Origin of the sequence: Anaerocolumna sp. (genome assembly GCF_032079385.1) — a bacterium.
Classification (GTDB): domain Bacteria; phylum Bacillota; class Clostridia; order Lachnospirales; family Lachnospiraceae; genus Anaerocolumna.
Map to the genome: position 1 here is coordinate 57672 of NZ_DAMAUC010000001.1, position 115343 is coordinate 173014.

Here is a 115343-nt window from a genome sequence, read left to right on the forward strand (position 1 = left end):
GTGTTTTGCCATAAATTTTATAAAACATTTTAGAGAAATTAGAGGAGTAATCATAGCCTACTTTTTTGGATATAGCATCAACACTTAAATCTGTTGTAGAAAGTAGGTTGGCAGCAATAGTCATTCTTACATGGTTGGTATATTCGCCAATTGTCATGTGATAATGTTTGGTAAAGCCTGCCTTTAGTTTCTGCTCATTTAAAAATACCATTTTACTTAAGGCTTTAATACTTGGCGGGCTGCTATATTTTTCTGAAATGATATCGTGAGCCTTTTGGATAGCCCGGATGTCGGAAGAAGTTAAATTAAGGCTTCTGCTGCCAATCATTATGGTTCCATAATTAATCTGATTAGTAAATGCATTCTCAGGATATTTTCTCACCTCGTTGATAAAAATACCGATACATTCCAGAATTTTAGCTTCCAGATAGATATTATTTAGAGCATCTTCATATGCCAATCCTTGCAGTTTTCTTACTATATCAGCAATTTCCAGAGGAAGATAAGTATAAGTATAATTTTTGATCAGGCTTTCTAAATCTATAATATCCGGAAAGTTTGGTTTTATAATTTCCGTAAAGTACCGTTCATGAATTGTAATCTCAGTTCCATGATAATGCTGTCCTCTTTTCCAGACCTGTCGTCCTTTCAAATCCTGCTCCATAACAAAAAAAGAGGATGGACTAAAGGAAGCGGGAGGATTATCTCCAATTCTAAATTCTGTGATACCTTTATATACAAGACCAAAACGAATAAGATGTTCCGGATTATCAAAGGAAAGTGAGAAATTTTTTGGAATTGTATAGTCGGCAATTCCAAGATTATAATAATTTTCCCTGGTATAGCTAATCAAATATCCCAGTTCAGGTTTATTTTTATTGGTATATAAGGTATAGGAATTTGTATCATATCTATCGAACTCTAAATGTTTTAATACAGCTTTCTTAAATTCTTCATTAGATCTGACTAACATGATTACCTCCCTTCAGACGAATGACCGTTTAAATAAATCCTATAGATAAATAATTGAGCTTCAATTCGGATATATCTATTATAATCATGAAAACTGTTAATTACAATAAAATAGAAACAAATTATAGTGAAAATAGATGTAAAAATAGTGAAATCAGGTGCAGATATTGAAATGAGAATGAATGTCAATTACAATAAGTAGGATTTAAAAATTTAGACGAGAGAGGTTTTAGGATGAAAAAGCGATTATTTGTTAAGATATTTTTGACAGTTCTTACACTAACAACCCTGTTAGCGGGATGCTCAGCAAAAAATACGAATACTGATGGGGCGGATACAAATCAGAATACTGGTACAGAAAACACACAGAATGAAAGTGATGCACAAGAAGAAAACAGTACTGATGCAAATCAGGAAGGAGATAATACTGGTACAATGACTGTAACAGATGTTAAGGGTGATGTGGAAATACCCGCAAACCCTGAAAGAATTGTAGATTTAAGCGGTAATAGTGATATATTATCAATTCTTGGCTTTAAAGTAGTTGGTACAGCCAACAGTGATGCTTATGACTATACAAAATTCCCTACTTATCTGGAAGAGGTTCTAAAAGGTGCTGCCATAGTGGGATATAGCATGCAGGATACCATGGATATAGAAGCAATTATGAATTTAAATCCGGATTTGATTATTATATCAACAGTTCAGGAAAAAATGTACGAGCAGCTACAGGAAATTGCTCCTACCATTATGATTCAGCTTGAGGCACTAAACTGGAAAGATGATGTTAGAACTTTTGCAAAGCTTTTTAATAAAGAGATAGAAGCAGATACATGGATTTTGGAATATGAGAATAAGGCAAAGGAATCTGGGGATAAAGTAAAAGCTGCAAGTGGTGAAAATACTACATATCTAGCTTTCTTAGCCAGTGGCGGACAGTTCTATGTGTTTGATGGTGCAGGTTTTGGCAGCGTATTATATGAAGATATGGGACTGGCTAAACCGAAAGGCATGCCGGAACAAAGTGATATTAGTTTACCAGTTGTAACTTATGAAGGCCTTGCAGAAATTAAAGCAGACAAAATTTTTGTACTTGCAACTGATGAGGATTTGACAACTTTAAACGAGAATGCAGTATGGAAGAGTATACCAGCAGTAAAAGAAGGCAATATTATTAACCTGCCTGCATCACCTTACTTTGTACAGGGATACAGCTCAATCGGCAGGGATTTACTAATTAATGAAATTGTGGAGTTATTAAATGGGCAAAAATAATAAAAATACGTTAACACTTATGGTGTTCGGCATTTTTATTCTTCTGATGGGGTTGTTTCTAAGCATAAGCTTAGGAGCAGCCCATGTTGGGATTATAAAGATATGGGACAGTATTTTTCATTTTAAAGAGGAATTAGAACTTATTCTTATCCGTGATGTACGCATACCCAGATCCCTTTGTGTTCTTTTAACAGGGGGCGTTCTTGGTGTAACCGGCGCCATGATGCAGGGGGTTACCAAAAATCCCATTGCAGAGCCGTCTATTCTTGGTGTAAGCCAGGGGGCTACTTTAGTAATCGCCCTTTTTTATGCCGCTGGCATATCTATAACCACTACAAATGTAATGCTTGCCTCCTTAATTGGTGCGGTATTCAGCGGGGTTGTTGTATTAGGCTTTATTTTGAGAAAATCTAATTACAGTTCTGTTACAAAAATATTGCTTAGCGGTACAGCTATGGGTACTTTTTTCATTTCTCTGACTACCATCACAGGACTTTTAAGTAATAAAGCTCAGTTCATTTCTTTTTGGGTAGGGGGTGGATTTCGCAATGCCTCCTGGCAGGATTTTATATTAATCACAGTTGTTGGAGTTCCGGGATTTCTTGGTGCAATTGCTTTATCTAAGAAAATTAATGTATTAAGCCTTGGTGATGATGTAGCCATAGGTCTTGGGCAAAATCCGGAAAGGATTCGAATTATTACAATCTTGATTATGATTCCTATGTGTGCGGCCGCAGTAGCTGTTGGAAAAAATATCGGATTTGTAGGTTTGATTGTTCCCCAGATTATAAGGCGGATTGTAAAAGAAGATTACAAAAAGATAATTCCTTTTTCTTTTTTACTGGGAGCAGTTATCTTAACTTATGCGGATATTGCTGCCAGAATGGTTTTTACTCCTTATGAGATACCAATCGGTGTATTTACCTCCTTAATAGGCGTGCCGTTTTTTATTGTGGCAGCAAGAAAGGAGAAAGGCTGATATGAGAAAAAGAAATTTTGTCAAAGTATTATTTATACTGATTTTTATGTTCCTTATAGCAATTATCCTGTATTTAAGCTGGGGAAGCTACAAAATAACACCTGGTGATATTATCAGGACTTTTTTAGGGCATGGAACTAAAATGCAAAAGACAGCTCTATTTAGTATACGGATACCCAGAATGCTAGTAGGTATTTCTGTTGCAGTCTCTCTTTCCACAGCAGGTGCACTGCTGCAGACTATAACAAAAAACGAACTGGCGGATTCCGGGATTACAGGGATTAATGCGGGAGCGGCAGTTGCAGCAGTTGTTTTCATTTCCTTTATAACAACGGATTATTACAGTGAACTTGGCCAATTATCCATTTACATGCTGCCATTTATGGCTATTATTGGTGCCGGAATCTCTGCCTTATTTATTTATCTGTTATCCAGCAGAGACAGAATACGGCCAAAAAGACTTTTACTGGTAGGACTTGGACTAAATGCCGGTTTGAATGCTTTTCTAACTTTTTTTATGTTTAAGGGAGGTGTTGGTGAGTATAACCGCATTCTTACCTGGACTTCGGGAAGTCTTTGGGGAGCGGGCTTAAGTTATGCCAAGATAATCGTACCTGTTAGCGCTGTACTGTTTATAACCGTATTATTACATCATAAAAAGCTGGATGTACTGATGTTATCAGAAGAACATGGGACTGCATTAGGATTAAATTTAAATAAAGAGAGAAGAAAATTTTTACTCCTAACAGTTTTAATGGCTGGCGGAGCAACTGCCTTTGCGGGAAATATAGGCTTTTTAGGTCTGATTTCTCCCCATATTGCAAGGCGGCTTGTGGGACACTATCACAGACATTATCTGATTATATCGGCCCTTATCAGTGGAGTAATCGTTTTAGTTGCAGATGCTGTATCCAGAAATCTATTCTCACCGATTGAAATTCCTGTTGGTATTACGATTTCAATCTTTGGAGTTCCATATTTTATATATTTAATGACAAAGGAGAACTAAGTGGAAGCTATACGTGTTCAAAACTTATCCGTAGCTTATGAGGATAATTTAATAATAGAAAATATGTCACTTTCCATTCCCTCAGGTAAAATCAGTATTATAATTGGTGCTAACGGCTGTGGTAAGTCTACCCTTCTAAAAACCATCGCCAGAGTCATAAAGCAAAGGAATGGGGATATATTGATCAATGGCAAGAATGTAAAAGAACAGAAAGAAAAATATCTCGCAACACAAGTTGCCTTTCTGCCTCAGGGGCCGGTATATCCTCCGGGATTAACTGTGAAGGAGCTAATTGCTTTTGGAAGGTTCCCACATCAGAAAATGATTGGTGGTCTCAGAGCCCATGATAAAGATATAATAGAGTGGGCTATTGAAGAAACCGAATTGAAAGAATATGCGGATAGGGAAATCGGTAACTTATCCGGCGGTCAAAGACAGAGAGCCTGGATAGCAATGACTCTGGCACAGGAAACAGATATTATTATGCTTGACGAGCCAACTACCTATCTGGATATGTCCTATCAGTTAGAAGTTCTTAAAGTATTGGAACGGCTGAATAAGGAAAAGAAAATTACAGTTGTTATAGTGCTTCATGAGTTAAATAATGCCTGTCGGTTTGCTGATAATATTATTGGATTAAAACAGGGAAAAATTATTTGTCAAGGTACGCCAAAAGAAGTCATAACAAGAGAAAGTTTAAAAGAAATCTATGGTATTGATGCAAAATTACAGTTAAGTGATGATAGAAGGTATCCTATTTGCGTGGAATATGATATGAACCATTATGATGATTTATCAGTATAACATTCGAGCAGTCTTATGATTATTATTACCATTTTTAATAGTACCCAGATATCATAAGCAATTATTATATCGGTCTCATTTCTAATAAAATATGCAAAGAATCTTGTTGTATTTTAATGATACAAATGATACAAGATTTTTTGCATTTTTTATGATTAGCTATTATAAGCCAGAGAATGATTTTTTCTTATGAGACCTCAGAAATAATATATGTCCATTTAATATTCATATCAGTACGGAGATTTTAATGTAAAAGAATATTTAGCACAAAACTTTACATATAAATCGCAATATTTTACATAGTTAAGTAATTAACAATAATTTACACAATAAAATACACAAAAACAGAAATTCTGTTTCTTCGATGTGTAAGACGATAATGTTATAGTTTAGTCAGAAAAAATCAATAAAAGTCGAATACAGAAAGGGTGGTTGTGGCAGAAAAACTTATTTAATGGGGTAATACTTAGCAGTATTTATAATATTTTATACAAATAAGAAAGGACGAGGGTTTATGAAAAAAAAATTACTTAGTTTAATAATGTGCGTATCACTGGTGGGGGCAATGTTAGTGGGATGCAGCGGTACAAAAGACAACACTCCGGCAGCGAATAATCAAACAAATAACCAGGGTGAAAATAAGGGAGACAGTGGGGCTAAGCAGTACAGAGTTGCTTATATTGCAAGAACACAATCTGATTCCTTTGCAGCATGGCTTGCTAATGAAATGAAAGCAGCAGCAAAAGACTATTCCGATATTACACTGGATGTATTTGATGGCCAGGCTGATGATGAGAAGGAAAATGCAGCGATTGAAAATGCCATTACAAACGGATATGACGCTATTATAGTACAGCCTAATAACGGGGAAGCACAAAGACCTTATGTTGAGAAAATTGTAAAAGCAGGTATTATTGCAATTACTACGAATGCTCGTATTACCGGTATAGAAGGAGCTTCTTCTGTAGACGCGGACCCTTACAAACAGGCAGCAGTTAATGCAGCTTTAGCAGTGGAACAAGTTCCTCAAAATGGTAAAGTAGTTGTTTTGAACGGACCTTCCGGTAACTTCCATGCAGATGAAAGAAGAAAAGCATGGCAGGCAGAATTCTTTGACAAGAGATCGGATGTAACAATTATTGCAGAAGATATTGCTAACTGGAATAAAGATGAAGCAATGTCATTTATGGAAGACTGGATTACTGCCAATGGTCAGATCGATGCTATTATTTCCATGAATGATAACATGGCAGCAGGTGCACTTGAAGTTGTAGCTGATCCGGCTGGCATATTATCCTATGGTGTTGATGGAACAGCAGAAGCAGCATTACTGATACAGGATGGAAAAATGACATCAACATGTTTACAGTCAGCTATCGATTTAGCAAAATTAAACATGGAATCCGTTCATAAATTATTGACAGGCGAAGAAAAGCAAATTGATGTGGATATTGATGAAGTACTCATTACCAAAGACAATGCCAGCCAATATGTAGATATGTATAAAGAAAGAGGATTAATTAAAGAATAAGTAAGAAAATAATAGGAACATGATATATCCGGCAGGAGATTTTTATCGTCTGCCGGATTATTTATAAGATCATATAGTTATCTACAAAGGATTTTACTAAATACGATAAATCATGGGGGCATACTGCATGAAAAAATGGATGAATTTTAAAAGTATAAAAACTAAAATGATTTTGCTGTTGGGATTTACCATATTGGTGGTCAGTATTGGAATGGGGATTATGTCTTACTATATTTCGAAGCATGCATTATTGGAAAATGTGAATAAGATGCTTCCAGAAATGGCAAAGGAATCAGCTCTCTTAATTGAAAATAATATTGATAAAAGTTTTGAACTATTAGATTTAATCGAATATAGTATAAAGGCTCCTGAATTGACGATGGAAGAGAAGCTTTCAAAGCTTAAGCTTCAAGAAGTGAAAGGCAAATATCTTCTTTTGGGAATGGCAGATTCCGAGGGAATTCTTACAACCTCCGGGAATAAAAAAATTGATATTAAGGATTTAGAAGTATATAAAAAGGCGCTGCAGGGTGAACAGGCAGTAAGTGAACCAATCAGTGATGTGTTTGGTATATCCGGAATTACAAAGGATAGTCTGGTCATAGCCTATGCAAGTCCTGTTAAAACTGCCGGTAAGATAGAAAGCGTGCTGATTGCAGTAAAATCAGGTAATACTTTCAGCACTTTAGTAAATGATATAACCTTTGGAAAGACAGGCAGGGCATTTATGGTGAATGAAAAAGGAGATATGATAGCCCATTACAACCTATCCCTGGTTTTGGATAAAGCCAATTATATGAACCAGGCGTTATCCGATAAATCACTGACAGGATTTTCAGAACTGATAAAAGAAATGTCTGAGGGAAGTGCAGGAATTAAAAAATATACATATTATGGAGCTAAAATGTATGGAGCATATGCCCCTATTCCATCCATGGGATGGTCAATTGCTGTGGAAGGAGAGGCGGGGGATATACTGTCAGGCTTAAATAAAATGAGGAATTCGGCTGTTTTATTCACGGCTTTATTCTTAGCCCTGGGTGTAGCAGCTGTATATATAACGACCGGCAGTATAACGAAGGGATTACGATTACGAATTCGGGATATCAGTTTAATGGCAGAGGGTGATTTAACAAGGGAGATATCCACTAACCATCAAAGCAGAAGGGATGAAGTGGGTATATTGGCGGCTTCTTTATATAAGATGCAGGAAAGTATAAAAGAGATGATTGGTGCAATTAGTAACAGTTCTAATGATATTGAAGGACAAGCAGAAACTTTGTCCTATATTTCAAGTTCCGTATCAACCGCAACAGATAATGTTACGACAGCCATTCAGGATGTGGCAAGAGGAGCAGGAGAACAGGCCGAAGAGTTAAGTAATATGTTAGCAAGTATCAACCGGTTTTCAGATGAGTTGTCTCAGGTAGTGGAATTAGTGAATGAGATTAATACAAAGACCCAACGAACCAGCCAGACAGCCAAAGACAGAAGCGACGACATGGAATTGCTGGTGAAAAATACAGATGTAATCAATAATGCTTTTAAGAATTATATGAAAAAAATCATTGGATTCATCGAGAATATCAAAAAGGTAGGGGAAATAGTTGACTTTATTAATGGTATAGCAGATCAGACAAATCTTTTATCATTAAATGCTGCCATTGAGGCAGCCAGAGCCGGTGAAGCGGGTAGAGGCTTTTTGGTAGTTGCAGATCATATTAGAAGTCTGGCAGATCAAACGAAGACTTTGTCAATTGATATCTATACTATAATAAGCGAAGTTACTATAGAAACAGATGAAATGTTTCAAACCACAAAATCACTGGATGATAAATTTAATTCGCAGACTGAGACTTTATATAATACGATGAGCTCCTTTGAGCAAATCATACAGGAGTTTCAAAATGTGGCATCTATGTTAGAAGGAGTTAATCATTCTACTTCTGCATTAGAACAGGAAAAAGATTCTATGATTGAAAAAATTGAAGGAACAGCATCCATTGCCCAGCAGGTATCTGCATCATCAGAAGAAATTGCAGCTTCTGCCGAAGAAATGAATGCCTCTGTGGCAGAGGTCTCATTTGCTGTGGAAGGGTTAACGAAAACGGCAAAGGAAATGAATCAAAAGATAGATTATTTTAAGATAGCTGGAAATAGTGATGTGTAGGTAGGTTAATTAAAGAGTCAATTGGATATTTGCAATCCGCTTCGCTGCTTGCTCATAACCTCATAGATGCTATCGCAGATTGTTAGAAAGAGTTTGCACCCCTTCTGACACAAGTAAGCCCCCAACCACCACTTAGCCTTTCCGGCATTGAAGTGGTGGATAGGGACTTACTTAATGAGGTTAAATCACAATATTTTGCATCTTCATCACAATATATTACATAGTTAAGTTATTAACGAAAATTTTCATAATAAATTACACGAACTAAGAAATCCTGTTTCTTCTGATATGAGGTAAGAGATGCTATAGTTTAGTCAGAAGCAAGAGAAAACATAAGTTTGTAATAAAATAGGGAGGCAGGACAATGAAACACCACATTAAGCTTAGGGTTTCTAAGATAGAGAAATCTTTTCCGGGTGTTAAGGCTTTAGATAAAATTGATTTTGAAGTAAGACATGGGACGGTTCATGCTCTTTGCGGAGAAAATGGAGCAGGAAAATCCACTTTAATGAAAATAATCAACGGTATCTATAAACCGGATGGAGGACAGATCTTTATTGATGAAGAGCCGGTTAAAATTCAGAATCCAATTCACGCCAGACAGCATGGTATTGCAATGATAGCGCAGGAATTAAACTATGTACCGGAAATGTCCATAGAAGAAAATTTATTTCTGGGAAGGCTTCCGGTTACAAAGACCGGTAAGGTGGATTGGAAGCTTTTAAGGAAGAAAACTATTGAATTCCTGGAGGCTGAAAAACTGCCTTATAAACCTACACAAAAGCTAAAGACTTTGACTGTATCAGATATTCAAATGTTAGAAATCATTAAGGCCGTCTCCAATAATGCACAAATCATTGTTATGGATGAACCCACCTCATCTATTACCCAGCGAGAAATAGAAATACTTTTTAAAAAGATTGAGGAACTGAAAAAGAAAGGTGTCAGTATTGTTTATATATCACATAAATTGGATGAAGTTTTTCAAATAGCGGATGACATTACAGTCTTTCGTGACGGAACCGTAGTAGAAAGTCATCCTGCCAGCGAAATGACTATGGATCAGGTAATTTCTTTAATGGTGGGCCGCAAAATGGAAAATGTTTATCCGAAAGAGGAAGTAGAAATAGGCGAGAAGCTATTAGAAGTGAAAGACCTGTATAGCGATGGTATTTTTAAAGATATTGATTTTTATGTTCGAAAGGGTGAAATCGTTGGGTTTGCAGGACTTGTAGGTGCTGGAAGAACAGAAGTAATGAGGGCTGTCTTTGGACTCGATCCTATTACATCAGGAGAGATTCGGATTAATAAGGAAAAGGTGGTAATTAAGAGTGTTGCAGACAGCATAAAGCAAAAGATGGTAATGCTGTCGGAGGACAGAAGAAGATATGGTATTATTCCAATCCGAAGCGTTATGGAGAATGCAAGTATTTCCAGTTTGGAAAAAGTAATCTATGGCGGTTATGCTCATGAAAAAGAGGAGCGTAAAATCGTGGGAGAGTACTTTAAAAAAATGAATGTTAAAACCCCTACTCTAGATACCCCTATACAATCCTTAAGCGGCGGTAACCAGCAAAAGGTATTACTGGCGAAATGGATGCTAAGGGATCCCAGGGTTTTAATATTGGATGAGCCTACCAGAGGTATTGATGTGGGAGCCAAATTCGAAATTTATAAGCTTATGGTTGAAATGGCGAAACAAGACAGAGCGGTTATCATGGTTTCTTCAGAACTGCCGGAACTAATTGGTATGTGTGACCGGATATATGTAATGAATCAAGGTAAAATAACCGGGGAATTAAATCGAGATGAATTTTCCCAGGAAGCCATAATGAAATATGCAACAAGCACCGTATAGGCGCTAAAGCGCAAGAATCGAGGTTAAGAATGAGAGAGAAATTTAAAAATACTTCCATTAAGGAGAAGTATTCTATATTTATTGTATTATTTGTCATGATTTTTCTGTGCAGTATATTAAATAAGAACTTTTTATCATCCAGCAATTTATCCAACATTATGAAACAGCTGGCTGTAAGTACTATTTTAGCCTATGGTGAGATGCTATTAATTATCAGTGGTATGCTGGATTTATCATCAGGATCTGTACTTGCTTTATCCGGTGTCTTGTCAATTATGTCCTATCAGGCAACAGGTTCACTGATCATAGCAGTAATCGTAGCCATAGCAGTAGCAGTTGCCTGTAACTTAATTAATGCTTTAATGATTACCAATTTAAATGCACCTCCGTTTATTGCAACCTTAGTAATGATGCAGGTAGCCCGTGGAGTTGCTTTATTGATAACAAATGGACAAAACATCTTACAGCTAAAGAAATATGTTATATTCGGACAAGGATATATCGGACCTGTGCCTATATCCATTCTTATTACAATTGCAATCACAATTATTATCTGGTATGTGCTAAGACACACAAGACTGGGACGCTCCTTATATGCAATCGGTGGCAATGAGGAAGCTTCTGTGGCAGCAGGTATCAAGGTGAAAAAGAATAAGTATCTTGTCTTTGTTATTAACGGTATCTTAGTAGGTATTGCGGGGATTTTGTTTATGTCCCGTGTAAATGCAGGACTGCCAAACGGTGCTATTGGATACGAAATGGAAGGATTAACAGCGGCAATCGTTGGTGGAACAAGCTTTTCAGGCGGTGTAGGAAGTACAATGGGAACATTGGCAGGTGCGCTGATTATTGGATGCTTAAATAATATTATGAACCTGGTAGGAGTGGATTCTTACATTCAGCAGATTGTAAAAGCAGTTATTATAGCCTTAGCAGTTATTTGGGACATCAGATCCAAGACAAGAAAGACAAAAAAAGTAATTCTTGTTGAGGAGAAAAAAGCGGCTTAATCATTTTGACATTATAAAATCTACAAATTCAGAACTTACCAAATATTGAAAATGTTTTAATATCAAAGATATTTAAATAACAAAAATATTTAAATAACAAAGATATTTAAATAAGAGGCTCATTTAAGATACTAATTTAAAACACTAATTTTAAGAAGCGTTTGCTAAATAAATGATTCAAATGGAAACTTTTATCCAGCTAAAAAACTTATTACTTTATAAAATCTATAAAATAATCTAATATAAAGGAGAGATACTATGAAAAACAATGCAGTGTTTATGACCGGGTTAAACAAAATGGAAATGCGAGAAGTAGAAGTACCAAGTATTAAAGACAATGAGGTATTGGTAAAGCTTGAGTATGTAGGAATATGCGGATCAGACGTACATTATCTTGAACATGGCTCTATTGGTGATTTTGTAGTAGATGGGGACTTCATTCTTGGTCATGAGTGTGCCGGTGAAGTGGTTGGACTGGGAAGTAATGTAACTCATTTAAACTTAGGAGATAAGGTGGCTTTAGAGCCCGGCTGTACCTGCGGACAGTGCGAATTTTGTAAGACAGGGAAATATAATCTCTGCCCCGATGTTGAATTCCTTGCAACGCCTCCTTATCATGGCTGTCTTGAAAACTATATTGCCTTTCCCGCTAATATGTGTTTCAAATTACCGGTTAACATTACAACAAAAGAAGGTGCACTTGTAGAACCTTTAGCAGTAGGAATGCATGCAGCAGCACAGGGAAATGTTAAACTTGGGGATTCCGTTGTTATCTTAGGGTCCGGTTGTATCGGACTTGTAACTTTATTAGCCTGCAAGGCATATGGGGCTACGGACATTACTGTAGTAGATGTAATGCCAAAAAGACTTGAATATGCAATGAAACTGGGTGCTACGAGAGTAATTAATGCCAAAGAAGAAGATGCGGCCGCTAAAATGGATGAAATCACAAAGGGAAATGGAGTGGATGTTGTTATTGAAACTGCCGGCAGTAAGATTACTATCAAACAGACAGCATACCTTGTGAAACGCGGTGGTACCATTGTACTGGTAGGAATGGCACCGGAAGATATTATTGAATACAATTTTGCGAAAATTATGGCAAAAGAAGCTTCTATTCAGTCAGTATTCCGTTACAGAAATATATATCCCAAAGCCATAAAAGCCATTAGTGAGGGCATTATAGACGTATCCGGCATTGTTACTCATGAATTTGATTTTGAAGATACTGCAAAAGCATTTGACTTTGTAATAAACAACAAAAATGATGTGGTAAAGGCTGTTATTAAAATAGGATAAGGTGATAGGTTGAAAAATAAAGCTTTTTCAACCGGAAATTTGTGGGGCACAATTTGTGCCTGTGCACCCAAAATTGCTTCATTATTAAATGGTGCTAAAGCACCGGAATCGAGGTTAATATGTATTATATTGGTATTGATTTAGGAACCTCAGCCGTAAAACTTTTGCTAATGGAAGCTAACGGTAAAATTCTTAACAGTATTTCAAAAGAGTATCCCCTAAGTTTTCCACACCCTGGTTGGTCAGAACAGCAACCGGAAGACTGGTGGAATGCAGTGTGTGAAGGTATTGTGGGATTAACGGAGAATTTCGACAAAGAAAAAGTGGCAGGTATTAGTTTTGGCGGTCAAATGCATGGACTTGTTATTCTGGATGAGAAGGACAATGTGATTCGCCCGGCGATTCTTTGGAACGACGGAAGAAGTACGGAGGAAACGGATTATCTGAATCAGGTAATAGGCAAAGATAAGTTGTCTTCCTATACTGCCAATATTGCTTTTGCTGGTTTTACAGCACCAAAAATTCTTTGGGTAAAGAACAAAGAACCTGAGAACTTTATCAAAATAAATAAAATCATGCTGCCCAAGGATTATATTGCTTATAAACTTTCAGGTACATTTTGTACGGATGTTTCAGATGCTTCCGGAACGCTGCTATTTGATGTAAAGAATAAGTGCTGGTCCGAAGAAATGCTTGAAATATGTGGTATTACAAAAGGACAGGTACCTAAGATATATGAAAGTTATGATGTGGTTGGAAAATTAAAACCTGAACTGGCAGAAAAGTTTGGACTAAGTAAGGAAGTAAAAATTGCAGCCGGAGCAGCAGATAATGCCGCGGCAGCAATTGGTACCGGTACAGTTGGTGACGGCTTATGCAATGTATCACTTGGTACTTCCGGCACCATATTTATCTCCAGCAAAAAGTTTAGTGTGGATAAGTACAATGCCTTACATGCCTTTGCCCATGCAGACGGTAATTATCATCTGTTAGGATGTATGTTAAGTGCTGCCTCCTGTAATAAATGGTGGATGGATAACATTATTGGTACAAAAGATTATACAAAAGAACAAGAGAAGATTACGAATCTTGGTGAAAATCATGTATTCTTTTTGCCCTACTTAATGGGAGAGCGTTCTCCACACAATGATCCCAATGCCAGAGGTACTTTCATAGGTTTGACTATGGATACTGCTAGAACTGATATGACACAGGCTATATTAGAAGGAGTTGCTTTTGCAATCAGAGATTCTTTCGAAGTAGTAAAAGCTCTTGGTGTAAAAATAGAGAAAACAAAAATATCAGGAGGCGGTGCAAAAAGCACTCTTTGGCGACAAATATTTGCCAATGTATTAAACATTAAAGTTGAAATATTAGAAAGTGAAGAAGGTCCCGCCCTAGGAGGTGCTATACTGGCAGCTGTCGCATGTGGGGAATATAAAAATGTTGAAGAAGCCGCTTTAAAGATTGTAAAAATAGTGGATACAGTTGTACCTGATGAAGAGATAGCCGCAAAGTATGAAAAAAAGTATACTCAGTTTGCAAAAATCTACCCAACTGTGAAAGGGCTGTTTCAGGAAATTGCTGATTAAATATTTTAACATCATCAAGCAGTGAAGCGGATTGGGAATATCCGATTGACAGGAAAGTAAAGTAACGGCATCCTTAACATAATAAAAAATAAATACGGTTGTATATAATCTGCCTGACCAACTCAGCCTGTGATAATTACAGTTTATCCGATTGCTTGAAATTGATCAAATTATGGAATATATACATCCGTATTTTTTGCATTTCAAAATATTGGACAGTATTTGCAAAAATAATGGGAATTTATAACATAATTCAAAACATATTGCATAATTCGTCTAAGTGATTTAACATTAAATTTGTGAAATAACCTATAATAGATTTTGATAAATATTTTACCTGTATAAAATGTAAAGGAGGATGAATCATGGGATGGCGTAATTGCAAAAGCATTAGACCATTACTTGCATTCTTTTGTATTATTATATTTTTATCCACTGGATGCTCAAAACAGGTGGAACAAGCTCAAACGAAAGTGGCACTATTTGGTGAAAACAGCAGTGAGTTTGGCAATGTAGAAGCACCTGGGGATTTTGACTGGAGGCAGAATGAGGGAGTTATTCTTAATTTCATCTGCGAAGATAATATTAATGCTAATGTTTTGTCTAAAGAAGTTGAAAAGTTTACGGAAGCCACAGGTATCAGAGTGAATATAAAACGTATGGATTTTAACACTTTGGAAGAAAAAATCAATATGGAATTTATTTCAAAAACAGCCCAATATGACTTAATTTATGTGGATCCTTATAAGACGCTGAACCGATTTTCTGACGGACTGGAGGATTTGAATATTTATGAAAAAGATCCGTCACTTCCCCATATTGTAGGAGGCATAGACAGCTTTATAAAAGAGCAGCTGGAGATCTGCTCCTATTTTGAAGACAGTGAAAAGTTATATACCATTCCTTTTGATTCTACTACAATGATTCTATTTTACAGAAAAGATATTTTTGATGAATATAGGAAAGAGATGATAAAAGACCTTGGTTTTGATCCGGATCCTGCCAGCGGATATTTTACCTGGGACCAATATATAGAAGTTTCTAAGTGGATAACTGCTAATGTTTTGAATACAGATGTAAAGTTTGGGAGTATAACCATGTCTGCCAGGCATAATTCCATTTATACAGCATTTTCAACTATTCTTAGTGCTTATGGCGGCAACTATTTTTCGAATGATAAGATATTTAATTTTGGAACAAGTACAGCAAATGAACTGCTGTCAAAGACTAGTGAATTTAAAACAGCATTGAGAAAATTCAAAGACATAATAGCATTAAATACTGATAATAAACAGGGATACACTTGGGAGGAAGCAGCAGCTGTATTTACGGAAGGCAAGGCTGCTATGATGATAAACTGGGATGAAAACATTTCTGCCGTGGAGAATTCAGAGGTTGCAGGTAAGGTTGGGTATAGTATTTTACCAAAAGGCTCTGTAAGGAGTGCTAATATTTATGGGGGCTCAGGTATTGGTATTAACAGCTATGCCAGCAGCAAAAAAAAGTTGGCAGCCTGGATGTTCATCGTGTGGGCAACCTCTCCCGAAGTTCAGATGAAGTCATTTTTAAAAAAGGATGGGGGAACCCTTCCAACTAGAACGGCTTTAATAGAAAAGATTGAAAAAGAATATTCCCAAACCATGCCCCAGGTAACAGCAGTGGTTATGTCCCAGAAAAAAGAGTATGCTTATTATAGACCTAAGTTGAAAAATGGTTATGATTTTGAAGATGTGATGATAACCAATTTATATGATATGGTGCAAAATGACCTATCTGTAAGAAGTGTTTCTATTAATATGAAGAGTCAATGGAGTGAACGCCGCTGATTAAAAACGTTAAACGGAGATAAAACATGACAGGTAAAGGAAAGAATAGTTTTCGCAGACAATTTATCAAAGCCACCTCCCTTTTAATTATCGTATTTTTAATTATTTTTATGGCAATGTTTCAAAATTTTAAAAATACCCTGAGAAAACAATTTGGTGAATCGGAAAAACAATCTGTAGAAGTTGTGGCAAATAATATTGACTATATTTTAAATTCTGTTGAAAATATGTCAAACTCCATTATATCCAACGCTGAATTAACCAATGACATTAAAACGGGTGAAAAGGAGCAGCTTGTAGATAAGTTATATAGTTTCTATATTTCTAACAATAACATTGAAGGCATTTATGTAATTACACCCAGCGGATACCTGCAGGTTGGGGCAGAACTTCAAGATGGTGTAAAGAGCTTTCCCCGCTCTGAATTAGATGATACCACTGGAGAAATTGTTTGGTTTCCTACAAAGGAAAAGCAGGTAAAAATCCTTTCCGGGAATATGACAAAACGATATTTTTCTATGGGCAGAAAAATTATAGATGTTTATTCTCTAAAAGAACTGGGATTTATTAATATTGAAGTAGATGAAAGTGTATTAGCGGGAGCCATTAGTGATTTACAGGAAGAAAAAAGTAAGGTAGTTATTTATGATAATCTGGGAAATATGATTGTTTCCTCAGATGATGATTTTATAACGGCGGACAGCAGCAAATCCAGTTATTTTAATAAAATGATACAAGATGATAAACCTAATTATATCAGCTATTACCAGGATGGAAAGAAATATGTGGCTATTTATACTTCCTTTAATTACGGTAAATGGTATATTGTAAAAACAGTACCGGAGGCTGTGCTATATTCTGATTTAAATAAGATGCAATTATATACTCTGCTTGGAGGTGTGATTTCACTTGTGATTATGTTTAATGCAGCGTATATCTATGCAAGGAAAATAACAAAGCCCATAGAAATAATGATGTATCAAATGAAAAAGGTTGAAGATGGAAACTTAGATGTCCGGGTAGAATCGAATGTCTATAATGAACTGGATGATTTGAGTGACAGCTTTAATCAGATGGTAAATCAGATAAAAAATTTAATGGACGATATTGTAGCAGTGGAACACAATAAAAATGAGTTGGAACTGGAAGTTCTGCATGCCCAAATCAATCCTCATTTTTTATATAATACCCTCAATACTATACGATGGATGGCGAAGATAAAAGGAGAGGACAGTATTTCAGATGCCCTGGTTGCATTAGTTAAACTGTTAAGAGTAAGTATTAGTTTTGGAAATAACATGATAACCCTGGAAGAAGAAATAGCTTATATTGAGAATTATCTCCTGATACAAAAACTACGGTTTAATCAGTTATTTGAAATTCATTATGACATTATAGAAGAACATAAATTATTGAATATACCAAAGCTGATTCTACAGCCTATTGTTGAAAATTCTTTGATTTATGGAATAGACGAAGCAGAAGACAGGGAAGAGCCTATCGTTATTCGCATATTTACCAGAAGAGAAGAAAACCATATTGAAATAGTTGTAGAAGATAATGGAAACGGAATTGAAAAGGAAGTACTTGATAAGATTTTTAAACAGGAACAGAACATTAACAGATTTAGTAAGGTTGGATTAAATAATGTAAATCAAAGATTAAAATTGTATTTGGGCGATGCATATGGACTAAAGATTATTTCCACTGTGGGGGTTGGAACAACTGTTATCATTAGTGTACCGGATAACACTTTATAGTGTTTGATAAAGGAGAAGAGTATGTATAAAATAATGATTGTAGATGATGAGATGCTGGTACGTATTGGTGTGAAAGCATTGATTAACTGGGAGGAATTAGGGTTTGAGATTGTAGCAGAAGCAGGAAACGGTCAGTCAGCATTTGAAAAATATGTAGCTTTTAAGCCGGATCTTGTAATAACTGATATAAAGATGCCTAAGCAGGATGGGTTGTGGCTGACTCAAAAAATTAAAGAGTATAACCCTAATACGGAAATCATATTTTTAACCTGTTATGATGATTTCTCCTATGCAAAAAAAGCGATTAAATTACAAGTTTCCGACTATATACTAAAGGCTGAAATGGAGGAAGAAGAGTTAAAAAAGATTATACTGGAAAAGAAGAAAAAGTTAGATGCTATTACCGGACAGACCGCTGAAAATCAGAACAATAAGCTAATACTTAGAAAGCAGCAGGAGTATCTGCTTGGACTTTTATTAAGTAGTAATCGAAGCATAGAACTGGTCCGTGAAGAATTTGAAAAAGTAAATATTGAATGGAACACAATGAAGTATTGCTTTATACAATTTGATTTTCGTTCCAGCTTAAAGGCTGAAAAGAATTCTGACTATCAGACTGCCAACATAATAGCGGCATCATTGGAACTGATTATTACTAAATTTCAAGATGAAAATGTAGGTATTTTTACAAAACAGTTTGGAAAGTCCGTTACTTGTTTTGCAATGGCGGCAAATTTAAATGAAGTTAAAATTCAAAAATACATCAATTATATGAGAAATACGCTGAAACAATATTTTAATCTGGGATTTAAAAGCGCAAATTCTCCAATCACTGATACTATAGAAGAAAGCAGAAATCATATAGATTGGATATATCAGGCATCTGATAATATGTTCTATGTATCCGAGGGGGAACATTTGACGATGGATAATATAATGAAACCTTCTGACAGCCCTTTTCTTTATGATGCAGCTCTGGTTAAGGAAATATGCCAGTATGTTGAGGAGGCTGACAGCGACTCCATTCATAATAAAATAGATGAAATTGAGGCAGTGCTTAACAGGCAAAGAAGCAATTCCCTTGAAGTAAAACTGGAATTATCCCATATGATAAATGACATTTTTAAGAGATTTGACAGTTGCTTTCAGGAGGATAAGGATATCTTTATATTCCAGAAGAAAGTAATGAATTCTGAAGAATTAACAGAAGTAATTTGTGCCATAAGGGGTTTTATGGATAATATTATAAATGAGAATTCTAATAATAGAGTAGATAATTCTGAATTTCTAATAAAGAGAGCAATACAATATATTGATGATAATTACAGCAAAAAAGTATCTTTGGAAGACATAGCAGGTTATGTAGGAATTTCAAAATATTATTTTTCTGTACTCTTTAAAAAAGAGCAGTGCAGAACTTTTTCTTCTTATCTAAATTCTGTACGAATTGATAAGGCAAAACAGGCTCTTAAAAATCCTCAAGCTACAATTAATGATATTGTATATGAGATAGGGTTTAATGATCCACAGTATTTTAGTAAAACCTTTAAAAAGTATACAGGTATGACAGTAACGGAATATCGTAGTAAATATGATAAACAATAGATAAATAAATATAATTTATAGAAAACTTTTCTATAATAAGAGAGGCAGTACCCTAGACAGGGTTCATATCAGATTATTTCTGCCTCTCTTTTCTGATATTTTACTTAACAAGACTTATAATAGAATTGCAGCATTATGTATTTGGAATTGCGAGGATGGGCTAAGATTCTTCCATCAATTGAAACGTTGGAGAAGGAAATGTTAAGGCGGGAAGATGAGATGGAAAGATATTTAATAAACTGTAAATGTTTAGTTGATTTTTGCTTTAAACTGTGATATTCTTGTAAAGTAATCAAAAAATTATTAGAGTTGACCTACATACAAGTCGTTCTTTTAACTGATTTGTATTTGTGTCAGCTTTTTTATTTAATTTGATACAAATATTATAATGGAGGTATCGTATATGAATAACGGTATAGTAAAATGGTTTGATTCACAAAAAGGATTTGGGTTCATTACCGACGAAAACGGAGGAGATGATGTATTTGTGCATTTTTCAGCAATTTCTTCCAATGGATATAAGAGTCTTGATGAAGGTCAAAGGGTTACTTTTGATCTTGAAAGAGATCCTAAGAGCAGAAAGGTTAAAGCTACTAATGTTTGTGTAGCGTAGACCTAAAAAATAAAACAAATTATTAGATGTACTGTTATTATTTTATCCATATAAAATTTGTATCTATAATAGTAAGTTTTACAGGGCAGAATATTATTCTGCCCTGACTTTTTTCTGCCTTGTACTCTGTACAAATAATGTTGGTCAGGTTTCTGGTGCTGATGAAATAATTAAGTATAAACAATTATTTGATGAAGGCATTATTACACAGAAAGAATTTGATTTAAAGAAAAAACAATTGCTTGGTTTATAGAAATTGGATAGAATTTAAATTACTAGTTGTATAAGGTAGGCGCTTACTCCGGTAAGTGCTTTTTTTATGAAAAGAAGAGGGCACTTTAAATACATTAATGAATATGCATCAAATATTGGAGGAATTGTAGAATAGCAGAAGAAAAGATGGGATGGTAGTAATTGCAATAGATTATTCTGAAAACTGAAGTTGTTATTTTGGTATTAGACTCAAAGAATTTATCCTTTATGCCATGATTATAGATTGAAGTAGTGTAATATTATGGTATAATAAAATATATAAGATTACAAAATTATTGTTAAAGGGGATGAACAGATGAAAAAATGTAAGTTTATAATTACAGCCATTATAATTATGTTAGTTTCGCTATCATCGGCAAATATTGTACAGGCAGCAAAGCTAAACAGTGAAAGTGTTGCATTAATGCCAGAAGAAACTTATCAGTTGGAGGTTTTAGACAATAAAAAACCAGTGAAATGGTACAGTAGCGATAAGAAAATAGTAGCGGTTAATTCTAAGGGAAAGATTAGGGCAAAGAAAGTTGGAAAAGCCATAATAACCGCAAAGATTGGTAAACAAAAAATTGAATGTGAAATTAATGTATCAAAGCCGAAAAAGGCTATAGTGATGGCGATAGCATCGACAAAGGAATCCGAAAAACAGACGCATATTACATTAAGTTCATATGAGAATTTGAAAGAAAATATGAGCTATGAAGAGGCAGTTAAAACCATCGGTGCAGAGGGGATGCTAGTAACTCAAGATCAGGACAAAAGTGGAAAAACAACATCTGAGGTATATACCTGGTATGGAGACGATGAAATATCAAGTGCCAGTATTGTATTTAAAGATGGTAAGCTAGTTGAAAAAGAGCAGGTTTCATTAGACTAGTTTAAATTTTCACAGAGGCACTCTAATTAGGGGTGTCTTTTTTATACTCAACTAAATTGCGGGAGGATTTTAAATATGAAATATAATTGTGAACTTATCAGAGACCTATTACCGCTTTGTCAGGATAATGTAGCAAGTATAGCCAGTCAAGCCGCTGTGAATGAGCACTTATTGGAATGCGCTGAATGCCGTAGTTTTAAGAAAAACATGGAGACTGATGATTTTCCACAAAGCAGGGCAAAAATAAAAGATGTAGAAACTATAAGATATACGAAAGTTGCCAAACGCATAAGGAAGAGAAAGACACTTTTAATTGCCTGTGTTGCTTTGATTATTGCTTCAGTAACCTATTTTGCTAATGCTTACGCTAATGGGAAAAGTTTTGATGCTTACACCTGTTCCCAAAACAGTCATTTGATAGATGAAAAATCTATTTTATTAAGTGATGTAGACATGTTTCCCTTCCGTATTTATCTATATGAAAACGAGGATAAATATCGGACAATAGTTACAAAATACGCTTTCCCATTTTGGGAACTGGGAAGCGGTTCCTGGGCTAATAAAACAGATGATCTGGTAAAATTAGTCGGCTGGTGCAGCGGTAAATATGATGAACAGGGGATTACGGTAGTTCCTGTCCAATGTTTTGACGAACAGGTGGCGTACATTGAAATGGGCACGAATGACCGTCTGCGTAAAGAAGTTAAAGTTGGAGAAGTTATGATATTTTCCTGGGCCAATTCTTTACGGTGGAATGATCTTGATGGAATCGCTTATTCAAAAGAAGGGGAACCATTATACAAGTTAGGATATGACAATAAAAACGCTACAATTAGAACAGACGAATTGAGATGGCTTCCAGTTTATGATGTGACCGATTAACTTATGCTTGGGAATTCAGGGGCATAAAATGGTGTCAAATTCAATACCATTGAGCTGCAGAACGCAATATGACAGCAGCGGTTTTCGGGATGCAGGCGGTATTAAGTACATCCTATTACATCTTTTATACTTTGACGGCTTTGGAGCAGCAGGTTTCTCTATGTGTCCGAAGCCGATTTTTCTTATTCATGAAGAGCACCGCTAGGGTTACATTTTAGCATAACCGATCTTTTGGCACAACTATCCCCAACTGTTCATAAACTTTTTAATAAGCATTCAAACATAGTACATATATGAACGATACAATAAAACCATAGAGTTCTACATAGTTACTCTCTTTTTCATAAATAGCCGGTAGGAATTGCCTACTGGCTCCTCCTATTTTAAGGGAACATTTAAACATACTTTCTGCTCCACATCTTATGTATATAAACTCTTTGAATATAAACCATACACAAGCAACTACATAAATCATAACTACATACATAACTACATAAATTTTCCTAGAATGGAACCTATTCCTAATCCACATCGTCTAATTCTTACAAAACAAATAAATGGATAGGAGGAGCTTTTATGAAAAAAGGGATGAGATTAGGAGTTAGTTTATTGCTAGTAATTGTTCTAATTGTTTCAAACCTGGCAGGATGTAGCAATGAGAAAAGTTCAGAAACAAATAATTCGGGTCAAGCTACACAAGCAGCGAAAGAAGACCAGTATACCCAGAGGACGGAAGCAGGTGGGGAGTATGACACAGCAGAAGAGCCATATCCGTCTGAAACAGCTAATATTTATTCAGATAGTAAATCCAAAGACTTCCTGGAAGATGCAGACTATGGCTATAATGCTAAAATGGAATATGAATCTCAATTTAATACAGAAGAGTACAATGCAATTGCAGAGAATAATTTTAAATCCGTACAAGACAATCCTTTATCTACCTTCTCAATAGACGTGGATACTGCATCATACAGCAATGTTCGAAGAATGCTTTATAATAACCAGACGGTTGTACCGGATGCAGTAAGAATAGAAGAAATGATTAATTATTTTCATTACGATTATCAGAAGCCAAGGGGAGAGGAACCATTTTCCGTAACTACGGAACTGTCAGACTGTCCATGGAATAAGGAAGCAAAATTACTGCTTATTGGTCTTCAGGCGCAAGAAATTGATATGGAGGAACGGCCCAGTACCAATCTTGTGTTTTTATTGGATGTGTCCGGATCTATGGATGAAGAGGATAAATTGCCTCTTATGCAAAAGGCCTTTGTTCTGTTAACAGAGAATCTGACAGAAAAGGACAGGGTATCCATTGTTACCTATGCAGGCTACGAAAGCGTAGTGTTAGAAGGTGCAAGAGGAAATGAAACAGGTAAAATTGTGAATGCCATTGAAAACTTAAGTGCAGGGGGAAGCACAGCAGGGGCAGCAGGCATTATGAAAGCCTATCAATTAGCAGAAGAATATTTTATAAAAGGTGGAAATAATCGGGTTATTTTAGCCACAGATGGAGATCTGAATGTAGGAGTGACAAGTGAAGGGGAATTAACCAGATTAATTAAAGAGAAAAAAGAAAGCGGTGTATTCTTATCTGTTCTTGGATTTGGAACAGGCAATATAAAAGATAATAAGATGGAAGCCTTAGCGGATAACGGGAATGGAAACTATGCATATATTGATTCTTTATTAGAAGCAAAGAAGGTGCTGGTTGAAGAAATGGGAGGCACATTATATACAGTAGCGAAGGATGTGAAGCTCCAGGTCGAATTTAATCCTGCAAGAATCGGCAGTTACCGGTTAATTGGGTACGAGAATCGTGCTCTGAATACGGAGGATTTTAATGACGATACAAAGGATGCTGGAGAAATTGGAGCAGGTCACAGGGTTACCGCACTTTATGAACTAATTGGAATAGATTCCAAGCAGCCGGTTTCAACAACGGATTTAAAATATCAGTCTGGAAATAGTGATACTTCCAATAGGGAGTTTAATGAAGAATTACTAACCATAAATATTCGCTATAAAGAACCGGATGGAAATAAGAGTAAATTGCTCTCCGTACCGGTAATGGATAGAGCATATACTCGGGTAATGCCCAAGAATCTTGCATTTGCCAGTTCTGTTGCAGCATTTGGTATGATTCTTCGAGACAGTGAGTTTAAAGGAGATGCTTCTTTAAATATGGTACTGGAGCTGTTAAAAGAATATAATTATTCCAATGACGAATATAAGGATGAATTTATATCATTAGTAAAGATGATGAAAAGATATTCTTAGAAATAACAAAATATATTAGCGAAAAATTATATTAGCAGCGCAATATACAAACTATGAATTAGTAATAATCATTTGATATTTACTAAGAAAATATCATAAACAAAGCATTATAAATAAAGAATATTAAAAAAAGGTTGATTTTTTATATAATTGTGTTAGAATTAATAATAGTGAATAGAATAATTTTGGATTGTTACTGGAATACAGGCAAGACCAAATTTTATGAGACAATATCAGAATGACTTTGTCTTGTAAAGTTTGGTCTTTTTTATGAATACCATGTGGAATTATTTAACAATTATGATTTGATCTATTAACTAGGAAAGTAACAAAGCAGATTGTAAATATTCGCTTTGTTATTACATTAATGTTTTGGGGTGTGCTATGAATATAGAAAGAATAATTAATAACAATGTAGTTAGTGCAAGAGATCCGGATGGGAGAGAAGTAGTAATTATGGGAAAAGGTATCGGCTTTAAAGGAAAGCTGGGGAATACGATACCGGAGAGCCGGATTGAAAAGATATTCTATATGGATAGTCAAAGTGCTGTTGATAAATTTAAAGAGCTGTTGATTACGATACCGCTGGAACACATTCAAATCACCAATGAAATAGTGGAATATGCTAAAAGAGTTCTCAATAAAAAATTAAATGAAAATATATACATAACTTTGACGGATCATATTAATTTTGCAATAGAACGTCTGAATCAGGGAATGACCTTTCAGAATCCTTTATTATGGGAAGTTAAAAACTTTTATAGGCAGGAATATCTGATTGGAGAATATGCAGTGGCCTTAATTCGAAAAGAATTAAAAGTCAATCTTCCCATTGATGAGGTGGCGTCCATTGCTCTCCATATTGTTAATGCAGAATACAATACGGTAATGAGTGAAGCAATTAATATTACAAGAATCATACCGGAACTTGTCCAGATTGTAAAAGATTACTTTCAAATTAAGCTAGATGAAGAATCCCTCCATTATGAACGTTTTATTACTCATCTAAAATTCTTGGCACAAAGGATGGTAAAGAAACAATTATTAGACAACAGGGAAGAGGATTTTAGGGAAATGATAGTAAAATTATATCCTAAGGAATATCTATGCAGCCAGCAAGTAGCAGAATATATGGGGGAGCATCTGGGGCAAAAAGTTACGGAAGAAGAACTTACTTATCTGACGGTTCACATCAGAAGGGTGATAATGGAGGATAGTTAGTAATATAGACATAATAAAATTTCATAAAGCAAGAAAGGACGTACTTAAAATGTTTGATAAATTAAAAGAAACTTTAGGTATCAAAGAAAAGACAAATACAATATTAGCGCCAGTAGAAGGATATGCATGTTCCCTTAAGGAAGTCAACGATCCCACCTTTAACCAGGAAATTTTAGGAAAGGGAATTGCTATAAAACCTGCAAAGGGAAGAGTGGTATCACCGGTAAACGGTACTGTGACATTAGTATTTGAAACGAAACATGCAATAAGTATCACAAGGGATTCGGGAGAAGAAATATTAATACATATTGGATTGGATACAGTGGATCTAAAAGGTAAATATTTTACCGCCCATGTAAAAGAAGGAGATAAAGTAAAAGCTGGTGATTTACTGGTAGAATTTGATTTGGAAAAAATAAAAGAAGCAGGGTACGATGTTACTACTCCGGTTGTTATATGTAATTCAAATGAATATAAGGAAATAAATCCAATTGCAAATAAAGAGGTTAAAGAACTGGATAAAATTATAAATATTAAGAAGTAATTTTTATATTTCCTTATAAATATAAAAGAATGGCTAGATAGAAAGGGGGGTAAAAACTTTACATATCGGCTTAAAAATATATTTTAACTAAAAGCTTTATAATGCAACGATTATGTGTAGCTGCAATAAGGCAGCAGCATAAAAGAAAGGGGAAGTTTTATTATGATGAAATATCTTCAAAGATTAGGCAAATCATTAATGTTACCAGTTGCATGTTTACCGGCAGCAAGCTTACTTATGGGTATTGGATATTGGATGGATCCTACAATTATGCAAGGCGGGGACCCTGGTTCATTACACGCCATTGCCAGCTTCTTAGTAAAAGCCGGTGGCGCTTTAATTGACCATATGGCCATCCTTTTTGCCATTGGTGTCGGTGTGGGTATGTCTGATGATAATGATGGTACAGCAGGATTGGCAGGACTTGTTTCCTGGCTGATGATGACAACACTGTTAGCTCCGGGGACTGTTGCAGCGTTAAAAGGTATTGAGGTTGCAAGCGTTAACGCGGCTTTTGGAAAAGTTGAAAATGCATTTATCGGTATTTTGGCAGGTATTATTGGAGCTGTTTGTTATAATAAATTTAAATATACTAAATTGCCGGATGCCCTTTCCTTCTTTAGTGGAAAGCGAAGTGTTGCAATTGTTACTGCAATAGCATCTTTATTTTCCTCATTAATTCTATTTTTCATCTGGCCGTTTATCTACGGGGGATTGGTTGGATTCGGGAAAATGATCATGGACAGTGGTGCAATCGGTGCCGGAATCTATGCTACATGTAACAGATTGCTCATTCCTTTTGGTCTGCACCATGCATTAAACTCTGTATTCTGGTTTGATATAGCAGATATTAATGATATTGGTAAATATCTTGGTACAATAGAAGGCGGTATTCGTGGTGTGACAGGTATGTATCAAACCGGTTTCTTCCCGGTAATGATGTTTGGTTTACCGGCAGGTGCCTTAGCTATGTATCGTACTGCAAAAGATAAAAATAAAAAGATTGCAGCAGGTGTGTTATTAGGCGGCGCATTATCTGCCTTCTTTACAGGTGTTACAGAGCCACTTGAATTTGCATTTATGTTCTTAGCTCCCGGTCTTTATGTAGTTCATGCGTTATTTACAGGTCTTTCTGTTGCAATATCAGTTATTTTGCCGGTACGTTGTGGATTTGCTTTTTCAGCAGGTTTCGTAGATTGGATTTTAAGCTTTAGAAACCCTATGGCTGTCAATCCATTGCTGATTATCCCCATGGGTATTGTAGTTGGAATTGTTTACTACATAGTATTCCGTTTTGTAATTACCAAGTTTAATTTAAAAACACCAGGTCGTGAAGACGATTTGGAAAATGACTTAAAAGTAACCCTCACTAATGATAATTTTGCCCAAGTAGCAGCTATTGTATTAGAGGGAATCGGCGGTAAAGAAAATGTTTCGAATCTGGATAATTGCGTTACAAGATTACGTTTTGAAATTAAAGACTATACGAAAGTAAATGAGAAGAAGATTAAGTCAGCAGGGGTAGCCGGTATTATTAGGCCTAGTAAAACTTCTGTCCAAGTAATTATTGGTACTAAGGTAGAATTTGTGGCAAATGAAATAAAGAAAATGTTATAATTGCTTACCTTTCCTTAAGTTTGGAAATGTTGGCTGAGTTTTATTATTAAGCTCTACAAAAAGGTGGGATGAAAGAATGCCAGTTATTCTTTCATCCCACCTTTTTATCTGCACAACGCTGGTTATTCATCATAAAAAAATAAAAAACATTTTTCATCACTAATTGACATTTGATTTATCCCGATGTATAATAAAATTAAGTAAATGAGAATTATTATCATTTATAATCTGACGGGAAGGTGAGTAAATATGACCCTTAGTGAAGGCCAAATCGGTCAATTTTATTTTGTAAAAGAACTAAAGTTAGAACATACTGCGAAGCAGAGATTAGAGGCATTAGGATTAATTGATGGAACGAAAGTAGAACTGCTGAATCAAAACCATAATGGTGCAATTGTATTTAAGGTACGAGGTACCCGTTTAGCTATTGGTAAAAAAATCGCAGATGCAATTTTTGTCGAGGAGGTTGCTTAAATGAGAGAAGAACTTCATGTAGGATTTGTAGGAAATCCTAACTGCGGCAAAACTACACTTTTTAATGCATATACAGGAGCAAAATTAAAAGTAGCTAATTGGCCGGGGGTAACGGTTGAGAAAAAAGAAGGTGCTATGCGGTATCACAATGAAAGATTTAAGTTAGTGGATTTGCCTGGTATCTATAGCTTGACTTCCTATACATTAGAAGAAAAACTATCAAGACAGTATATATTAGAGGATGATGTAGACGTTATTATTGACGTTGCAGATGCCTCCAGTTTGGAGAGAAACCTTTATTTAACGTTACAATTAATTGAACTTGGAAAACCTGTTATTTTAGCTTTAAATATGATGGATATTGTGGAAGAGAGAGGAATGGAGATAGACCTTCACAGACTTCCGGAGATGCTTGGCATCCCGGTCATTCCGGTATCTGCCAGAAAGAAAACAGGCCTGGATATTCTCATGCATGCGGTATCCCATCATAAACATAAGCTTAATGATAATAATTTAGAACATCATCATTTTGCAGGGCAGGAAAAAGATAGTGAACATGTTCATGAACACCACAAAGAATATGCCCTTGTTTATAGTGATGATATCGAAGATAAAATTGATTCTATATCGGAAGTTTTATTATATACCTATCCGGATATAAAGAACGTAAGATGGCATGCTATCAAGCTGTTGGAGCAGGATGAAGAGATTATGGAACGTTATCCTGTAGATTTATCCGGAATTGTAGATCGAAGTTATGAAACCGAAATTATTAATCAAAAATATGATTTTATCGAAGAAATTATTGAAGAAGTACTGGTAAATAAAAGTAAGAAAGAAGCTTCTACCGATAAGGTTGATCGTATACTTACCCATAGAATCTGGGGCATGCCCATCTTTTTTGCAGTAATTGGTTTGGTATTCTTTTTAACATTTTCCATAGGTAATATATTAGCGGGATATTTTGAAGGAATTATTTCTTCCCTTTCAGAGATAACATTAAACTTTTTGGTATCTACTCATGCCGGTGATGTTTTAACTTCACTGATTGTGGATGGTATTATTGCAGGAGTTGGCGGAATATTAACTTTCCTTCCAAACATTGCAATTCTATTTCTTGCCCTGGCAATTCTGGAAGACAGTGGCTACATGGCAAGAGTAGCTTATGTAATGAATGGTATTATGGGTAAAATTGGATTATCCGGAAGAGCATTTATACCAATGCTATTGGGATTTGGCTGCACCGTTCCTGCGGTTATGGCTTCCAGAACCTTAGAGAACCTGAAAGACAGACGTAAAACTATATTTGTAACACCCTTTATGTCTTGTAGTGCCAAAATACCCATCTATGTTTTACTTTCCGGTATGTTCTTTAAAAAACATGCGGCTTTGGTGGCTTTATCCATGTATGTGATTGGATTGGTAATCGGAATATTAGCTGCATATATTATGAATAAGATTGATAAACAAGAAGATGGACAAATAAGTACATTGCTTATAGAGCTGCCGGAATATAAGGCACCAAACGTAAGAACCATACTCATTTATGTGTGGGATAAAATTAAGGATTATTTATCAAAAGCAGGTACAACCATATTCTTAGCTTCCGTTATTATATGGTTTATTTTAAACTTTGGTCCAAAAGGCATGGTAACCGATATGTCTCAGAGTTTTGGTGCAAGCGTCGGACGTTTTCTGGTGCCGGTATTGGCTCCGGCAGGTTTAGGTTTGTGGCAGATTGGAGTGGCACTAATCTCCGGACTGGCGGCAAAAGAAGTAGTCGTAGCCAGTTTTGGAATTCTCTTTGGAATTGCAGATATTAATACTGCATCAGGAATGACTCAATTAAGTGATATGCTGCAACCCTTAGGTTTTGGAAGCTTAAATGCATTTTCACTTATGCTGTTTTGTTTATTGTATACTCCATGTGCAGCAGCCGTAGGTGTTATTGCAAAAGAATTAAAGTCTGTGAAATTAACTGTATTCACAATATTATTCCAATTGGTAATAGCGTGGGCAGTAGCAACTATTGTTTATCAAATCGGTAGTCTTATATAATGAATAGTTACAGATATATGAATCTAAGAAGATAAACTTATAACCGGTCCGGTGCCGGGATTGAAAGGAGTGGAATTTATGACTTATGTAATTGGAGGAGCAATTGCTATCTATGTTATTTATATAATTTATAAGAAGGTAAAAGATATAAAGGCAGGTAAATTCTGCAACTGTGGCTGTAGTGACTGCCCATCAAAAGAAAAATGCCATTAAGGCTTTGATAGAGATTCACCCGGTATTTCCTATGTCTAATACCGGGTGAATCTCGTTTTGCAATATATAAATTGATAAATACAAAAATATTACAGAAATAATATTACGGAAAATTGAAAAATAAAAAAGGAAATCACCAACTTTGGTAGAATATTAATAATATAAGTAAGAATAGTCCGTAACATAGCACAAATACTAATACATAATGTAACCTCATCAGGAAAGGCACCGCTTCTGTAAGCGGATTGCGAATATCCACTTTGACTTACACGTTAACTTCAAAAAGGGAGTGATAGAAGTGAAAGAGAATTATAATCAGGATAAGCTGGTTAGTAGTGTAAATATCAGACAGAAATTAGAGCAAAGGGAGCATGAAATTTTAAGTCCCTATGCGTCATTTAGTGATAGTTCAGAAGGCAGAGATATTTATGAAGAACCTTGTGATATTCGTCCAATTTATCAAAGAGACCGGGACAGAATCCTGCATTCTAAATCCTTCCGCCGGTTAAAGCATAAAACCCAGGTTTTTCTGGCACCGGAAGGAGATCATTACCGTACCAGACTCACTCATACGCTGGAAGTTGCACAAACAGCCAGAACTATTGCTAAAGGATTGCGTTTAAATGAAGATTTAACAGAAGCCATTGCTCTTGGACATGATTTAGGCCACACCCCATTTGGACATGCGGGAGAAAGGGTGTTGAACCGGGTTTGTCCTGAGAAGTTTGAACATCATTTACAAAGTATTCGAATCGTAGAAATATTAGAGAATCACGGCAGGGGATTAAATCTTACTAAAGAAGTACGGGATGGCATCTTAAACCATCAAACAAAAGGAAAACCAAAGACTTTAGAAGGAAAGATTGTTAGGTTATCTGATAAGATTGCCTATATTAATCACGATATTGATGATGCTATTCGTGGACATATCATTCAGGAAGAGGATATTCCAAAAGAATTTACCGATATATTAGGACACAGCTCCAGAGAACGTTTAAATACCATTATACATGATATTATTATTAATAGTGAAGGCGCCGGAGAGATAATCATGTCTGAAAAGATTGAACAGGCAATGTTTGAGATGCGAAGATACATGTTTAGGAGTGTATATACCAATCCGGTGGCAAAAGGTGAAGAAGCCAAGGCGGAATCCATGGTTGCATGGCTTTTTGAATATTACGTAAAGAATATAGAATTAATGCCGGAAGAGTTTTTAGAAATGATCGAGGAGAAAGGCGAAACCGTTACCAGAGTTGTTTGTGATTATATTGCTGGCATGACGGATCGGTTTGCAGTTGCAAAATTTAAGGAATTAAATATACCAAGGTCATGGAGCATATATTAAAATAAGCAAAGTCCCCTGGTTTAGTCCGGTGGAATGCATACCAATATAGACAGAATAGGAGATTACCATGTTTTACCCGGAAGATTTAGTGGAGGAAATAAGAATAAGGAACGATGTAGTAGATGTGATAGGCTCCTATGTAAAATTACAGAAAAAAGGAAGTAACCATATGGGGCTTTGCCCCTTCCATAATGAAAAAACACCCTCCTTTAGCGTAAGCAGCTCCAAGCAAATGTATCATTGCTTTGGCTGCGGAGTGGGAGGCAATGTATTTACTTTTATTATGGAGTATGAAAATTATACATTTGTAGAAGCGTTAAAATTATTAGCCGGCCGGGTGGGAGTAAATCTTCCGGAAGCAGAATACAGCGAGGAAGCGAAACGACAGGCCAGCCTAAAAACAAAATTATTAGAGATAAATAAAGAGGCTGCTAAGTATTATTATTACCAACTTCAGAAAAAAAGTGGACAAGCTGCCCTAAATTATCTTTTAAATCGAAAACTTTCAGAGGATACAATAAAACAATTTGGACTTGGGTATTCTAATAAGACTGGAGATGATTTATATCAATATTTGAAGCACTTAGGATATAATGATGAAATTCTAAAAGAATCTGGGTTGATTACCATTGATAAGAGCAAAGTATACGATAAGTTTTGGAATCGTGCCATGTTCCCAATAATGGATGTGAATAACCGGGTTATCGGCTTTGGCGGACGTGTTATGGGAGATGGATTACCAAAATATTTAAATTCTCCGGAAACCAAGTTGTTTGATAAAAGCCGTAATTTGTATGGATTGAATTTTGCCAGAATATCCAGAAAACCAAATATACTAATATGTGAAGGTTATATGGATGTAATTGCACTTCATCAGGCAGGCTTTAAGAATGCTGTAGCTTCACTTGGAACGGCATTTACCGGCCTGCAGGCTAATCTATTAAAGAGATACACAAGCGAGGTTCTTATTACTTATGATAGTGACGAAGCAGGAACCAAAGCGACTTTAAGAGCTATTCCAATCTTAAAAGAAGCTGGTCTGTCTGTAAAAATCATTAACATGAAGCCGTACAAAGATCCGGATGAATTTATAAAAGCTCTAGGCTCGGAAGAATATCAAAAGCGGATTGATAACGCACAGAATTCCTTCCTTTTTGAAGTGGAGGTGCTGGAACAGGAATATGACCTTTCTGATCCGGAGGAGAAAACCAAATTCTTTAATGAGATTGCAAAAAAAATGCTTAATTTTACAGAAGAGATTGAAAGAAATATCTATATCGAAACCGTTGCAAAAAAATATAATATCGGCTTTGATAATTTAAGGAAGTTAGTAAACCGATATGGTGCCCAGATTGTTGTGGGACAAACAGACATAAAGAGGGTGGTAGAGCCCGCTAAGAAGAAAAAACGGGAAGATGGAATGAAACAATCCCAGAAGATCCTTCTTACCTGGTTCATAGAGGATACCGGTCTATTTGATAAATTAAAGGGAATTATTACACCGGAAGACTTTACGGAAGAACTGTATGAACAAGTTGCACAGATGCTATTTGACCAATATGATGTGGAACACAAGGTAACTCCGGCAAAAATCATCAATCAATTTGAAAGCAAAGAAGAGCAAAATGAAGTTGCTTCTTTATTCTCCACTGAGATACCGGAAGACCTGGGAGAGGCGGAAAGAAAGAAGGCTTTAGAAGAGACCGTATTACGAATTAAGAAGAACAGCCTGGATGCGAAAAGCAAGAAAGCAATTGAAAATAATGACATCATAGGCCTTCAAAATATCATAAGAGAGCAGGCAGACTTACAGAAATTGCATATTTCTTTCTAGGATGGTTAAAATACTAAAAAGATTGAGCAGAGGCAATTTAGGAGGATAGATAGATATGGACGAGAATATGGTAAAATTCACGGAAAAGTTAAAAGAGTTACTGGCATACGCAAGGAAAAAGAAAAATGTATTGGAATACCAGGAAATTAACGACTTTTTCATAGACTTTGAAATGGATAGCAACATAATTGAGAAAATCTATGAATATTTGGAAGCAAATAACGTAGATGTTCTTAGGCTGGCCAATGATGAAGAGGATATTGTTTTAGAGCCGGAAGATGAAGAAATCGAGGAAATTGATTATTCTTTACCCGAAGGTATCAGTATTGAAGATCCTGTAAGAATGTATCTAAAAGAAATCGGTAAAGTGCCTTTGCTTAGTATTGATGAGGAAATAGAACTGGCAAAAAGAATGTCAGCCGGAGACCAGGAGGCTAAAAAGAGGCTTGCAGAAGCCAACCTTCGTTTGGTAGTCAGTATAGCAAAACGCTATGTAGGACGTGGCATGCAGTTTTTAGATTTAATTCAAGAAGGTAATCTTGGATTGATCAAAGCAGTTGAAAAGTTTGATTACGAAAAAGGATTTAAATTCAGCACCTATGCAACCTGGTGGATTAGACAAGCCATTACAAGGGCCATAGCAGATCAGGCAAGAACCATACGTATTCCGGTTCATATGGTGGAAACCATCAATAAGTTAATCCGGGTACAAAGACAATTGGTACAGGAATTAGGCAGGGAACCATTTCCGGAAGAGGTAGCCAAAGAAATGAATATGCCAGTAGAGCGTGTTCGTGAAATTCAAAAGATTTCTCAGGAACCGGTATCTTTAGAAACCCCTATTGGTGAGGAAGAAGACAGCCATTTGGGAGATTTTATCCAGGATGATAATATTCCGGTGCCGGCAGATGCAGCAGCCTTTACTTTGCTGAAAGAACAACTAATTGATGTACTTGGAACACTTACCGATAGAGAACAAAAAGTTTTAAGATTACGCTTTGGCCTTGATGACGGACGTTCTCGTACTTTAGAGGAAGTAGGCAAGGAATTTAATGTAACTAGGGAAAGAATTCGTCAAATAGAAGCAAAGGCATTACGCAAATTAAGGCATCCCAGTCGCAGCCGTAAATTAAAGGATTATTTAGAATAAGATTATTAGAGTATATAGATTAGAAAAAAAGCAAAGCAATAATAAAATCAGTACAAAAATAATCACTTTAAATAATCCTTTAGAAATGACATAAAATTTATACTAGTATTAAGGCAGGTAGATATGCAATTATCAAAAAGATTACAAGCAGTTGCGGACTCTGTTACAAAAGGTAACAGGGTAGCAGATGTAGGGTGCGACCATGCCTACATATCCATATATTTGATTAGACAAAACATAGCCCCAGGTGTTATCGCAATGGACGTGAACAAAGGGCCATTGGAGAGAGGCAGAGAAAACATTGAACGCCTTGGATTAGACAGTCGGATAGAAACCAGGCTATCTGACGGTCTTCATAAACTGAATCCAGGAGAAGCGGATACCATTCTTATAGCAGGAATGGGAGGCGCATTAACGGTTCGGATATTAGAGGAAGGTCTTGCCTCTGTAAAAAAGTGCAAGGAACTAGTCCTACAACCTCAATCCGAATTAGCTTTTGTGCGTAAATTTATAGAACAAATCGAATTTGAAATCGTAGCAGAACAAATGCTGATTGATGATGGAAAATATTATACCATAATAAAAGCAATATCTATGCCAGCTAATGCTGACAAGAATTCGGAACAATTTAAGGTTTCCGAAATAGCAGGTGAAACCTGGAAAAGTAAAAAGACTACTTTGGTATCAGAAGATATTGATATCGCCAATAACAGCAGCTTGGAACTTTTCTACCGGTACGGAAAATTTCTGCTTCAAAGCAGAGAACCCATCACCAGGGAATTCTTATTGAAGGAGAAGAATCAGTGCCTTCAGGTAGTCAAGGCCCTAAAACAAAATCCTACTGAGAATGCCATAGTAAGGTTAAAAGAAGTGGAAGAAGAATTAGGATATATAGAAGCTGGTTTGGCATATTATAAATAGAAAACTGATATCTCATCAATAAAAGCGTTAAAGTGCTGCATTTCATTTTTTACGAACAAGGAGGAGTTATGGAAACTACAGTCAAGATAGACGTTAACGGTCATATAAAAGAATATCCCCAAGGAATTTCATTATTAGAAGTCAGCAAAGAGTATCAAAAGGATTATGATGCTGATATTATACTTGCATCTGTGGGTAATAGACTGCGGGAGCTGTCAAAAACAGTGGAGCAAGACTGTAAAATAACCTTTCTGACTACGAAGGAGGATGCAGGTAATAAAACCTATGTAAGAGGAATTACCTTAGTAATGCTAAAAGCACTTTATAACGTAGTAGGTGCTGATAAAATAAAACGTGCATCGGTAGAATATTCTCTTGGTAACGGATTATACTGTACCATTGAAATGATGGTGCCAATGACAGAAGAACTTTGCTACAGAATAAAAGAGAGAATGCAGGCCATCGTGGAGGCGGATTACCCAATTTTAAAAAAGTCCGTTGGAACCGACGAAGCCATAGAATTATTTAACCGGTACAGAATGTATGATAAAGAAAAGTTATTTCAATACCGAAGGGTTTCTAAAACTAATATATATAATCTGGAAGGATTTGAAGATTACTATTACGGTTATATGCCTCCTAGTACAGGAATGCTGAAATACTTTGATTTATTTCCTTATGATGAAGGTGTTATTCTGCTTCTTCCAAGGAAGCAGAATCCCAAAGAAATAGAAACTTTTAAACCGTTGGATAAACTGTTCCACACTCTAAAGGAATCCAACCAGTGGGCGAAAACAATGGAAGTAGATACTGTAGGTGCGCTAAATGACGTTATAGTAGAAGGTAACATTCATGAACTAATTCTAACTCAGGAGGCACTTCAGGAAATGAAGATTGGAGAAATCGCCCAGCAGATAAAAGAGGCAGGGGACAAAAAATTTGTTATGATTGCGGGACCATCTTCTTCCGGTAAGACTACATTTTCCCATAGGTTATCCATTCAGTTAAAAACCCACGGCTTAATTCCCCATCCAATAGCAGTAGATGATTATTTTGTAGAGCGGGCTCATACTCCCTTGGACGAAGAGGGAAACCCTAATTTTGAATCCCTGTATGCCATTGATCTTGAATTATTTAATAAAGATATGACCAATCTATTGGAAGGAAAAACTGTTGAACTGCCTAGTTTTAATTTTAAAACCGGGCATAGGGAATATAAAGGTAATTATAAGACCTTAGGACCGAATGATATACTTGTTATTGAAGGAATTCATGGATTAAACGATAAATTATCCTACAGCCTTCCAAGAGAAAGTAAGTTTAAGATTTATATTAGTGCATTAACTTCGCTGAACATTGATGAACATAACAGAATACCTACCACAGACTTAAGATTAATTCGAAGAATGGTTCGTGATGCCCGTACAAGAGGTTCTTCCGGGCAAAGAACTATTAATATGTGGCCATCGGTAAGACGGGGTGAAGAAGAAAATATTTTCCCCTTCCAGGAAGATGTAGATGTTATGTTTAATTCCGCGCTTATCTATGAATTAGCAACATTAAAACAATATGCGGAACCGATTTTATTTGGAATTGACAGAAATAGTGAAGAATTCATAGAAGCAAAGAGATTGTTAAAGTTCCTGGATTATTTCTTAGGAGTAAGCAGCGAGGCTGTACCGCAGAATTCCATACTGAAAGAATTCGTGGGAGGAAGCTGTTTTAAAGTTTAAAATAAGTAAAGGATTCCTATAATATCGGAAAGTAAAATAACGCTTCTGATTCAGGGAGAAGAAACTGGATAATCTATGCATCCTTAGATTATCCAGTTTCTTTGCTGCTGATTAAGTATAAAAGCGGTGGATGACAAAGTATCTTCACCTGGCCTTTATTCGTATACAATATTGTTATTAAATATATTTTTAAGATCGCGAATTAATAATATAAACCATATGTTCATTATAAGGGAGACAATACCTAAAGCAACGATTCCTATTTCCGATACTATGGTCAGTACTATGGTTTGAGCGACCATAACCACAATGTTAAATATCATATAATTTCTCGTACTTCTTATATACTCTTCCGCAATATCCCCTTTATGAAACATTTCTAAAAGCTCTATAGATCCAGCTAAAATGTAATATTTTAATATAAGCTCCATTGTCATAATTCCTGTTGACCATATAAGAGTAAATAAAGTTCCGATTTGAAATATATCTGATTGGAACAGAGAGATGAACCCAACTACAAGAGTCAGCAAAACAATCCATACTCCAAAATTAACTCCATTTTTCAATGTCTTAGAGGGATGTACTTCGTTTAGTGCTTTGATTCCGCTATAAACTATGAGCCACTCTATAAATTGGGGAAGTATAGGAATACCGAATAAATTGAAATTAAAGGATGTAAAGACAATTCCCCAAAAGATTAATTTATATCCTTTCAGCAAACTATGCTTTTGTTCCATGCTAACACCTGTACCTTTCGTAATAAATCAATTGTTATAATTTAAAGATATATCACTGTATCAAACATCCCATTAAAAATTAAAATCATTGGTTGAACTTTACATATTTTATAAAGTCAAGGAAACTCGGATTATTATAGTTATCATTACTTATATGAAACAAAGGCTCATAATAGGTATTGCCTTGGCTGTTCTGATAATAGAGCCTTGGATATATTTCAAATTTTATAAAGGGAAAATTCTCTCTGATATTTGGATTAAGAGAATTGGAAATATATAAAGTATCGCCCTTTTTATAATCTTTTCCATTAGCTGCTGTATATTCTTTATTATTTATTTTAAGATTTAAATAATTCTTCAGCTTATCAAGAAAGGGTGAATCAATTGATTTTATCTTTATGTTATCAAGTAATTCAAAAGACTTATCCGATTCTCCGGAGGAAGAGCTGGAAGCACGATTCTGCTTAAGATAGTCTCTAGAAGATAACTCATCCTTATAAAAAATCAATTTGCCCAAGTTTACCTCTGCCTGCTTGCCGCCATTAAAAAGAATAGTTGCTTCCGATAATTCCAACTGATCCGGCATAACATCAATAGGAATATCTAAGGAAAGATATACCGTTCGTAAACTGTAAGTACCGATGTTAACCCCTAATGTATTATCATTTGAAGAAGAATGAAATATACCTGTAAAGAAATTATCCGGTTGATATTCTGATGCATGAACATAAAGGGAGGGGGCTTCTTTAAATGCGATACTAATAACACTTTTGTCATCCGAAATATTTGTTATATATTGAAGTTTGATAGAGCTGCCAAGTCCAGCGGAGTAGAATAAATCACCTTCATTTTGAAGATATACTTTATATTCATAGTAATGCTTTAGAAATACAGGTTCCTTAATTCTTAAAAATAAGATAGTACAAACACCAAGTAAGAGGGTAACGCCTATTAGAATCAAACCTGCTTTCATTATCTTATTATTTTTATCCATGATACGGCCTCCAAAATACGTATAAAAATTTTATTTATAAAATCATATATATATTTAATTATACATGAAACAGGATAAAATTGCCATGTAAAAATTCTTCTATTTACATAATAGTTTAAATATGTTAGAATAACAAAGCTGAGTAGCACAGATGATCGCGCCTATAAGTACCGAAAGGTCATAGGTGAGGAAAGTCCGAGCTTCATAGGGCAGGGTGCCGGATAACGTCCGGTGGAGGCGACTCCAAGGCCAGTGCAACAGAAATATACCGCCAATTCATTTGCTTGCAGATGTTTTGGTAAGGGTGGAAAGGTGGAGTAAGAGACCACCGCTTGTTTGGTAACAAACAAGGCTCTGTAAACCCCACTCGAAGTAAGACCGAATGAAAGCGATACGGTTGCCCGCCGTGCTTTGGGTAGGTCGCGATTTGTCTTTGACAAATGAGCTATATGGTAACATGTAGCAAAGATAGATGATCATCAGATACAGAACTCGGCTTATAGTGCTGCTCACTTAATTATTATATAAATCTTAATCTGACGCGTACAATATACAAAATATTGGTATGCGTTTTTTATTTAAAGTACTTTAGGTGGAAATTTCCCATGTTATTAATATGGAAAATGAAACTTAAAGTACTTTTTTACTCCATATTAATACTAGATTGTGCAATTTATTTGAATTAATTTCTGAAAATATAACATAAATAGAAAACTTATAAAGTTGAGAAAACAAGATTTATATTATATGAAAACGATTGCACAAAAAATAACACTGAAAAAATAACAATTGTTTAAAAAATAACGATTATTTTGTTGACAAATGTAGATTACAATACTATAATTAACATGAATTTAATGAAACCTATACAAAAATTATACGAAATCTACAAAAACGGCTATGAAAAATATATGAAATCGATTTCATAAATATTTGCATAAGTTTCATTATCTACAAGCTAAATTAAATATGGGATTGAATTAAAAGGAGGATTTACATGAAGAAGTTATTCAAAACTCTATTGGTTTTGGGTGTGGCATTTGGGTTGGTTGCCTGTTCTGGTAAAAAAACGGAAGCTCCCGAAACGAAAGAGCCATCAACAGAGAAAACTCAGGAAACAACACCAGAAGCGCCTGAAACAGATGGCGCAGCTTCTAACGGAGACACAATTAAAATCGGTGCTCTACAAGATATTACAGGTAAAACAGCTACCCTGGGTAAGATGATTCAAGCGGGTGCTCAGTATGCAATTGATGAAATAAATGCAGCTGGCGGTGTTAATGGGAAGAAACTTGAATTAATTACACGGGATACTACTGGTGATGTTACAGAAGCGATCAATGCTTTCACTCTTCTTGCAACACAAGATGGAGTTAGTGCAATTATTGGACCGCCAGTAGCAAATATTGGACTTGCAATTGCACCTCTTTCAGAACAATATAATGTTCCAATCTTAGGATTTGCTATTGATACTGCAGTTTTACAGAATAAAGATGGAGTTACATACAAGAACATGTTCTTATTCCAACCATCTGATGACCAACAAGGTGCCATCATGGCAAAATATGCTCTTGATGAATTGGGTTCTAAGAAGATTGGCGCTATTTACAGAAGTGATAATGCTTATTCTTTAGGTTTAGTAGATGGCTTTAAGAGCTACCTTGCCGAATCTGGTTCTGACTCAAAAATTGTACAAGAAGTTCAATTTACAGCTACAGATACAGATTTTAGTACAATGTTAATGAAACTTATGAATGCAGGTGCAGATGTTATTTATGCTCCTAACTATACTCAGGAATTAATCACTATTGCACAACAGGCACGTGCAGTTGGTTATACAGGCACTATTATTATGGGACTGGATGCAGCTCCTCCATTTGCTTCCCTTGCAGGAGCTGCTTCAAATAACATAATTTATATTAATAATATTACAGAATCTGAACCCAAAGTCGCAGAAATAATGGAAAAATATAAAGCTGAGACGGGCGCTGATGCAACTAATAAGTTCTTCTTAGGTTATGATGTTGTTAACATCCTTGCAGATACCATTACCGAAGTTGGTGAAGATTCCGTTGCTATTAGAGATGCAGTTGAGAAGTTGACAGGCTTTGAAGGATTAACAGGAATTATTTCAATTAATCCAGAGAATCATCAGCCACAAGGTCTTGAAATGTATATCCATGAAATTAAAGATGGAGAATCTGTAATGATCAAACAATATTCAGCAGAATAATTGACTAATCTAGTAGGCATAAAGATATGACATATGAAGAGAGTTGTTACAAATTGACTTTGTTATAAATATACCATCAAAATTTGCCATGATAGTGTAACATAAAAAGTCGCACTAAACCTGAAAAGGGAAGAAACTTACATTATATTAGTGAGATTCTTCCCGGGGTTTAGAAAGACAGCAGTATTCTGAAGAATGTGGGATTCTTTACTGCATTTAGAAAAATGTAAACAAGGCTTAATTTTGTAACAAACCTTATAGGAGGGAAACATGGCTATTCAGTTATTACTGAACGGTTTGGCTGTTGGATCAGTTTACGCCCTGATAGCTACCGGCTTTGCTTTAATTTTTAGTATTTTAAAATTCTCAAATTTCTCACATGGTGCTTTAATGACTCTCAGTGCATTTGTAGGCTATTTTGTATCCGCAGGTACAGGCTGGTCATTAATTCCTGTCCTGATAGTTTCCATGTTAGTAGGCGGTCTAATTGGTTTATTTGGTGAATTCGTCGCATTTAGAAGAATTACAAAAAGAAACTCAGCAACATTTTATTATTTTGTATCATCTATTACACTAGGTACACTTTATGAATCTATTGTAACTATTATTGTAGGAGCAGGATATTTTGTATATCCTATGTTCTTCAGCAAGCCAGCTATCTGGGTTGGTGATCTGGTAATTCAGACCAGCAGTGTGGTAATGCTTGCTATTTCAGCAGTTGTGCTTGTTTTATTAGTATTTGTACTTCAGAAAACAAAAATGGGACGTGCTTTACGTGCCGTATCATATGATAGAGATACTGCGTATTTAATGGGTATTAATGTATTTAGAATTATAAGTGCTGCTTTCTTTATATCCGGTGCATTGGGTGCTTTAGCAGGTGTATTCTTAGGTATTTACAATTATACACTTACAGCACAGCTTGGAAACCTTGTAGTTAAAGGTTTTATTGCTTCTGTTATAGGAGGCCTTGGAAGTATATCCGGTGCAGTTTTTGGTGCAGTATTATTAGGGTTATTAGAAACTATTTTAATTTTCTTTATAGGTTCCGGTTATGCACCGGTTGCAACATTTCTTATCATGATTTTATTCTTGTTTATTAGACCACAGGGAATTGCAGGAAAATCAGTTCAAGAAAAAGCATAAGGAGGCAACAAATGCAATTTTATCTTTCAGTACTTACTCAAACTTTGATTACAATAATAGGAGTTGCAGGCGTATATGTACTTACCAGTTTAGCTGGAATGTTCTCCTTGGGACAGGCCGCATTTATGGCAATTGGTGCTTATGCATCCGGAATTTTAGTTGTTAAACTTAATTGGCCTTTTCTTCCTGCAGCTATTATGGCAGTATTAATTAGTGTAATTATAGGATTCTTTGTAGGTTTACCTACAGTAAAACTTAGACGTGACTACATATCATTAGTAACATTAGGATTTGGTGAAGCGCTAACTGCTATCTTAAACCAAATGACTGGCCTTACAGGTGGTGCCGCAGGTTTCTCTGGCTTTCCTAAAGTAATTAGCTTTCCTATTGTTCTGGTTGTAGCAATTATTTGTGTTATCTTAGTAGCCTTTTTTAAAAAATCAAAATATGGAAGGCAATGTATTGCTTTAAAAGGCGATGAACTTGCAGCAAAAGCTATGGGCATTAATGTGCCAAAAGTAAAGATGATTGCTTTTCTTTTCTCAGTGGCTTTAGTATCTTTATCCGGAGTTTTGTATGCTTTCTACGTTACTTATGTGGATCCTACATTATTCGGATGGAAACTTAGCGGAGAATGGGTAATCATGAACTTCTTCGGCGGTGTCAGCAGCTTAACCGGCTCCATACTTTCAGCTATTATACTTACTGCTTTACCAGAAATGTTAAGATTTTTATCTGATTATAGAATGGTATTCTATGCAGTAGTAGTATTGCTGGTTCTTAATTTTAAACCGGCAGGTTTACTTGGTACTTGGGAATTGACTCCAAAGAACGTAAAGAAATTATTCCAAAAAAAGAAGGAGGGTACCCATGCTTCTTCAGGTAAGTAATATAAGTAAAAACTTTGGAGGCGTTCAGGCCACCAAAGACTTCAGCGTAACGGTTGATAAAGGTGAAATAGTTGGTATCATTGGACCCAATGGAGCTGGTAAAACCACTATATTTAATGTGATATCCGGTGTATATACTGCAGATGAAGGTTCTGTTTTATTATCTGGTCAGAATGTAACTAAATTACCTCAACATGACATCACAAAGCTGGGAATTGGCAGAACTTTTCAGAATATTCGTCTTTTTAAAGGACTTTCTATTATAGAAAATGTTATGTGTGCATTTGATCCACAATCAAAATACTCATTCATTGGCAGTATCATTCCAACGCCAAAGAGAAGAGCTGAGGAAAAACGAGGCAAAGAATTATGCGAGCATTTCCTGGAGATTGTTGGATTGAAAGATTATATCAATGAAGCACCCGAGAATCTGGCTTATGGATACCAGAGACGTTTAGAGATTGCCCGTGCTTTAATGTGTAATCCAAAAGTATTATTGCTTGACGAACCAGCAGCTGGTCTTAATCCGACGGAGGTTGGTGAGTTAACAGAATTAATCTTAAAGTTAAGTAAAGATTTCGGATTTGCTACCATGCTGATTGAACATAGACTAGAATTAGTAATGGGTATTTCTCATAAAATTGTTGTTCAGAATTTCGGAAAAACCATAGGAGTTGGTACACCGAAAGAAGTTCAGAATAACCCGGCTGTAATCGAAGCTTATTTAGGTGCAGAGGAGGAAGATAATGCTTAAAGTAAACAATTTATCTGCAAGTTATGGATACGTAAAAGCTTTAAAAGAAGTATCAATTGAGGCTGCTCAAGGCCAAATCGTATCTATTATTGGTGCAAACGGTGCCGGTAAAACTTCATTACTTCGCTGTATCTCCGGTTTAGTAAAGCCTACTTCCGGAACCATTGAATTCTTAGGACAGCAGATACCCAAGAAACCAAATGATATAGTAAAAAAAGGTATCATTCATGTACCGGAAGGAAGAAAAACTTTTTCAGGACTATCGATTCAAGATAATCTATTAGTTGGTGGTTACCTATTCAGCGCAAAAGAAAATGAAGAAGAATTAAAGAAGAACTATGAATTATTCCCTATATTGAAACAACGTAAGGAACAATATGCCGGTACCCTATCCGGGGGAGAGCAGCAGATGCTTGCTATTGCAAGAGGACTTATGACGCACCCAAAGCTAATGCTGTTAGATGAGCCTTCATTAGGTTTAGCACCGCTTATTGTAAATCAGGTATATGATTTGATTGCTCAAATTCGTGACAGAGGAATTACCGTATTATTAGTAGAGCAGAATGCCAAGAAAGCCCTTGGACTATGTGATAAAGCATATGTATTGGAAAATGGTAAAATAATTCTTGAAGGAACCGGAAAAGAATTATTGTGTTCTGAATCAGTAAAGAAAGCTTATTTAGGCGGCTGATATTAAAAGGTGTTAGGCGCCAGAATCGAGGTTAATATGATTAGGCAATGGAATGAAGAATCACTGGATCATAGAAATGCATTGCTATATGCAATGGGCGTTACAGAAGAAGAGGCAAAACGCCCGGTTATTGGTATTGTAAACTCCTGGAATGAAATGAATCCGGGACATTATGCTTTTAAAGATGTTGTACAAAATATTAAAGACGAAATATATAAAGCAGGTGGATATGGAGTAGAGCTACCTATTTCAGGTATTTGCGACGGTATGTGTTCCAATACTCCGGGAGATCGTTATACACTGCCTGCCCGTGATATGGTATCATCTGAAGTAGAAACAGCTGCAGAATTAAATGGTTTAGAAGGTATGGTTATGCTGGGTACCTGCGATAAGGTAGTTCCGGGTATGATTATGGGTGCTTTAAGAGTAAACATTCCTACCGTTATGATGACAGGCGGATTCATGGCTCCCGGTAATATAGATGGTAAAATGATTACCTTAACACATACAAAACAAGCCTATGCATCCTATATTGCAGGAGATATTTCAGAAGAAGAATATAAAAAGGTAGTCCGCAATGCCTGTCCAACACCAGGTGCCTGTCCATTTATGGGAACTGCAAACACCATGTGTGCAACGGCTGAAATATTAGGATTATCACCACATGGCAATGCAAGTGTCAGATGCCAGTCTGAGGAATGGAATGAAATGGCTAAGACTACAGGAAAAAGAATTGTAGAATTAGTAAAAGAAGAAGTTAGACCAAGAGACATTATTAAGAAAGAAAACTTCGAAAATGCGGTTAAATATATGATGGCAACCGGTGGGTCAACCAACTCTATTTTGCATATTCCTGCAATGGCTAGACAGGCAGATATAGAAATTATTCCGGAAATATTTGATGATATCAGCAAAAAAATACCGGTAATCAGTACGATATACCCAAATCACCCTACTTATACTATGGCAGATTTTAGTATGGCAGGTGGATTGGGAGCGGTTATGTCGGAACTGGATAAAGCAGGACTGATAGAAACCAGTGCGAAAGGAATGTTTGGCACTTTGGCAGATAAAATTACACTATCAGAAAACAGAAACACTGAGGTAATACATCCAGTAACCAGTCCAATACATGAACAAGGTGGTTTAGCTGTATTATCCGGTAACATTGCAGCGGATAGCTGTATTGTTAAATTTTCAGCGGTAGATAAAGCTGTATGGAAGTTTAGCGGACCTGCAAAGGTTTATGATTCCCAGGACGATGCATGGAATGCCATCTTAAAAGATGAAATCAAAGCCGGTGATGTGGTAGTTATTCGTTATGAGGGACCAAAGGGCTCACCGGGCATGCCCCATATGGAAACCTTTATGGCAGCTGTATTAGGTAAGGGCATGGGCACAAAAATTGCCTTGGTATCAGACGGAAGATTCTCAGGGGCTACCGGTGGATTGGCAATTGGACACGTATCTCCGGAAGCTTATGAAGGTGGTAATATTGCACTTATCCAGGATGGAGATAGGATAGACATCGATATTGAGAATCGCTTACTAACAGTAGCTCTAACAGAGAAAGAAATTGAAGATAGGAAGAAAAACTGGAAGCCGGTGGAAAAGCCATCTCCAGGATGGTTAGGCTTATACAAGAAGAATTGTACATCAGCTCATAGAGGTGCAACTGTATATTGGAATAAATAAGATGGTGCTAAAGCAGCAGAATCGAGGTTAAAATGGCAAATATAAAAGATGTAGCCGAACGGGCAGGGGTCTCTGCAAGTACAGTATCCAGGGTGCTTAGTGATAACCAATACTATATTAAAAGAGAAACCAGGGAAAAAGTACTAAATGCAGTCCAGGAACTAAATTATACCCCAAACGTTCTTGCAAAAGGATTAAAAGGCGGACGCAGTAATAACATTGGACTCTTAATACCTAATATTCAAAACGAAATGTTCCCACCGATTATTAGAGGGGTTGAAGATTTTGTGAGAAAAAGAGGTTACAACATTATTTTATGTAACATAGATGATGATATAGAAGTAGAAAAATATTATGTAAATAAGCTAAGTCAAAACGCAGTAGATGGTTTTATAGTTTGCTCTATGTTAAAGAGCAGCGACAGTATCAGGCAATTGCATAAAGATGGATTTCCGGTTGTACTGGTATCCAGATATTATGGAGAAAAAATGAATTCTGTTATTATAAACAATTACCAGGCAGCTTATGATGCAACCAATTATTTAATCCGTACAGGTAATAAAAAAATTGCAATTGTAGTGGGACGTCCGGAATTGAATGTTTACGGACAGAGATTACAAGGCTATAAAGATGCCATACAAAATGCAGACTTGGAGCTTGATGAAAGTTTGGTAATTTATGAAACCAGTGGTGATAATGGGATTTATCAGGCCATGATGGAACTTTTGAAAAAGGAAGACAGGGTTGATGCTGTTTTTGCAACCAGTGATTCAAAAGCCATTATTACGATGAAAGCAATAATGGACTACGGCTTAAAAATACCGGATGATATATCTGTACTAGGATTTGATAATATAGCGGTAAGTACGTTATTGAATCCACCCCTATCAACAGTTTCACAGCCATTTTACCAGATGGGAAGTCTGGCAGCAAAAAAGTTATTAAATATTATAAATGGTCATGGACCTGCAGAACCGGTAATCGATATATTAGATACGGAGATTATCATACGTAAGACAACAAAATAGAGGTAAATCAATGAATCCAATAGGAATTAACTTATGGAATTGGACGGGAGATTTTAACCAAACAAAAATTCAATATATAGAAAAAGCAGCAAAGTTGGGATATACAGCGGTAGAAATCGGAGTCGAAAATGCCATGATGGATTCAAGACCCATCAAAGAAATTATCGAGAATAATCATTTACAAGTCACTCTATGTGCAGCAATGACAAAAGGGAAAGATATTTCTAGTTTTGACAAGCAGGTTAGAGAAAATACAAAAGAATACATGAAAAAGTGTTTCCTGCTTGGAAAAGAAATTGGCTCCAAATTATTTGTGGGTCCGGTATATGCAGGAGGTGGAAAAGCACATCTGTTAAGCTGGGAAGACAAAAGGAAAGAATGGGAGCTTGCTGTTACAGGCTTGAGAGAAATGGCAGAAGTTGCTGCGGAATGTGGAATGTCTATAGCTATTGAACCGTTAAACCGATACCGGACAAGTGTGGTTAACACTTTAGATCAGGCATTGCAAATGGTAGATGATATTAACAAAGATAATGTAGGAATCTTATATGATACATATCAAGCTAATATAGAAGAAAAGGATATTTATGAGCCTTTAAAAACTATATGTAAAGCCGGAAAATTACTGCATGTTCAGCTAAGTGACTCCAATCGTGGTGCCCCCGGAATGGGACATATTGATTTTAAACCAGTATTTGAAATATTAAACACCTATGATTATAAAGGGCATATCACGGTTGAAACCTTTACAGAAGGTGTTTTTGATAGCGGCTGGATTGTATTAGATACTCCGGACAATGTTGCAAAAATAGGTATAGAAACAATCAAAGGATATATATAGGTGCTAAAGCGCCAGAATCGAGGTTAATATGTCGCAATTTGAAAAGTTTAATTTTAAAACAATAGAAGAAATCAACGGAAAGATTGAAGAACTGGGAGTAAATATCACATTATCTGACAACCTGGAACCGTTGAAACAACCAGTTAAGGTAGGCAGCAGAATAGCTCCAAACTCTATCGCAATTCTTCCTATGGAAGGCTGCGATAGTAATCCGGACGGAAGTCCCTCAGAGTTAGTATATAGAAGATATGAGCGTTTCTCCGCCGGCGGTGCCGGGCTTCTGTGGTGGGAAGCCAATGCAGTGGTACAGGAAGGCAGAGCAAATCCTTTGCAAATGATGATTACAAAAGAAAACAAAGATGAATTCGTGAAGCTAATACAAGTTTGTAAAAAAGCTGCTGCAGATTCCTGTGGAAGTGACCACAAACCACTTAATATTTTACAATTAACTCACTCCGGAAGATATTCCCGTCCGGCAGATAATGGTTCTCCTATGATTGCACAACATGATCCATTACTAGATCCCAGAGTAGGAATTACCAGTGACTATCCCATTGTGACGGATGAATATCTTGATAGCTTGGTTGGCAAATACGTTCAATCAGCTTTACTTGCAAAAGAAGTAGGCTTTGATGGTGTTGACATTAAATCTTGTCATAGATATCTATTATCAGAAGTTTTAGCCAGCCATACAAGAAAAGGAAAATACGGCGGAAGTTTCGAAAATCGTACACGTCTATTGCTAACTATCGTAAAAGAAGTTCGTAAAGCCGTTGGGGAAGACTTTATCATTGCCTGCAGACTCAATGTATTTGACTATCATCCATATCCATACGGCTTTGGTGTAGATAAGGATGACTATACAAAAGAAGACTTTACGGAGCCTTTACAATTAGTGAAATTATTATGTGAGAATGGAATTAACTTATTAAGCAACTCGGCAGGTAACCCATATTACAGATTCCCACAGGTAACCCGTCCATTTGATTTGGCTATCCTTGGAGGAGAAGTACCGCCAGAACATCCATTAGAAAGTGTTGCAAGATTATTTAATTTCACAAGACAAATTCAAAAGGTTTCTACGGTTCCTGTAATCGGCAACGGATATAGCTGGTTACGTCAATTTCTTCCATATATAGGGTCTGCAAATATTCAGGATGGTTCCTGTTCATTAGTGGGACTGGGACGTGAAGCATTTGCATATCCAGATGCACCAAAGGACATCTTAGAAACCGGAGTTATGGATCCGAAGAAATGTTGTATCGCATGTAGTAAATGTACTCAGATTATGCGTGATCATGGACGTACCGGTTGCGTAATAAAGGATGCCGCACTATATGCTCCGTTGTACAAAGAATATAGGGAAAAAGCAGAGGCTAAAAACGCTGCCAAATAAATGACAAGATCACAAGTCACCTAGATAGGAGAGTTTATGGATAAGTTAGTAAATAGAATTGGAAGAGTTGTAGAACCGGGCAAAGTGGATTTTCTTGAAAGAGAATTAAAGAATCCGGAAGGCAAAGAAGTATTAATTAGAATTGTATCCAGCAGTATTTGCGGAAGTGATTTACATATATTTAAAGGTAAACATCCATCAGCCCCGTTACCAGTAACAATTGGACATGAATTTTCAGGTGATATTATTGCAGTAGGTGATCAGGTTAAGAATGTAAAGGCAGGTGACCGTGTCACTGTGGAACCCTGCTTAGTATGTGGTGAATGTTTGGCATGCCGTACCGGTAATTATGGCTATTGCGAAAATATAAGCTTTACTTATCGAAATGGAGACGGTGCAATGGCTCAATATATTATGGTACAGGAGCCATATGTTTATAAGCTGCCGGATTCTATGTCCTATGATGAAGGAGCGTTAATTGAACCATTATCCGTAGCTGCCCATGCGGTTAGAAGAGCCGATATTAAGCTTGGTGAAAGAGTAATCATAATAGGAAGTGGTGCAATTGGCATGCTTATTGCTGCTCTATCCAGAAGATCCGGTGCTTCCGAAGTAGTGGTTGTAGATCATAATGATGGAAAATTACAGATGGCTCTGGAAATGGGTGCTACAAGAACTATTAATTCAAAAAATGAAGACATCTATCAAGTAGTCAATGAGTTAACGGATGGCTATGGTATGGATAAATCCTTTGAATGCGTAGGATTAGAAGCGACGTTTCTTCAAGCAATGATGAGTATTAAGAAAAATGGATTAGCAACGATTATTGGGATCTTTGAGAATCCAAATATAACGATACCGGCGACTCGTTTTATTACTCATGAAATAAAAGTACAAGGTTCACAAGGATATTGCTGGGATTTCCCTGTAGCTTTAAGCGTAGCAGACACCATACCACTTAAAAAGTTAATTACACATAAATTCCCATTGGACCAACTTCAAGAGGCACTTGAAACTTGCTTAAGCAGGGAAAAAGGAGCGATTAAAGTTCTTATAGAACCATAAAGAAAGAAACAATGTCAAAGGTCCCGTAAAAACAGGACTTTTGACATTTTGTAAATATACTAAAAATAAACTGGAGGTAAATTAGTGAAAAAGACAGCTATAGTAACAGGCGGAAGTCGTGGGATTGGGTTTGGTATCTCCAAACAATTAGGATTAGATGGATATAATGTGGTAATCCTGGCTACACAGCCAAAAGAGAAATACGAGGATAATTTACGACAATTGGATTCTTTACATATAGATTATCACTATGTACAAGGAAATATCGATAACAAAGAGGACAGGGAAAAATTACTTGCAGAAACACTTAAGGTATTCAGCAGAGTAGATATACTTGTAAATAATGCAGGAGTTGCACCTATACAAAGAAAAGATTTATTAGAGATGGAAGAAGAAAGCTTTGATAGAGTAGTGGGTATCAACACCAAAGCTACCATGTTCTTAACCCAGATTGTTGCTAAGCAAATGATTAAACAAGAAAAAGTATTTGAATCAAAAGGAACCATAGTAAATATTTCCTCTTGCTCCTCTGTGGTATCTTCCACACAAAGAGGGGAATATTGTATCTCTAAAGCAGGAGTATCTATGTTAACAACACTTTATGCAGATCGTTTGGCACCGGAAGATATCTTTGTTCATGAGGTGCGTCCAGGTGTTATTGCTACGGATATGACTTCTTCCGTACAAGAAAAGTATGACAAAATGTTTGGAAATGGTGATTTCCCTATTGCGCGTTGGGGAACACCAGAAGATATTGCTAATGCAGTGTCTGCATTTTGCTCCGGCAAGTTCTTATATACAACAGGAAATTATATTGATTTAGATGGGGGCTTTCATATCCGCAGATTGTAGGATTTAAAAGTTCAAAAGGCAGATTTAGAAGAATGAAAGGCAGGTGCATTATGAAGAAGGAAACAGTAGAAATAAACGGTTATCCGGTTGCGGTATATTCTTATAATACTATTATACTTGGAACCGGTGCAGCAGGGTTTAATGCAGCAGATTGTTTATACCAGTATGGACAAAAAGATATAGCTATCATAACCGAGAATAAGAAGGCTGGAACTTCACGAAATACTGGCTCAGATAAACAAACATATTATAAATTAACCATGTCAGGAGACAATCCTGACTCTGTTGCAGAGATGGCACAGACTTTATTCGCAGGCGGTTGTGTAGATGGTGATACCGCCCTTTGCGAAGCGGCATTATCTTCTCAGAGCTTTTACAAATTAGTTGAACTCGGAGTTCCATTTCCAAGAAACCGATATGGAGAATATGTTGGATATAAAACCGATCACGACCCAAGAACAAGAGCCACCTCAGTAGGACCTTATACATCAAAGGTTATGACAGAATGTTTAGAAAGGGCTGTGTATAATAAAAATATTACCTTTCATGATAAAATGCAGTGTATACGTGTATTGACCCAGAACAATCGATTTTATGGCATCTTATGCTTGAATTTGAATTCTATAGATAGATCCGACCGTTATGTGCTCTTTAATGCAAAGAACATAATATATGCAACAGGGGGACCTGCTGGAATGTATGCAGATTCCGTTTATCCATTCGGCCAATACGGTGCTTCCGGCTTAGCATTTCAGGCGGGGGTAAAAGGAAAGAACTTAACAGAGTGGCAGTATGGTTTAGCTTCTGTAAAACCCCGCTGGAATGTATCCGGAACTTATATGCAGGTAATGCCTAAATTTGTCTCAACAGGTGCGGAGGGCGGAGACGAAAGAGAATTCTTATTCGATTATTTCACGGATAAATATGATTTATTAAGCAAGGTGTTTTTAAAGGGGTATCAATGGCCCTTTGACGTAAGAAAAGTCGACGGAGGATCTTCCATAATTGACTTGTTAGTTTACATAGAAACCTGCTTAAAAGGCAGACGGGTTTATTTGGATTTTAGAGAGAATCCAGGTAACAGTGAGATCGACTATACCCAATTAACCGATGAAGCCAGAACATATCTGGAAAGAGCCGGTGCTGCCTTTGGAACGCCCTATGAAAGAATGGTTCATATGAATCAGCCGGCATTGGATTTCTATAAGAATAAAGGCGTCGATTTGCAAACTCAAATGTTAGAAGTCGCACTTTGCGCTCAGCATAATAATGGTGGTTTATTAACAGATGCCTGGTGGCAGACCAATGTAGAAGGCTTCTTTGCAGCAGGAGAAGTAAGTGGCAGTCATGGAATTTACAGACCGGGCGGAACTGCACTCAATGCAGGTCAGGTTGGATCAACTAGAGCTGCTCAGTATATCGCAAGAAACAGACAGGGTGATCCTGAATCACCGGGAGAATTCTTAAAGGCTGTACAAGAAGAGGTACAAGAAACTATCTTACTTGGAGAAAGCTGTATTACTACAGAAGACAATGTAGACGATATGTGGAACCATACTACGAAACGCATGAGTCAGGCAGGCGCAGCCATCAGAGCGAAAGAGTCCATTCAGAAAGCAACAGAAGAAGCGCTGATGGAAATCAATCAATTTAGTGCGTTGATTAAAGTAAAGGAACCAAAGCAGCTGAGAAAAGTATATCGTCTTTTGGATGTCTTGACCAGTCAATATGTGTATTTGTCCGCTATGACGGACTATATGAAACAGGGAGGAAAAAGCCGAGGTTCTGCTTTATACTCCGACAAATCAGGAAAAAAACCATATAGCTTCCTTCCGGATATTTTTACTTATATCGTAGATGATGGCTCAAAAAATAATCAGATTCAAGAAGTATCTTACCAAAAGAATGAATGTATATGTACTTGGCGGGAGGTAAGGCCTCTACCAAAAGAAGATAATTTCTTTGAAACTGTTTGGAGAAAATACCGTGAAAATGGTAATGTCTATTAAATACAAACTGGAGTAGGTAGAAAAAAGAATACTTGAATAATGAAAGGTACAAGAAAACATTTGCTTATGTAAGTGTTTTCTTGTACCTTTCATTTATAACAGTGTACCTAACTGTCATTGGAAAGTCAGCTAAAGTAAAGCAATTCATAAGCTTTCTTAAGGAAAAATTAAAGACTTCTTCTGGCAATTATGCTAGTATATTTATACATATTAGTGAAATACTCCACATAGTACATGATGGAAATAATTAGTATCAGGATTAGAATAGCAAATGCTTGTCAAATACATATTTAATCAATATAATGGAGCTATTGAATATTTAAATACAGGAAAGGATGGAAACCCATGGGACAGACTAGCATATTGGTAGTAGATGATGATAAAGAGATTGCAGAGCTGGTAGAGATACATTTGGTCAGCGATGGATACCAAGTCTTTAAAGCCTATAGTGCTAAAGAAGGTTATGAGATATTAGAAAAAGAAGATATTAAACTAGTTATATTAGATATTATGATGCCGGGAATAGATGGTCTAAACATGTGTAAGACCATTCGCAAGAACAGCACCATTCCGATCATCATGTTAAGCGCCAAGTCTGCGGATTTGGATAAGATCATTGGACTTAGTACAGGTGCAGACGATTATGTAATAAAACCCTTTAATCCTTTGGAATTAACCGCAAGGGTAAAGTCACAGCTTAGAAGATATACCACTTTTAATCCGAATTCTCATGAAGAGAAGTCTGGAAAAGAAATTGTAGTTAATCATTTGATCATCAATAGGGAAGATCATCGGGTAATCTCTTATGGCAAAGAAGTAAAACTAACCCCCATCGAATTTGATATATTGCATCTGCTTGCTTCCAATCCGGGCAGAGTATTTAGTACAGATGAGATATTTGAACGGGTTTGGAACGAGAAAATGTTTGAAGCGAATAATACGGTAATGGTGCACATCCGAAGACTCAGAGAGAAGATCGAGATGGATTCCCGTAATGCACAAATTATAAAAACCGTTTGGGGAGTTGGATATAAAATTGAAAAATAGTATATTTAAAAGTTTTCGATTTGAGATAGTTCTATACAGTCTACTTAGTTTGATTTATACCATATTAACGGAAGCAGCACTGTTCTTTGGAATCTATCTCATTTATAACATTATTCATAACGACGGAGTACGAGAAAAAGTACTTAACTCCGAATCAATAAGGAATGGAGCCACAAACTCACTTCCTTACGTTAATCAACAGATTCCCGGTTACGGGGCGGCGGTGGATAGCGGCAGGCAGGCTATGGATTCTATCAATGATATGGTACCTGTTCTGGTTACTTTGGCATTAACCATAGGGGTTATATTATTTACAGCCTATTTCCTGCTATTGACTAAGAAATTCGTAGTTTATCTGGAGCGGATATCCTGGGGCATTCAGGAAATATCCGCCGGTAATTTTAAAACCAGAATCAATATAGACAGTGAAGATGAATTCACACTTATTGCAGACAAAATCAATCAGATGGCTGCGGATGTGAATCAGATATTTGAAGACAATCGAAAAAGCGAGCATGCAAAGAATGAGTTGATTACCAGCGTAGCTCATGATTTGCGGACTCCTTTAACATCTATTATCGGTTATTTGGATTTGGTGTCAGCGGGCAAAAACATTGATGATGAGGTAAAACAAAAATATGTGGAAGTCGCTTACAGTAAATCTAAAAGGCTGGAGAAGTTAATTGAAGATTTATTTGCTTATACCAACGTAAGTTTTGGGGAAGTTGCCATGGACTATACGGAAGTGGACATGGTGAAATTTATGAATCAGCTGGTGGATGAATTCTATCCAAGTTTTCAAGACAGTGGATTGGAATATGAATTTACAACCAATGTGAATTCGGCTATTGTTATGGCCGATGGAAATCAGCTATCCAGAGCGATTGCTAATCTAATTAGTAATGCCATTAAGTACGGCAAAGACGGAAAAAGAATCAAAATTAAGTTATGGAAAGAAAATGGAAAGGTGATAGTGGATATCATCAATTACGGAAGATTAATTCCAGAGGAAGATATAGAGAATATATTTAAGAGGTTTTACCGGGTAGAAAGCTCCAGATCCAGTGAAACAGGGGGAACCGGACTGGGTCTTGCCATTGCAAAAAGCATTATTGAAATGCATGGAGGCACTGTTCGTGCAAGGAGTAACTTTGATGGAACTGTGTTCGAAGTGACTTTGGATGAGAAGTTTTATAAAGAATGATAAGGGATAAAGTTAGGAAATAAGTTCATTTTGATATATATGCGTGCTAAGCGCAGATAGGAGTTTCTATGAAAGAGCATTGGCATAAAAAGAAGGTTATATGGATTATAATCGCCTTGGGTATTATACTGGGTACTTTTATGGGGCTATCCATAAAAGTGGCAGGTAAATTTCAGAATAAAACCCAGAATCAATTGTCGGTTTATTCCGGGGATATATCTATGACGATTGATTATGGTTACAATCAGTATGCCAAATACGGAAGATATATGAATGTCCGTGCAGATGTTACCAATGAGGGAACAGACTTTCATGGATGGTTTCAAGTAATAGCGCCTAAACTGGATAAAAACGTATTTTACCGGAAAGAAATAATGGTGGAATCGGCTACGACAGAGAATATCTCTATTAACATTCCTTTGACAGATGATACAGGGATCTTACAGGTTAAGCTGCTGGATGACGACGGAAAGTCCGTGGTAGAAAAGGAAATTACCATTAAGATTGGGAATTATCAAAAAGAATTTTATATAGGTGTATTAAGTGATAATACTTCCAGACTGGATTATGCCCGCCAAGTAGGTTCTCAGGTATTTTATCTTGATGAAAATAATCTGGCAGAAGATTATCTGGGACTAGATCTTTTGGATGTTATTATTATAAACCAATTTGATACCAACCGTTTGAGCGATTTGCAAATCAAAGCCATCCAACAATGGGTTTACAATGGAGGCTCCTTAGTGCTGGGAACCGGAGAGTATGCTAAGGATACATTGGCAAAGTTTAAAGATGTATTCGACATACAGTACTGGGAGGAACTTGAGGAATATAAACTGACCTTTGGCATGAATGAAGATATTCTGGAACGGCTGAAAAGAGACATTATAAAATACGATGAGGCAAGAAAGCTATTGGCGGAAACCATAAGGCAAAATAAAGCCATGTACTACGGTTATTCTGTAATGCCGGAAAAAGACACTACTTTGACAGAAGATGCAGGTATTTTAAGTCCTTCCGGCTGGGTGCAGGATCTGTTGGATAAATTAAAGATTTTTCCTATACGTAAGAACATTATTCATGCTTCCCTAAAAGATGGGGTGCCAAAAGTAATGGAGAAAAAGCATGTCTTAATGGAAATTAGTCCATATGGATATGGGAATGTGCAATTATTTAATTTGGACATGGGCGTGGAAGTAGAACAGGAGTCCTTTGGAATTGCCATGTATTATTCCATTATGAAGAATATGAGCAGTACCAAACGCTTTCAACTGGATAATGAGTACTATGGAAACTATGTGGATTATAATGTATACAATGGGATGTCCTATGTGGATACAGAAAACATTCCTAAAGTAGGAAAGTATCTTGTTATTCTGTCCATCTATGTAATTGTAGTGGGACCGGCATTGTTTATAGTTTTAAAGAAACTGGATAAGAGAAGTCTGACTTGGGTTTTGGTACCCTCCTTTGCAGCTGTATTTACCGCTCTTGTATACTTGGTAGGTTCCGATACACGAATTAATGAACCTTATGCAGGGTATGTAGAGATACTTTCTTTTGAAGAAGAAAATATCGTACAGGATAATGTTTATTTTGCCTTAACAGCTCCTTATAATAGAAAATATAAAGTAGATGTAGACAACAAATATGGAGTGGTTCAGTTAAGCGACAGTAACAGCAGATATATGTATAGCAATCGTAAGAGTATGGAACCCAATTTGGACAGATATCTGACAGCGATTAATTATGGGACTGAAAAAACAACCCTGGAAGTAAACCGTAATGCTGCCTTTACACCGATATATTATTATTCTAAGAATCATTATCCTTTAGAAAATAAAATCACTTTGGATATTCACTATGATGGTAATGAAGTGTATGGAAGCATAACCAATGGATTTTCCTTTGATGTTACCAATGCTCTGCTAAAATGTGACGGATTTATAATTAATATAGGAACCATAAAGAAAGGTGAAACTGTTTATGTGAAAGATAAAGAATCTCAGATCTTAACATCCAGAGATGATTTATATACCACTACCATTATAAACCGTATTGCAGGGGGAACCGATAAGCTGTCAGAGAACACAGCGGAAGTAAACCGCCGGAACAATGTCTTTTATCACCTGTTAGAACCGAATATGCAGGGACATTCCAAAGAAAATTTTCTCATTGGATTTATACAGGGAGATGAAGAGCATGGTGTAATTGGTCAATTATCTGAGGAAATGGATGTATACGGAACTAAAGCACTTAGTGTGCCGTTTGATGTGGATCATAGGAAGGGGAACAAAGCCTTCGTGCCTTCTATTGCACCTTTTGAAGAGGTAGAAGAGCTGGGAGAAACTCCTTATTATAATTACAAAAACCTTGAAGGTGGTATGAAAACGGTAGAATATCAATTACCGCCGGATGAAAAGATTTCATCTTTTGAATACCTAAAAAACCGTAATCAAGTAGTGAAAAAAGAATATTCCAGTAACTTTAATGGAGATATTTATTTTCTGAATTATAGAACTGGAACTTATGATTTGGTATTTACCACAGGAAAGTTTGGACGTTTAGATGATGTAAGCCCTTATATAACAGATGAAAATAAGATTACTATCCGGTATGAAGCAGGACTATCTACTAATGAGTACCAGGTGATTTTACCAAATATTTCTTATTGGAAGGAGGCTGATCATGTTACAAATTAGGAACCTTACAAAAAGATACGGTAAATTTACCGCATTGGATAACTTAAATCTTACTATAGACAACGGTCAAATCTTCGGATTTGTAGGACCTAACGGAGCCGGAAAGACAACTACCATGAAGATTGTAGCTGGATTATTAAAATCGGACTCCGGGCAAGTTTATTTGGATGGAATAGAACAAAAAGAACATGTTAAGGAATTCAAAGAAAGAATAGGTTATATGCCGGATTTCTTTGGAGTGTACGATAACCTGAAAGCTATGGAGTATATGGAGTTCTATGCATCCATCTATGGAATTGAGGGAGAACAGTCAAGAAAGCTTGGTCTGGAACTTATGGATCTGGTAGGTTTATCTGATAAAGCGGATAGCTATGTGGATAGCCTCTCCAGAGGAATGAAGCAAAGGTTATGTCTTGCCAGAAGCCTGATTCATAATCCGGAATTCCTGATTCTGGATGAACCTGCTTCCGGTTTGGACCCAAGAGCCAGATATGATATGAAAGAAATTATCAAAGAACTGAATAAGAGAGGTAAAACCATCTTAATCAGTTCACATATCCTTCCCGAATTAGCTCAAATGTGTACCAACATCGGCATTATTGAGAACGGAAAGATGATAGTGACTGGCACTGTGGAAGAAATTATGACAACCCGAGGGGCTGCAAGTCCGTTAGTAATGCGATTTATCACTGGTCAGGAAAAAGCCATTGAAGTTTTAAAAATGAATGAACTTGTTGATAACATAACCATTCGAGACAATAGTGTATCTATATTATTCAAGGGAAATGAAGAAGAAGAAGCCATGTTGTTGGCTGACATAATTAAGAATGGTGCATATGTAAATTATTTCTCAAGAGAAGAAAGCGATTTGGAATCTTTATTTATACAAATTACCGGACACACAGAGCAAGATTCCGGCGAAGTATAATAACGGTTAATCCGATTTTAAAGCTATTAAAGCTAATTCTCGTTAGAAATGCATCTTAGATAGACACAAAGTTGAAGCTTATGTACGGAAAGGAGTCCTCACATGAAAATTAACCCGGTATATAAAAAAGAATTAAAAATTGGTGTCCGCACCATTAAGACAGCACTGATTATATTAGGGTATAATGGGTTGTTGGCATTGTTCGGACTATTTGCTTTTTATGCAACCTTTCAATATGGCAGCAGATACGGAGGAACTATTAACTATGCTAAAGTTTTAGAACTATACGCCATTATTGCAGCGGTAGAGTTCGGTCTGGTACTGTTTACCGTACCTGCCTTAACGGCTGGTTCCATATCTGGAGAAAGGGAAAAACAAACCTTAGATATTCTTCTGACAAGTAAATTAACACCTCTGCAGATTATATTTGGGAAATTGGCATCTTCCATCAGTATTATGATTCTATTGGCATTCTCCAGTTTGCCCATTATATCATTGGTATTTTCTATAGGGGGAGTTACTTTCTTCGATTTACTTAAATTCATGGTCTTAATTATTATTACAGCCATATATATAGGAAGCATTGGAATTTTTTTCTCCTGTTTATTTAAGAAAACAACTGCGGCTACCGTATCTACCTATGGAGCATTGCTATTTCTGGTATTGGGAACCTTCTTTATATTGGCCGCTATCGCAATACTAAAGGACATGAAAGCAGCAGCTTTGGTTACAGAATCGGATTATATACGTCAGTCCCGGGACGCAGGATATTGGATATTAATATTATTGATTAATCCGGCCATTACTTGTTTTTCTATGATTGAAGACCAGATAGGAACCGGTTCAAGATTTGTAAGTTTTCTAAGAGAATTTGGGGTTACCTCTAATTGGATAGAAAATAATTGGTTCTTAATCAGTGCAGCAATACAAGGAATACTATCCATAATATTTATATATTTTTCATCCAGACTACTAAATCCTTTGAAGGAAGGGCGGAATAGATTTAAGAGGAACGATAAAAAATAGAAATAGAAAAAAGTATGAATAGAAATATGGTAGAAATAAAGTGGGGCGAATATAAAGAGAATATAGGTAACAAAAAAGAGCCGTCAAGTAATCTTGTAAGCAACACTTACCAGATCCCGTGATGGCTCTTTCCGAAACTATGAAAAATGGAAGAAGAATTAATATACAGACATTATAACATGTTATCGAAAAAAAGTGTAGTATTTTATTTACTTTTTAAATTACTTATATATAACATGTATTTATAAGTCTGAATAATAATTAAGGGCTTTGAAATATAATTTAAAGAAAGCGAAGAATCTCCAACACGTGTGAGATTCTTCGCTTTCCTTAGAATGCTTTCTAATAATAAAACTGCACTAATATAATTAATATTCTTTTACATTAATATATGGATATATATTCTCTCCGGTTTCTGCCGGCTGCTTCATTTGAATAGCAGATAAATCCACACGGATGGCAGGACGTATGGCGTCGTAACGTCTTCCTACAAAATAGGTTGCAGTAATAGCACCTGTGGTAAATACATAAGCAGCATATTTTTCATGTAGAGCAGGTGAGCGAAGCCACCAACAGGTATTACCATTGGTTTTATTTTTATAACCGCCATTTTTACGGGCATAAATAGTACATTTTAACATTCTTGTTTTAGAGGGCTTCATTCCCTTTTGGAAACCATAAGCAGGATTCATAACATCCTGCATGGTTGGCAGAAATACTTTATCGATGGTATCATTTCCGCCTTTGGTGCCCCAGTAGTTACTATCCGGGGTAGCGATGTTATTGTCTAAAATAGCTCTTCTTTCTAAGTTGGTAAATGCTATGTCTAAAAAGGAAGTATTTAACCAATTTCGTAAGGAACAAGTTTCCCATGTGAAATCATCAAAGGTTTCGTTGATATTCTTACAGATTAAACCGTATTCTGACAATAGAAGTGCAGAATCTTCATTCACTTCAAGAACTCTCCATAATATAGGTTCTTTCCCGTTACTGGTTTTATTATCCTGTTCAAATACACCGAAGTAAACCCGGCTACCCTGCCAGTCATCCTCTTCAGTAAAGTTTTCAGCATTTACCGGATTATCAATAGGAAGACTTTCAGCGTTAAAAGCAGAAACAGTAACGGAGACCTCTTTCACAGTAATGGTTCCGGATACATCCGCAGTAACGGTAATGGAAGCCGTCCCTTGGGAAACTCCTGTTATAATACCGTCAACACCGTCATTCACTACAGTGGCAACTTCTGGATTGTCCGATGCATAAGTAACACCACTTAAAACACCTTTATTGACTTTCGTTTTTATCTTTTTAGAAGTACCTTCCATAACGGTAACCTCTGAAGAAGTAACGGATACCCTGCCTGATAATACAGTAACGGAAGTTAGGAAGGACATATTTTCACCATTTAGTGAGAATGAAGTGGTAACATTAGTAATGCCTTCCTGTTTTGCAACTACATGACCATTAATTACCTCCGCAATAGAGGTGTCTTCCGGCGTATAAATAATATTTTCCGGTTTGCCTTCTGTAGAATTAATTTTAATACGATCTGTGTTACCGGAGTAAATAGTAAGATTCTTGGTAACTTTGATAGGTGAGGGATCGTCGTCTGTATCTTCGGAAGAATCCAATGCATCTGTGTCATTTTCTGAGGCTTCTTCCAAATCTTCATCATAATTCTCATCCGAATTTTCAATGGGGCTTTCAGATTCGGAAGGGTTGCTTTCATTTGGTTTTGAAGGTTGGTTATTACCGGATAAAGAAGAATCCATTTCCTTATTGCTGGCGAAATCGGAATCCTTCATATAAATAAGCTCTGAATCCTCGGTTTCACTGCTCTTTTTATTTTTGTTTAATGTCTTGTTTAATAAGAAAGCAAGGCAAAGAATTAATGCTATGATTACAACGCCTGTTCCTAATATAAGTTTTACATTTCCAAACATATTATCTTCCAGACCTTTCTTTTGTTGTGATTTGTTATTGTGTTGTAAAATGATAACATTATATAAAGAAATTTTCAAGCAGGGAATATGGTATATTCTCTTATCTTTTTAGATATTCTTACCTTATTATATAGAAGGGCATATTCAATCTCGTCCAAGCCCTCAATATAATTTAAAGGATAATCTTTCACAAAACCCTTATTTTTCATAATATGAACTGCTTTATTATAAGCAATGGCAGCCTCCGTTTCAGAAGAGTATCTTCCTATTATATAATCACCATTAATATGTAATTTAGCCGTATATATCGGCAGCCCTTTCGCAAAAGATTTAGTTATGCCGTAATAGGGGTTTACAATCTCGATATTTCCATACCGGTAATCGGTAGTATCTCCATTAACAAATCGGTAATCTCTTCCGGGCACGGCAAAATTTTTAATACCATAGCGGGAGAGAATATTCACCTGCATACCATAGTCAGAGACAAATAGGTGTCCGCCTCTTTTCATGATCTTATGTTCCGCATAATAGAATAAGTCGTCTACGTCAAATTTAAAGAATAATTTCTGACTAAAATAGTATAAAAAGTAATTTTTCTTCAGATAAATAGGATTTTTGAAATATATTCCGTTATCTCGTAGATTAATAAGCACAACCCATTTATCAAAGGATAAAGTATAACTATTCTTATAATTTTCGATTTTATAACAATTTTCCCGCAAAATAGCTACAGCGGTGTCGTATGCCTGTCCTGCTAAACTTTCGGTGGAATAACTGCCCAGACTTATGTGCTTGCATTTGTGTGTAATGGAAGCACGGTAATAGACATCCCCGTTTTTCTTCTTAGTAATGTAAACACCCGGTACCCGTTTCAAAGAATGCTCCTCCTTAAAGTAAATGAATATAATCTTAATTCGCTGATTCGCAGTAATGTATCATTACCATCTTAAACTGTTGAGTAATAGAATGTCAATGTCAGGATGGCAGCAAAACTTTTTTCGTTCTATATGTATAGAAAGTAATAAACTGGATATACTGCAGAAGTAGTCTCGTTTTTCCCTAGCGTTTTCAATAATGTGAACCATAAGACCTACAAAACAAATATTACGTAAATATTACATAAATGTTAAATTATAACGTGAGCAAAACAAAGGAAAAGCAGTTAAAATCAGGGTTTTTTATAGCTAAAAAGAAAAAAACTTATTAAAAAGTGAATAAAAGAAAAAAAGCGGTGTAAAATATTTAATAAATGGTTAACAATTTGTTAAAAACTGATTAGAGAAAGTGACTAAAAAAATAATTATCAACACACTTATATTTGTTTAAAATATGGCATAATGGAAAAGTATAGAAAATAAAATATGTATTATGTTCCAAAATTAGCAAAAGCTTATTGACACCATTAAGTGAGATGATATAATTGTTAAAGCTTAAAAGAGGAATTGTAAAAAATGGTAAATCAATCAAATATTACCATACTACAATTGAGCTAAAAAAATAAGAAAAGAGGATGTATGCATGCTAAATATACACTCGTTTCTTCATAGGATTAAGATGCCATCACTGAAAACAATTTTTAACAGAAGTGGCAAACATAAGAATCGTATGGCAGTTATCGCTTATATGATGGCTACGGTCTTATTTATACTTAGTCCAGACTATATCTACGGTGCAAGCAATTATGATATGCAATTTGTTGGGAGTACAATTACAAAAACCGAAGTTATAGAGGAAGAAACAGCTAATGAAGCAATAGTACGAACCGATATAGTAGAAAGACTTACAAAGGAGACAACGAATAGCAATCCATTCATACTATTAAATTTGACAGATAATTACCAAGAATATAAAAAACCATTTACCAAGGGGTTAATGTTGGATAACACATTAGAAAGTACTTCAGAGAATACAGAGGCAAACTCCAAAAAAGGAGCAGCTGCCAAGGTTGATAGCAGTTCAACTGATAAAAGTACAAAAAAGGATAAGAGTAAAAAACAAACAAAAGAAATGAATACAAAAAATATCGAATCCAATAAAGCTGGGGAAGCAGCAAAAGAAACACAGGCAGCAGCAAAAGCAAAAACCGTTGTTAATTTATCCGTAGAGGATCAGGAAGTATTACAACGTATTGTGGAAGCAGAAGCCACCGGAGAAGACATCAAAGGTAGAATACTTGTAGCAAATGTTATTCTAAATCGAGTAAATAGTAAAACCTTCCCGGATACTGTTAAGGGTGTTGTTTTTCAAAAAACCGGCAGTACGTATCAATTTTCACCAATTAAAGATCAAAGATACTGGTCAGTTACAATTTCAAAGAAGACCATTACTGCTGTTGAAAAAGTAATGGACGGAGAAGATTACTCCAAAGGAGCATTATACTTCTCAGCAAGATCCAAAGCAGAGAAAAAAAGCATGTCCTGGTTTGATAACAATTTGGAATTCTTATTCAAATACGGCGGACATGAATTCTTCCGCTAAATAAACTAAATGCCATTCTGAATGTAAGTCGTTCAGAATGGCATTTTTGGTTATAAATTACGGCATATATGAGACAGGTATTTTCTATTGTACTTTCTATTTTCAAAATTTTATTTAAAAATGTTGTTCTCCCATAATTAACATGTTATAATACATAAAATTTAACACACTAAACTATTGAAACCTATAAATAAATATTAATAATCAAAAGGAATGAATAACTATGAATCTTATGTATCAAAGTACACGCAGCAATAGTGACCCCATTACAGCCTCCCAGGCTATCTTAAAGGGACTGGCTGATGATGGCGGTTTATACGTACCTATGTCTATTCCAAGGTTGAACCTTTCCATGAAAGAGTTATCGGATCTGACTTATCAGCAAACCGCATATGAAGTAATGAAGCTTTTCTTAACCGATTTTACAGATGAGGAACTAAAATCCTGTATTGAGAGAGCCTATGATTCCAAGTTCGATACAGAAGAAATAGCTCCATTGGTAAAAGCAGACGGGGCTTATTATCTGGAGTTATTCCACGGTGCAACCATAGCTTTTAAAGATATGGCACTGTCTATTCTTCCTCACCTATTAACTACAGCCGCCAAAAAGAATCGGGTGCAAGATGAAATCGTAATCCTGACAGCAACCTCAGGGGATACCGGCAAAGCAGCCTTAGCAGGTTTTGCAGATGTAGAGGGAACTAAGATTATTGTATTCTATCCGAAGGACGGAGTCAGTGTAGTACAAGAAAAGCAAATGGTAACCCAAAAGGGGGACAATACCTACGTAATCGGAATAAACGGAAACTTTGATGACGCCCAGAGCGGTGTAAAAGCAATGTTTAACAATAAAGAGCTTGGAACGAAATTGAAAGAGAGAGGTTATCAATTCTCCTCAGCCAACTCCATTAACATTGGCCGTTTGGTGCCACAAATCGTATACTATGTTTATTCCTATGCAAACTTATACAAGAATGAAGAAATTACCGAAGGTGAGAAGATTAACATAGTAGTACCAACGGGTAACTTTGGTAATATCTTAGCTGCATATTACGCAAAAACCATGGGAGTGCCAATAGGTAAATTAATTTGTGCTTCTAACGACAATAAAGTATTATTCGATTTCTTCCAGACAGGAGTCTATAATAAAAATAGAGAATTCATTCTTACCAGTTCTCCCTCCATGGATATCTTAATCTCTAGTAACTTAGAGCGCCTTATCTTTAAAATTGCCGGAGAAGATGCAGATAAGACCTTGGAACTTATGAAATCATTAAGTACAAATGGAGAATATGAAATAACAGAAGAAATGAAGAACAAGATGCAGGAATTCAAAGGTGGATATGCTGCTGAGGAAGAAACTGCAGAAACTATAAAGAAATTATATGAGAAAACAGGTTATGTTATTGATACGCATACAGCAGTGGCTGCCAGTGTGTACAACAGCTATAGAACACAAACCGGAGACAATGCTAAAACAATAATTGCTTCTACTGCCAGTCCATATAAGTTTGCAAGAAGTGTGATGAATGCCATTGATACGAAGTATGATGGTTTAAGCGAGTTCGAATTGGTTGATGGATTAAGCAAGATATCAGGAACCGATATTCCACAGGCAATTGAAGAAATCAAAACTGCGGCTGTACTTCATACAAGAGTATGTGATAAAGATAAGATGCAAGAGACGGTAGAGGATATACTGATGTAAAATTGTACGTTTTTGAATTATGTTATTCGGATATTGTGTTATTTGGATATTATGTTATTTGAATTATTATGTTAATCAGAGTCCAAATAATAAATCTGCAAATAATAAACTCTGCAAATCATAAATCTACAAGTAATAAAGCTATGAAAAAAATAATAGGGCTATTTCATAAGAGTTATCGCTATTTCTATTCACTGAGGAAATGGAGATAGCTCTTTGTAATTTTACACACTGCCCAATATATTACAAAAAAATAAACTGATTATGACAAAACCATGACATAAATTTGACACAATCAAGGTGCATTATATAAGCAAGTCAAAAATAATGAGGACAATATAAAACTTCCTTTGTTCCATTAGAGTGGCTTAGATATAGTCAATTCCATACAAAACATCAAACAAATACGGTATAAACCTATAGAAGACATTTGGAACAGATTGCCAGAAGATTGACCTAGAATGACTTGATAATAAACCGCTGAAATGTGTCAAAAACAAGGCAAAGCAACGATTTTTCAACCCAACTGGAAAATTGCCAAAATAGTAAAAATATAGGTAAAAAGACTTGACCTTTTGTTTGAATATTGTTATAATCAACTTGTTATTGGAATGATTATATTTATGTGTGTCTACGGGTTGGGGTTATCCACCATGAATTTGATGGATGATTAACATCTTGGGACATAAGAAAATATAATTCCAAACATATATTTTAAGGAGGAAGAAAGAATATGAAGAAAAATTTCTTTAAGAAATTAGCTTCTGGTCTTGCTTTAGCAATGGTAGTTACGAGCTTCGCTCCTGCTGCACCAGCATTCGCAGCTGCAGCTACTAAAATTGTTGAACAAGGCGGAAAAACTGCACCACAAACAGTTTATGTGGGCAAAAAGGTTGATTACAGCCTAAACAATGTATACAAAACAAACACTTACAAGTGGTTTACTAGCAACGCAAAAATCGCTAAAATCACTCAAACAGGTGGCGTTGTAACTCCAGTAGCTCCTGGTAAAGCTACAATCAAAGTTAACGCTTACAAGAAATCAACTGGAAAGCTTATCAAAGCATTCAAATTAGACTTAGATGTTAAATTACGTGCTACAAGCGTTAGCATCGGTGCAGAAGATTTCGAATTAGCAGTTGGCGAAAAGAAAGATCTTGACGCAGTTAAGACTCCAGCTAACTCAACTGATACTTTAAGATACTTTTCAAGTGATGAAAAAGTAGCTACAGTTGATACAAAAACTGGTATCGTAACAGCTGTTGCAGCTGGTGAAGCTACTATCAAAGTTGCAGCTAAAGGTGCTTGGTTCACAGCAAACAATAGCAAATACAACAAGTATGACGAAGTTAAAGTTACTGTTGTTGATGGTTTATTAAAAGTAGAACAAACTAAATCAGCAGAACTTAAATTAACATTCAGTAAAGATGCAGCTGATGTTAAGGCTACAGATATTGCTATTGTTAACAATGAAACTAACTTAGTATATCCTGTTAAATCAGTTGAAGCTAATGGTAAAGAACTTACTGTTACTACTTATTCTAAGATGGTAGATGGCAAGGTATATACTGTAACTAATGCTGATAAGAAACTTGAGTTTACTGCAACTAATAATGTTGTAGCATCTCTTGCAATTAGCCCAGCTACTGTTGCATTTAATACAGCAACTACTATGAAAGTAGCAACAGTAGATGCTAAAGGTGTTATCTTAGACGAGTACAAATATGGCGAAGTAAGTGACTATAAACTTCAATTTGCTATTGAAACTACACAAGGTTACACTGCTGGAAATGAATTATTATTATATGCTAAAGGTGATACCGCAAAAGCAACAGCAACATATCACACTTATGAATATGATACAAATGGTCTTGAAGTTGGAGCTATTAAAACAGAATTAACTATTACAGCTGTTGATAAGACTGCCGTAAACGTTAAGGAACATAAATATACAATAGCTACAGAAACTCCAGATTGGAAGAACTTAAAGGCTAATACTAGACTTGCAATTAATGATACAGAATACACATTATTCTTATATGTATTAAGAAATGATTCAGATGCTAACGTAGCTAATGAATACACTTTAACATCATCCAATAGTGATATTCTTATAGTAAATGACAACGGCAATGGTTCTGCTTCTGTAACTGCAGTTGCTCAAGGTAGTGCATACGCTCTTGTTAAAGATAAAGACGGTAATGTAGTATTCTCACTTCCTGTAAGCATTGTTGCTAAAAGAGAAGCTGGTAACTTAACACTTGGTGAATCTACAATATCATTATCAAATGCATCAGCAGCAAAAGATAATAAAGCTGTAACTGTAACTATTAAAGACCAATATGGTGATGATATGAAATCTGCAACTACTGCAGACAAAATTACTGTTACTGCTGTTAGCGTTCCTGCTGGAGTAAATGCTACTGATGTTGCTGATACATCTCACGTAAAAGTAGAAAATGGTAAAGTAACATTCTTAGGTGCTGGATTTGCTGATAGTGAAATCGGTTCTTATAATTACAACATTACAGTTGGTAAATTCACAAGACCTGTAAGAGTAATTGTTGCTAAACCTGATACTGCTAAAGATTTTTCTTATAGTTTAGTATATAACAACAAACCTCTTGATATCGTATTTGACAAAGACGTTAAAGAAGACAAAACTGTAGAAATTAAAGTTGCAGCAAGCCAAGGACCTGCAGTAGCAAAATATGCTGAGGTTACAGGCTTTGAGCTTAGAAAAGATAATAAAGTTGTAACAGGTGGAGCAATTGTAAACTCTGTTACTGGTTCTTCAGTAGTATTTACTGGATTACATTTAAATGGAAAGAATGTAGAAAAAGCTGCTACAGGAACTTATACATTCACAGTAACTGTTTTAAATGAGAATACAGGTAAACCAATTTCATTTAATGGTAGCTTTGTAGTTAAAGATTCTCAACCTGGTTTATCAGCTGTTCTTGATAAACAAGTTGTAAATAACACAAGTGTGTTTGCAGCTGTAGACGAAGCATTTGACTTCTATTATGCTGGCAAGAAATTAGCAGCTGGAGAATATACAATTACTGATGTTGCTACAACTCCTGATGTAACTGCATTTGTATCTGGAAACAGCTATTCTATCAAGTCTATTACTCTTGATGTTGCTGTAGATGGATACCAAGTACCAATTACTGTATCAGTAGGTAGATCAATTACAGTTAGATAATTAATCTATTAATAAATTAATAAAAAAGCTGTGCTAGGATTCTAGCATAGCTTTTTTATTATAAAGAAATTTTTTAATCTTATTCCAATAAAGTTACTTTCTAGGATTATTATTGCAATCAAACGTCAACTATGTTAAAATCCTTCTTAGTGGATAGCCATCAAATCAGGAGGTTTTATATGAATAAATACAAGGTTAGTATTATTGTCCCTGTGTATAATGTTGAAAAGTATCTTAAACAATGTATGGAAAGTTTGGTTAACCAAACCTTACAAGAGATAGAGATTATTACAGTGAATGACGGTAGTCCTGATAACAGTATAGAGATATTGGAAAGATACGCTAAGAAGTATCCGGATAAAGTAAAAGTGTTTTCAACAGAGAACCGAGGTGTTAGCCATGCCCGTAACTATGGACTGGATAGAGCCTCTGGTGATTATGTTATGTTTGTTGATAGTGATGATTACATTGAACTGGATATGGCGAAGAAGTTATACCGGAAAGCAATAAAAGACCACAATGATTTAGTTATGTGTGCCAGGTACAATGTATACGAAGTAGAAGGTAAAAAAGAGCCAAGGCGTAAAATCCTAAAGATATTCTCCATGAATCAGAACTTTAAGATGTCTGAGAGAAAGTTTGAATTGGCACATGCTTCACCATTCCCTTGGGACAAGCTTTATAAACGTTCTTTATTAGAAGGAATACGATTCCCGGAAGGAATAAGATTCGAGGATCTTGTTGTTGCCTTTGAAGCAGTAACAAGAGCGGAAAGTATTGGAGTGGTTCATGAGCCTCTCTATAATTATCGTAAGACCACACAAGGTGGGTTCCTAAATAGTTTTTCAGAAGCAACCAAGGATATTGTTACAGCCTTTGGTTTATTATTTGATTTTATGAAAGAACATGATTTGTTTGATACTTTCAAAGAAGAATTAGAATATATCTGTACAAGGCATTTCTTTTATCGTTATGAGTCTTTCTATGCCGATGAAAAGAAAGGGCAATTACAGCTAAAGATAGATATTATTAACGAAACACAAGATTTCTTAGAGAAAGAAATACCGGGCTGGCAGGATAACCAATACCTAAAGTATTGCTCCGGCGCGGCTATTAAAAAGCATCTAAAATATTATGTAGACAGGAATAAGACCATACGTTATATTACTTTCCGTGACAGGGTTCCTGGCTTTGTATTACGAATTGCGCAGAAACTAAGAAGCTTAAAGACTAAGTTAAAAGGAAAGTGGAGAAAATTTAGAAGAAGCAGAAACAAAAAGGCTTTGATTAAGAAGAAGTTAAAGAATATTCCTTTTCTTAAATTATTCCATATGCCGATAGATGTGAAATATACCAAGTATTATGAAGAATTAAGTGTCAATGATAAAGACATTCTCTTTGAATCAAAGCATGGAGAAGATTTAGCCGGTAATATATTTAATATGATTTATGAAACTGGTAGGGATAAATACAAGGACTACCGCGTTTTTCTTGTTCTAAAGAAAGATCTGTATGATACCTATAGAACATTATTAAATAATTATGGTATTCGACATGTACGATTTATTGAATTGCATTCTAATGAATACCTGAAAGCCATTGCAACTGCTAAGTACCTTGTAACTGATACTAGTTTGCCACCTTACTTTATCAAGAAACCAGAGCAGGTATATTTAAATACTTGGCATGGAACGCCTCTTAAGGCCATGGGTAGAGCCGTACCGGATAGAGAATACGGTCTTGGTAATGTGCAGAGAAACTTTAATATAGCAGATTATTTGTTATACCAGAATGATTTTTCAAAAGATGTATTTTTGAATGATTATATGTTGGATAAGATATATGAAGGTAAGGTATTATTATCCGGTTATCCAAGAAACTCTGCTTTTTACCGCACAGACAGAAGAGATATTATCCGCAAAGAATGTAATATTAAAGACAAACAAGTAATTGTATATATGCCTACCTGGAGAGGCCTGCTTCATAAGAAACAGAGCAAAGAACAAGTAGCGCAAATCTATAGTTATTTAGCGCGCATTGATTATAAATTACAAGAGAATCAGGTTTTATATGTAAAATTGCATCCTTTTGTTAAGAGTGAAATTAATTATGATGATTTCATTCATATCCGTCAATTCCCAAGTGAATATGAAACCTATGACTTCTTGAATGCCAGTGATATGCTAATTACGGATTACTCCAGTATTATGTTCGACTATGCTGTTTCTATGAAGAAAATGATTCTATTCACATATGACAGAGAAGAGTACTTAAAAGATAGAGGTATTTATATCAGTTTGGATGAAATGGATCTTCCGAAAGTAGATACGGTAGAAGAATTAATAGATGAAATTAATAAAGAGGTAAGCGAAGAATGCGAATATCCTCTATTCTTTGAACGTTTCTGCAGTTATGATTCTGAAGATACTGCAAGAAATGTATGTGATACAGTATTCTTACAAGAAGAATGCGGACTTAAGACCATTGAGTATAAGAAAGTGAAGAAGCCTAATGTGCTTATTCATGTAAAGGCACTTAAGGATACTGAAGAAGATAATAGTTTTATTCGTAAAATGAATGGATTAAATTTGGAGAAAAGAAATTATTTTATTCATTTTAAGGCAAATGGAATGAAGAAGACCTCCAGCCTTTTATCGTTATTCCATAAAGACATAGGTTACTTTCCTATGCAACCGGGTAAAAACTATATGTTATCCGAATATATTGCATTCACGTTAACATTTAAGTATGGTATTGAGAATGGCTTTACGAAACGTAAAATACAGAGCCTGGCTTTAAGAGAATTAAGAAAACAACTTGGCGACACAAACTTTGAATACCTTATTAATTATTCTGGTATGGATTTAATGCTGCTTCATATTTTGGATCAAATACAAGGCAAAAAGATATATTGCTTTAATGACTTTACGATGGCACAATATAATAAATCTAAAAAATACCGTAAAGATATAGGATATGCATTGAGACATCTGGAGAATTATGACTTAGTAATTCTTCCCGATGCTATGAAGAATATGAAGGAAGTTCATGAATTAAATAAGAAGACAAAAGTGCGTATGGTGGAATCTCTTCCGATGGAGATTGACAAAGTCGTAAAGTTGCTGGATAATGAAAGATTAGATGAGACATTAGTAAAGGAGAGTGAATAGTTTGAAAGCAGGTGTTGTTACATTTCATAGTGCGCATAACTTTGGCGCCAGCTTACAGACTTGGGCGTTGCAGAAGGTCCTTAAGAATTATAAGGTAGATGCCTCAGTTATTAATTATCATCCAAACATTATTGATGATTTGTATGATCCCCTTAGCGGTAAGTCAGGATTAAAGAAAGAATTAGCCAGATTAAATCTGAAAAGGACAAATCCAAGAAGCTTAATTCGGTACAATAACTATACTAACTTTATTAAAAAAAGTTTTAACTTATTGGGTGATTATTCTACCTATAAGGAGTTGGAAGCTGGGAATGTGGATTTAGATGCCTATATAGTTGGTAGTGATCAGGTATGGAATAGTGAGCATATAGGAGGTTTCGATCCTGCTTACTTTTTGAATTTTGCAAAACCGGGTGCTCTTAAGATTGCTTATGCTGCAAGTCTTGGTAAGGATTATATCCTGCCGGTCTATCATGATAAAATTAGAGAAAGTTTAGAGACCTTTACTTCTATCTCTATAAGAGAAAAAAGCGGTAAAGCTGCGGTAAAGCAACTTACCAGTAATTCTGTGAGTATTGTATTAGACCCTACTCTTTTAATACCAAAAGAAGAATATGAAGAGATTAAGACAGTGCCGGATGTGAAAGAAAAATATATTTTCGTATACATGATGGAGCATAATCCGGATGTAGTGACCTTTGCTAATAGGGTATCTAAGATGACAGGACTCCCTATTATTCAGAGAAGACCTAATAAGCTATTTAAAAATGAGATTGGAACCTGCTATACTTCTGCTCCTGGGGACTTCCTTGGACTAATTGAGAATGCAGAGTATGTTATTACGAACTCTTTTCATGGAACCGTATTTTCGGCTATTTATGAGACACCTTTTGTTTCTATGCTGCATTCCAATACTGGCAGCAGAACTGTTGACTTATTAAATGCATTGAATTTGGAATCTCATTTGTTATATAATATTGAAGATTTTACAGACTTTGAAAAATTCAAAATAAAGAATGTAGAGAAACTAAGAAGCCGTATATTAGAACTTAGAAGAGCATCCCTGCTATTCTTAGAAGATGCGCTTAGATTAAGTGAAAAATATAGGAAAGTAAATTGTCCTACTAATATTAGCAGAGATGAGTGCTATGGCTGCTTTGCATGTAAAGAGATATGTCCAACCAATGCAATTACAATGAAAAAGGATGCAGAAGGATTCTATTATCCTGAAGTTGATGCAGGAAAATGTACCGATTGCGGTGCATGTGCTAAAGCTTGTATTCGCAGGGATAAACACATCATTGATTATAAAGAAGAATATCCTAAAGTATATTCTGTTATGAACAAAGAGGAAGACGTTCGAATGAAGAGCTCTTCCGGTGCAATCTTCCCTGAACTTGCAAGATATGTGATTGAAGAGAAGAAGGGATATGTTGTTGGTGTTAAGTTTGACGAGAACATGAAGGCAGTGGCTTCTATAGCAGATAACATAGAAGATGTAAAAGCATTCTATGGCTCTAAGTATGTAAAGAGTGAATTTGATGGTATCTTCCCTCAGATTAAACAATTATTAAAGGATGGGCATACGGTATTATATTCCGGTCTACCATGTGAATGTGCAGGACTTCGATCTTACTTAAGAAAAGACTATGACAATTTGATAATATGTGAGATAGTCTGTCATGCAGCTCCATCACCTAAGATATTAGAACAGTACATGGAGTACTTAAAGAAAAAATTTGGTTCTAATGTTAAGAATATAACCTTCCGTGATAAAGAAAAGGGTTGGTTAATTCACAAAGCTACTATGGTAATTGAATTTGAAAATGGAAAAGAATTAAGAGTGAATGCAAGAAGAAATAATTATTTCCGTGCATTCCTGAATGACTTTATTGCCCGCCCAAGCTGTAATAAATGTGAATATACCTTTACAAACCGTGCAGGAGATGTGACAATCGGAGACTTCTGGGGTATAAGAGATATTGAACCGGATATGTTCGACGATAAGGGCGTAAGTTTATTAACAATTAATAATGAAAAAGGCAGTAAGGTATGGGATAAGGTGAAAGAAAGCTTTATCTATAAAGACAGTGATATGACCAGTGCATTTACGAAAAATCATATTGCAGCCAGTCCTTTCCGGTTAGAACGATTAGAAATATTCGACAAGTTGGATGAGACACCAATAGATGATCTGCTACTTGGATATAATGATTTAAAACAACAGGAAACCAATGAATCTTAAATTTGTAAAGATTAAATTTTAGTATTGCATGAATAAGTTGTCATTCTGAGATTAAAAGGTAAGGAACGCTAGATATTCATATATTAGATTCTTTAAATTGAGGATTTAGTTACTTTAACTAACTCAGAATGACAAATGCAAAGGTTAATTTGACATAATCAATATAACAATAGTGGATTTTAAATTTATGTAGAAAGGTACCTATAAGGGACACTGTTCTAATCAGAATAGGTATTTGGGTATAAAGAAGATATGAAAAAATATGTTCAAAATTTTGTTAAATATAGATTCTTATTAGGAGAATTAATTAAAAAGGGAATAGCCCTAAAGTATAGGAGATCTTATCTTGGTATCTTATGGACCTTAATTGAGCCATTACTTACTATGATTGTCTTAACTGTAGTGTTTGGTACATTATTCGGTAATGAAGATAAAACTTTCCCGGTATATATTCTATCCGGCAGATTGTTATACTCTTTCTTCTCTATTAGTACCAAAATAGCAATGAAATCAATACGTACACATAGTTCTATGATTAAAAAGGTGTATGTTCCTAAATATATGTATCCACTGTCAAGCGTACTTACGGAATATATTATATTTTTAATATCTCTGATTGTATTAGTAGCTGTTGGTGCAGTATTAAAAGTAAAGCCTACAATATATCTATTTGGTGCTATTGTACCATTAGTTATTATAGCGGTCATGGCCTATGGTTTGGGTCTTATATTAGCAACACTGGCAGTATTCTTCCGTGACTTGGAGTATATTTGGTCAGTAGCATTAATGTTAGTTATGTATACATCGGCTATCTTTTACAAACCTGCCAAGATAATTAACGCTGGTTATGGATGGTTACTGGATATAAATCCGTTATACTCCGTAGTCTCCAATTTTAGAAATTCTATATTCGGTGCACCGTTAGATCAAAGAGCATTAATAATATCAATTGCTTATAGTACAGTATTTTTAATTGTTGGTACTATTATGTTCGCGAAGAAACAAGATGTATTTATTCTTTATGTGTAAAAGCCATGGCATTCTTCACAAATGTCATTTTATATACGTGTTAAAAGAAAAGGAGGCATACCATGGGTAAGACCGTTGTTGATGTACAACATGTTAGTATGCGATTTAGCCTATCTTCAGAAAAGGTAGATAATCTAAAAGAATATTTTATTAAATTCGTTAAAAAAGAAATTAGTTATAATGTGTTTTGGGCTTTAAAAGATATAAACTTGAAAGTGAATAAAGGAGAGCGTCTTGGAATATTAGGACTTAACGGTGCCGGAAAGAGTACCTTGCTTAAGATTATTGCAGGTGTATTAAAGCCTACAGAAGGCTCTGTAACGGTAAGAGGCGTAATTGCCCCTCTATTGGAGTTAGGTGCGGGATTTGAACCTCAATATACAGGCGCAGAGAATATCTATCTGTATGGAGCAGTACTTGGGTATCCAAGAGAATTTATAGCAGAGAAGTATGATGAGATAGTAGCTTTCTCAGAATTAGGAAAATTTATTAATGTTCCATTAAAGAATTATTCATCCGGTATGAAATCAAGACTTGGATTCGCTATTGCAACTATTGTGGAACCGGATATATTAATACTGGATGAAGTATTGGCAGTTGGTGATGCGAAGTTTAAGAAAAAGTGCGAAGCGAAAATTCAATCTATGTTTGATAAAGGGGTTACTGTGTTGTTTGTATCTCACTCATTGGCGCAGGTGCAGAAGATATGTGATAAGGCGATATTGTTGGAACATGGACAGGTTATAGCACAAGGCGGGATTGATGAAGTTAGTGCTATATATGAGGAAAAGACGAAATAAAGAATTATAAGTAAATTATAAAAAGACAAGAGACACTTCACGTTGAAGGATTTCTTGTCTTTTTGTGGCATTTAAGGCCTTTTTTATGTTTGTCTCTATAATTCCTGCTTTTGGGTATGCCAAATAAGCCTCTTCATTTTCGTTTTTTCGTCGTCATGTTATCATCAGATAGAGCTATGAATAATTCTTGTCCAAAAACGCTTAAAGTTACGGACTACAAAAAATATTCTTTTAAGTACCTTGTTTTATTATTATAGCCTTCCGTAGGGGCGTCGGTATTATTTATATTTAAAGACGTTCAGAATTCCTTTAGGCCAGTTTCTGTATGTCTTTGCTCATTCTTCAAATTCTGGAATTCCGGAGTTCTCAGCAGTTTTTACCCAGTCCCAGAAAGAGGTTCTTTAATAAGAAGATTTCTCGTTCTGGCAAATATCGTAGAACCATTCCTTTAAATAATGGTCTTTCCGTAAATCATCTTTGTAAATAACATGAGATCATAAGCTTTTTTGCTTTCTTTTCTTAACTTTTTAACAGGTCAGGTTAGCTTCCGGTTTCTTTTGTAGTACTTTCTTAAATCTACAGACATTGTTTTTTGAAGCCTTTTTCTAACATTTTCGATTTGGCCCACGTCACATATCGAATGAAATGATATCTGACTATGATTATGGCTGCACTAGGTAGGTATACTTTGAACACACCCCAACATTTTAATAGAACCTTTTTTATAGTAATTAAGCTTTGAGGATTTCGTTACTAATCTGTTCTTTTACTTTGTAGTTACAAGCAATTCCTATACCAATTAATGTCCAAGCAATAGGAGCCACAGTAATGGTTGAGTCATTGGTTATTCCTGAAACCATATAAGCAACAACTCCAATAAAGATAGCTACTCCAACTCTTTTAAAATAATTATCGAATCTACCATTTATGTATATCTTTATACTTGAAATAAAGTATGCGATAAAGAATACAAGAAAAGCTATTAATGAAAAGACACCGGATTGAACTCCAATCTGCAAATATAAACTATGAGGTTTAGTCATTATTTGATCATTATAGTACATATTAGTTCGATATACATAGTCTTGATGTGGAAATTGGGTTGTAAAGGTATCTGCTCCAGAACCAAAAACAATATTTTCCTTTAACAATGGAATTGTTCGAGACCATATGTAACCTCTACCTGAAACAAACTTCTCATAGCCAGTAAACAAAGAAGATTCTGCTTTATTAATTTTATCAAACTTACCAAAATAATTAAGGTAGTAAAAAGTATCATCACCTAGCTGATTAGAGAATACCCAATTCCTCCCTTCAATATTTACTTGAACACAAAGAATGGAATCATAAACGACAGGAGCAACTGTGATACCAGAAAAGCGTTCATCTACAATAGTAAATGTTCCTGTATTTGCATCTATTGTTGTTTCAATATTTTTACCTCTTGAATCTTTTATGAAAACTATAATATTTTCATCTGATATATCTTGGTTAATAACTAGGTTATTATCTTTATAGGTTATAGTTAATGCATCTTTTGTTTTAATGTCTGTCAATGAGAATTCCGCTTTTTGCCACGCAAGAATATTCATGTTACTAAATACTTTATTAAAAGTTGATAAAACAGTAGATTTAAAACTAATTATTATAGTTATAGAAATACCAATAACAAATAAGGTTATCTTTATATTACGAAAAATATATTTTCTATAAAATATCAATATAATAAGTAACGCAATAAACAAACTAAAAAAACCTGCTTTTGATTCGGAACCCATAAGACAAAAGATTAGTCCAAGTATTGTAATTAAATAAATTAAGATGTTTTTTGCTTTTTTTTCAGTTAGTAGTAAACCAGCTAAAAATGGAATAATCAAAGATACATAAACACCAACATAATTTGGATTATATAGAGTCATATAGACTCGTTTAAAACCTAAAGTAGATGTAAAGGCATCAAGCTGATTCCAATATTTCTTAGGAAGATATAATTTCTTACCTATGTTAGTTGCAAAAAAATCGTTACCTGTAGCTTGTAAAATACCTAATATCATGATTATTAATATACCTATTATAAAGTATTTTAATACAAATTTTATATCATCTTCAGAATCAATAAATAGATAAGCATAATACACAACTAAACAATAACCTAATATGACGAAGATGGATTCAAAGTGTTCCGCAATTCCTCTAAAACCCAAGGAGGGGTAATCTGAAAACAATGTGGAAAGGAAAGCTAAGAATCCATAAAGGGATAAGGGAATAAAAATGGGTAAAAACTTTACTGTTTTTTTCTCAATAAAGACTTTCCAAAATATAAGTAATAACATAAAAAAACAAACTGTAATAAAAAAGATTTGTTTGCAATATAAAAATATATCAAACTGCTCACTACTTTTAGGGTACCATGAAAAACCTGATAAACCAGAATCAAATTCATGAAGATACATAATTAATGGAAGTATAGATATGATTAGTATTAAGGGCAATATGTATAACTTATTGTGTGCGTTGCTCAACATATAAGAAGAACTTGTTATATGCTTAGAATTTTTACTTTTTGGTAAATGTTTTGACTTCATATAAATAAATCTCCTTTATAGGTAAATGGTATAAATGTACTTATAATATTGTAGTATGTTCTAGTCTAAAATACAAGTATTACAATAAATATAATTTAACATAAAACTACTTGAATATTTCTGGATAAGCTTATTTCTGATGTATGGAGATAATTCTCTATTCAGTACAAAATTAACACCTTTTACAACATTTATATTGTTTTAATCGATTATAAGTGGTAAACTACTAAATACGGGGAAAAGTATAATAAAATAATTACTGTACCGCAAAGGATTAAAAAGAAAAATAAGAGGGAAAGTAAGTATGTTAAAGAATATAATAGATAAGAAATTAACCATAAGAAGATTTTTTATAATTATTACTGATATCATAATTATTCTAGTAGCTAGTGGCATGGGATTATTATTAAGATTTGACTTAGAATTTAGCAAGATCAGTCCAATATATGTTGAATCTGTATGGTGTTATCTGCCTATTAATATGGCTACTACATTTGTTATATTCTATTTATTCAAACTATATCATAGTTTGTGGATATTCGCAGGAGTGACTGAAATGCAGAATGTATTTTCAGCTTGCGTAGTAGCATCTGCTGTACAGCTTATAGGTATGGAAGTCTTGGATTATCCAGTACCAAGAAGCTATTATTTTTTGTATGGGGGTGTCTTACTATTGTTAACTATAGGAAGTCGCTTTGCATATCGCCTTATTCGAATTCAAATACATAAGAAAAGAAATAACGATTCAATTATTATTAATAAAATTATGATTATTGGTGGTGGTAATGCGGCAAATGCAATTATTAGAGAAATTAAGTCGAGTGATCATATTAATCATATGGTTGTAAAATGTATTATAGATGATGATGCGAGTAAACAAGGAAAGTACATACATGGAATTAAAGTAGTTGGGACACGAAACAACATTAAAGAATGTGCTACTTTATATGATATTAATGAAATTATTATTGCTATGCCTTCTGTATCTAAAAAGGAAATACGGGAAATTGTTGAGCTATGTAAAGAAACAGAATGCTCGTTAAAGATTCTTCCTGGAATCTATCAACTTATGAATGGAGAAGTAAGTGTTAGCAAGTTAAGAAATGTGGAAATAGAAGATTTACTTGGAAGAGAACCTGTAAAGGTAGATTTGAATTCCATCATGGGATACATTAAAGATAAGGTGGTTCTTGTAACAGGTGGCGGTGGTTCTATCGGTAGCGAATTGTGTAGGCAACTTGCGGCCCATGGACCAAAACAACTAATCATAATAGACATCTATGAGAACAACGCTTATGATATCCAACAAGAACTTAAGAGAAAGCATCCACATCTTAATTTAGTTGTATTAATTGCATCTGTGCGTAATGAAAAAAGAATAGATTCTATATTTGAAACATATAAGCCAGACATAGTATATCATGCTGCGGCACATAAACATGTACCTTTAATGGAAGATAGCCCTAATGAATCTATCAAGAATAACGTAATTGGAACCTGGAACACCGTAATAGCTGCTGATAAATACAATGTAAAACGTTTTGTGATGATATCTACGGATAAAGCAGTGAATCCAACTAATATAATGGGGGCATCAAAACGCATCTGCGAGATGATTATTCAAACCTATGATAAAAGATCACGAACGGAGTTTGTAGCTGTTCGATTTGGTAATGTGCTAGGTTCAAATGGAAGTGTAATTCCATTATTTAAAAAGCAAATTACAGCTGGTGGTCCGATTACGGTTACTCACCCTGATATTATAAGGTATTTTATGATTATACCTGAAGCAGTATCTTTAGTTCTCCAAGCAGGTGCTTATGCCAAGGGGGGAGAAATATTCGTATTGGATATGGGAGAACCAGTTAAAATACTTGATCTTGCGATAAATTTAATTCGTCTATCCGGATATGTTCCATATGAAGATATCGCGATAGAATTCACAGGATTAAGACCAGGTGAAAAATTATATGAAGAACTATTAATGGATGAAGAAGGAATGCAAGATACAGAAAATAAATTAATACATATAGGAAAGCCAATTGAAATTAACGAGGATATATTCATTGAACAGCTAGAAGAACTAAAACAGACATGCTATGAAGAATCTACTGAAATAAGAGAAAAAATAAAGACCATTGTTCCAAGCTATGTAATTAAGGAGAAGGGTAAGATGTCCATGTTACAATTTTCAAATGGCATTGATAAAAAGGGAGATAATTACAAAGGCCAATCAAGGTATGTAGAAAAAACAAGTTGAACTAAATAAAAAAACCAAAAATAAATATTCTATTTCAGGATTACTTTATATGCAAAGCAGGAGGGGCTAACAAATGGTTTACTTAAAAATCAAAAGATTAATCGACATCATATTATCTTTATTAGGACTTATCATATTATCTCCTGTGTTTCTGATACTTATTATTGCAATTAAACTTGACTCTAAGGGACCTGTTTTCTTTAAGCAAAAGAGAGTCGGAATTCATAAGAAATTTTTTAATATTTTAAAATTTAGAACCATGCATATTGATACACCAAAGAATATCCCAACTCATCTCCTTGAGAATCCTGAACAATGGATTACAAAGGTTGGTAAGTTCTTAAGAAAGACAAGTTTAGACGAGTTGCCACAAATCATTAATATCCTTAAAGGAGAAATGAGTATAATCGGTCCTAGGCCAGCTCTATGGAATCAGTTTGATCTTATTGAAGAAAGAGATAAGTATGGTGCAAATGATGTGCTAGTAGGATTGACAGGTTGGGCGCAGATTAATGGTAGGGATGAGTTGGAGATTGAACTTAAGGCAAAACTTGATGGAGAATATGCTGAGAAGATTGGATTCTTAATGGATGTTAAATGTTTTTTTGGGACAATTTCTAGCGTTTTACAAAGTGATGGCGTTCTTGAGGGCGGAACCGGTGCGAAAAAAGCTAGAAAAGATTTATTGAAATAATAGAGGTGATCAAATGCTGCTAGTTACAGGTATTACAGGACGTACAGGACGTTACTTCTTACAAGAGCTTATAGACCATAAATACGAAGGTTCAATTCGCTGCATTATTAGAGAAAAATCTGATACTTTATTGCTTGATAATTGTGGATTAAATATTGAGAAGGTTATTGGAGACTTAAATGACAAAGAATTCATTGTGAATACTATGGAAGGTGTCGATACTATTATGCATATCTATAACATTCACCATTCACCAATAATTGTACAGGCAGCTATTGAGAATAATGTAAAGCGAGCAATTTTAGTACATACAACAGGAATTTATTCGAATTTTAAGTATGCTTCTCAGGCGTATAAGGATGTTGAAAGAAAAGTATTTAAAATGGTGTCAAACCCAAACTGTTTTACTAAGGTAACGATTCTAAGACCAACGATGATTTACGGAGACATTGGAGATAGCAACATGAGTAAATTTATTAAAATGATAGATAAGTTTAAAATTATGCCAATTATAAATGGTGGTAAGAATTTAATTCAGCCAGTTAATGCTAGGGACTTAGGAAAGGCTTTTTATACAGTACTATCATCTCCTGATAAAGTAACTAAAGAAGATTATAATTTATCTGGCGAAAAACCTCTACAGATGATAGAAATTTTTAAATTGATAAGTAATAACCTCAATAAGAAAACGATTTTTATTAGTGTTCCACTTGGACTTGGGGTAATTCTGGCAAGATTAGCAAGATTATTTACTCTAGGAAAGATAGATTATGTGGAAGCGGTTCAGAGGATGGGTGAAGATAGAAGTTATTCTCATAAAGATGCTAGGAATGATCTTAATTATAAGCCTATGAGTTTTAATAAAGGTATAAGAATTGAAATAGAACAGTATTTATCTAGGTAACTGTTTATGAAAGTAGGATAGATATTATGAAAATTGCCATACTTTCAAGTCATACGTCATCACTGTTTTGGTTTCGTATGGATATGATGAAAGAGTTTGTAAAACATGGACATATTGTTATCGCGTTGGGTCCAGAAACGGAATTTGGTTGGAAGAATAAGTTTGAAGAAAATGGAATTCAATATAAGCAATTTTTTGTAGAACGTAATGGTATAAATCCTTTCAATGATCTAAAGACATATAGAGAACTTTGTCGTTTTATGAAGGAAGAAAAGCCAGATAAGGTATTCGCATATCAAGCTAAAACTGTAATTTATGGTAGCCTAGCAGCAAAAGCAAATGGTATTGTAGAAAACTATTTATTAATTGCTGGGTTAGGTTCGATTTTCAGGGGAAATGGTCTAAAGAATAAAATTATTAAAAATGTAATGAAAGTTGAATATTACGCAGCGTGTAAGGCAAGCAAAAAGGTATTCTTTCAAAACAATGATGATAAGAAGGAATTTATCAATAATAGACTTATTGAGGAAGATAAAATCACCATCATTAATGGTTCAGGGGTTAATCTTGATAAGTTTAAACCTGCCCCATTACCTGAAATACCTGCTTTTCTCTTTATCGGTAGGCTTATAAAGGATAAAGGGGTTATGGAATATCTCGAAGCATGTCAGAGAATTAAAGCAGAGTTTCCAAATGTGAGATGCTTGCTTGTGGGACCATATGATAGCAATCCATCTGCATTACAACAGGAAGACCTTGAACCCTTTATAAACCATGGTATTGTTGAATACTTTGGAGAGCAGAATGATGTCAGACCATATATTAAGCAGTGTAGCACTTATGTACTTCCTTCTTATCATGAAGGAACACCAAAAACTGTTCTTGAAGCTATGGCCATAGGGCGTTCAATTATAACAAGTGATGCGCCGGGTTGTAGAGAGACTGTAATTGATGGATATAATGGCTTTCTTGTTACTGTAAAAGATATTGATGATTTAGTTATAAAAATGAAGAACCTTATATTGGATTCATCAATGAATAAGTTAATGGCAGAACGTAGCTTAAAACTTGCTAGAGAAAAATACGATGTCAATTTGGTTAATAAATCGATAATGGAAACAATGAAATTACTATAGTGAAAAGGAGTAGTTAAATATGAACTTATATGAAGAAATTAAAAACAGACGTGAAAAAATTTCACTTGTAGGGCTAGGCTATGTTGGTATGCCAATCGCGGTTTCTTTTGCTAAGAAGGTTAATGTTATTGGATTTGACATTAGCAAAGAAAAAATAGAGTTATATAAAAAGGGCATAGACCCAACTAAAGAAGTTGGAGATGCAGTTATAAAAGAAACAACAGTAGAATTTACAGCAGATGAGTCAAGACTCAAAGAAGCAAAATTTCATATTGTTGCAGTGCCAACTCCTGTTAATGTGGACCATACTCCGGATTTAAAACCGGTTGAAGCCGCTAGTAGAACAGTGGGAAGAAATTTAACGAGAGGCTCTATTGTTGTATATGAATCCACGGTTTACCCAAGCGTTACGGAAGAAATTTGTATTCCCATTCTTGAAAAAGAATCCGGTATGAAGTGCGGTAAAGACTTTAAAGTAGGATATTCACCAGAAAGGATCAATCCTGGTGATAAAGTACATAGATTAGAGACAATTATAAAAGTTGTATCTGGCATAGATGAGGAATCTCTTGATATCATTGCAAAAACATATGAACTTGTAGTTGACGCAGGTGTATACAAAGCAGAATCAATAAAGGTTGCCGAAGCAGCGAAAGTAATAGAGAACTCTCAAAGAGATATTAATATAGCATTTATGAATGAACTTTCTATTATTTTTAATAAGATGGGAATTGACACAAAAGCTGTTCTTGAAGCGGCAGGGACTAAATGGAACTTTTTGAGCTTTTTTCCTGGCCTTGTAGGTGGACATTGTATAGGGGTAGATCCATACTATTTAACATATAAAGCCGAACAGTTAGGTTACCATTCTCAAGTTATTCTTTCTGGTAGAAGAATTAATGATGATATGGGTAAATATATAGTTGAGAATTTAATTAAAAATCTTATCAAAGCAGATGTTCCAGTCAAGGATGCTAAAGTGGCGATTCTTGGTTTTACATTCAAAGAAAATTGTCCTGATACAAGAAATACCAAAGTTATTGACATTTTAAATGAACTTAAAGAATATGGTTTAACCCCAATGATAGTAGATCCTGAAGCTGATGTAGAAGAAGCAAGACATGAATATGGAATAGAATTTGATTCTATAGATGACATTAAAAATATGGATGCTATTATTATAGCTGTAGGGCACAATCAATTTTTAAATCTCTCGCAAAATGATATTAATAAGATGTATAAAGAAAGCCCTAATGGGAATAAGGTGCTATTAGATATTAAGGGGATATTGGATAAAAAAGAGTATGAGTTGACGGGATATAGATATTGGAGGCTATAAAGAAAGGTAGAATATATAATGGGATATCAAAATATTTTGTTTGAAAAAGATAGTGTTTTCCTTGTCACAGGTGGAGCTGGTTTTATTGGCTCAAACCTTTGTGAAGTTTTATTAGATAAAGGATGTAGGGTAAGATGCCTTGATAATCTTTCAACTGGTAAGCGAAGCAATGTAGATTTATTCATTAATAATCCGAACTATATTTTTATTAAAGGAGATGTGCGTGATTTAGAGACATGTATGAAGGCTTGTGAAGGCGTAGGTTATGTGTTAAATCAAGCGGCTTGGGGAAGTGTTCCCAGAAGTATAGAGATGCCCTTACTTTATGAAGAGATTAACATTAGAGGAACACTTAATATGATGGAAGCGGCTAGGCAAAATGGTATTAAGAAATTTGTCTATGCATCTAGCTCATCTGTATATGGGGATGAATCGAATCTTCCTAAAAAAGAAGGTATAGAAGGTAATCTGTTATCACCATATGCTTTAACAAAAATGGTTGATGAGGAATATGGTAAACTTTATACAAAACTTTATGGACTAGACACTTATGGCTTAAGATATTTTAATGTATTTGGAAAAAGGCAGGATCCAAATGGAGCTTATGCGGCAGTTATACCTAAATTTATCAAACAGCTTCTTAATAATGAGCAACCTACAATAAATGGTGATGGAAAGCAAAGTAGAGATTTTACTTATATTGAGAATGTAATTGAAGCAAACTTAAAGGCGTGTAAAGCATCATCTAAAGTTGCGGGAGAAGCGTTTAACATTGCATATGGTGGACGAGAATGCTTGATAGATGTTTACAATTCACTATGTAAAGCATTGGGAAAAGAAATTGTGCCTATCTTTGGACCTGATAGAAAAGGAGATATTAAGCATAGTAATGCCGATATTAGTAAAGCAAGGGAGATGCTTGATTATAATCCGTGCTGGAATTTTGAAAGAGGGATCGGAGCCGCGATTGAATGGTATAAAGAAAATTTATTATAATAAAAAAATCAAAGGTGATAAATTTGGATAAAGTAATATTGATTGTGCCTTCTCTTGCTAGAGGTGGTGCAGAGAGAATAGTTAGTTTGATTAGCAAGAAATTATCTAATATTTATAAGATTATAGTAGTAACTTACCGGGAACGAGAGGGATATGACGTTTGTGGAACCCATGTAAGCTTAAATACTGAAACTAATGGAATTTTGAGTAAGATAATAAATGTATTTAAGCGTTCATATAGAATCCGGAAATTAATTAAAATTGAGCGTCCTAAAAAAGTAATATCATTTGTAGGAAATGTCTCGCCAATTTTGTCATTTAAAAGAGTAATTCCAAGTATTCATAATAATCCATCATATTATCCTTTTTCTGAAAGACTATTTTTAAATACAATTTATAAACTGCCTAATGTTGAGAAGATAATTACAGTCTCGAATGGTATTGCAGATAATTTGAAATTAGAATATCATTTAAAGAATGTTAATGTAATTTGTAATCCAATTGATGAAGAAGATATTGATTTGAAAATAAAGGGAAATCGTCCAATAGAGGGAGATTATATTATCGGAGTTGGGAGATTACATAGACAAAAACGATTTGATATTCTTATAAAAGCATATAACAATTCCGGCTTAAAAGGCAGAGTTAAACTATTGATACTTGGTGAAGGGCCTCTAAGAAATGAATTGCAAAAGCTGATAAATAGTTTTTCACTTGAAAGCGATGTGTTGTTAATAGGATTACAAACTAATCCTTATATATATATGAAATATTGCAAATATCTAGTACTAACCTCGGACCATGAAGGTTTTGGAAATGTCTTAATAGAAGCATTATATTGTGGAGTGCCTGTAATAAGTGTTGACTGCAATTATGGTCCTAATGAGATAATTACAAATAATTATAATGGCCTATTAATTCATGAAAATACAATAGAGGCAATTGCAGAAGCGATGAAAAAATTATATGAGAATCAAAATTTTTATACTGATTTACAAAAAAATGCAAAGCAAAGTGTAGAGAGATTTCAGCTAAGTAATATTATATCTAAATGGATTGAGATTATTGAAAACTAATAATTTATCTAAGAAGGTGACATTATGAAAATTGCAATAAGGGACGATGATACATCGTACTGGACAAACTATAAAGATTTGGAAAAAGTTTATAGTAAATTATTTGATTTAGGCTATAAAATCTCACTAGCGGTTGTACCGAAGTCACATCGGCTTTATTGCCCTGGAGATAGAAGCAAATTCTATATTTCCGATAATACTGAAGAAGTGTCTAATAATGAAGAGTTAGTAGACTGGCTTAAGGAAAATATTAAGAATAATAAAATTGAAATAATGCAACATGGTTATGATCATTCATATTACATCCAAGATGAAAGTAATAACATATTTAAGATTACAAAAGATGTAAGAAACCGACTTGATAATACTGGAGAAAACTACTCATATATCCCTGAATTCGAGTATAAAGATTTTTCTACTGCAAAAAAGGAAATAGCTATAGGTAAGGAAATTTTAGAAGATACTTTCGGAGTTAAAGTGAAAGTTTTTGTTCCACCAAGCAACACATTAACACGGGAAACTGCTAGAGCGGTAGTTGAAAATGGATTTAATATTTCAGGTTTAATTGGTAGAAACATAAATAGGGATATTGATGCTAGAACTGTGTGTAATTATTTAATTAAAAACATATGGAGGTTATTTTATGAGTTTCCATATCCAAAGGTATTACAGTATGCTAATCATAAGGAAATATCTAGTACTGCAATAACACCAAAAAGTGATTTTAACAAGATAAGAAAAAGTCTATATATAAGAGAAGAAAGAATCGGAAAGTTTAACCTTGCAACTCATTATTGGGAAATTATAGAAAATCAGAAATTAGCCAAGGAATTTTATAATCTTTTGGAGATGGCAACTATTAACTCAGAAAAAGTATTTATTGGCGAATTGTTTGAAGAATTATAATGGAGGTGAGCTTGTTGAAGTTTTCTGTCATTATGCCAACATACAATAGAGCACACATTATCAAAAGAGCTATTAAAAGTGTGCTTAATCAATCATATACAAATTGGGAATTGATTATTGTTGACGATGGGTCTCAAGATAACACAGAAGAAGTAATTAAAAATATTAGAAATGATAAGATTAGATATATAAAATTGATGGATAATAGAGGTGTAAATACTGCTAGAAATGTTGGAATTGAACTAGCTGATTCGGACTATATTACTTTTTTAGATAGTGATGACGAATTTTTAGAAAATACGTTAGAGATAGCTTATACTATTATTAAAAAATATATGGAATATAATGTATTTGCCTTCAAGACAAATACAAATAAAAAGCCTAATGATAAAATTGATTATATTACAAAATTAGATTTTAAGGAAATAATACGAGGTAAGAAGAACAGAGGTGAGCATTTGTTTATTGTTAAAACCTCTGAAATTAAAAAGTATAAGTTCTATGATGGCATAAATGGTGGAGAGAGTATATTGTGGCTGAAAATGGCTCAAAACAACGATTTTTTGTACGTTAATGAATGTCTGAGAATTTATAATCAAGATGTCGAATCAATTACTAGATTCCATAGCAGTGATGATGCAAGTCTAATTCGAAGTAAAAAGGTCTATGAGATATATTTAAAGGAGTTAAAACCTTTATTATTAAGATATAATGTAAGGGGATATCAAGGTTATACTCAAATACTATCTAATCTTGCAAAGGTAAATATTTTATTAGGAAATCATAAGCAAGGCTTAAAACTTAATCTTAAAGTGCTGAAATATAACATTTTTGAACTTAGAGCATATAGAAATTTACTGCTATTTATTAAAATGAAATTTAGTAAAAGTTCTGGGACTAGGAGTCGGTTATGAATTTGATAAGAATCATTGATAAAATTAAGTTATATAAAGCAAAAAAGGCGGGGATGATGGTTGGTAAAGGTGTAATGTTTATTTCACCTTTGGATTCTTTTGGAACCGAACCATATCTAATTAATATTGGGGATAATACGATGATATCTTCAAATGTTCGATTTATAAATCATGATGGTGCACTTCATGTGGTTAGAAATTATAATGAAAAGTATTCTGAACTAAGGAAAGTTGGTAAAATTACTATTGGTAGTAACTGCTTTGTAGGTGCACATAGTATAATTATGCCAAATGTAAAAATTGGGAATAACTGTATTGTTGGAATAGGTTCTTTAGTACTAAAAGATATTCCTTCCAACACTGTTTATGCAGGTGTGCCAGCTAAATTTATTTGTACTTTAGAAGAATATATTGAAAAAAGGATAAAAGATAATACTGATTATCCTCGAAAATTAGATAAGGATCGAAAAAAGTTAGCTAAGTTTCTAATGGAACATTTATAGGAGATTATAATGAAGAAAATATCAATTGCAATGTATAGTACTTTAGAAGGTGATTCTTTTAAAGGAGCGATTCTAGCTCCTATTATAAAAAGTATTGAAGAAAAGGATTCTCTAGGTAATGTTTATGGATTGATAGACATTAAGAGTAAAAGATTTAACACAAAAAAAAATTTTCATGTTACTCGTATTCCAATAATTGCAAGTTCAATTATGAAGAAAATTTCCCATGTATTTAAACTACCTAGTTATTATGCTTATAGGTTTGGTGAAACAATCACGGGCCTAGTTTTTTTTCCACGAATACTGGTAGACCCATCTTTAACAATTATTTTAAAACCGCGACCGAACATTTTTGTGAAACTTTCTGCATTAAAAAAGAAAAAAATTGTAATTGATTCAGGAGAAATGCATCCAAGATATTATCAAAAAGCATGTTTAAAAGAATATGAAAAATTTGGAATTCATCAAAAGAGTATTTTTGCTGATGAGCGTTCTGTAAGGCAAATTGAAAAATCTTTGCAAGCAGCAGACATTGTGATTACATTGACTGAAGCATCAAAGCAAAGTTATTTGGATTATGGAGTTCCTTCTAATAAAATTGTTTGCTTTAATTTGGGGGTTAGTGCAGACTATAAGAAAAAGTTAAGACAGTTTGATTCAACAAAAAAGATAGCTTTTTTTATTACTGCTCATCATTCAATTCTAAAAGGGACTCATAGAGTAATAAATGCTTGGAAAAAGATAAAAGATACGAAAAATTCGGAGTTAATAATTATTGGATCCTTGCACAATGATTTAAAAGAGTTTCTTTCTAAAATTGAGTGTCCCGATAATATAAAGTTTACTGGTCCATTGAAATCTCATGATATTTTAGAGTTGTATAATAATTATAATTCAGTAGGTATTATGAATTCCTTTTCAGAGGGATATTGTAGGGCTGTAGTCGAATATTTACAGAATGGTATGCCAGTTGTTGTATCAAAGGTCTCTACATGTGATGTTATAATTCATGAACATCACGGATTTATAGTAGAACCAGAAGATGAAAAAGCTATACAAGAATATCTAGAATTTTTTATAAACAATAGTCAGGTTTATGGGAAGTTTTGCGAGAATATTAATAAATTAAGTTTAAGAAGTACACTTGATTATGCTAATGATATTAGTGAGTTATTAGTTTCTGATAACTAATTAAATAAATTGAAAAGGTTGAATAAAATGGAAAAGATTGAAACGAAGTATAAAATGGTTGATTACCTTTTAATAAGCTTAGTACCATTATCATTATTAGTAAATGTATTTGGTACTATAATTAGAGATGTGAGAATAGCAACAGTTTTTACATTAGTTCATATATTTATAACTGGTATTTTGGTTATAATAAATAATACATCTATTCAAAAAGGACTTATAAAAGAATCAAAGATAATGTTACTTTTCCTATTATTTATTCTCTATTTATTATCATTGGCAATTTTTAGTGGGCATAAAGAAATAAATGCGGTAGTAAGACTAGGTACTATATTTGCTTATAATTTCACGTATTTAATATTCGTCTTAAGATTTAGAAATGAATATGAGTATATATATTTATCTTATAAAATGATTTTAATAAGCATAATTGCTTATTTAATAATCTCTAATATTTATTATAATGATTTTCAATTACATTTAAACCAAATCATGGGAAGCCGATACCAGGGGATATTAGGAACAAATGCACATGGAATAGTGTCAGCTATTGGAACTATGTTTTCAATTGTCTTATTAAGATTAAACCATAAAAAAATATTTATACTTTCCATTCTTTATACAATGTTTAATTTATACATTACTGGTTCGAGAGCTTCCTATTTATCTCTAATACTTTTTGTTTTGTTGTTCGATTATTTTCTCATAGAAAAAAGCGCTATTAAGAGATTTATACATATAATGTTAGCTATTATTTTTATAAGTATATTAGTAATGTATATTCCTAATTTAATTAAATTAATTCTGAAAAAGGATATCTTACAGGCTTTTAGAATAAATGAATTTAGTATAAGTGGAAGAATTTTGCCTTTAATTTTTGGAGTAGAAACGATATTGTATAATAATGGATTACCAATTGGCATAGGAAAAGCAAATATTGATGCAGTTCTTTTAGGAAGACCATTGGATAACATATATATAATAATTGCTTTTGAAGTTGGAATTATCGGACTGATTGTATTTCTTTCGTTTATACTTAGTGTGCTTTTAAAATCTATTAAAAATTTAAGAAAAGTTGCTTTTTCAGATAGTTTTACTAAAAATGAGAAAGTTATATATAAATTTTCAACTATAATAATTATTATTATATTATTTCATTCAATTTTTGAAGCAATGTTATTTTCAGGGTTCAAAATAAATACATTTTTATTATTATTATTGATGACATTATTGTCAAAATATAACTATAAATTGAAACTTTTAAAATGAGGGATTTACTATGAAAAGAATTATTCACATTATTTCCGGATTAAATAATGGTGGAGCAGAAATGATGTTGTATAAATTACTACTGAATAATGATAATTATAAATATAATTGCGAAGTCATTTCTATGACAGACAAGGGAGTATTGGGAAGAAGTATTGAAAGGTTAGGAGTTAAAGTGCATTGCTTGAATCTTAAGCGTGGATTTCCAAACTTTCAAGCTTTGATTCAAACTGTAAAAATTATCAAAGGAGCAGATATTGTTCAATCATGGATGTATCATGCAGATTTACTAGCTTTCCTTAGTACGAGAATTATTAAATCCACTAAGTTAATATGGGGTATACGAAGGAGTAGTTTGAATAAAGAGGACATAAAAAAAAGCACATTCCTTGTTGCTAAAATAAATGCAAAACTATCTAAATATGTAGATAGAGTGATAAGTTGTTCAGAAGCAGGCAGGATTAATCATATTCAGTTTGGATATAATTCTGGTAATATTATTACAATACCAAATGGATTTGAATTAGAAAGATTTAAAAAAACTAATATTTCTAAAAAGGAACTAAATAAGTTATTTAATTCATACATATCAAATGATACCAAGATAATTGGAATGATTGCAAGATGGAATCCTATAAAGAATCATGAATTGCTATTTAAAGCCCTTAAAGAACTCGATGATAATATGAAGTATAATTATAAATTAGTATTATGTGGTCCTGATGTCGATGAAAAGAATCATTCTCTTAATGTAATGTTGAAGAAATATGATTTGCAAAGTAAGACGGTTCTACTTGGAAGAAGAGATGATATCCCGTTAATTATGTCTGCAATAGACATATTTGTATCACCATCCAAAAGCGAGGGATTTTCAAATGTTATTGGCGAGGCTATGGCATGTGAATGTATATGTATAGTAACAGATGTGGGAGACTCAAAGTATATTATAGGTGATGAGGGGCTTGTAGTATTACCTGGAGATTTACAATTAATGTGTGAAGCACTTGAAAAAGCGATTACATTACCAGAGAATGAAAGATTAGCACTGGGAAGGCTAGCAAGAGAACGGGTAAATAACAATTTTGATATAAGGAAAATTGTTTATGAATATTTTAACGTGTATGAATCAATATAGAAGGAAAAATTGAAAGTAAGGCGGAAAAGATGTGAATAATATATATAAATCAGCAATTATATTAATGTTAGTAACAATAATATCTAAAATTTTAGGCTTTGGTAGGGAAGTGGTTTTAGCTTCTTACTATGGAACTTCAATTTACAGTGATGCATACATTACAGCGTTTAATATACCCACTTTAGTGTTTATTCCGTTTGCTACAGCAATTGGTATTGCAGTTACACCTCTTTACTTTAGCATAAAAGCAGAAAAAGGGGAGTCAGCTTCGTTGGAGTACTTAAATAATACGATAAATCTTACCTTAATAATATCAATATTGTTAATATTATTAGTATCGATATTTCCGGAAGTATTTGTAAAGACAACTGCGTATGGGTTCGAAGGTGAAGTATTACAACTCACTGTTGACTATGTTAGGATCATGGTCTGGAGTATACCATTTATTGGATTAGCGAATATTTTGACGTCTTATCTTCAGATAAAAAATAAATTTTCTATTACAGGTTTAATTGGAGTACCATATAATATTATATTAATAGCTTCAATTATTTTAAGCACGAAGTATGGTTACCCAATACTTGGATTTGGCTCGCTATTAGCATTAGCAGGAAATTTTATATTTCTGTACCCTTTTGCCAGAAAAGAAGGTTATAAGTATGTTTTTAGAATGAACATTCATGATGAAAATATTAAAAAAATGATTTGGCTTGTAAGCCCTGTTTTAATTGGAGTTGGTGTTAATCAGATTAATGGTATTGTTGATAGAACCATGGCATCTACATTAGCTGAAGGAAGTATTTCTGCCTTGAATTATGCGGATAGATTAACTAGTTTGATTTCAGGTGTTCTTATTGTTCCTATTGGATCTGTTATTTATCCTAAATTATCCGAAATATCTAGTAATAAGAATGTAGGACAATTTAATGAAATAATATCAAGGAGTATTAATATCGTAATCATGTTTCTTATACCGATTACTATAGGTTTTATAATTTTAGCTGAACCTATAATCAAAGTATTGTTTGAGCGAGGTTCATTTGATATTAATGCTACTGAAATGACCAAAAGTGCACTTATTTTTTATTCTATTGGTATTATTGGGTTTGGACTTCGTGATATATTAGGAAAAATATATTATTCACTACAAGATACAAGAACTCCTATGATTAATGGAGTCATAGCAATGACTCTAAATATTATTTTGAATATTATATTAGCACAATGTATGGGACATTCAGGGATAGCTTTTGCAACTAGTATTTCTTCTTTAATAACGGTTATCTTATTAATAATAAATTTAAAAGTTAAGTTAAAACAATTAGACTTTTCTAAAATTAAGCTATTTTTATTTAAATCATTAGTTTCAGCAATTGTAATGGGAATTTTTGTTTCAATAAGTTATTCATTCATGGTGGAGAGTCTGGCAGCAACTATAGGTGGTAATTTTCTTAGTCTCATACTAGCTGTTTTTATAGGAATTTTTGTTTATTTTGGTCTATTAAAATTATTAAAGGCGGATGAACTAAACAATATTAGTGATATATTTAAATTTTCAAAACGTTAATAATGTTATTATTAGTTGTAAGTTTAGATATTCAAAAATCATAGTAAATAGCACGGTCGGAAGATTTTAAATTTACTAGCAGTATTCATTTCTGCTATGCTAGCACTAGTATTAAAAAAGATATACAGTGTAGTCTGAGGTTTTACTTAGATATAAAGATTAATTTATGAAAAAGGTTTGATTAAATTCTTGTTTTTATTGAAATTGATATATATAATTGATATACTAATATGAATTGCTATTTTAATAAATTACATGTTAAGGAGTAAATCATGAATGAAAGTCAAAATAATAGACAGCAATATGATAATGAGATTAATTTAAGAGAATTGATTATGGTATTATGGAAGCAGAAAATTATGATAATAAGTGTAACTCTAATAATTTCCATTTTAGTTGCCTTATTTAGCAAATTTATTATTTCACCAGTATACGAAACCAATTTAAATATAGTAATCAGCATGCCTGAAACCTATATAACAAGATATGGCGAATACAAACTCCCAATTTCCACTAATGGTGAATATATTAATTTAATTAAAAGTAATGATATTATAGTAAATACGATTAAAGATATGGGGTATAATGATACGCAGAAAGTTTCGGTTCAAGACCTAAAGAGCAGAATTACTATAGGAGAGATTAGCGATAATGCTAATATAGTTCAAAATAGTTTTACCGTAACGGTCTCTGCAAATAACCCAGAAGAATCTCTTAAACTGGCAAGGCATTTATATCAGAACTACATAGATTTTATGGATGTAATGATGAAGGATAGAGCAGTGAGTTATTACTCTAATGATTTTACTGTTCAAATTGAATCTTTAAAGAATGAATTAAGTAAAACTCGTGAAGTTCTTGCTAAGGACGAAGAACTTTTAGCAAATACGCCGGAAACCATTAATCAGAAAGCAGCAGCTTCTGAGCTGAAGAACGATACTACTAATTTTGTAGTTCTTGAAAATATTATCAATCCTAATTATACCGCACTTGAAGCTTCTATAATTGAAAATAAACAGATGATTTTTGATTTGGAAAGTTCTGTTGAACTGTATAAAGGATATATGGAAGAATTGGAAGTAGAACAAGCAGCTCTTGATAAGTATTATCAATCCGGTAAAACAGGTAAAATTGAGGCTAGTATTATGGATGTTGTAGAAGTTAGTATCTATCAACCTTCCGAGCCAGTTGCACCTAATCATAAATCAAGTCCTAGTACTTTAATGAATACTGTAATTGGTGGTGTTCTTGGCGGTATGCTTAGTGTTTTCATTGTATTATTTAGAGCATACTGGAAAAAAGAGATTTAAAAATAAAATCTAATTAAATATATTATCAAATAGACCACTTCTCAAGTAGGAATTTAATGAAAGATCCTACTTGAGAAGTGTTTTTTGACTTGACAAGTAAAAATAGGTATTATATACTATTGCAGTAGAAGGATTTGGATGAAATGCCATAAATTATAATTGAATTACACTACATATTTAATATTATCGTCTAATATCAAACTCATTTTGTATTATCGTTAAACATTTTAAGATTTTTAAGAGAGCCCGTATTTGGACAAAAATAAGCGATCTTATTCTATTGACTTTTATATATAATATTCTATTATTATTATAAATAGGCATAATGGCCTATATTTATAGGCTTGGCAATACTAATGTTCTTGTATGATGAAGTCACAAGTTCTATAAGTGAAAATCATATACTCTGTATTAACAAATAATATTTGACATTTATAATTACGAGAATAATAATATCCATTTTATGAAATCACTCAAATTCTTCCGGAGTGTTTTTTTATCTATTCATTTATATAATCTTAATTCGAATTAACAATGAAAGTATTGGTAAGGTATTTTAAACTAAATATATTTAAAGGGATAAATATAAATGTACAGGGGAGAAAGTGATATGTTTAATATTGTAATCTGCGAAGAGGATGCTAAGACAAGAAATTTAATTAGTACCCATGTAAGCCAATATCTTTTATCTAAGAAAGTAATTGGTAGAATTGCTTTATCTACAGACGATCCTCAAAAAGTTCTGGAGTATGTTAAATATAATAGTAATCAGGTGAACATCTATTTGTTTGGCATATTTTTTGATGCTGATGTTAATGGTCTGACTTTAGCAAAAGAAGTTAGAAAAAATGATATATCAGGTTATCTAATCTATATTACGGCATATCCGGAATTCTCACTAAAAACTTTTCAATACAAATTAAGAGTGTTTAACTATATTATAAAAGATGACAAACTGTTAGAACATATTTCCGAGACTTTAGACGCTGTAATCTTAGAAGAAAAGATACGAAAACATAAGGAAAAAGACGAATTATTATATATTCAATCCGGAGAACTTTCTTATGTCATACCAACGAATTCTATTATATCTATTGAAACAACCCTACAACACAAAATTATCATTACTACAACAAAAGGAAGATATGAGATAAGCAGCAGTTTATCTGATATTGAAGAAAGATTAAACAATAGTTTTTATCGATGCCATAAGTCCTACATAATTAATATAAACCATATCAAGCAAGTCTGTACCGACAAAAATAACCTTTCTGTAATTATGGAAAATAACAAAAAATGTCTGGTGTCTAGAAGAGCTTTGAAGGAGGTTATTGATTATGTCAAAAGTGATTACTGATGTTTTGATACTGATGGTGTTAGGAGCTTCACTATTAGTTGGGATGTGTATAAATACAAAACTGACAATGCAGCGTGCGAAGTTAATGAATATAATTGGAGAATATGAAAGAAAGGAAAAAGAATCAGAGAATTTCAGATTGTATACAGAAGCCATAGAGAGTATTGTAGTAGAATACAGAAAGTTTAACCATGATTCAAAAAATATGATGGCTGCATTGATAGGATACATTGATAATGAAGATCTTATTGGACTGAAGGAGTTTTATAAGAATGAAATGCTTCAGGAATCAAAGGCTTTGGCTCACTTGGACATGAGTTATTTGAATTATATTAAGAATCCGGCCTTAAAAGGTTTGGTAATTACAAAGATGTTAGAGGCACAAAAACAAGGAATTCATTTTAAAATCAATGTGCTTCAAGATATTGAGAATATGTATATGAAGAATTTAGATATATGCAGGATTACCGGAATATTGTTGGATAATGCCATTGAAGCAGCTTTATTATCCAAAGAAAAAATTGTGAACTTTGGAATTATTGAAGATAGTGAGGAGATATATTTAATTGTTTCCAACACATTTGCAGAAAAGCCGGTAATAAGCCAGATCTTTACAGAGGGATACTCTACTAAAGGTAAGAACAGAGGAATGGGACTAAATATATTAAAAAGCATTATCAATAATAATATCAATGTATTATCCAATACTCTGATAGAAGACAATCTGTTTACGCAAGAGATTATGATACAAAAAGAAATGAGCTGATTAGGGAGAACTATGATTGACATTATTATTGCAGAAGATAATTTAGACTATCAAAACTTTTTACAGAAATATGTTAGTTCCTGTATTAATGACATAAAACTGGATGCCAGAATTAACTTAATAACGGATAACCCCAATAAAGTTATAAAATATGCTTCAGAACATAACACAGATACAATAAACGTATATTTTTTAGATATTAAATATGATAAATATAAGACCAATGGAATTATAGTTGGAAAAGAAATTCGTAAACACGATCCCTTTGGTTATCTGATATATATAACAGTGCATCTTCAATACGCTATGGACATCTTTCAACACAAATTAGAAGCCCTTGATTATATTTATAAAGAAGATACTGATATAAAAGAAAGAATAACTCAGTGTCTTGAAATTGTTAAAGAAGAAGATAGTAAGAAGACGGTACCTTCAGCCCCGGAAAGAATATTAATCAAGGCTGGAACCAATTATTACAACCTGCGAATAGAGGATATTATTTATATTGAATCTTCGCTGCATAGAAAAATAAGAGTACATACACAAAACCAGAGCATTGAATATTATAATACTTTAAGTAACATCGAACAAAGCCTTACAGATACATTTTTTAAAACTCATAGATCCTATATTGTTAATACCAATTTCATTAAGGCTATTGATGCAAATAAAGGTGTAGTAATCATGAAAAATAATGCGAAATGTTTGATTACCAAGTCGTTAATTAAAGATTTGGAAAATATGTTAAAGACCTAGAATATTTTCAGGTCTTTTTTTGATGAATCTGTGAATCTGATATGTAATTTTGTCATCACAAATTGAGCAAAAACGGTACTTAATTTATAAAAATAGTACATAAGACCTATTTCGAATACAAAAAGTGACCAGTTAATCAAAGGGTATTTTAAAATAAATTTTTCATGCTATTATAAGTATACACGTGCATAGGTATTTTAGACTATATTTTCGAGATAAATATGTTAAATATATACAATAATGTAGAAAGTTGGAGGTTATATTTTTATTTCGTTTATAATACAAGTGAATAAAATTATGTCTGACTAATTTGAGGGGGAGAAAGAATAGTCGTTAATTAAGATACAGAATATTTTAATTGAAGAAATCCTGGAATTCGGTTTTCCTCAAAAGGGTTCTGTATTTTTTATTGCCATTAAACGGATTAATTTAAATCTGTTATTCACGGATATTTTAAGCCGTTGAATATAAAAAACAACATAATATATTGAGAAAAGGAGTGGGTAAAACATGATAAGGCGTAAACATGCAGCAATGGTAAAAGCGATATTTGCCAGACTGTTAGTTATGGTGATGATAGTATCATCCGTTATTACAGTTGCACCAAACACGTCAGCTTCAGCGGCTACAAAAAAGCAACCAGCAATCGCAAAGAAGGTAAGTTCCATACTAGTAGGGAAATCCTATGATTTTAACATTAAAAATTGGGTGAAGGGTTCAACCTATAAGTGGACTACCAGCAACAAAAAGGTAGCGACAATAGACAAGAAGGGTGTTGTTACCGGTGTAAAGCAAGGTACCGTTACTATTACCTGTAAGGTTACTACTCCCCAAAAGGAAACTTACGTTCTGAAGAACAAAGTAACCATTAGACAACCGGCAAAATCTATTAAGATCAATAATAAGATCACTACAGTTAATGTAGGTCAGACTTATGATCTGAATAGAACAATTACGCCAAAAACTTCTCTGGATACAACAACCTGGACAAGTAATAACAATGATATTGTTAAGATGGGCAAATGGGGTGAATTCACCGCATTAAAAGAAGGAAAAGTAACCATCACCGCTAAAACATTAAGTGGAAAAACAGATAAGGTAACCATTCAAGTTATTGATAAAAAAGGCTTAGTATCTAACCAGAAAGAGTTAGAAGCATTACTGGGCAGCGGAACTGGATTAATTACCTTAAAGACAGACGAAGAAGTTGTATTTACAATTCCGGAAGGAAATTATAGCAAACAAACATTAGTTGTAGATGCACCTAAAGCAGATATTGTGAATAAGGGTGTATTCAAAGTAGTAGAAATTAAGAATATTAAGGCAGAAACCTGGACAGAGCAAGCGATTGGTAATGTTCTTGCTATATCGGCTGCCAATGCGAGAGTTATTATTGACAAGGGAGCAAGTTCTTCTCTAGAAGTAAAATCCGATGGCAGTAAATTAACTCTTGTGAATAATGGAGCTGTTAAAGAGCTAACAGTGGCCGCAAAGGCTGAAGTAACTATTTCTGGTACTTCTAAAGATGCGATTCCTGTAAATGCGAATGCAGCAGATGCTGTAATTACAACAAGTATTCCATTAGCAGTAAAGAGCAATGAGAAGGTTAAATTAGTAATTCTTCCAGGTGCTGAAAAAACAACAGTTGTCGTTGAAGATGAAAAGTTTATTCCAACTATTATCGGTAATGTAACAATTGTAATTACCATTGAAAAAGGTGATAATGCTGAAACTAAGCAGGTAATAGGTACACCGGACACAGCACAGCCAGGTACAGGCGGTGGTGGTGGCGGAGGCGGCTCCACACCAACTCCAAATCCTAGCAGTAAAACAGTTACAGTAAAACACGAAAATGGTAAATTTACTTTACCGGTCAAATACACGGAATTGACCAAAGTAGTAGTTAATTATAATGGTGAGAAATATACAATAGGAGCTGATATTCTTACTATGTTAAAAGGCTTCCTTTCTAATTCTCGTACTACAATTGATTTATGGAATAGTGTTGAAAGCTACTCAAAAACATATGAGGGCAAGCAGGTAACTATTAATGGGCCTGTAGGACTCACAAAGGATGTAACATTTGGTGATAAAACGTATAGTGTAGAAGTTAAAGATGCAGGAGATAATACAACCATAGTTGTAACTACTCCATCTGGCATGGTTTACAGTCTCGATAAGAGTGCAGATAATAAATCATTAATAATTTCCAATGCACCGGATTCCTTAACATTTGATGTTACATACTTTCAATAAATAGAAATAAATTAAATTTGTATATACCAGGTAAAATAAGCGAAAACTTATTTTATTTGGTATATACTTTCATGTAGCATAGGAGAAAGCTTATGAAGAAAATATTAGCTGTAATAGGTTTTATACTGCTTTTTACTACAAAGCAACAAGTGGTATATGCCGGATCATTAAATGAATATGAAACAGAAGTTATTCGTGCTGCAAGGGGACGATTTGAGTCTCGTGGCATTACATACCAGGTAGATTCTGTTTATGTGGATGAGCTAATACGATATCTTATGCAGGATGATATTGATATTACTGCTGAGCAGAGAGATAAAGCTATCTCTATCATGTTTGATAATGTAGAGCAAGGTGTAGGGGCAGGATATCTCATACCAGTAGAAAGTAAGAATAGTGCGGAGGCAGACATTAATATAGAAGAATCCGGAAATTTAGAGGAAACCGATGATTTTACGGATTCCCAACACATGAATAAAATAGAAGAAGAGTTAAATGGAGCGGATGTAAGCACTAATAATATTACAGGGGATAGAGTAGAATTTGTTGATCAAATTATAAATGGGTCGGAAAAAACTACAAAGATTGATACAGACAGGGGTAAGATTACAGTCACTTCGGATGATAGTAACAACTTGATTACGGTAAATACCGTTATTAAAAATACCGGGTTTAATTTGAACGGTACCCTTTTTATGGTGACGATACTGACGGTTATAATAGTATTATGCGTAGTTGCAGCAATTCAATCAAGATTATTTGTTCACGAGGAAGAGAAGTATAAATATGAGAAGTAATAACAGTAAGAGAATTGCGTCATATATCCTCATGCCATTATTATTCATAATACTAGGGTTTATAGTTTTATTGATATCAGGTAAACCTGTGGCAGATATGATAAAATCCTACGGTAATATGATAATTACCAAGGGTGCACCCGGTTATGGCAATGAATTCGATTCCGAATTATCTAAGATAGAAATGAATAAGAAAAGTACTTTTGATGCCATTCAGATTCAGGTGCCTGCACTTGAAACACATTATGGCAATCTTTATTGTGAAAGGGTGGAATTAGAAGCACCTATTTATTATGGTGATAGTGATACCGTATTATCCTATGGTGTAGGACAATATACAGCCAGTGGACTTCCAGGGGAAGGAAAGCCTATTCTAATAGGTGGACATGACGGGACCTATTTTTCACCATTAGAACATATTGAAATTGGTGATGTTGTAATAATAGAAACCAATTATGGACAATTTGAATATAAAGTAGCTGCTACAAGAATCGCAGATGCCTTAGAAGCAGATGCCTATGACTTAAGTCAAGAAAAAGAGCAGCTAATTCTATATACATGCTATCCTTTTAATCAGTTGTTAAGAAACAGTAGTGAAAGATTTTTTGTATATTGTGATAGGATTTTAAATTCTGAAACAGTGTCGGAATAACTAATAACTGGAGGGAAAAGGATGAAAAAGAAACGAATAATGCAAAAAGGCATAAGCAGTATATTTGCTTTCCTGCTTACCATGATATTCGTATGCTTATTTACCCTGACAGGGCTATATTATGGGGTATTTAATAATCGTATTATATTATCTAAGGTAAATGAAAGTAATCACTATAATGAAGTATATGAGGAACTACAGGAAAGGGCTCAGGATATCCTGGAAGAAGCAGGTCTTCCCCTTAGCCTTCTGGCTGAGACTATTACTTTAGAGCGGGTATATATTGGGGGAAAGTATTATATTGAAGATACGCTCGCAGGTAAAGAGCCGGTGATTCAATCAGATAAGGTAAGAACCCAATTAGAACAAAATATCAATGAATATCTAATGGAAGAAGGGATTTCAAGAACAAAGGAATTAGATGCTGGAATTAAAGAAGTGATTGACAAAGTGGAACAAGAGTATAAACGGGGGATTCATTTTCAATTTATAAATTATATAGCGGAATACAAAGCTTCTTTTATGAGATTATTCCGCATAGGAATTCCTATTTTGGTACTATTGGCTGGTACCATAGGTGTATTACTGATCAAGCTGCATCGGTACAAGCATTCAGGAATTCGCTATATTGCTTATGCAATGATTGCTTCTTCTTGTATCGTTATCATTTCTTCTGCTTTTTTATTAATTACTAAAAGTTATGAGAGAATGGTACAGCAACCGGATTATTATAACAGGTTTCTTACCAGTTACTTAAGATGGGATATTCAAGTATTTATGTATCTTGGTGGAATTGGAATGCTTTTAGCTGCATTATTGATTATTTTAGTAGCGTATTTGAAAAATAACATAACCAGCAGATAGGGGTGATAATGGATGGCCGCAAAACAATTTATTGATATACATTCACACATATTGCCTGGAGTAGATGATGGCTCATCCAGTATGGAAGAAACCATGGAGATGCTTAGAATTGCCGGGAATGAAGGTATAACAACTATAATTGCAACACCGCATTATGCTGTCGGTTCAAAAAACATGACCATAGAAGAACTAATAAATATCAGAAATCAAGTACAAGAAACAGCAAGAGGTCTGGGTCTTAACTACGATATTCTACTTGGTAATGAAATATTTTATAGCGAATCTGTATTAGAAGATGTTATTTCAGGAAAGGCCATGACCTTGGCAGACAGCAGGTATATTTTAATAGAATTCGGAGTCAGAGAACACTTTAAAACCATATACCATGGACTTCAGGAATTTGTACTGGCAGGATATGCACCTGTTCTTGCACATGTAGAGCGATATAACTGCCTTGTAAAAAGGGAAGACTTAATGAAAGAATTGATAAAGCTAGGCAGCTATATTCAGATGAACAGTGCCAGCTTAAGTGGAAGGTTTTGGAATACAGAAGCAGCTTATCACAGAAGACTTGTGAATAAAGGTTTGGTACATTTTATAGGAACGGATTGCCATAATGCTAAGCTAAGACTTCCTTTGATTGAGGATGCTTATAAAGCAGTTAGTAAACATATGAGTGATATGCACATACAGCAAATATTTATAGAGAATCCTAAAAAAATCCTAGAGAATAAATACATATAAAGGAGTAAGACATGGAAAATTACAATAACGATGAAGTGGAAATAAACCTGAGAGATTTGTTTTATCTTATAAAATCAAAATTATGGATTATTCTCTTATCCGGAATTATTATGGCTTCTGCAGCAGGCCTCTACAGTAGCTTTTTGATAACTCCAGTCTATACGTCTACAACTAAATTATATATTCTTAGTAAGACCACTACTTTAAGTAGTTTGGCAGATCTTCAGATTGGTTCACAGTTAACTCAGGACTATATGGTATTAGTTAAGAGCAGACCAGTAGTTACTCAGGTAATTGAGAATCTTGGTCTGAATATGTCCTATGAGGAAATGGTGGGAATCATAACCCCAAGTAACCCGTCAAACACTCGTATACTTGCTATTACAGCTAATTATACGGATCCTTATCTGGCAAAGAAAATTGTAGATGAATTTGCTACAGTGTCTGCAACTCAGATAGCAGAAATTATGGATGCAGATAAGCCAACTATTGTTGAAGAAGGTTATATGCAGTCCCATCCATCCAGCCCTAATACGAAGATGAACATAGTAATCGGTGGAGTATTAGGTGTATTTATAGCTTCTGGAATTATAATTTTATTAAACTTGTTGGATGACACCATTAAGGATTCTGACGATATAGAGAGATACCTGGGTATGACTACCCTTGCGCTAATTCCCATAGAATCAGGTGCTGCAAAGTTATCCAAACAAGATGAGAAGAATCGTAAAAAGAGGAAGAAATCAAAGCAATTGAAAGATATGAGGTAGATAGCTGTGGAGAAGACAATATTTGAAGAGAAAACTCATGAAAATAAGATTTATGAAAATAAAGCTTATGAAAAGAATGCTTATGGGAATAAAGTGAAAGACAAAAATATGGAGATAAAAACGATTATAGAAAATAGTGAATTAGAGCAGGTTACCTTTGAAAAAAGAGAAGAGTTAGATTATAGAGCCAATGAAGCCTATAAGACATTAAGAACCAACATCCAATTCAGTGGTGATGAAATTAAAGTGATTACTTTTACCAGTTGCACCCCAAATGAAGGTAAGTCCAGTATAGCCTTTAACCTGGCAGTGTCATTTGCACAGACAGGAAAGAAAGTGATTCTGGTAGACGCAGATTTAAGAAAATCAGTATTAGCCGGAAGATACAAAGTAGGAGCGGTTGAAAGTGGCTTATCACATTATTTATCCGGACAGGCAGAATTAAAAGATGTAATGTTACATACAGACATTGAGAATATGGACATAATCCTGGCGGGTACCTATAGTCCCAATCCAGCAGAACTACTGGAAAATAAACGGTTTAAAAACATGATTCAAACTATCCGGGAACTTTATGATTATGTAATTATAGATACTCCGCCCCTTGGTTCTGTCATTGACACCGCAGTTGTTGCTAAAGTGTCCGATGGAGCTATTATGGTAATTGAAAGTAATATAATCAGCTACCGATTTGCGCAAGATGTAAAGAGACAGTTAGAGAAATCTAATTGTAGAATTCTCGGGGCAATACTGAACAAGGTACCTATGGAAAAGAAAGGGTACTACGGAAAGTATTATGGCAAATACTATGGTAAGTATTATGGTACCTATGGGGAATAGAGGTTTTGTTTATAGAGCGATTTAACCTGGGTAATAACTAAAGAAGGTAAGTAAGAAGTAAAAGAACCTTAAAATTTAAAACCACTGGAAGCTTCTAAAGCCTCTTGTGGTTTTTTCAAATCAGTAAAAGTGCGAAGCTGCTTTGGAATACTTAACCATTTTAACCATAACCCAGTTGAAATATATGAAATAAAAGCTTATAATATTATACAATATAAACGTGTTAGCAATAATGATGTACTATATATAGACAATAAAGAAAAAACACTAATTCACAGAAAGGACATACGTATGGATAGGGCGATCGTATTTCAATCAGATTTTGGCTTAGTAGATGGAGCTGTTTCTGCCATGCATGGTGTAGCATTTTCAGAAGATCAGAACATGAAGATTTTTAACTTAACCCATGATATTCCCCAGTATGATATATGGGAAGCATCCTACCGGTTAATTCAGACGGTGGAATATTGGCCTAAAGAAACAGTATTTGTTTCTGTTGTTGATCCTGGGGTCGGATCCGACAGACGAAGTATAGCTGTAAAAACAAAAACCGGACATTATATTATAACTCCGGATAATGGTACATTAACTCACGTAAAACGAATGCTGGGCATTGAAGAAGCCAGATTAATTAAAGAATCCTCCAATCATTTGCCTCATTCTGAATTATCCTATACCTTCCATGGACGAGATGTATATGCATACGTGGGAGCCAAATTGGCTGCAAAGCATATTGAATTTAGAGAAATTGGAGACGAGATTCCTGCAGACAGTATTATAGAATTACCAATTGTGAATCCGGTATATAAAAATGACGTGATTACAGGAACTATCGATGTATTGGATGTTCGTTTTGGCAGTTTGTGGACCAATATCAGTTATGATACTTTTTCTAAGCTTGGAATACAAAGGGGAGAAAAAGTAGATATCTTAATTCAAAATGATACCAGAATCGTCTATCAAAACTTTATTACATATGGTAAATCCTTTGCTGATGTTCGTTTTGGAGAGAGCATTGTGTACATTAATTCTTTACAGAATATGGCAGTAGCAATCAATCAGGGGTCTTTTGCCAATGCCTATAACATAGGCACTGGCCTTAGTTGGAAGATTAAATTTAAAAAAGCGCCGCGTATCGTATACGCAGAATAAGGAGGGTTCTTTTATGAGTAAAATGAAGTTTGGTATTCGTGAAGTTGTAGCAATCGGTATAGGGACGGCATTATTTATTGTTCTTTCCTATGTATCCATTCCCTTTGGGGTTATTCCCAATACTTCCATTCAGACGAGAATGGCTTTACTGGCATTCTTTTCAGCGATTTATGGACCTATTGTAGGTGGTTCTGTTGGATTTCTAGGACATGCTATAGCTGATGCATTTCAGTATGGCGGTGTTTGGTGGAGCTGGGTAATTTCGGATGCTATCTTTGGAATAATTGTAGGATTAATTGCTTCAAAGTATCTAATTGAAGAAGGTGGATTTAAGAAGAAACAAATTCTTTTATTCAATGTAATGCAAATCATAGGAAATGCTGTAGCTTGGGTAGTTGTTGCTCCAATCCTGGATATTTTAATTTATGCAGAACCAACCAATAAAGTATTTGTTCAGGGAGTCGCTTCATTTATCAGTAATTCAATTACAGTAGGTGTTATCGGAACATTACTGGCATTTGCATATACTAAAGTAAAAGCGGGATCTTCCAGTTTATCTAAGGAAGATTAATCGCTTCATAAGAGAACTACTGTATATATGATTAATTTTGAAAGGACAAATAAATGAAAAAGCCGGTCATTGAATTTATAGACTATTCATTTAAATATAGAACACAAAAGGAACCTACTTTACATAATATTAATCTAACAATCATGGAAGGAGAAAAGGTTCTAATTGTTGGTCCATCCGGTTCAGGAAAATCAACACTAGCTCATTGTATCAATGGGCTAGTTCCTTTTTCGTATACGGGAGAAAGTACAGGTACTTTAAAGGTAGGAGAAAAGAATACCAAAGAAAGCAGCATTTTTGAGATCTCAAAAGAGGTAGGTACAGTGCTGCAGGATCCGGATGGTCAATTTATAGGTTTAACAGTAGGTGAAGATATTGCTTTTTCATTAGAAAATGCTTGTATTCCCCTTAACCTTATGAAGGAAAAGGTATTAGAAGCGGCTAAAATAGTAGGCGTTGATTCTTTACTTTCTCATTCCCCTCAGGATTTATCCGGTGGACAAAAGCAAAGAGTATCTATGGCAGGTGTTATGACCAATGATGTCAATATACTGCTTTTTGATGAACCTTTGGCCAATCTGGATCCTGCAACCGGTAAATATGCCATTGAATTAATTGATGAGATTCATAAGAATACAAAAAAGACAGTAATTATCATTGAACACCGCTTAGAAGATGTTCTTTACAAAGGCGTAGACAGAATCATACTAGTTTGTGACGGTAGGATAAAAGCAGATCTAAATCCTAATAAGCTTCTGACTATGGATTTGCTGCAGACAGAGGGTATTAGAGAACCTTTATATATAACCGCAATGAAGTATGCGGGATGTCTCATAAGAGAAGAAGATTGTCCTTCTGTTTTGAATAACATGTATATAGAACCTTATAAAGAGCAAATCAAGGAATGGTTTTCTTACAGAGTGAAACCTCTTATTTCCGAGAAAAAGGAAGCACTGTTAGAGATAAAAGATATTTCCTTCTCTTATCAAAAGGGAGAAGAAGTTCTAAAAGACGTTTCCTTTTCTATTAATAAAGGAGATATGCTAAGTATTGTTGGAAGAAATGGTGCCGGAAAGTCCACATTATCGAAGCTTATATGTGGTTTCCAAACACCGGATAAAGGGCAGATACTATATCAGGGACAAGACTTGGCTGGAGAGTCTATTAAAAAGAGAGCAGAAAAAATTGGTTTGGTTATGCAAAATCCAAACCAGATGATTTCTAAGCCTATGATTTATGATGAAGTTGCCTTAGGTCTTGTAGCCAGAGGAGTTCAGGAAGAAGGGATTAGAACAAGGGTGGAGGAGGCCCTAAAAATCTGTGGATTATATCCTTTTAGAAATTGGCCTATTGCTGCACTTAGTTTCGGACAAAAGAAGAGGGTTACCATAGCTTCCATATTAGCTTTAAATCCTCAAATTATTATATTAGATGAGCCAACGGCAGGACAGGATTTCAGGCATTATACAGAAATCATGGAATTCTTACGGGAAATGAATGAGAAATTTGGGATAACCATTATCATGATTACCCATGACATGCATCTGATGCTAGAATATACCTCCAGATGCGTAGTTATATCAGATGGAACTTTAATTTCTGACAGCACAGGAGCGAACGTTCTTACTGATAGCAGCATTATTAAAGCAGCAAGCTTAAAAGAAACCTCCCTTTATGAGCTAGCTATAAAGTGTGGAATTGAAAAACAGGATGGTTCCGCATTTGTACAGCATTTTATTGAATATGATAAGGGGGTACGTACTCATGGCTAAGTTCTTAACGTATTCCGATAAGGACACTTGGATTCACAGCCTTTGCGGTGTTACTAAGCTGATATTCTTTATTCTTTGGTCTGTGGTGGGTATGATTACCTATGATACAAGAGTTCTGTTAGTAATGCTGGTAATTAGTATAAGCGCATTTAAGATGTCTAAAATAGAGTATAAACAAGTTTCGATGGTATTTAAGATCATTTGCTTATTCTTGCTTATTAATATTATTGCCATATTTATCTTTTCCCCTTATGAAGGAACAAAGATCTATGGCACCAGAAACGATTTACTGCATCTGTTTGGGAATTATACCATTACAAAAGAGCAGATCTTTTACGAATGCAATGTTGCTTTAAAGTATTTTACAGTAATCCCTCCAGCTCTTCTTTTTATTGTTACTACCAACCCAAGTGAATTCGCAGCATCCTTAAACCGTTTAGGAGTAAATTATAAAATCGGATATTCCATTTCATTGGCTCTTCGCTATATTCCTGATATTCAGAGGGATTTTAATGAGATAAAACAATCTCAGGAAGCCAGGGGAATTGATATGTCCCAAGATGTATCTTTGCCTACCAGAATCAAGAGTATGGGTGCAATATTATTTCCACTTATATTTTCCAGTATGGAAAGAATAGATGTGGTCAGTAATGCAATGGAATTAAGAGGATTTGGCAAGAATAAAAAAAGAACTTGGTATACGGCAAAGCCTTTTACAAGAATGGACTACATAGTTATTGTATTTACTATAGTGTTTTCTATTATATCTTTAGTCTTTACTTTTTATGATGGAAATAGATTTTATAATCCGTTTATGTAGGTTGTTAGTTTGCACTACCTGTTAAATGAGTGTTTAAAGTAACCTAACAATTGAATAATATTGGTGCTCTTATGTAGCTGAAGTCAACTGGTGGATGTTGAGAACTATAATTTTGTTTCTTATTGAGTATTGTTTCGGAATTAACTTGCCTAAAGTAATTAAATAACTACTTTAGGCAAGTTTTTATTTTTAAATTTTGCTAAATAACTATTGTATATACTACTAAATCAATATATACAATAGAAGCGTAACAAACAAAGATATAATTTTGAACTTTATATAAAATAGCATATAAGATATAAGGACTTTATGCAATTATTATGGTAAAATATAAACAAAAAGGCAATTGTTATTTGTTACGTTTTGATGTAACATAATGTTATATTATTCCAAAGGAGAGGGGAAGGTATAAATGACAGACTTTATTGATTCGTTGCCATTGTATAAGGATAAGTTGGATGAAAACTATGCCTCTATCTTGGCACCTTTTGCAACGAAAGCACCTAAAGAAAATAGCAGAATCCATACTGAAGATAAAAGAGGTGGTGAAAATAGAACGGATTTTCAGCGCGACAGAGATCGAATCATTCACTCGAAAGCTTTTAGAAGGTTAATGTATAAAACCCAGGTTTTTGTAAATCATGAAGGGGATCATTTTAGGACAAGGCTTACTCATACATTAGAAGTTTCACAGCTTGCAAGAGGTATATGTAAATCACTAGCCTTAAATGAAGAACTTGCAGAAGCGATTTCTTTGGGGCATGATTTAGGACATACTCCATTTGGTCATGCAGTGGAGCGGTTTTTAGGAGATGAGCTTTCTAAGAGAGAGATGGGAAATTTTCTTCACAATGAACAAAGTGTTCGAATTGTGGACTTATTAGAAAAACGATGTGAAGATTATGATGGGTTGAATTTAACATATGAAGTAAGAGAAGGAATTTTAAAGCACAATAAAGATAAATGTGAAATATATTCGAGTTTAAATCCTAATAAAGTTTGCTCTACACTGGAAGGACAAGTTGTAGGCTTAGTTGATACAATAGCTTATATATGTCATGATTTGCAAGATGCTATTAAATCGGGTCTGATTGAAAATTCATATTACAAAAATAATGAATTCAGGGATCACATTGATGAGTTAAGAGAAAGCATCGCAAAGTTTATGAATATTGAAACAGACAGAATAGAAATGAACCGGTATAGTGAGACGTTCTTTATTGGAGATTTAATACATAAATTAATAATAGATGTAACAGAACATAGTGTTACTAATTTGAAAGAGGAGAAGGTATCCTCTTGCGAAGATGTTAAGAAGAAAGCAAGTAATAATATTATGTTAATATCATTTACAAAAGAAACTAAAAAGTTTTTTGATCAGATAAAAGACAGTATTTATAAATATGTTTATGGATTAAATACAATTCAGGCAATGGACGTAAAAGCTGTAAATTTAGTAAAAGACTTATTGTATGGCTTTGAGAATAATCCCAAATTACTGCCTCCAGACTGGTATTTTCGGTATAAGAATATAGAAAAAGAAATTGCATATGATGGAGCACCTGCAAATGAGCTGAGAGTTATTTGTGACTATATAGCAACCATGACGGATCGTTTCGCCCTGGATGAACATGATAAATTATATAATCCAAGAATTAAAATTTAGAATTTAAATCGAATTAATAATTAAAAATTCTCCCCAATTAAGGAGGACATTATGAATAAATTACAAGGATTTTATTCTTTAGAAAAATCTAATCTTCCGGCTGTTCCGTGGAGAAAGTATTCGTCTGGCACTATTTTCAGTGATAATATTTTATGGACAGTTCGAAGTGCTGTAAAAGAAGGCGAGGATTTGAACTTACCCCGTAAAGTAGGTGTCAGCGCTGAGATTGCAAAAGAATTTGCTGAGAATCTTTATTCAAGTTTAAAATCAGAAGACTTGATTATTTACTATCCATATTTTATAGCCCTTAAGAGCGGGGTGATAGATATATCACAACACCGTACCGTTATTGAAGCGGTAGAAGATGATTTATGGAACTTAGTAACATATAACAAGAAAGATGTTACGATTATTTTTAATGATGACATTGAAATTATAGGAAATGAAAATTTTTTTGAGCAAAATGAATTATTAGAATTAATTGATTATTGTATAACTATTAGGAAGAAATTTCAGCCTGAAATTAATAATCAAAAGTCAGTTTTGCTGGAATGGAGCTTTGCCTGTGAATCTGATCTGCATAAAAATCCGATAGGTGATGCAAAGTTAGTTTTTTATGAGATTAGAACTGTATAATGGGCAATCGCTTATAAAGGAAGGTATTGTTATATGAAAAAGCTTACCAAGCTATGTATACTCTGGATTCTAATGGCCATTACTCCATACCCTGTATATACAATGCAGAAGAATCCTCCTAGACATTAGAATCCTACAAAGATTTCGGCATTAAGATAGATAATTAATGACTATTTACGTTATTTGCATGGAATATATATAAATGATTTTGGTTGATATTACAACCAAATAAGTAGTATAATGATCATACGATTATGATACATATTATTACAAAATTATTGTCATTCTGAGCCCAAAGGGCAAAGAATTTCACTTCTTAAAGGAGGTAGTTTTATGAAATTAAATAATATTACAGATATTGACGCGTTTTTTAAAGTAATTGACTCATGCAAAGGAAAGGTAGAGATGGTTTCTGATGAAGGAGACAGAATTAATTTGAAATCAAAACTTTCTCAGTACTTTTCTATGGCTAAAATTTTTTCTGACGGTACAATAAACGAATTAGAAATAGTAGCTTATGAACCGGATGATATCAATAAGTTAATTAATTTTATGGTACGTGGTTAGTATGAGCGGTAAAAAAGGGGCTGTTGTAACGGCCTCTTTTTTTTATAGAATAAAGAGAGTGAAATGTAGAAGTAATTGTGCGAAAGTAATAAAAACATATTGACAATATAACAACTAAAATATACAATATAACAAAGAATTTATAATATTAATGCAAAAATGTAACCAAAATGTTATTGGGATATGGAACTATCTTTGTTTTTGAACTAGGTTTATTGTGAAAAATAATAAAACAATATAACAATTAAATTGTTATAAAGAGTTAAAAAGGAGGATAATATGGTTAAAACAGTGAGAATGACTACAGCTCAGGCACTGGTGAAGTTTTTGGACAATCAATATGTGAGTGCAGATGGAGAAGAAATCAAATTTGTAACAGGAATATTTACTATATTCGGGCATGGAATGGTATTAGGACTTGGTCAGGCATTGGATGAAAATCCTGGTTCTCTAAAAGTATACCAAGGAAGAAATGAACAAGGTATGGCTCATGTGGCCACTGCTTATGCCAAGCAGAACAATAGAAAAAGAATCATAGCCTGTGCCTCATCTATTGGTCCGGGTGCAGCCAATATGGTAACGGCAGCAGCCGTAGCTACCGTTAATAATATTCCTTTATTATTATTTCCAAGTGATACATTTTCAACAAGACAGCCAGATCCGGTATTACAACAAATTGAGCAAAGCAGTGATCTTTCCATAACAACAAACGATGCCTTTAAGCCCGTTTGTAAATATTGGGATAGGGTTTCCAGGCCGGAGAAGTTAATGACAGCCTTAATCAATGCAATGCGGGTGCTGACTGATCCAGAACAGGCGGGTGCTGTTTGCGTTGCAATGCCTCAGGATGTACAAGGAGAAAGTTTTGATTTTCCGGAACAGTTCTTCCAGAAAAGAGTACATAGAATAACCAGACAAGTCCCTGTGGTAGAAGAAATTGAGGATGTTACTACCTTGATATTACAAAGCAAACTTCCTATGGTTATATGCGGCGGTGGAGTCAAATATTCTTGTGCCGGTAAAACATTGGAACA

Annotated in this window: 93 protein-coding genes, 1 other RNA gene and 1 pseudogene (2 of these 95 cut by a window edge); 88 read left to right on the forward strand and 7 right to left on the reverse strand. The window is 34.5% G+C overall.

The window, feature by feature from the left end; genetic code table 11:
- On the reverse strand, positions 1-973 hold the 5' portion of the coding sequence (locus RT261_RS00285; RefSeq protein WP_313127887.1) for a helix-turn-helix domain-containing protein. It extends 26 nt beyond the left edge of the window; 973 of the gene's 999 nt are visible here — the first part of the coding sequence; its start codon is at positions 971-973; its stop codon lies beyond the left edge, outside the window.
- Positions 974-1206: 233 nt separating this feature from the next.
- Between RT261_RS00285 and RT261_RS00290 the strand changes: the two genes are divergently transcribed.
- From RT261_RS00290 to RT261_RS00435, 30 genes are all read left to right on the forward strand, one after another.
- On the forward strand, positions 1207-2247 hold the full coding sequence (locus RT261_RS00290; RefSeq protein WP_313127888.1) for an ABC transporter substrate-binding protein: 1041 nt from the start codon (positions 1207-1209) through the stop codon (positions 2245-2247).
- On the forward strand, positions 2234-3226 hold the full coding sequence (locus RT261_RS00295) for a FecCD family ABC transporter permease (protein WP_313127890.1): 993 nt from the start codon (positions 2234-2236) through the stop codon (positions 3224-3226). Before RT261_RS00290 ends, RT261_RS00295 begins: the two co-directional genes overlap by 14 nt.
- 1 nt (position 3227) lies before the next feature.
- Entirely contained in the window at positions 3228-4235 is a 1008-nt protein-coding gene (locus tag RT261_RS00300; RefSeq protein WP_313127892.1) for a FecCD family ABC transporter permease, read from the forward strand.
- Positions 4236-5039 carry an ABC transporter ATP-binding protein gene (locus tag RT261_RS00305; protein WP_313127894.1) on the forward strand — a complete coding sequence of 268 codons (804 nt, stop codon included), beginning with the start codon at positions 4236-4238 and terminating at the stop codon, positions 5037-5039.
- Between the two features lie 514 nt (positions 5040-5553).
- Positions 5554-6570, forward strand: coding sequence for a sugar ABC transporter substrate-binding protein (locus RT261_RS00310; RefSeq protein ID WP_313127896.1), 1017 nt, complete (start codon positions 5554-5556; stop codon positions 6568-6570).
- 127 nt (positions 6571-6697) lie between these two features.
- Positions 6698-8740: a methyl-accepting chemotaxis protein gene (locus tag RT261_RS00315; RefSeq protein WP_313127898.1), complete on the forward strand. Its 2043-nt coding sequence runs from the start codon at positions 6698-6700 to the stop codon at positions 8738-8740.
- 364 nt (positions 8741-9104) lie between these two features.
- Complete coding sequence (locus RT261_RS00320; RefSeq protein ID WP_313127900.1) at positions 9105-10598, forward strand: sugar ABC transporter ATP-binding protein; 1494 nt, start codon at positions 9105-9107, stop codon at positions 10596-10598.
- Between the two features lie 29 nt (positions 10599-10627).
- Complete coding sequence (locus RT261_RS00325; RefSeq protein WP_313127901.1) at positions 10628-11608, forward strand: ABC transporter permease; 981 nt, start codon at positions 10628-10630, stop codon at positions 11606-11608.
- Between the two features lie 258 nt (positions 11609-11866).
- Positions 11867-12907 carry an NAD(P)-dependent alcohol dehydrogenase gene (locus RT261_RS00330; protein ID WP_313127902.1) on the forward strand — a complete coding sequence of 347 codons (1041 nt, stop codon included), beginning with the start codon at positions 11867-11869 and terminating at the stop codon, positions 12905-12907.
- A 119-nt stretch (positions 12908-13026) separates the two neighbouring features.
- A complete protein-coding gene (xylB, locus tag RT261_RS00335; protein ID WP_313127903.1) occupies positions 13027-14499 on the forward strand; it encodes a xylulokinase in 1473 nt (490 codons plus the stop codon).
- Between the two features lie 365 nt (positions 14500-14864).
- Positions 14865-16325, forward strand: a complete 1461-nt coding sequence (locus tag RT261_RS00340; RefSeq protein ID WP_313127904.1) for an extracellular solute-binding protein — start codon at positions 14865-14867, stop codon at positions 16323-16325.
- A 26-nt stretch (positions 16326-16351) separates the two neighbouring features.
- Positions 16352-18085, forward strand: coding sequence for a cache domain-containing sensor histidine kinase (locus tag RT261_RS00345; RefSeq protein WP_313127905.1), 1734 nt, complete (start codon positions 16352-16354; stop codon positions 18083-18085).
- A 21-nt stretch (positions 18086-18106) separates the two neighbouring features.
- A complete protein-coding gene (locus RT261_RS00350) occupies positions 18107-19690 on the forward strand; it encodes a response regulator transcription factor (RefSeq protein WP_313127907.1) in 1584 nt (527 codons plus the stop codon).
- Between the two features lie 403 nt (positions 19691-20093).
- Positions 20094-20303 carry a cold-shock protein gene (locus RT261_RS00355; RefSeq protein WP_313127908.1) on the forward strand — a complete coding sequence of 70 codons (210 nt, stop codon included), beginning with the start codon at positions 20094-20096 and terminating at the stop codon, positions 20301-20303.
- A 169-nt stretch (positions 20304-20472) separates the two neighbouring features.
- Positions 20473-20556, forward strand: coding sequence for an SHOCT domain-containing protein (locus RT261_RS20970; protein ID WP_313128542.1), 84 nt, complete (start codon positions 20473-20475; stop codon positions 20554-20556).
- Between the two features lie 315 nt (positions 20557-20871).
- Entirely contained in the window at positions 20872-21447 is a 576-nt protein-coding gene (locus RT261_RS00365) for an Ig-like domain-containing protein (protein ID WP_313127909.1), read from the forward strand.
- 75 nt (positions 21448-21522) lie between these two features.
- Positions 21523-22329 carry a zf-HC2 domain-containing protein gene (locus tag RT261_RS00370; protein WP_313127910.1) on the forward strand — a complete coding sequence of 269 codons (807 nt, stop codon included), beginning with the start codon at positions 21523-21525 and terminating at the stop codon, positions 22327-22329.
- A gap of 28 nt (positions 22330-22357) precedes the next feature.
- On the forward strand, positions 22358-22534 hold the full coding sequence (locus RT261_RS00375; RefSeq protein WP_313127911.1) for a hypothetical protein: 177 nt from the start codon (positions 22358-22360) through the stop codon (positions 22532-22534).
- A gap of 371 nt (positions 22535-22905) precedes the next feature.
- On the forward strand, positions 22906-24609 hold the full coding sequence (locus tag RT261_RS00380; protein ID WP_313127912.1) for a vWA domain-containing protein: 1704 nt from the start codon (positions 22906-22908) through the stop codon (positions 24607-24609).
- 384 nt (positions 24610-24993) lie between these two features.
- Positions 24994-25830 carry a BglG family transcription antiterminator LicT gene (gene licT, locus RT261_RS00385; RefSeq protein WP_313127914.1) on the forward strand — a complete coding sequence of 279 codons (837 nt, stop codon included), beginning with the start codon at positions 24994-24996 and terminating at the stop codon, positions 25828-25830.
- A gap of 49 nt (positions 25831-25879) precedes the next feature.
- Positions 25880-26374: a PTS sugar transporter subunit IIA gene (locus tag RT261_RS00390; protein WP_313127915.1), complete on the forward strand. Its 495-nt coding sequence runs from the start codon at positions 25880-25882 to the stop codon at positions 26372-26374.
- 162 nt (positions 26375-26536) lie between these two features.
- The gene (nagE, locus tag RT261_RS00395) at positions 26537-27991 is read left to right on the forward strand and encodes an N-acetylglucosamine-specific PTS transporter subunit IIBC (RefSeq protein WP_313127917.1); all 1455 of its coding nucleotides are present in this window, start codon (positions 26537-26539) and stop codon (positions 27989-27991) included.
- A 249-nt stretch (positions 27992-28240) separates the two neighbouring features.
- Positions 28241-28465 (forward strand): FeoA family protein, encoded by a 225-nt coding sequence (locus RT261_RS00400; protein WP_313127918.1) that lies wholly within the window; start codon positions 28241-28243, stop codon positions 28463-28465.
- Positions 28466-30523 (forward strand): ferrous iron transport protein B, encoded by a 2058-nt coding sequence (gene feoB, locus RT261_RS00405; RefSeq protein ID WP_313127919.1) that lies wholly within the window; start codon positions 28466-28468, stop codon positions 30521-30523.
- 78 nt (positions 30524-30601) lie between these two features.
- Entirely contained in the window at positions 30602-30736 is a 135-nt protein-coding gene (locus RT261_RS00410; protein WP_313127920.1) for a FeoB-associated Cys-rich membrane protein, read from the forward strand.
- Positions 30737-31061: 325 nt separating this feature from the next.
- A complete protein-coding gene (locus RT261_RS00415; RefSeq protein WP_442871754.1) occupies positions 31062-32084 on the forward strand; it encodes a deoxyguanosinetriphosphate triphosphohydrolase in 1023 nt (340 codons plus the stop codon).
- Positions 32085-32151: 67 nt separating this feature from the next.
- Complete coding sequence (dnaG, locus tag RT261_RS00420) at positions 32152-33918, forward strand: DNA primase (protein ID WP_313127923.1); 1767 nt, start codon at positions 32152-32154, stop codon at positions 33916-33918.
- A gap of 55 nt (positions 33919-33973) precedes the next feature.
- Complete coding sequence (gene rpoD / locus RT261_RS00425; RefSeq protein WP_313127925.1) at positions 33974-35068, forward strand: RNA polymerase sigma factor RpoD; 1095 nt, start codon at positions 33974-33976, stop codon at positions 35066-35068.
- 123 nt (positions 35069-35191) lie between these two features.
- Complete coding sequence (locus RT261_RS00430; protein ID WP_313127926.1) at positions 35192-35989, forward strand: class I SAM-dependent methyltransferase; 798 nt, start codon at positions 35192-35194, stop codon at positions 35987-35989.
- A 68-nt stretch (positions 35990-36057) separates the two neighbouring features.
- Positions 36058-37722: a nucleoside kinase gene (locus RT261_RS00435; protein WP_313127927.1), complete on the forward strand. Its 1665-nt coding sequence runs from the start codon at positions 36058-36060 to the stop codon at positions 37720-37722.
- A 155-nt stretch (positions 37723-37877) separates the two neighbouring features.
- Here RT261_RS00435 and RT261_RS00440 read toward each other — a convergent pair whose 3' ends face one another.
- Positions 37878-38459, reverse strand: a complete 582-nt coding sequence (locus tag RT261_RS00440) for a hypothetical protein (RefSeq protein ID WP_313127928.1) — start codon at positions 38457-38459, stop codon at positions 37878-37880.
- Positions 38460-38544: 85 nt separating this feature from the next.
- Complete coding sequence (locus RT261_RS00445) at positions 38545-39453, reverse strand: hypothetical protein (protein WP_313127929.1); 909 nt, start codon at positions 39451-39453, stop codon at positions 38545-38547.
- Between the two features lie 139 nt (positions 39454-39592).
- On the opposite strand from RT261_RS00445, the gene rnpB reads away from it, so the two are divergent.
- The 18 genes from rnpB to RT261_RS00535 all read left to right on the forward strand — a co-directional run bounded on the left by rnpB (position 39593) and on the right by RT261_RS00535 (position 60957).
- Positions 39593-39969, forward strand: an RNA gene (rnpB, locus tag RT261_RS00450) — RNase P RNA component class A.
- A gap of 481 nt (positions 39970-40450) precedes the next feature.
- Complete coding sequence (locus RT261_RS00455) at positions 40451-41686, forward strand: ABC transporter substrate-binding protein (protein ID WP_313127930.1); 1236 nt, start codon at positions 40451-40453, stop codon at positions 41684-41686.
- Positions 41687-41956: 270 nt separating this feature from the next.
- The gene (locus tag RT261_RS00460; RefSeq protein WP_313127932.1) at positions 41957-42832 is read left to right on the forward strand and encodes a branched-chain amino acid ABC transporter permease; all 876 of its coding nucleotides are present in this window, start codon (positions 41957-41959) and stop codon (positions 42830-42832) included.
- An 11-nt stretch (positions 42833-42843) separates the two neighbouring features.
- Entirely contained in the window at positions 42844-43722 is an 879-nt protein-coding gene (locus RT261_RS00465; protein ID WP_313127934.1) for a branched-chain amino acid ABC transporter permease, read from the forward strand.
- A complete protein-coding gene (locus RT261_RS00470; RefSeq protein ID WP_313127936.1) occupies positions 43703-44476 on the forward strand; it encodes an ABC transporter ATP-binding protein in 774 nt (257 codons plus the stop codon). The genes RT261_RS00465 and RT261_RS00470 overlap by 20 nt, the downstream gene beginning before the upstream one ends.
- Positions 44469-45167, forward strand: coding sequence for an ABC transporter ATP-binding protein (locus tag RT261_RS00475; RefSeq protein ID WP_313127937.1), 699 nt, complete (start codon positions 44469-44471; stop codon positions 45165-45167). The genes RT261_RS00470 and RT261_RS00475 overlap by 8 nt, the downstream gene beginning before the upstream one ends.
- Positions 45168-45203: 36 nt before the next feature.
- Positions 45204-46862 carry a dihydroxy-acid dehydratase gene (gene ilvD / locus RT261_RS00480; protein WP_313127939.1) on the forward strand — a complete coding sequence of 553 codons (1659 nt, stop codon included), beginning with the start codon at positions 45204-45206 and terminating at the stop codon, positions 46860-46862.
- Between the two features lie 32 nt (positions 46863-46894).
- Positions 46895-47890, forward strand: a complete 996-nt coding sequence (locus RT261_RS00485; protein ID WP_313127941.1) for a LacI family DNA-binding transcriptional regulator — start codon at positions 46895-46897, stop codon at positions 47888-47890.
- 10 nt (positions 47891-47900) lie between these two features.
- Positions 47901-48731 carry a sugar phosphate isomerase/epimerase family protein gene (locus RT261_RS00490; protein WP_313127944.1) on the forward strand — a complete coding sequence of 277 codons (831 nt, stop codon included), beginning with the start codon at positions 47901-47903 and terminating at the stop codon, positions 48729-48731.
- A gap of 28 nt (positions 48732-48759) precedes the next feature.
- The gene (locus tag RT261_RS00495) at positions 48760-50127 is read left to right on the forward strand and encodes an oxidoreductase (RefSeq protein WP_313127946.1); all 1368 of its coding nucleotides are present in this window, start codon (positions 48760-48762) and stop codon (positions 50125-50127) included.
- 36 nt (positions 50128-50163) lie between these two features.
- Positions 50164-51192 (forward strand): zinc-dependent alcohol dehydrogenase, encoded by a 1029-nt coding sequence (locus RT261_RS00500; protein WP_313127949.1) that lies wholly within the window; start codon positions 50164-50166, stop codon positions 51190-51192.
- Positions 51193-51276: 84 nt separating this feature from the next.
- Positions 51277-52044, forward strand: coding sequence for a 3-ketoacyl-ACP reductase (locus RT261_RS00505; protein ID WP_313127952.1), 768 nt, complete (start codon positions 51277-51279; stop codon positions 52042-52044).
- Between the two features lie 50 nt (positions 52045-52094).
- On the forward strand, positions 52095-54053 hold the full coding sequence (locus tag RT261_RS00510; protein WP_313127956.1) for an FAD-binding protein: 1959 nt from the start codon (positions 52095-52097) through the stop codon (positions 54051-54053).
- A gap of 345 nt (positions 54054-54398) precedes the next feature.
- A complete protein-coding gene (locus tag RT261_RS00515) occupies positions 54399-55100 on the forward strand; it encodes a response regulator transcription factor (RefSeq protein WP_313127958.1) in 702 nt (233 codons plus the stop codon).
- A complete protein-coding gene (locus RT261_RS00520) occupies positions 55090-56304 on the forward strand; it encodes a sensor histidine kinase (RefSeq protein WP_313127960.1) in 1215 nt (404 codons plus the stop codon). Before RT261_RS00515 ends, RT261_RS00520 begins: the two co-directional genes overlap by 11 nt.
- A gap of 68 nt (positions 56305-56372) precedes the next feature.
- Positions 56373-59003 (forward strand): hypothetical protein, encoded by a 2631-nt coding sequence (locus RT261_RS00525; protein ID WP_313127963.1) that lies wholly within the window; start codon positions 56373-56375, stop codon positions 59001-59003.
- Positions 58990-59931, forward strand: a complete 942-nt coding sequence (locus RT261_RS00530) for an ABC transporter ATP-binding protein (RefSeq protein WP_313127965.1) — start codon at positions 58990-58992, stop codon at positions 59929-59931. The genes RT261_RS00525 and RT261_RS00530 overlap by 14 nt, the downstream gene beginning before the upstream one ends.
- Positions 59932-60033: 102 nt before the next feature.
- Positions 60034-60957 carry an ABC transporter permease gene (locus RT261_RS00535; RefSeq protein WP_313127968.1) on the forward strand — a complete coding sequence of 308 codons (924 nt, stop codon included), beginning with the start codon at positions 60034-60036 and terminating at the stop codon, positions 60955-60957.
- 368 nt (positions 60958-61325) lie between these two features.
- On the opposite strand, the gene RT261_RS00540 is transcribed toward RT261_RS00535, so the two are convergent.
- Together RT261_RS00540 and RT261_RS00545 are read right to left on the reverse strand one after the other, a co-directional pair.
- Entirely contained in the window at positions 61326-62900 is a 1575-nt protein-coding gene (locus RT261_RS00540; protein WP_313127970.1) for a DUF6273 domain-containing protein, read from the reverse strand.
- Between the two features lie 74 nt (positions 62901-62974).
- A complete protein-coding gene (locus RT261_RS00545; protein WP_313127973.1) occupies positions 62975-63775 on the reverse strand; it encodes a hypothetical protein in 801 nt (266 codons plus the stop codon).
- A gap of 643 nt (positions 63776-64418) precedes the next feature.
- Between RT261_RS00545 and RT261_RS00550 the strand changes: the two genes are divergently transcribed.
- The 7 genes from RT261_RS00550 to RT261_RS00580 all read left to right on the forward strand — a co-directional run bounded on the left by RT261_RS00550 (position 64419) and on the right by RT261_RS00580 (position 77538).
- Entirely contained in the window at positions 64419-65378 is a 960-nt protein-coding gene (locus tag RT261_RS00550) for a cell wall hydrolase (protein ID WP_313127976.1), read from the forward strand.
- Positions 65379-65601: 223 nt separating this feature from the next.
- Positions 65602-67086 carry a threonine synthase gene (gene thrC, locus RT261_RS00555; protein ID WP_313127979.1) on the forward strand — a complete coding sequence of 495 codons (1485 nt, stop codon included), beginning with the start codon at positions 65602-65604 and terminating at the stop codon, positions 67084-67086.
- 733 nt (positions 67087-67819) lie between these two features.
- Complete coding sequence (locus tag RT261_RS00560) at positions 67820-70294, forward strand: Ig-like domain-containing protein (protein WP_313127981.1); 2475 nt, start codon at positions 67820-67822, stop codon at positions 70292-70294.
- 179 nt (positions 70295-70473) lie between these two features.
- Complete coding sequence (locus RT261_RS00565) at positions 70474-73464, forward strand: CDP-glycerol glycerophosphotransferase family protein (protein WP_313127984.1); 2991 nt, start codon at positions 70474-70476, stop codon at positions 73462-73464.
- On the forward strand, positions 73457-75709 hold the full coding sequence (locus RT261_RS00570) for a polysaccharide pyruvyl transferase family protein (protein ID WP_313127987.1): 2253 nt from the start codon (positions 73457-73459) through the stop codon (positions 75707-75709). Before RT261_RS00565 ends, RT261_RS00570 begins: the two co-directional genes overlap by 8 nt.
- Positions 75710-75961: 252 nt before the next feature.
- A complete protein-coding gene (locus RT261_RS00575; protein ID WP_313127989.1) occupies positions 75962-76738 on the forward strand; it encodes an ABC transporter permease in 777 nt (258 codons plus the stop codon).
- Positions 76739-76800: 62 nt separating this feature from the next.
- A complete protein-coding gene (locus RT261_RS00580) occupies positions 76801-77538 on the forward strand; it encodes an ABC transporter ATP-binding protein (RefSeq protein WP_313127991.1) in 738 nt (245 codons plus the stop codon).
- 164 nt (positions 77539-77702) lie between these two features.
- Here RT261_RS00580 and RT261_RS21070 read toward each other — a convergent pair.
- Positions 77703-78222, reverse strand: a pseudogene (locus tag RT261_RS21070) (transposase); the annotation flags it as partial.
- Positions 78223-78269: 47 nt separating this feature from the next.
- Positions 78270-80123, reverse strand: coding sequence for an O-antigen ligase family protein (locus RT261_RS00585; protein ID WP_313127994.1), 1854 nt, complete (start codon positions 80121-80123; stop codon positions 78270-78272).
- Between the two features lie 304 nt (positions 80124-80427).
- On the opposite strand from RT261_RS00585, the gene RT261_RS00590 reads away from it, so the two are divergent.
- The 33 genes from RT261_RS00590 to iolD all read left to right on the forward strand — a co-directional run.
- A complete protein-coding gene (locus RT261_RS00590) occupies positions 80428-82383 on the forward strand; it encodes a nucleoside-diphosphate sugar epimerase/dehydratase (protein ID WP_313127996.1) in 1956 nt (651 codons plus the stop codon).
- Between the two features lie 73 nt (positions 82384-82456).
- Positions 82457-83077 carry a sugar transferase gene (locus tag RT261_RS00595; protein WP_313127999.1) on the forward strand — a complete coding sequence of 207 codons (621 nt, stop codon included), beginning with the start codon at positions 82457-82459 and terminating at the stop codon, positions 83075-83077.
- 13 nt (positions 83078-83090) lie between these two features.
- Positions 83091-83981, forward strand: coding sequence for an SDR family oxidoreductase (locus RT261_RS00600; protein ID WP_313128001.1), 891 nt, complete (start codon positions 83091-83093; stop codon positions 83979-83981).
- A gap of 26 nt (positions 83982-84007) precedes the next feature.
- Positions 84008-85117, forward strand: coding sequence for a glycosyltransferase family 4 protein (locus RT261_RS00605; RefSeq protein ID WP_313128004.1), 1110 nt, complete (start codon positions 84008-84010; stop codon positions 85115-85117).
- Between the two features lie 19 nt (positions 85118-85136).
- On the forward strand, positions 85137-86456 hold the full coding sequence (locus RT261_RS00610) for a nucleotide sugar dehydrogenase (RefSeq protein WP_313128006.1): 1320 nt from the start codon (positions 85137-85139) through the stop codon (positions 86454-86456).
- Between the two features lie 18 nt (positions 86457-86474).
- On the forward strand, positions 86475-87452 hold the full coding sequence (locus tag RT261_RS00615; protein WP_313128009.1) for an SDR family oxidoreductase: 978 nt from the start codon (positions 86475-86477) through the stop codon (positions 87450-87452).
- Between the two features lie 23 nt (positions 87453-87475).
- A complete protein-coding gene (locus tag RT261_RS00620; protein ID WP_313128011.1) occupies positions 87476-88528 on the forward strand; it encodes a glycosyltransferase in 1053 nt (350 codons plus the stop codon).
- A 24-nt stretch (positions 88529-88552) separates the two neighbouring features.
- On the forward strand, positions 88553-89434 hold the full coding sequence (locus RT261_RS00625) for a DUF2334 domain-containing protein (protein WP_313128014.1): 882 nt from the start codon (positions 88553-88555) through the stop codon (positions 89432-89434).
- Positions 89435-89445: 11 nt separating this feature from the next.
- On the forward strand, positions 89446-90348 hold the full coding sequence (locus RT261_RS00630; RefSeq protein WP_313128016.1) for a glycosyltransferase family 2 protein: 903 nt from the start codon (positions 89446-89448) through the stop codon (positions 90346-90348).
- Complete coding sequence (locus RT261_RS00635) at positions 90345-90851, forward strand: acyltransferase (protein WP_313128019.1); 507 nt, start codon at positions 90345-90347, stop codon at positions 90849-90851. Before RT261_RS00630 ends, RT261_RS00635 begins: the two co-directional genes overlap by 4 nt.
- 9 nt (positions 90852-90860) lie before the next feature.
- Positions 90861-92042: a glycosyltransferase family 4 protein gene (locus RT261_RS00640; protein ID WP_313128021.1), complete on the forward strand. Its 1182-nt coding sequence runs from the start codon at positions 90861-90863 to the stop codon at positions 92040-92042.
- A 27-nt stretch (positions 92043-92069) separates the two neighbouring features.
- Positions 92070-93311 carry an O-antigen ligase family protein gene (locus RT261_RS00645; protein ID WP_313128024.1) on the forward strand — a complete coding sequence of 414 codons (1242 nt, stop codon included), beginning with the start codon at positions 92070-92072 and terminating at the stop codon, positions 93309-93311.
- Positions 93312-93321: 10 nt separating this feature from the next.
- Positions 93322-94446: a glycosyltransferase gene (locus tag RT261_RS00650; RefSeq protein WP_313128026.1), complete on the forward strand. Its 1125-nt coding sequence runs from the start codon at positions 93322-93324 to the stop codon at positions 94444-94446.
- Positions 94447-94477: 31 nt separating this feature from the next.
- Complete coding sequence (gene murJ / locus RT261_RS00655; protein WP_313128028.1) at positions 94478-96013, forward strand: murein biosynthesis integral membrane protein MurJ; 1536 nt, start codon at positions 94478-94480, stop codon at positions 96011-96013.
- Between the two features lie 272 nt (positions 96014-96285).
- The gene (locus RT261_RS00660) at positions 96286-97323 is read left to right on the forward strand and encodes a Wzz/FepE/Etk N-terminal domain-containing protein (protein WP_313128030.1); all 1038 of its coding nucleotides are present in this window, start codon (positions 96286-96288) and stop codon (positions 97321-97323) included.
- Positions 97324-97933: 610 nt separating this feature from the next.
- A complete protein-coding gene (locus RT261_RS00665) occupies positions 97934-98680 on the forward strand; it encodes a LytR/AlgR family response regulator transcription factor (RefSeq protein ID WP_313128032.1) in 747 nt (248 codons plus the stop codon).
- Positions 98661-99446, forward strand: a complete 786-nt coding sequence (locus tag RT261_RS00670; RefSeq protein WP_313128034.1) for a sensor histidine kinase — start codon at positions 98661-98663, stop codon at positions 99444-99446. The genes RT261_RS00665 and RT261_RS00670 overlap by 20 nt, the downstream gene beginning before the upstream one ends.
- Positions 99447-99458: 12 nt before the next feature.
- Positions 99459-100202 (forward strand): LytR/AlgR family response regulator transcription factor, encoded by a 744-nt coding sequence (locus tag RT261_RS00675; RefSeq protein WP_313128037.1) that lies wholly within the window; start codon positions 99459-99461, stop codon positions 100200-100202.
- 510 nt (positions 100203-100712) lie between these two features.
- The gene (locus RT261_RS00680) at positions 100713-102458 is read left to right on the forward strand and encodes an Ig-like domain-containing protein (RefSeq protein WP_313128039.1); all 1746 of its coding nucleotides are present in this window, start codon (positions 100713-100715) and stop codon (positions 102456-102458) included.
- Between the two features lie 92 nt (positions 102459-102550).
- Entirely contained in the window at positions 102551-103255 is a 705-nt protein-coding gene (locus RT261_RS00685) for a Ger(x)C family spore germination C-terminal domain-containing protein (protein ID WP_313128042.1), read from the forward strand.
- Between the two features lie 118 nt (positions 103256-103373).
- Positions 103374-103907: a class D sortase gene (locus tag RT261_RS00690; RefSeq protein ID WP_313128044.1), complete on the forward strand. Its 534-nt coding sequence runs from the start codon at positions 103374-103376 to the stop codon at positions 103905-103907.
- Positions 103908-103928: 21 nt separating this feature from the next.
- Entirely contained in the window at positions 103929-104771 is an 843-nt protein-coding gene (locus tag RT261_RS00695) for a hypothetical protein (protein WP_313128047.1), read from the forward strand.
- Positions 104772-104783: 12 nt separating this feature from the next.
- Entirely contained in the window at positions 104784-105515 is a 732-nt protein-coding gene (locus tag RT261_RS00700) for a CpsB/CapC family capsule biosynthesis tyrosine phosphatase (RefSeq protein WP_313128050.1), read from the forward strand.
- A gap of 11 nt (positions 105516-105526) precedes the next feature.
- Entirely contained in the window at positions 105527-106285 is a 759-nt protein-coding gene (locus RT261_RS00705) for a YveK family protein (RefSeq protein WP_313128053.1), read from the forward strand.
- 6 nt (positions 106286-106291) lie between these two features.
- Complete coding sequence (locus RT261_RS00710; protein ID WP_313128055.1) at positions 106292-107125, forward strand: CpsD/CapB family tyrosine-protein kinase; 834 nt, start codon at positions 106292-106294, stop codon at positions 107123-107125.
- A gap of 291 nt (positions 107126-107416) precedes the next feature.
- On the forward strand, positions 107417-108277 hold the full coding sequence (locus tag RT261_RS00715; RefSeq protein WP_313128059.1) for an SAM hydrolase/SAM-dependent halogenase family protein: 861 nt from the start codon (positions 107417-107419) through the stop codon (positions 108275-108277).
- A gap of 13 nt (positions 108278-108290) precedes the next feature.
- On the forward strand, positions 108291-108848 hold the full coding sequence (locus tag RT261_RS00720) for an ECF-type riboflavin transporter substrate-binding protein (protein WP_313128062.1): 558 nt from the start codon (positions 108291-108293) through the stop codon (positions 108846-108848).
- A gap of 53 nt (positions 108849-108901) precedes the next feature.
- Positions 108902-110620, forward strand: a complete 1719-nt coding sequence (locus RT261_RS00725) for an ABC transporter ATP-binding protein (RefSeq protein WP_313128065.1) — start codon at positions 108902-108904, stop codon at positions 110618-110620.
- Complete coding sequence (locus RT261_RS00730; protein WP_313128068.1) at positions 110613-111440, forward strand: energy-coupling factor transporter transmembrane component T family protein; 828 nt, start codon at positions 110613-110615, stop codon at positions 111438-111440. Before RT261_RS00725 ends, RT261_RS00730 begins: the two co-directional genes overlap by 8 nt.
- 412 nt (positions 111441-111852) lie before the next feature.
- Positions 111853-113106: a dGTP triphosphohydrolase gene (gene dgt, locus RT261_RS00735; protein ID WP_313128070.1), complete on the forward strand. Its 1254-nt coding sequence runs from the start codon at positions 111853-111855 to the stop codon at positions 113104-113106.
- 51 nt (positions 113107-113157) lie between these two features.
- Positions 113158-113742: a hypothetical protein gene (locus RT261_RS00740; RefSeq protein ID WP_313128073.1), complete on the forward strand. Its 585-nt coding sequence runs from the start codon at positions 113158-113160 to the stop codon at positions 113740-113742.
- A gap of 333 nt (positions 113743-114075) precedes the next feature.
- The gene (locus tag RT261_RS00745) at positions 114076-114309 is read left to right on the forward strand and encodes a polya polymerase (protein WP_313128076.1); all 234 of its coding nucleotides are present in this window, start codon (positions 114076-114078) and stop codon (positions 114307-114309) included.
- 279 nt (positions 114310-114588) lie between these two features.
- Positions 114589-115343, forward strand: the 5' end (the start) of a protein-coding gene (iolD, locus tag RT261_RS00750) for a 3D-(3,5/4)-trihydroxycyclohexane-1,2-dione acylhydrolase (decyclizing) (RefSeq protein ID WP_313128078.1). It continues 1183 nt past the right edge of the window; only the first 755 of its 1938 coding nucleotides appear in the window; its start codon is at positions 114589-114591; its stop codon lies beyond the right edge, outside the window.

Excerpts from the sequence above, each read along its gene's own strand:
- RT261_RS00290 (WP_313127888.1), top strand. The coding sequence starts at position 1,207 with ATGAAAAAGCGATTATTTGTTAAGATATTTTTGACAGTTCTTACACTA.
- RT261_RS00295 (WP_313127890.1), top strand. The coding sequence starts at position 2,234 with ATGGGCAAAAATAATAAAAATACGTTAACACTTATGGTGTTCGGCATT.
- RT261_RS00300 (WP_313127892.1), top strand. The coding sequence starts at position 3,228 with ATGAGAAAAAGAAATTTTGTCAAAGTATTATTTATACTGATTTTTATG.
- RT261_RS00310 (WP_313127896.1), top strand. The coding sequence starts at position 5,554 with ATGAAAAAAAAATTACTTAGTTTAATAATGTGCGTATCACTGGTGGGG.
- RT261_RS00315 (WP_313127898.1), top strand. The coding sequence starts at position 6,698 with ATGAAAAAATGGATGAATTTTAAAAGTATAAAAACTAAAATGATTTTG.
- RT261_RS00320 (WP_313127900.1), top strand. The coding sequence starts at position 9,105 with ATGAAACACCACATTAAGCTTAGGGTTTCTAAGATAGAGAAATCTTTT.
- RT261_RS00325 (WP_313127901.1), top strand. The coding sequence starts at position 10,628 with ATGAGAGAGAAATTTAAAAATACTTCCATTAAGGAGAAGTATTCTATA.
- RT261_RS00330 (WP_313127902.1), top strand. The coding sequence starts at position 11,867 with ATGAAAAACAATGCAGTGTTTATGACCGGGTTAAACAAAATGGAAATG.
- xylB (WP_313127903.1), top strand. The coding sequence starts at position 13,027 with ATGTATTATATTGGTATTGATTTAGGAACCTCAGCCGTAAAACTTTTG.
- RT261_RS00340 (WP_313127904.1), top strand. The coding sequence starts at position 14,865 with ATGGGATGGCGTAATTGCAAAAGCATTAGACCATTACTTGCATTCTTT.
- RT261_RS00345 (WP_313127905.1), top strand. The coding sequence starts at position 16,352 with ATGACAGGTAAAGGAAAGAATAGTTTTCGCAGACAATTTATCAAAGCC.
- RT261_RS00350 (WP_313127907.1), top strand. The coding sequence starts at position 18,107 with ATGTATAAAATAATGATTGTAGATGATGAGATGCTGGTACGTATTGGT.
- RT261_RS00355 (WP_313127908.1), top strand. The coding sequence starts at position 20,094 with ATGAATAACGGTATAGTAAAATGGTTTGATTCACAAAAAGGATTTGGG.
- RT261_RS00365 (WP_313127909.1), top strand. The coding sequence starts at position 20,872 with ATGAAAAAATGTAAGTTTATAATTACAGCCATTATAATTATGTTAGTT.
- RT261_RS00370 (WP_313127910.1), top strand. The coding sequence starts at position 21,523 with ATGAAATATAATTGTGAACTTATCAGAGACCTATTACCGCTTTGTCAG.
- RT261_RS00375 (WP_313127911.1), top strand. The coding sequence starts at position 22,358 with ATGGTGTCAAATTCAATACCATTGAGCTGCAGAACGCAATATGACAGC.
- RT261_RS00380 (WP_313127912.1), top strand. The coding sequence starts at position 22,906 with ATGAAAAAAGGGATGAGATTAGGAGTTAGTTTATTGCTAGTAATTGTT.
- licT (WP_313127914.1), top strand. The coding sequence starts at position 24,994 with ATGAATATAGAAAGAATAATTAATAACAATGTAGTTAGTGCAAGAGAT.
- RT261_RS00390 (WP_313127915.1), top strand. The coding sequence starts at position 25,880 with ATGTTTGATAAATTAAAAGAAACTTTAGGTATCAAAGAAAAGACAAAT.
- nagE (WP_313127917.1), top strand. The coding sequence starts at position 26,537 with ATGATGAAATATCTTCAAAGATTAGGCAAATCATTAATGTTACCAGTT.
- RT261_RS00400 (WP_313127918.1), top strand. The coding sequence starts at position 28,241 with ATGACCCTTAGTGAAGGCCAAATCGGTCAATTTTATTTTGTAAAAGAA.
- feoB (WP_313127919.1), top strand. The coding sequence starts at position 28,466 with ATGAGAGAAGAACTTCATGTAGGATTTGTAGGAAATCCTAACTGCGGC.
- RT261_RS00410 (WP_313127920.1), top strand. The coding sequence starts at position 30,602 with ATGACTTATGTAATTGGAGGAGCAATTGCTATCTATGTTATTTATATA.
- dnaG (WP_313127923.1), top strand. The coding sequence starts at position 32,152 with ATGTTTTACCCGGAAGATTTAGTGGAGGAAATAAGAATAAGGAACGAT.
- rpoD (WP_313127925.1), top strand. The coding sequence starts at position 33,974 with ATGGACGAGAATATGGTAAAATTCACGGAAAAGTTAAAAGAGTTACTG.
- RT261_RS00430 (WP_313127926.1), top strand. The coding sequence starts at position 35,192 with ATGCAATTATCAAAAAGATTACAAGCAGTTGCGGACTCTGTTACAAAA.
- RT261_RS00435 (WP_313127927.1), top strand. The coding sequence starts at position 36,058 with ATGGAAACTACAGTCAAGATAGACGTTAACGGTCATATAAAAGAATAT.
- RT261_RS00440 (WP_313127928.1), bottom strand. The coding sequence starts at position 38,459 with ATGGAACAAAAGCATAGTTTGCTGAAAGGATATAAATTAATCTTTTGG.
- RT261_RS00445 (WP_313127929.1), bottom strand. The coding sequence starts at position 39,453 with ATGGATAAAAATAATAAGATAATGAAAGCAGGTTTGATTCTAATAGGC.
- RT261_RS00455 (WP_313127930.1), top strand. The coding sequence starts at position 40,451 with ATGAAGAAGTTATTCAAAACTCTATTGGTTTTGGGTGTGGCATTTGGG.
- RT261_RS00460 (WP_313127932.1), top strand. The coding sequence starts at position 41,957 with ATGGCTATTCAGTTATTACTGAACGGTTTGGCTGTTGGATCAGTTTAC.
- RT261_RS00465 (WP_313127934.1), top strand. The coding sequence starts at position 42,844 with ATGCAATTTTATCTTTCAGTACTTACTCAAACTTTGATTACAATAATA.
- RT261_RS00470 (WP_313127936.1), top strand. The coding sequence starts at position 43,703 with ATGCTTCTTCAGGTAAGTAATATAAGTAAAAACTTTGGAGGCGTTCAG.
- RT261_RS00475 (WP_313127937.1), top strand. The coding sequence starts at position 44,469 with ATGCTTAAAGTAAACAATTTATCTGCAAGTTATGGATACGTAAAAGCT.
- ilvD (WP_313127939.1), top strand. The coding sequence starts at position 45,204 with ATGATTAGGCAATGGAATGAAGAATCACTGGATCATAGAAATGCATTG.
- RT261_RS00485 (WP_313127941.1), top strand. The coding sequence starts at position 46,895 with ATGGCAAATATAAAAGATGTAGCCGAACGGGCAGGGGTCTCTGCAAGT.
- RT261_RS00490 (WP_313127944.1), top strand. The coding sequence starts at position 47,901 with ATGAATCCAATAGGAATTAACTTATGGAATTGGACGGGAGATTTTAAC.
- RT261_RS00495 (WP_313127946.1), top strand. The coding sequence starts at position 48,760 with ATGTCGCAATTTGAAAAGTTTAATTTTAAAACAATAGAAGAAATCAAC.
- RT261_RS00500 (WP_313127949.1), top strand. The coding sequence starts at position 50,164 with ATGGATAAGTTAGTAAATAGAATTGGAAGAGTTGTAGAACCGGGCAAA.
- RT261_RS00510 (WP_313127956.1), top strand. The coding sequence starts at position 52,095 with ATGAAGAAGGAAACAGTAGAAATAAACGGTTATCCGGTTGCGGTATAT.
- RT261_RS00515 (WP_313127958.1), top strand. The coding sequence starts at position 54,399 with ATGGGACAGACTAGCATATTGGTAGTAGATGATGATAAAGAGATTGCA.
- RT261_RS00525 (WP_313127963.1), top strand. The coding sequence starts at position 56,373 with ATGAAAGAGCATTGGCATAAAAAGAAGGTTATATGGATTATAATCGCC.
- RT261_RS00530 (WP_313127965.1), top strand. The coding sequence starts at position 58,990 with ATGTTACAAATTAGGAACCTTACAAAAAGATACGGTAAATTTACCGCA.
- RT261_RS00535 (WP_313127968.1), top strand. The coding sequence starts at position 60,034 with ATGAAAATTAACCCGGTATATAAAAAAGAATTAAAAATTGGTGTCCGC.
- RT261_RS00540 (WP_313127970.1), bottom strand. The coding sequence starts at position 62,900 with ATGTTTGGAAATGTAAAACTTATATTAGGAACAGGCGTTGTAATCATA.
- RT261_RS00550 (WP_313127976.1), top strand. The coding sequence starts at position 64,419 with ATGCTAAATATACACTCGTTTCTTCATAGGATTAAGATGCCATCACTG.
- thrC (WP_313127979.1), top strand. The coding sequence starts at position 65,602 with ATGAATCTTATGTATCAAAGTACACGCAGCAATAGTGACCCCATTACA.
- RT261_RS00560 (WP_313127981.1), top strand. The coding sequence starts at position 67,820 with ATGAAGAAAAATTTCTTTAAGAAATTAGCTTCTGGTCTTGCTTTAGCA.
- RT261_RS00565 (WP_313127984.1), top strand. The coding sequence starts at position 70,474 with ATGAATAAATACAAGGTTAGTATTATTGTCCCTGTGTATAATGTTGAA.
- RT261_RS00575 (WP_313127989.1), top strand. The coding sequence starts at position 75,962 with ATGAAAAAATATGTTCAAAATTTTGTTAAATATAGATTCTTATTAGGA.
- RT261_RS00580 (WP_313127991.1), top strand. The coding sequence starts at position 76,801 with ATGGGTAAGACCGTTGTTGATGTACAACATGTTAGTATGCGATTTAGC.
- RT261_RS00585 (WP_313127994.1), bottom strand. The coding sequence starts at position 80,123 with ATGAAGTCAAAACATTTACCAAAAAGTAAAAATTCTAAGCATATAACA.
- RT261_RS00590 (WP_313127996.1), top strand. The coding sequence starts at position 80,428 with ATGTTAAAGAATATAATAGATAAGAAATTAACCATAAGAAGATTTTTT.
- RT261_RS00595 (WP_313127999.1), top strand. The coding sequence starts at position 82,457 with ATGGTTTACTTAAAAATCAAAAGATTAATCGACATCATATTATCTTTA.
- RT261_RS00600 (WP_313128001.1), top strand. The coding sequence starts at position 83,091 with ATGCTGCTAGTTACAGGTATTACAGGACGTACAGGACGTTACTTCTTA.
- RT261_RS00605 (WP_313128004.1), top strand. The coding sequence starts at position 84,008 with ATGAAAATTGCCATACTTTCAAGTCATACGTCATCACTGTTTTGGTTT.
- RT261_RS00610 (WP_313128006.1), top strand. The coding sequence starts at position 85,137 with ATGAACTTATATGAAGAAATTAAAAACAGACGTGAAAAAATTTCACTT.
- RT261_RS00615 (WP_313128009.1), top strand. The coding sequence starts at position 86,475 with ATGGGATATCAAAATATTTTGTTTGAAAAAGATAGTGTTTTCCTTGTC.
- RT261_RS00625 (WP_313128014.1), top strand. The coding sequence starts at position 88,553 with ATGAAAATTGCAATAAGGGACGATGATACATCGTACTGGACAAACTAT.
- RT261_RS00635 (WP_313128019.1), top strand. The coding sequence starts at position 90,345 with ATGAATTTGATAAGAATCATTGATAAAATTAAGTTATATAAAGCAAAA.
- RT261_RS00640 (WP_313128021.1), top strand. The coding sequence starts at position 90,861 with ATGAAGAAAATATCAATTGCAATGTATAGTACTTTAGAAGGTGATTCT.
- RT261_RS00645 (WP_313128024.1), top strand. The coding sequence starts at position 92,070 with ATGGAAAAGATTGAAACGAAGTATAAAATGGTTGATTACCTTTTAATA.
- RT261_RS00650 (WP_313128026.1), top strand. The coding sequence starts at position 93,322 with ATGAAAAGAATTATTCACATTATTTCCGGATTAAATAATGGTGGAGCA.
- RT261_RS00660 (WP_313128030.1), top strand. The coding sequence starts at position 96,286 with ATGAATGAAAGTCAAAATAATAGACAGCAATATGATAATGAGATTAAT.
- RT261_RS00665 (WP_313128032.1), top strand. The coding sequence starts at position 97,934 with ATGTTTAATATTGTAATCTGCGAAGAGGATGCTAAGACAAGAAATTTA.
- RT261_RS00670 (WP_313128034.1), top strand. The coding sequence starts at position 98,661 with ATGTCAAAAGTGATTACTGATGTTTTGATACTGATGGTGTTAGGAGCT.
- RT261_RS00675 (WP_313128037.1), top strand. The coding sequence starts at position 99,459 with ATGATTGACATTATTATTGCAGAAGATAATTTAGACTATCAAAACTTT.
- RT261_RS00680 (WP_313128039.1), top strand. The coding sequence starts at position 100,713 with ATGATAAGGCGTAAACATGCAGCAATGGTAAAAGCGATATTTGCCAGA.
- RT261_RS00685 (WP_313128042.1), top strand. The coding sequence starts at position 102,551 with ATGAAGAAAATATTAGCTGTAATAGGTTTTATACTGCTTTTTACTACA.
- RT261_RS00690 (WP_313128044.1), top strand. The coding sequence starts at position 103,374 with ATGATAATTACCAAGGGTGCACCCGGTTATGGCAATGAATTCGATTCC.
- RT261_RS00695 (WP_313128047.1), top strand. The coding sequence starts at position 103,929 with ATGAAAAAGAAACGAATAATGCAAAAAGGCATAAGCAGTATATTTGCT.
- RT261_RS00700 (WP_313128050.1), top strand. The coding sequence starts at position 104,784 with ATGGCCGCAAAACAATTTATTGATATACATTCACACATATTGCCTGGA.
- RT261_RS00705 (WP_313128053.1), top strand. The coding sequence starts at position 105,527 with ATGGAAAATTACAATAACGATGAAGTGGAAATAAACCTGAGAGATTTG.
- RT261_RS00715 (WP_313128059.1), top strand. The coding sequence starts at position 107,417 with ATGGATAGGGCGATCGTATTTCAATCAGATTTTGGCTTAGTAGATGGA.
- RT261_RS00720 (WP_313128062.1), top strand. The coding sequence starts at position 108,291 with ATGAGTAAAATGAAGTTTGGTATTCGTGAAGTTGTAGCAATCGGTATA.
- RT261_RS00725 (WP_313128065.1), top strand. The coding sequence starts at position 108,902 with ATGAAAAAGCCGGTCATTGAATTTATAGACTATTCATTTAAATATAGA.
- RT261_RS00730 (WP_313128068.1), top strand. The coding sequence starts at position 110,613 with ATGGCTAAGTTCTTAACGTATTCCGATAAGGACACTTGGATTCACAGC.
- dgt (WP_313128070.1), top strand. The coding sequence starts at position 111,853 with ATGACAGACTTTATTGATTCGTTGCCATTGTATAAGGATAAGTTGGAT.
- RT261_RS00740 (WP_313128073.1), top strand. The coding sequence starts at position 113,158 with ATGAATAAATTACAAGGATTTTATTCTTTAGAAAAATCTAATCTTCCG.
- RT261_RS00745 (WP_313128076.1), top strand. The coding sequence starts at position 114,076 with ATGAAATTAAATAATATTACAGATATTGACGCGTTTTTTAAAGTAATT.